The sequence below is a fragment of the Pseudomonas sp. TE3911 genome, assembly GCF_054062775.1.
Map to the genome: position 1 here is coordinate 3549923 of NZ_JBSSFP010000001.1, position 112161 is coordinate 3662083.

Consider the following 112161-nt stretch of genomic DNA (forward strand, 5'->3'; position numbering starts at 1 on the left):
TGCGAGCCCTGAGGAAGCTCCCTGGCGCGCAGCCAGTGCGCAGCGCGACGAGCCTGTTGGCCAACCTCGCCCCAGGTGAGGGTCTGCACCTCGCCCCCGCCAACGGGTTGAACCAGATAAGCCTGGCGCGGGTGTCGCGCTTCACGTTCGAAGAAGAGCTGCAACGGCAAACGAACAGCGACGGGCATGGGACGCGCTCCTTTGTGGTCCGATCATAGCCAACCAAGCACTTGCTTGGTTGACTGTATAGCACACACAAAGCAGCGGTATTGCCTACGGGTTCTTCACACTTACCAGGCTCATCAGCCCGGCCAGTGGGAAGTCACCCTCCAATTCCGCCAGGCTGGCGGTGTACATCGGCTCTGGCTGGCGCTGATGGCCGTGCTGCAAAAAGCTGATCAAGCTGCCGACCAAGGGCTGATGACTAACCAGCAGCACATTGTCATCCGTGTCGAGCTTTTCCAGCACATGCAGTGGGTTGCCCTCCGGTGTCAGCCAAGGCACGGTGCGGACTTCTGGCTCGAACCCCAACACGTCGCGTACCAATTGAGCGGTTTGCTGCGCCCGCACATAGGGGCTGGCGATAATGGCGCTGAGCGGTTGGCCAATCAGATGCGCGGCACTGCGCAACACTTCGCCACGGCCATGCTCAGTAAGGTTACGTTCGGCGTCGGTGCGGGCCTGCCCTTCTGCCTCGCCGTGGCGCAAAATCCATAGTTTCACAGTTTCGGCTCTTCATCGCGCACAGGGTGCGGCGCCGGCGGTACGCTGTGGGCGGCTTCGCCCTCGGGCGCGCGCGGGGTTGGCCAGTCGGCGAACGGCCAAGGCTTCTGCTCGCTATGAAAGCTGCCGAAACGGCCGATCTGCGCCAGGAACTGGCTTAGGCTGTCGCCAAAATTCATCAGGCCCAGGTTCGGCGCGCCGTAGATCAGTCGATAGATCAGTTGCACCACGACCAACGCGCCGAGAATGAATTGCGCCACTTGCCACACCAGGGCAAACACCAGCATCCACAGGATGCGTAGGACAATGGATTCGTACTTGGGGGCTGCTTTCGGATCGTTCATGACGCGTTCCTCAGTTGAAACCACTGGTGGAAATAAAGTCGACATCGGTTTTCGGCTCGGCGCGCATCAGCAACTCGATAACCTGGTTCAAAGTGCGCCCTTCAAACAGGATCGCGTGCAACCCCGCGACCAGCGGCATGTACACGCCCACTTCCTGGGCCTTGGCTTTCAGTACCTTGAGGGTGTTGACGCCTTCGGCCACTTCCCCCAGACGCGTCACCGCGTCTTCGAGGCTCAGCCCTTGGCCTAGGGCGAAACCCACCTGGTAGTTGCGACTTTTCGGCGACGAACACGTAACGATCAGGTCGCCGACGCCTGCAAGGCCGAGGAATGTCATCGGGTTGGCGCCTTGGTTCACCGCAAAGCGCGTCATTTCCGCCAGTGCACGGGTGATCAGCATGCTCTTGGTGTTTTCGCCCATGCCCAGCGCCACTGCCATACCGGCGATGATGGCGTAGACGTTCTTGAGCGCACCGCCCAACTCAACGCCGAAACGATCACTACTGGCATACACGCGGAAAGTACGGCCATGCAGCACCGCCTGGACACGTTCGCACAGGGCTTCGTCTTCGCTGGCGACCACAGTGGCGGTCAGCGCGTGCTCGGCGACTTCCCGCGCGAGATTCGGCCCGGACAACACGCCAATACGTGCCTGGGGCGCGATTTCTTCAAGGATTTCGCTCATCAACTTGAAGGTTTGCGCCTCGATGCCCTTGGTCAGGCTGACCAGCATCTTGCCTGCCAGACGTTCGGCATGGGGCGCCAATACCGAGCGCAAGGCGCTGGAGGGCAGCGCGACAAAGCACAGATCGCAGTCCGTCAGGGTAGCCAACAGATCGGTGACCGGCTCGACCGCCGGATGAATCTTGATGCCTTTGAGGTAACGAGGGTTTTCCCGATGCACGCGGATGGCCTCGGCCTGCTCGGGATCGCGCATCCACTGACGCACCGCGTGACCGTTCTCGGCCAGCAGGTTAGCCACGGCGGTACCAAAACTCCCGCCTCCCAGGACCGCAATAGGGCGCTGCTCAGTCATATGCAATCCGTTAATCCATACCAGTGGCGATGGCGGCATTATACGGAGCGACCCGCTTGCGGCCAGCCCCCGTTTCAATTCGTGCGCCTGTGGGAAAATGCCCTACTCGTGTGACGTAATTGCAAAGGCACTGACTGGCAAATACCCCAGCCTCAGTTAACATGGGCGGCTATCCGTCATTATCAAGGCCGTGTCGTGTATTTGGGCCCTTCTTCCCATTCGTCTCTACTGCTATTGCTGTTGTGCAGTACATCAGTGCTGGCTGACGATCTGTTCCTCGACAGCCAGCCGCTGCCGCAGGTATTGACCGCCACACGCCTCAAGCAATCGGCCGCCGCCGTACCCGGCAGCATGACCGTGATCGATAGCGAGCTGATCAAAGCCAGCGGCGCACGGGACATCAGCGAACTGCTACGCCTGGTGCCGGGAATGATGGTCGGCTACACCACCGGCAACCAGGCTGCAGTGAACTACCACGGCACCAGTGCCAACGATGCGCGGCGCATGCAGGTGTTGATCGACGGGCGTTCGGTATACCGCGCCGGCCTCGCCACGGTGGACTGGAGCGATATTCCTGTGGCCATGGAGGATATCGAGCGTATCGAAGTCTTCCGCGGCCCCAACACCGTCAGCTACGGCGCCAATGCGTTGATGGCGGTGGTCAATATCCTTACGCGGTCACCGGCTAACAGCCACGGCTCACGGGTAAAGGTGATTCGGGGCGAACGTGGGATCAACGACTTCTATGCCAGCCAGGGCGTGGGCTGGGAAACCGGTGATTTGCGCCTGTCCCTGTCCGGGCAGCAGGACGATGGCTTCGACAGCGATGCCGCCGGTGCTGATCGCCGCGACAGTCGCCGCCTCAACCGCTTCAGCCTGGCAATGAGCCAGACGTTGAACGCGCAGCAGAGCATCGACTGGCAACTGGATGCCAAGGAAGGCACCAATCAGCGTCCGTATACCTACACCCCAGTATTTGCCGGGATTACCGAAGGCGGTAACAACTCCGACGTCGCGGCCAAGGACTACGCAGGCTCCCTGCGCTGGAACATCGACTTAAATCCCGAGCACAGCCTGTATATCCAAGGCTCGGCCCAGCAGTGGAATCGCCGGCAAATTTGGAAGGCCTGCGACGCCAAGGTCTCGTTCAGCCCCGAGCTGACCCAATTGTGGCAATTGAACCCGAATTACGCCGAACTGCTGGCCCGGCACATGGACACCTACAGCCAAGGCACCGCACCGCCGGGCAGTGCCGCCGAGCAAGCCCTGGCCAATCAGGTGCTGGACCAATGGCGGAACGGCGCGAACCAGAGCGTGTGCGGTGACATCGACCAGAGCACGCGCGAAAGCCGCTACGACCTGGAGATTCAAGACACCCTCAGCCTGTCCGACAGCCTGCGCCTGGTCAGCGGCATGAACTACCGCTACGACCGCGCCGACTCCGACACCTACTTCAACGGCACCCTGGACGACACCACCTGGCGCCTGTTCGGCCAGTTGGAATGGCGCGCCAGCGAGCATTGGCTGCTCCAAGGCGGCGCCATGTTCGAAGACACACAACTGAGTGGCCACTCACTCACGCCAAGAGTGGCGGTCAACTATTTGATCAACCCGCGCCACGGCCTGCGCGCGGTGTATTCCGAAGCCATCCGTTCACCGGACATGTTCGAGAACAACGTCAACTGGAGCTATCGCGTCACCAACCTCAGCTCCCCGGCCTACGGGCAGAGCTCCGGGCAGTACTTCGTGAAGACCCGGGGCCCGGGCAATTTGGACAAGGAACTGATGCGCTCGCGGGAACTGGGATACAACGGGTTCTTTGCCGATCTCGGGCTGACCATGGACGTGAAACTGTTCTATGACGAAATCACCGACATGATCAGCTCGCCCCTGCGCAACAACCAGTACATCGCCAGCAACGCCAACAGTTCGCGGTTTACCGGGGCCGAGTCGCAATTCGATTGGCGGGTGAGCAGCGCCGATCGCCTGCGGCTGACCTATGCTTACGTCGACGCCGCCACCAGCAACCCTCTGGACAAAGCCCAGACGGCGCGCAACAGTGGCTCCGCCGGCTGGTTGCGCGAATGGGGCCGCGGCTGGTCCAGCGCGCTGTTCTACTATGGCGATGACGCACTCAACCAATATCGCTTCGAACGGGTCGACCTGCGGGTGGCCAAGCGCATTGCCCTGGGCAACGCCAACGTGGAGCTGGCCGGCATGCTGCAAGAACGCCTCGATAACCAGCCCACCACTTGGGCCGACAACACTTACGACCATCGCCACGTCCTCTACTTCAGCGCGGAGCTAGAGTTCTGACATGGGCGACTCGTCACGGATGACCCGCTTCTTTATCTATAAGTGCTGCCGACGCGCCGTGCTGCTGGCCTGCCTGTTGCTGGCCGCACCGGCGTGGAGCGCCGAAATCCTGCTGACCGCAGACGAAGACGGTGCAGGCGTGCAAGCCTTTGCCCGGGCCCTGGCCCAGCAACGCCCCGAAGACCACGTTACTTTCACTCCTCTCAAGGACTTGCCCGCGCCCAGCCGCTTGCCCTCCAGTACGCGCTTGATCCTGCTGGACCTGCCTGGCCTGGACTGGCGTCTGCAGGACCTACAAGGCCCGCCGACCCTGGTGATGCGCATCAGTCGGCTACAAGCCCACCAACGTCCGGAGGCCTCGCGGCACGCGCGGATCAGCCTGTTGTGGAGCGACCCACCGCTGGAACGCCAACTGCGCCTGATCACCAGCATCCTGCCCCAGGCGCAGCGCATCGGTGTGCTCTACAGCACCGAGAGCGAATTCCTGCTGCCCGAGCTACGCCGCTATGCAGAGGCGCTGGAGCTGGCCATCGAACCTCAGCGCTGGGACAACACAAACGACAGCCGCCCACTGCAAAACCTGTTCAGGAGCAGCCACGTACTGCTGGGCCTCGACGACCCGCAACTGTACAACCCAAAGACCGTGAAAAACCTGCTGCTGAGCAGCTACGCCCAGCAATTACCGCTGGTGGGCCCGAATGCCGGGTTTGTGCGCGCCGGCAGCCTGGCCAGCACCTACAGCGACCAGACCGACTGGCTGGCGGTACTCGACCGCTTGCTGGACCAGCCGCCGGCCAGTTGGCCACGATCACTGTATCCAGAACATTTCAAAGTCTTGGGCAACCCGCAGGTCGCGCGCTCACTGGGCATTGAACAGGTGGACGAAGCCAGAGTCGCCGCCCGATTGGCAGAAGGAGAAAAACGCCCATGACCTTGCGTCGTCGTTGGGACATCAACACACGCACCCAGCTCATCACCCTGGGTCCGGCACTGTTGCTGACGTTGCTGCTGATCAGCTTTTTCACTTTCGTGCGTATCCAGGACCTGCGCCAGGAACTGGACCACACGGGCCAACTGATAGCCAACCAGCTCGCGCCCGCCACCGAATACGGCGTGATCTCAGGCAACAACGATGTGCTTGATAGCCTGCTGCGCGCGACATTGGCCACGCCCCATGTGCGCTTCCTGGAGATTCAGGACAGCAGCGAAAACATTCTGGTGTACGTCGAGCAGCCGTCGGAGAAACACGACCGCTCGCTGTCGGTGAAAATCTTCCAGGCGCCGATCCGCCTGCAACATATCCAGCTGGGCAACGACTTTTTCGAGGACAACCTCAACGAATCCAAGGCGCCGCGCGCGGATTACCTGGGACGGGTGATTGTCGGCATGTCCAATGACGCCTTCAGCCAGCGCCAACAGGAGATTCTGTTCAAGGCGGGCATCCTGGCGTTGTTCGCCCTGCTGTTTACCTTCCTGCTCGCCCGGCGCCTGGCCGCCAGCCTGTCGCAACCGATCAGCGCCATGGGCAATGCCGTCAAGGCGATCCAGCAAGGCGACTACAAGACGCCACTGCCGATTGTGGATGATTCAGAGCTGGGCGACCTTTCGAGGCACATCAACAATTTGGCCGAAGGCCTCAACCAGGCCAGTCGTGAACAGCAGCAGGCCATGGCGCAACTGATCCAGACCCGTGAAGAAGCCGAGCGTGCCAACAATGCGAAGTCAGACTTCCTGGCGATGATGAGCCACGAACTGCGCACGCCGATGAACGGCGTACTGGGCATGCTGCAACTGCTGGAAACCACCGAGATGACCGAGGAGCAGACTGAATACGCGGCGCTGGCCTCCGAGTCCACCGAGCATCTGCTCAAAGTGATCAACGATATCCTCGACTTCTCGCGCATCGAACGCGAGGCCCTGGAGCTGGAACATATTTCGTTCAACCTGGCCGACCTGATCAACAGTTGCGCCCAGGCCTTCCAGCACAGCGCGCAGCAGCGTGGGCTGGTGCTCAAGCTGCCGATCCCGCCGGGTATGGATGCACTCCGAGTGCGGGGGGATCCGACGCGGATCCGCCAGATTCTGGTGAACCTGATCGGCAATGCCTTGAAGTTCACCGAGCACGGCACCGTCAGCGTCGAACCCCATTGGCAAACCCTCGACCATGAGCTTGTGTGGTTCACCTGCACCGTGCGTGACAGTGGTATCGGAATTTCCACGGAACGCCTGGAATTGATGTTCGATGCGTTCCAGCAGGCCGACAGTTCCATTTCAAGACGTTACGGCGGCACCGGGCTGGGACTTCCCATCGCCCGCACCCTGGCCGAGCGCATGGGCGGCACCCTCCGCGCTCAGAGCGAAGAAGGCCGTGGCTCGGTGTTTACCCTGGAAATTCCACTGGCGCTGGATCAACAAAGCCTGCCCGCGGTGGCCCAGAATGCTGAGGGCAAGCACAGCGCTGGTGATGGCCGCCATGTGTTGCTGGTGGAGGACAATCCGGTCAACCGCACCGTGGTGGAAGCGATGCTGCGCAGCCTGGGGTTCGAAGTGAGCCTGGCCACTGACGGTGCCGAAGCGATCCGCAGTGCCGAGAGCCTAATTTTCACGGCGATCCTGATGGATTGCCGACTGCCGCTGATTGATGGCTACGAAGCCACCCGGCAGATTCGCCAATTGCCAGGGTGTGCCGACCTGCCAATCATCGCTCTCACCGCCAACGCCTTGCAGGGCGACCGCGAAGCCTGCCTGGCGGCGGGCATGAACGATTACCTGGCCAAGCCGTTCAAACGTACGGATTTACAGCAAATCCTGCAGCGTTGGGTGCAATAGCGGTGCGCCATCAACCAAGTCCGACTGGCGTGAAAGACGAAAGTGCGGCAGTCTTAGGCACCCGAACGGGCCCCTCAAACGGGCCCGGTTTAAAATTTCAGTGAACAAGTGTACATTCAGTGCCTAACGCTGTGACTTTCACTACAACGCAATAGTCTATGTGTAGGCTGCCGACATGAGGCATGAACGCTTCATTCGGTTCGGGAAGATTTGCCCTACCCTGCCGCATGGGATTATTGAGGAGCTCGCATGACCAAACAAAACGCCTTTACTCGGGAAGACCTGCTGCGCTGCAGTCGCGGTGAGCTGTTCGGCCCAGGTAACGCGCAACTGCCCGCCCCGAACATGCTGATGGTGGATCGCATCACCCATATCAGTGAAGAGGGTGGCAAGTACGGCAAAGGTGAATTGGTCGCCGAGCTGGATATCACCCCGGACCTGTGGTTCTTCGCCTGCCATTTCGAAGGCGACCCTGTGATGCCAGGTTGCCTGGGCCTCGACGCCATGTGGCAACTGGTCGGCTTCTTCCTCGGCTGGCAGGGTTTGCCAGGCCGCGGCCGCGCCCTGGGTTCGGGCGAAGTGAAGTTCTTTGGCCAGGTCCTGCCGACCGCCAAGAAAGTCACCTACAACATTCAGATCAAGCGCGTCCTCAAGGGCAAGCTGAACCTGGCCATCGCCGATGGTTCGGTGAGCGTCGACGGTCGCGAGATCTATACTGCCGAAGGCCTTCGGGTCGGCGTATTCACTTCCACTGACAACTTTTAAGGGTTATCCGCATGCGCCGCGTCGTTATCACTGGTCTGGGCATCGTTTCTTGCCTGGGCAATGACAAAGAGACCGTCACCGCTAACCTGCGTGCAAGTCGCCCTGGCATCCGCTTCAACCCGGAATATGCCGAAATGGGTCTGCGTAGCCAGGTTTCCGGCTCCATCGACCTGCCCCTCGAAGAACTGATCGATCGCAAGATCTATCGCTTCGTTGGCCACGCTGCCGCCTACGCCTATCTGGCCATGAAAGATGCCATCGCCGACTCCGGCCTGAGCGAAGACCAGGTATCGAACGTACGCACCGGCCTGATCGCCGGTTCGGGCGGCGCATCCACCCTGAACCAGATGGAAGCGCTGGACATCCTGCGCGAGAAAGGCGTGAAGCGCGTTGGCCCGTACCGTGTAACGCGGACCATGGGCAGCACCGTTTCGGCCTGCCTGGCCACACCGTTCGCCATCAAGGGCGTGAACTACTCGATCTCCTCCGCCTGCGCCACCAGTGCTCACTGCATCGGTACTGCGGTAGAGCAGATCCAGCTGGGCAAGCAGGACATCGTGTTCGCCGGCGGCGGTGAAGAAGAACATTGGAGCCAGTCGTTCCTGTTCGACGCCATGGGCGCGCTGTCCACCCAGTACAACGAAACCCCGGAAAAGGCCTCCCGCGCCTACGACGCCAAGCGTGACGGCTTCGTCATCGCCGGCGGTGGCGGCATGGTGGTGGTCGAGGAGCTGGAACACGCTCTGGCCCGTGGTGCCAAGATCTACGCGGAAATCGTTGGCTACGGCGCGACGTCCGACGGCTACGACATGGTTGCCCCGAGCGGTGAAGGCGCTATCCGCTGCATGCAGATGGCCATGTCCACTGTAGATACCCCAATCGACTACCTGAACACCCACGGCACCTCGACTCCGGTCGGCGACGCCAAGGAAATGGAAGGTGTACGTGCGGTATTCGGCGACAAGGCTCCGGCCATCAGCTCCACCAAGAGCCTGTCGGGTCACTCCTTGGGCGCCGCTGGCGTTCACGAAGCGATCTACTGCCTGCTGATGATGGAAGGCAACTTCATGGCCGGTTCGGCCAACATCGACGAGATCGACCCGGTCGTCGCCGATATGCCGATCCTGACCAAGACCGTTGAAAACGCCAAGATCGACACAGTGATGAGCAACAGCTTCGGCTTCGGTGGCACTAACGCCACCTTGGTACTGAAGCGCTGGCAGGGTAAGTAAGACCTGTAGTTTGATCCACTGAAAAAGCCCCGACTGGTTCGGGGCTTTTTTATGGAAGACTGGAGTTGACCGGGTATACATCCGTTACCTGAACAACGGACATACACCCAACCTGCGCACTACACCGAAAACCGCGCCACCATCGAATTCAAATCCACCGCCAACCGCGACAACTCCTGACTCGCCGCACTGGTCTGATTAGCTCCGGCGGACGTCTGATGCGCCAGGTCGCGGATATTCATCAAGTTGCGATCCACCTCCCTCGCCACCGCCGCCTGCTGTTCAGACGCACTGGCAATCACCAGGTTGCGCTCATTGATCAGCGTGAACGCCGATGCAATTGCCTCCAGCGCAGTCCCCGCCGACTTGGCGATGTCCAGGGTGGAACGCGCCCGGGTGTTGCTCTGCTGCATTGAACTGACGGCTTGCTCCGTGCCTTGCTGAATCCCACCGATCATCTGCTCGATTTCCTGCGTCGACTGCTGAGTGCGATGGGCCAACGCGCGCACCTCGTCGGCGACCACCGCAAAGCCGCGCCCCGCATCACCTGCCCGCGCAGCCTCAATGGCAGCATTCAGCGCCAACAGATTGGTCTGCTCGGCAATCGAACGAATCACATCCAGCACCTTACTAATGCCATAGACCTTCTGAGCCAAGTCCTCGACCTGGGTCGCATTGGCGGTCACATCCGAGGCCAGCGCCTCAATCGACACTACCGTTTGATGCACCTGCTCACGCCCTTGCTGGGCGATACGGTCAGACTCGCGAGATGCCTGTGACGTGACCACCGCATTGCTTGCCACCTCCTCCACCGCGGCCGTCATCTGGTTGACCGCCGTTGCGGCCTGTTCGATTTCCTGGCTTTGCTGGTGCAAACCACGGGTGGCATCCTCGGTAACGCAGCTGAGTTCCTCGGACGCCGACGCAAGTTGGCTCGAAGACTCCGAGATACGCCGGATGGTGTCACGCAAGGTGTCCTGCATCCCCTTGAGCGCCCGCTGCAAGCGCGCGGGTTCATCCTTGCCACTCAGTATGATTTCCCCAGTCAGATCGCCGCTGGCAACGTTCTGGGCAACTTTGAGCGACTGAGCCAGTGGCAACACGATACTGCGGGTCAGCCAGACCGCCAGGCCGATGGTGACCAGTGCGGCCAGGGCAACCATGGCGATCACCCAAGTTCGCGACTGGCTGAATACATGCTGTGCCTGCTTTGCCGCTTCGTTGGCACTGACCTTGTTTAGATTAACCAGGGATCGCAAGGTCAGTGCCATTTCGTCAGCCAACTGATTCATCTCACCGTTGACCACCTGAATCGCTTCCTCCAGCCGGTTAGCCTTGGACAGCGCCACCACCTGCTCCTGGCGCTGCAGGTAGCGCTGCTCCTCGACCTTGAGTCGATCAAACAACACACGCTCCTCGGGCAATACGATCAACGCTTCGTACAGCCCTTCGGCGTTATGCAGCGCGGCTTTGATCTCGGTGATTTTCTGCTCGTTCTGCGCCACGGCCTGGGGATCGCGGGTGACCAGCAAGCGCAAGGTCAGCGCACGAATGCGCAACACGTCCTGGCTCATCTCCCCCACTGCCATCACGCTGGGCAGCCAGTTGTTTTCCACCTGATCCGACTGCTGGCGCATGTTGGCCATCTGCAGCAGCGCAAAGCCGCCCAGAGCAAACACCATCACCGCCAGCACGCCAAAGCCCAAACCGGCGCGCGGGGCAATATTCAAACTACGGATATTCATTGCCTGGATCCTTCCAAAAGCGCTGCATTCACCTGCAGCCGGTCTCCTGGAAGTTATCGGCGCTCTACTGTATTTGCGTAAGACGAAAACGCGATATCAACGTGCGCCACCATCGCGAGGTGGTTTAGGCAGAATGGCCAGGAAGTTATCCCGTGCAACCTTGTGGGCGATGTCTTCGGGCAATGCATCGAGGAAGGGATCAAAGCGGCGCATTTCCTTACCCAGCTTATTGAAACGCCCTACGACGTCCGAGCCCAGCATAAAACGCTCCGGGAAGCGCTCCACCAGCTTTACCCACTCCGGCCGAGGCTGACCCGCATCGTCCAGCAAATACGGCGTGAGCATGCTCCAGGACAGGTCAATATACAGATTGGGATAGGCCTCCAGCATCCGGCTTAACGTGGGCAGCAGGAAGTCCATCTGGACCTGATGACGGTGAATTTCCTTGCTGGTACCGGCATGGGCCCAGATAAAACGGGTGTGCGGGTGGTTGCGCAACGGCTCTTCGATCTCAGCCAAATACAGCGGGTTACGCTCGCGCTTGGAGGTGATGTTCGAGTGCAGCATTACCGGCAGGTCGTTTTCGGCGGCCAGGTGGTATATCCGCGTCATTGCCTCGTTATTGGCACGCGGGGTATCGCCTGAGGTAAGCGCGGTCAGGTCATCGTGACGGGTGAACACCTCTCCAATGCCCTGCCAGAGCCCTGGATTAAGGTCGAACATGCGTTGGATATGGGCGGCAGAGTTCTTGTCGTTGGGATTGAAGCCGCTTAGAAACGGATGAAAATGCTGGCGCTGTTCTGGGGTGAGCTTGTTCACGGCCGCAGCGACGATGACGTCAGTGGCGCTGTACCAATAGGCATCGGCGTCATCACCGGCGTAGTAGCGCGGGCGTTTGGGCTCGTCTTCGTGCCATTTCTTCGCAACGGGAATGCCGGAAATCATCACATGCTCGATGCGATTCTCGGCCATGGCCTTGAGCAATTTATCCATGCCGGCAGTTTCCTGGAAAAAATCCACGTAATGCAGGTGGGCGTCGCTGTAGGCATACTCACGCGCCTGCACAGCGAGACTACCGGCGGCGAGCAACAGGGCAAGACTCAGGCGGATCCAGGGCACGGTACAACCTCAATGGGGGCCAATACGGGTAGACCTTGTGCCCTGTGCCGAGGTTCATCGTGGAAAAACGCGGAACACTGAAGTGCCAGCATGCTCTATAACTGCATGACCTTCATCCTGCCACCCTGTGAGGTTTGCCATGCCTGTTACCGTGAACACATTGAACGCTGAAAACTTCCGCCACAGCGTCAACATCAACAACCACGAGCTGTTTACCGACCTGCCCAAGAGCCTGGGTGGCGACGACTCGGCGCCCTCCCCCCACGATTACTTCGATGCCGCACTGGCGTCGTGCAAGGCCTTGACCGTCAGGCTCTATGCCCAGAAGAAAGATATCCCGCTGACCGGCGTGACCGTGGAAGTCACCCACGACGCCGCCGAAGAGCCAAAAGGCAAATACACACTCAACGTCAAATTGACCCTCAAGGGCGTACTCACAGACGCGCAGCGCGATGAACTGCATCGCGTGGCGGACAAGTGCCCGGTGCACAAGCTGATGACCACTGCCGAAATCAGCATCGAGACCCAGCTGTCCGAAGGCGCATTCAGCCAATAGCGGCAACCTCTCGTCGAGCGGGTTATGCTCAATCACACCTAACCCGCTCAGACTGGGACGTACCATGACCACCCTCACCGTGATCCGCCCTCGCCCCGAAGACGTTGAAGGCCAGCCGATCCTGCGCCCCTTGCCCTCAAGGGAATGCCGTAGTGTCGGGCCCTTTGTGTTCTTTGATCACATGTTGCCCACCCAGTACCCAGCGGGCAGCGGCATGAACATCCGTCAGCATCCGCATATCGGCCTATCCACTCTCACCTATCTGTTCGACGGTGCGCTGCAGCATAAGGACAGCTTGGGTTCTGACCAGGAGGTGCAAGCGGGTGATGTCAGCTGGATGACTGCCGGCAGCGCAATTGCCCATGTGGAGCGCACACCCCAAGCACTCAAGGCCAGTGGCTTCAGCCTGCATGGGTTGCAAGTGTGGCTTGCGTCACCCAAGGATCATGAAACCGGGCCAGGCCACTACAGCCACCACCCGGCGGCGAGCCTGCCGATCAGCGACAACTTGGGCGTGCAGATTCGCATGATCGCCGGCAATGGGTTTTGCCTGAAATCGCCAGTGCCAGTGCTGTCGCCCACGCTGTATGCCGAGGTGCGGATGCAGACGGCCACTACCCTGCTGATCCCTGACGAGCATGAGCAAAGGGCGGTGTACGTGCTGGAGGGTGAAGCACAGTTGGAGGGCGAGGCGCTTGAGGTGCAGAGTCTGGTGGTCTTGCCGGCCGGACAGGAGATGACGCTGTGCGCCGGGAGCGATTGCCACCTGGTGGTGTTTGGCGGTGCACCGCTGGATGGGCCACGGCGGATCAATTGGAATTTTGTCGCGAGCGATCCGTTGAAGATCGAGCAGGCCAGGCAGCGCTGGGCCGCTGGGGATTGGCCGACGGTGCCGGGCGAAACTGAAAGAATTGAGTTGCCCCTGAGATAGCAAACGGGGGCAAGTCGAATCTTCGCACCGCCCCTCCCACACTTGATCGGATTCACACGGTCAACATGTGGGAGGGACTTGCCCTCGATGAGGCCGGAACAAGCGCTTAAGCGTTAGCCCTTGAACACTTCATCCAACAAGTTATGCATCGACTGGAAGGCCCGTGCTGCGGTCTTCGCGTCGTACATCATCTTGCCCGGCACATTGGCCTCCGGGTCAGTGAAGGAATGCACCGCACCGCCGTAGCTCAGCAATTGCCAGTCCACGCCGGCCGCGTTCATTTCATCTTCGAACGCCGGCAGTTGCTCTTTTGGCACCAACGGGTCGGAAGCACCGTGCAGCACCAGCACCGAGCCCTTGATGCTCTTCGCGTCCGCCGGATTCGGCGTGTCGAGGGTGCCGTGGAAGGACACCGCAGCCTTCAACGGCGCGCCGGTACGTGCCAGCTCCAGGGAGCAGCAACCGCCAAAGCAGAAACCAAAGGTCGCCAGCTTCAAGGTATCCACTGCGGCTTCAGTCTGACCTTGCAACTGCTCAAAGGCCGCCTGCATGCGCTTGTTCAGCAACGGGCGATCATTCTTCAACGGCATCATCGCGGCACCGGCTTCGTCGCCATTCGACGGGCGCACACTTTGCCCGTACAAGTCGGCAATCAGCACCACATAACCTTTGCCGGCAACGGCCTTGGCGATTTCTTCGGCACCCGCACTCACGCCCATCCAGTTCGGCGCCATCAACAAGCCCGGCAACGGACCCTGGTGGCTGGCATCGAATGCCAGGCGGCTCTCATAAGGCTGGCCATCAATCTGATAGACCACGGAACGCACAGTGACTTGGCTCATCATTTACTCCAGTTGAGGTGCAGTAGAACGAAAAAACCCGCCGAAGCGGGTTTTTCTACAACGGGGTCAAACCGACAGTTCAACCAACAGCTTGTTCAGGCGGCGCACATACGCGGCCGGATCCTTGAGGCTGTCGCCAGCGGCCAGGGCCGCCTGATCGAAGAGGATGTGCGACAGGTCGCCAAACCGCTCTTCGCTCTGCTCGCCGTCGAGTTTCTCGATCAGCGGGTGAGCCGGGTTGAATTCGAAGATCGGCTTGGAATCCGGAACCTTCTGGCCGCTGGCTTCGAGAATCTGGCGCATCTGCATGCCCAGGTCCTGCTCGCCGATAGCCAGGATCGCCGGGGAGTCGGTCAGGCGGTGGGAAACCCGCACTTCGCTGACCGCATCGCCGAGGGCCGTCTTGATCCGCTCAACCAGGCCTTCTTTGGCCTTGGCGACTTCTTCGGCTTCCTTCTTCTCTTCTTCGGAGTCCAGGTTACCCAGGTCCAGGTCACCACGGGCAACGTCGACAAAGGTCTTGCCGTCGAATTCGCTGAGGTAGCTCATCAGCCACTCATCGATACGGTCGGTCAGCAGCAGCACTTCGATGCCTTTCTTACGGAAGACTTCCAGGTGCGGGCTGTTCTTGACCTGAGCGTAGGTTTCGCCGGTCAGGTAGTAGATCTTGTCCTGACCTTCCTTGGCGCGTGCCAGGTACTCGGCCAGGGACACCACCTGCTCGCCATCTTCGCCCTGAGTCGAGGCAAAACGCAGCAGGCCGGCGATTTTTTCCTTGTTGGCGAAATCTTCCGCCGGGCCTTCTTTCATGACCTGACCGAAGTTTTTCCAGAAGCCTTTGTATTGCTCAGGCTCGTTCTTCGCCAGTTTTTCCAGCATGTCGAGGACGCGCTTGGTCAACGCCGACTTCATGGAGTCGATGATCGGGTCTTTCTGCAGGATTTCCCGCGACACGTTCAGCGACAGGTCATTGGAGTCGACCACGCCTTTGATGAAGCGCAGGTAAAGCGGCAGGAACGATTCCGCCTGGTCCATCACGAACACGCGCTGCACGTAGAGCTTCAGGCCTTTCGGCGCTTCACGCTGGTACAGGTCGAACGGAGCACGGGCCGGTACGTAGAGCAGCGAGCTGTATTCCAGCTTGCCTTCGACCTTATTGTGGCTCCAGCTCAGTGGGTTTTCGTAGTCGTGGGCGATGTGCTTGTAGAACTCATGGTATTCCTCGTCCTTCACTTCAGTGCGAGGACGGGTCCACAGGGCGCTGGCACGGTTGACCACTTCCCATTCCTGGGCAGGCGCTTCTTCGCCTTCGGCGGCAGCCTGCTCTTTCGGCAACTCGATTGGCAGAGCGATGTGGTCGGAGTATTTCTTGATGATATTGCGCAGGCGGTAGCCGTCAGCGAACTCATCTTCAGCGGATTTCAGGTGCAGCACGATGCGGGTGCCACGGTCGGCTTTATCGATGGTGGCGATTTCAAACTCGCCCTCACCTTTGGAGGACCAATGCACGCCTTGGCTGGCGTCAAGGCCGGCGCGGCGGCTGAACACTTCAACCTTGTCGGCAACGATGAAGGCCGAGTAGAAGCCCACACCGAATTGGCCGATCAGGTGCGAATCTTTCTTCTGGTCACCGGACAGGTTCTTCATGAAATCAGCGGTGCCGGATTTGGCGATGGTACCCAGGTGGGTGATCGCATCGTCACGGCTCATGCCGATACCGTTGTCTTCGAGGGTGACGGTCTTGGCGTCTTTATCGAAGCTCACACGGATTTTCAGTTCGGCGCCACCTTCCAGCAACTCAGGCTTGGACAGGGCTTCGAAACGTAATTTGTCGACAGCGTCAGAGGCGTTCGAGATCAATTCGCGAAGGAAAATTTCCTTGTTGGAATACAGCGAATGGATCATGAGGTGCAGCAGTTGCTTCACCTCGGTCTGGAAGCCCAGGGTTTCCTTTTGAGTTTCCACACTCATGGTCATCAAACTCCAATTGGATGGCAGTGGCCGTACCCTTGAGGGTTGGCGGCGGGTTGTCATCAAAGTTGGGGGCTAAGGCCAGGATTTCAAGGGCGAGTCGTTTCCTCAATTTTGAAATGCGCACGGGCGGTGGCAATAGGTTCTGCCGGGGTGCTCTGCCAGGCGGTAATTGCCACGTTCGCGACCCGTCGGCCCTGGCGCCAGACCTGGCATTTGGCATAAGTGTCGCGGAACTGGCCTGCACGCAGGTAATCCAGGGAGAAATCGATGATTTTCGGCAAGCCCGGCGCACCGGTAAATACCAGCAGGTGCAACGCCGCCGACAGCTCCATAAAGCCGGCAATCACCCCGCCGTGCAGCGCCGGCAATATGGGGTTACCAATGTTGTCTTTGTTGGCGGGCAGGCGAAACAGCAATTCATCGCCCAGGCGTGTGCATTCGATGCCGATCAGCTTGGCGTAAGGAATCAACTCCAGCAGCGCCTCATAGTTTCCGAGTTCGTGGGCCTGTTCCAGGCGCGTCTTGAATCGATGCGTCATGCCTGTTCTCCCTTGATTGTGCTGCTCAGTCCTTGGGCTCCCTTGAGCCGCTTGCCCATGCGCATGAACGTGCCCACCACATGGGCAATGGGCTGCTGCGGGTCATCCTGATAGGCAACGCCACGGGTAAAGATCACGTCAGTCGTCACCCGGTAACATTGGGCGAAGCCATAAACCGGCTTGTGGGGTTCGGCGGTGTGCATGTAGTCGACGCGCAGGTCGAGGGTCGGGCACACCTCGAACTCTGGTAATACACACAAGGTGGCCATGCCACAGGCGGTGTCCATCAGCGAAGTCAGCGCACCGCCATGGATCACCCCGGTGCGAGGGTCGCCGACGATGGAGGGGCCGTAGGGCAGGACCAAGGTCATACCTTCCAGGTTGGCGGCATGCACGGTAATCCCCAGCACCTGGCAATGGCGCAGGGCCGAAACAAAGCGCGTCGCACGCTCTAACAGTGGGTTTTCGGTCATTCGGTCTAGACTCTTATTAGCGTTAATCCGCGGAGTAGGCAGTGCGGTTGAAAGTTCCTTGGGGTGCGCTGTTTATATATCTGCGCAATAAAAGGAACTAATGCTGAACCCTCAGGCTCGAAAGGCCAGTAGATATCTTCAATAAGGAGAAACACCCAATGCGCAAGACTTTAGCTATTTCCATGATGCTCGCCGCTGCCCTCGGTCTCGCTGCCTGCGACAAAAAATCCGAAGACAAAGCCCAAGACGCTGCCGCGCACTCTGAGCAAGCTCAGAAAGATATGGCGAAGGCTCAGGATAAAGTGAACGACGCTGCGAAAGAAAACGCCGATGCTGCCAAAGCTCAGGCTGAATCGAACGAAGCCGCCGCAAAAGAAGCAGCACCTGCTACTCCAGCCACCGGTTCTTGAGACCGCGGTTTGAAATAGCTTCGCTGCGATAAAGAAAGCCCGCTCAAATAGCGGGCTTTTCTTTGCCTGTGGTTTTTAATTTGAAGCGTTAACTCGCTGAAGTGGACTAAGCCGACTCTTTGATCGCCTCAGGCACTGGCGTATCAGTCTGCGTATACACCATCACTTGCAGCACGTCGGAATGAAACTCTCGACGGTAAAGCACGACTACCACTCCCGCGCTCATCAACATGAATAACCATGGGCTGACAAACCACGCCAACATGGTCATGCCGAAGTAATAAGCGCGCAGACCAAAGTTAAACTGGTTGGCGGCCATGGAGATTACCCTTGCCGCCCGCAAGGCAAACGCCTTGCGCTCTTGCTCGGACACATGCCGCTCACCGATCATCGGCGCAGACCCCACCAACACCGCCGCAAAGTTGTACTGGCGCATACACCAGCTGAACGTGAAGAAGGCGTAGACGAACACCAATGCCAGGCACAACAACTTGATCTCCGACATGCCTTGGGACGCCTGCTGCACCATAGGAATGTCCGCTAACAACGACACGGCCCGCTCCGACGCGCCGAGCACGGTAAGGATACCAGCGAGGATAATCAGGGTGCTGGAGGCAAAGAACGAAGCATTGCGCTCCAGGTTGCCGATCACGCTGGCGTCGGCAATGCGGTTGTCGCGCAGCAGCATGCGACGCATCCAGTCCTCACGATACAAATGCAGCACACTGGCCAGGCACGCAGTGTCCCGAGCTTTCCAGGTCGCATAACGGGTGTAGCCGCCCCAACACAGAACGAACCAGAGGGCGGCAAGCAGGTGGATTTGATTGGTTTCGACGAACGACATGCGGGTCCTATATCAAAAAATGGTTTTGCAAACGTGGCCAACATTGGGGGAGAGGCTTTGATCCCGAATGCTTGCTGGCAGTCACTGCATCTGTTGAATGGCACAGTGCCGTCTGAGGCAAGCCCCCTCCTACATCGACCGCGCTCCAACTTTAGAAGGTCGTAGTCTACCAAGCATAAAAAATGCCCCGTATTGATTAATACGGGGCATTTCTGTGCAGCCTTGAAGCGGTGTTACGCGATCGCTTCGCTACGCTTGCCAAGCATACGATCAACCACCACAGCCACGACCAAGGTCATTACCGACGGCACCAACCACGCAAGGCCCTGCTCGCTCAGCGGCAGATGCGCCAGTTGCGACGGCAGCCAGTCGGCAAAGCCCGCGCCCTTCAGCGCATCAATGCAGCCAAAGATGAACGACACCAGCATCACCGGGCCAACGATCCGGCCCTGTTCCTGCCAGAAGTCTTTGCAGAAGCTCAGGGCCACCAGCACGATGCACGGCGGGTAGATCGCGGTAAGCACCGGTATCGAAAAGGCAATCAGCTTAGTCAGGCCCAGGTTGGACACGAACAACGAGAACAGCGCCAGGATCACTACCAGGGTCTTGTAGGACAGCGGCAGGATTTTGCTGAAGTACTCGGCGCAAGCGCAGGTCAGGCCAACCGCGGTAACCAGGCATGCCAAGGAAATCAACACCGCCAGGAAACCACTGCCCAAGGAGCCGAAGGTGTGTTGCACGTACGCGTGCAGTACGGCTGCGCCATTAGCCGCACCAGCGGCCACTTCATGACTTCCCGCACCAAGGCGGAACAGGCTGACGTACACCAGCGCAAGACCAACGCCAGCAATCAGGCCAGCGATGATCGCGTAGCGGGTGATCAGCTTGGGCGAATCAACACCACGGGAGCGGATAGCGTTGACGATCACAATGCCGAATACCAGAGCACCAAGGGTGTCCATGGTCAGATAACCATTGATAAAACCTTGGGAGAACGGTGCAGCGACGTATTCCGGGGTGGCGACACCCACCTCACCGGCCGGCAAGGCAAACGCAGCGATGCCGAGGATGGCTAACGCGATGATCTTCAACGGCGCAAGGAAACGACCGACAGTGTCCAGCAGGCGCCCTGGGTACAGGGACACAAAGAACACCACCAGGAAGTAAACGGAGCTATAGAGGAACAGCGCCAACGGGCTTTCACCGGTGAGCGGCGCCAAGCCGACTTCAAAAGACACCGTCGCGGTACGCGGGGTAGCGAACAGCGGCCCTACCGCCAGATACGCAGCCGCCGCAAGCAGGCCACCAGCGATCTTGCCGATCGGGCTGCTCAACGCATCCATACCACCGCCGACCTTGGCGAGGGCAATCACGGTGACCACTGGCAAACCCACTGCGGTGATCAGGAAGCCCAACGCCGCCATCCAGACGTGAGGTCCGGACTGCAAGCCAACGATAGGCGGGAAGATGATGTTACCGGCGCCCACGAACAGGGCAAAGGTCATGAAGCCCAGCGCCAGGATATCCTGGCTTTTCAACACTTTCATTTCGGGAAATACCACACTACTGAATCGGAATTTAGAGAGGGATTCCCTGTGGATGAGGGAAATACTGCCGGCCCTGATGGGGCCGACCGGTCTAGCGCGCGGCTTCCTTTTGGGAGGCCAGCGCATAAAGAGGCGGGTAGGTTACAGAATCAGGCTGACAAACGCACTGTTGCGGGGCGAACTGTCCGATAAGCGACATCTTGATGTCGCGTTTTCATACTTATGTTGGCAATACAAACAAATGTGTGAGGGCTAGTTGAATCGTCGCACGGCCCCTTACATAGGATCGAGTACATCCAAACGCACAAAGGCCACCCGAAGGTGGCCTTTGCTGGTAAAGCGTCAGCTAAGCGCGAAGCTTACTTGACAGCCCAACCGGTCAGCTCGGACAAAGCCTTGCCGATGTCTGCCAGCGAACGCACGGTTTTAACGCCTGCGTCTTCCAGGGCAGCAAACTTCTCGTCTGCAGTGCCTTTGCCGCCAGAGATGATTGCGCCAGCATGGCCCATGCGCTTGCCCGCAGGGGCAGTCACACCAGCGATGTAGGAAACAACCGGCTTGGTCACGTGTGCCTTGATGTAGGCAGCGGCTTCTTCTTCAGCCGAACCGCCGATCTCACCGATCATCACGATCGCTTCGGTCTTTGGATCTTCCTGGAACAGCTTCAGGATGTCGATGAAGTTCGAACCTGGGATCGGGTCACCGCCGATGCCGACGCAAGTCGACTGACCGAAACCGGCGTCAGTAGTTTGCTTGACAGCTTCGTAGGTCAGGGTGCCGGAACGGGAAACGATACCGACTTTACCTGGCAAGTGAATGTGACCTGGCATGATGCCGATCTTGCATTCGCCTGGGGTGATCACGCCTGGGCAGTTAGGGCCGATCAGGACAACGCCCAGTTCGTCGCACTTAACTTTAGCGTCCAGCATGTCCAGGGTAGGAATGCCTTCTGTGATGCAGACGATCAGCTTGATGCCGCCGAATGCTGCTTCCAGGATGGAGTCCTTGCAGAAAGGAGCTGGAACGTAGATCACGCTGGCGGTGGCGCCAGTGGCAGCTACAGCATCTTTCACGGTGTTGAACACTGGCAGACCCAGGTGCTCGGTGCCGCCTTTACCAGGAGTTACGCCGCCAACCATCTTGGTGCCGTATTCGATGGCTTGCTGGGTGTGGAAACTACCTTGCGAACCGGTAATACCCTGGCAGATAACTTTGGTGTCTTTATTGATCAGGACGCTCATTATTTGCCCTCCGCAGCTTTAACAACTTGTTGAGCAGCGTCGGTCAGGCTGGTAGCCGCGATGATGTTCAAACCGCTTTCTGCCAGTACTTTAGCGCCCAGTTCAGCGTTGTTACCTTCAAGGCGAACAACAACCGGGATTTTAACGCCAACTTCTTTCACTGCACCGATGATGCCTTCGGCAATCATGTCGCAACGAACGATGCCGCCGAAGATGTTGACCAGCACTGCTGCGACGTTGGAGTCGGACAGGATGATCTTGAAGGCTTCGGTAACGCGTTCTTTGGTAGCACCGCCGCCTACGTCGAGGAAGTTGGCTGGTTTGCCGCCATGCAGGTTGACGATGTCCATGGTACCCATGGCCAGGCCAGCACCGTTGACCATGCAACCGATGTTACCTTCCAGGGCTACGTAGTTCAGTTCGAACTTGGCAGCGTGCGCTTCGCGCGGATCGTCTTGCGACGGATCGTGGAAAGTCTTCAGCTTAGGCTGACGGTACATGGCGTTGGCGTCGATGTTGATCTTGGCATCGAGGCAGTGCAGATCGCCATCAGCCTTGATCACCAGCGGGTTCACTTCCAGCAGAGCCAGATCGTGATCCTGGAACAGTTTGGCCAGACCTACGAAGATCTTGGCGAACTGGGCAACTTGCTTGCCTTCCAGACCCAACTGGAAAGCCAGCTCACGACCCTGGAACGGCTGAGCGCCAACCAGTGGATCGATAGTGGCTTTCAGAATTTTTTCTGGGGTTTCTTCGGCGATCTTCTCAATGTCCACGCCACCTTCGGTGGAAGCCATGAACACGATGCGACGGCTCGAACGGTCAACGACAGCGCCCAGGTACAGCTCTTTAGCGATATCAGTGCACGATTCAACCAGGATCTTGGTGACTGGCTGGCCATTGGCATCAGTCTGGTAAGTCACCAGACGCTTGCCCAGCCATTGCTGTGCGAAGGCCTTGGCGTCTTCTTTGCTGCGAACCAGCTTAACGCCGCCCGCTTTACCGCGACCACCAGCGTGGACCTGGGCTTTGACAACCCACTCGGTGCCGCCGATTTTGTCGCAGGCTTCTGCTGCTGCTTCCGGGGTGTCTACTGCGTAGCCCTTGGATACTGGCAGGCCGTATTCAGCGAACAGCTGCTTACCCTGATACTCGTGAAGATTCATGCTTTTTACCGTCTTCGTTAGGTACTGCGCATTCGGCGCTGCGCTCATTATGAGTGCCGCGCCACCTGTGACTGCTGCTTGCGCAACTTGCTGGGCTTTAAGGCCCGTAAAGCTGCGCAAGACTGCGTCCAGCGGATATTCCGCGGTGAGTCTTGCGCGCAAGGCTCACGACGGGCAACTCCGCCGTGGTTTCTTATTATCTCGCTTAGCGCTTCTTGCGGTTGGCGATGTGGATGGCGCCGCCATTCACAGCCAACGCTGCTTCGTGCAACGCTTCGGACAGGGTTGGATGGGAGAAAACCATCATGCCCAGGTCCTCGGCACTGGTGCCGAATTCCATACCGATTGCACCTTGCTGAACCAGTTCTGCAGCGCTCGGGCCAATCACGTGGACGCCCAATACGCGGTCAGTCTTGGCATCAGCGATGACTTTGACAAAACCACCGGTGTCGTTGGCTGCCATGGCACGGCCAGAAGCAGCAAACGGGAAGGTGCCGACGTTAACTTCAACGCCTTCAGCTTTCAACTGCTGTTCGTTTTTGCCGACCCATGCAATTTCCGGGTGGGTGTAGATAACCGATGGGATCAGGTCGTAGTTCATCTGGGTTTTGTGGCCCTTGATGCGCTCGACAACCATGATGCCTTCTTCGGAAGCTTTGTGCGCGAGCATCATGCCGCGAACCACGTCGCCAATGGCGTAGACGCCAGGAACGGTGGTAGCGCAGTGATCGTCAACGTGGATGAAGCCACGCTCATCGATGTTCACGCCACTGTCGGAAGCCAGCAGGTCGGTGGTCACTGGACGGCGACCTACGGCTACGATCAGCTTGTCGAAAGTGATGGTCTGCTCGCCGTCTTTGTCGGTGTAGGTCACAACGACTTCTTCGCCGTTGACCTTCGAACCGGTAACACGTGCGCCCAGCTTGATATCCAGACCTTGTTTGGTCAGGGTTTTCAGCGCTTCTTTGGACACAGCGGTGTCGGCAGCCAGCAGGAACGTGTCCAGGGCTTCCAGTACAGTCACTTCAGAACCCAGGCGGGACCATACCGAACCCAGTTCCAGGCCGATCACGCCAGCGCCGATCACGCCCAGACGCTTTGGAACTGCTTGGAATTCCAGGGCACCGGTCGAATCAACGATTACGTTCTGGTCAACTGGAGCTGGTGGAATGTCGATAGGACGCGAACCCGGAGCCAGAATCACGTTCTCGGCTTCGATGACTTCAACCGAGCCGTCTGGCTTGGTGATTTCAACTTTCTTGCCGGCCAACAGTTTGCCGTGGCCTTGCAGGGAAGTGACGCCGTTAGCCTTGAACAGGGTTGCAACGCCGGAAGTCAGGCCCTTAACAATATTGGCTTTACGGCCGACCATTGCTGGCACGTCCATGGTCACGCCAGCATGGTTGATGCCGTGGATCGCGAAGCCGTCTTGGGCTTCGTGGAATTTCCAGGAGCTGTCCAGCAGCGCCTTGGAAGGAATGCAACCAACGTTCAGGCAAGTACCGCCCAGTGCCAGTTTGCCTTCCTTGTCGGTGTATTTTTCGATGCAAGCAGTCGAGAGGCCCAGTTGTGCGGCCTTGATGGCGGCAACATAGCCTCCAGGACCTGCACCAATCACTACAACGTCAAATTTCTGCGACATGAAAATAGTTCCTCTATTTAGCAGCAAGCTTTCAAGCCACACGCTCCAGGTCAAGCCGCCCTATTTGGCGGCTTGCCCGGAGCCTGCAGCTGCTTCTATCAGATATCCAGCAGCAGACGAGCCGGGTCTTCCAGCAGGTTCTTGATGGTCACCAGGAAAGTCACGGCTTCTTTACCATCGATCAGGCGGTGATCGTAAGACAGTGCCAGGTACATCATTGGGCGGATCACGACTTGGCCGTTGATCGCCATCGGACGCTGGATGATGTTGTGCATGCCCAGGATCGCGGCTTGTGGCGGGTTGACGATCGGGGTCGACATCATCGAACCGAAGGTACCACCGTTGGTGATGGTGAAGGTACCACCGGTCATCTCGTCGATGGTCAGCTTGCCGTCACGGGCTTTCTTGCCGAAGCCGGCGATGCCGCCTTCGATTTCGGCCAGGCTCATCAGCTCGGCGTTACGCAGGACCGGAACCACCAGGCCACGGTCGCTGGACACGGCAACGCCGACGTCTGCATAGCCGTGGTAAACGATATCGCCGCCGTCGATGGAAGCGTTGACTGCCGGGAAGCGTTTCAGCGCTTCGGTGGCCGCTTTCACGAAGAACGACATGAAGCCCAGGCGCACGCCGTTGTGGGACTTCTCGAACAGATCCTTGTACTTCGAACGCAGGGCCATGACTTCGGTCATGTCGACTTCGTTGAAAGTAGTCAGCATCGCCATGTTCGACTGTGCTTCAACCAGGCGCTTGGCCACGGTGGCACGAACGCGGGTCATCGGCACACGCTTCTCGGTGCGATCGCCAGCAGCGAACACAGGAGCAGCGGCAGCCGGGGCAGCAGCCTTGGCAGGCGCAGCAGCAGGAGCGTTTTTCTTGGCTTCAACAGCAGCAACCACATCTTCCTTGGTCACACGGCCGTCTTTACCGGTGCCTTTGATGGAAGCCAGGTTGATACCGTTTTCTTCAGCCAGCTGACGCGCAGCCGGTGCAGCGATTGGATCTTCACCACCCGCAGCCGGAGCGGCAGCAGGTGCCGAGGCAGCGGCCGGTGCAGCAGCGGCAGCAGGAGCAGCGGCAGCGCTGCCTTCTTCGATCGAGCCCAGTACCTGGTTCGACAGAACGGTAGCGCCCTCTTCGGCAACGATTGCGCCCAGTACGCCGTCAGCTTCGGCCAACACTTCCAGAACGACTTTGTCGGTCTCGATGTCGACGATCAGGTCGTCACGCTTTACAGCGTCGCCTGGTTTCTTGTGCCAAGTGGCAACGGTGCCATCGGCAACCGATTCCGGGAATGACGGGGCTTTGATTTCGATAGCCATTATCTGTGGGTCCTTAAAATTCGGTTTCAGTCAGCGCGAAGGCGTTAAACAGTGAAAGCATCTTGCAGCAGTTTTTCCTGCTGCTCGGCGTGCATCGACGCATAACCACAAGCAGGTGCAGCAGAAGCATCACGACCGGCGTACTCCAGGCCCAAGGCCTTGTTGTGGTTGCCGATACTGCGACGCAGGTGATGCTGGCTGCTGTACCAAGCGCCCTGGTTCATCGGTTCTTCCTGACACCACACAACATTAGTGAGGTTGGTGTAAGGCGCGATGATCTCCATGAGGTCATCTTCCGGGAACGGGTAAAGCTGTTCGATACGTACGATGGCGATGTCTTCGCGGCCCTCGGCACGACGTTTTTCCAGCAGGTCGTAGTAGACCTTGCCGCTGCACAGGATCAGGCGAGTGACCTTGGCCGCGTCCAGCGTATCGATCTCTGGAATCACGGTCTGGAACGAACCATCCGCCAGATCTTCCAGGGTAGAGATGGCCAATTTGTGACGCAGCAGCGATTTCGGGGTCAGCACTACCAGCGGCTTGCGCAGCGGGCGGATCACCTGACGACGCAGCAAGTGGTAGATCTGCGCCGGAGTAGTCGGCACGCACACCTGGATGTTGTGCTCGGCGCACAGCTGCAGGTAACGCTCCAGACGGGCCGAGGAGTGCTCCGGACCCTGACCTTCATAACCGTGTGGCAGCAGCATGGTCAGACCGCACAGACGGCCCCACTTGTGCTCGCCGCTAGTGATGAATTGGTCGATAACCACCTGGGCACCGTTGGCGAAGTCGCCGAACTGGGCTTCCCAGATCACCAGCGCCTGCGGCGTGGTGGTCGAGTAACCGTATTCGAACGCCAGTACTGCTTCTTCGGACAGGAACGAATCGTACAGGTCGAAACGCGGCTGGCCTTCGTACAGGTTCTGCAACGGGATGTAGGTGCCCGCGTCTTTCTGGTTGTGCAATACCGCATGACGGTGCGAGAACGTACCACGGCCGATGTCCTGGCCGGTCATGCGGATCGGGTGACCTTCAAACGCCAGGGTCGCGTACGCCATGGTTTCGGCATAGCCCCAGTTGATCGGCAGGCCGCCGGCTTGCATCTTCTGACGGTCTTCGTAGATCTTCGCAACCTGGCGCTGCACCACGAAGCCATCCGGGATTTCCAGCAGCTTGGCGGACAGTTCCTGCAGGGTCTTCAGATCGAACGAGGTGTCGTGACGCGCCGTCCAGGTGTGACCCAGGTACGGGCGCCAGTCAACGAACAGCTCTTTGTTCGGCTCTTTGACCAGGCTTTTTACTACGTGCAGACCATTGTCCAGCGCGTTGCGGTACTCATCGATCTTGGCCTGAACACGCGCATCATCAACAATACCGGCCTTCGTCAGGCTTTCGGCATACAGCTCACGTGTGGTGCGCTGCTTGGTGATCTGCTGGTACATCAACGGCTGGGTGCCGCTTGGTTCGTCAGCTTCGTTGTGACCGCGACGGCGGTAGCAAACCAGGTCGATCACCACGTCACGCTTGAACTGCATGCGATAGTCGACGGCCAGTTGGGTCACGAACAGCACAGCTTCCGGATCATCACCATTCACATGGAGGATCGGCGCCTGAATCATCTTGGCAACGTCGGTGGCGTACTCGGTGGAGCGCGCATCCAGTGGGTTGCTGATGGTGAAGCCAACCTGGTTGTTGATGACGATGTGAACGGTACCGCCGGTCTTGAAGCCGCGAGTCTGCGACATCTGGAACGTTTCCAGTACCACGCCTTGACCGGCGAATGCCGCGTCACCGTGGATGGAAATCGGCAGAACCTTTTCACCGGTGGTGTCGTTACGACGATCCTGACGAGCACGGACCGAACCCTCGACCACTGGAGAAACGATTTCCAGGTGGGATGGGTTGAAGGCCATGGCCAGGTGAACTTCGCCGCCTGTGGTCATGACGTTGGACGAGAAGCCCTGGTGATATTTAACGTCGCCGGAACCCAGCTCGACCTTCTTCTTGCCTTCGAACTCGTCGAACAGTTCACGCGGGTTCTTGCCGAAGGTGTTGACCAACACGTTCAGGCGACCACGGTGAGCCATGCCGATCACGATTTCCTTGGTACCGTAGGAGCCGGAACGCTGGATCAGCTCGTCGAGCATCGGGATCAGGCTTTCGCCGCCTTCCAGGCCAAAACGCTTGGTGCCTGGGTATTTGGTGCCCAGGTATTTTTCCAAACCTTCAGCTGCGGTCACGCGCTCAAGCAGGTGGCTGCGAACGTCGGCGGACAGCACCGGACGGCCACGCACACCTTCCAGGCGATGCTGGAACCAGTGGCGTTGCTCGGAATCGGTGATGTGCGTGAACTCAGCGCCAATGGTGCGGCAATATGTCTGCTGCAACGCTTCGTGAATTTCGCGTAGGCTCGCTTCCTCTTTGCCGATGAACAGGTCGCCGGCACGGAAGGTCGTATCAAGATCGGCATTGGTCAAGCCGTAATGATTGATCGACAGGTCAGCAGGTGCAGGACGCTGCCAGAGCCCCAGCGGGTCAAGCTGGGCCGCCTGGTGGCCACGCATCCGGTAGGCCTGGATCAGTCGCAGTACTTCAACTTGCTTCTTCTCATGCTCACTGCTCACGCTACCGGCGGAAACCGGTTGGGCGCGGCGCTGGTTCTTTGCCAGCAGCACAAACTGATCGCGAATCGTTGCGTGCGATACATCGGTGGCAGCGTTGCCGTCTGAAGACAACGTCTGAAATTTGGTGCGCCATTCTTCTGGCACAGCGTTAGGGTCGTGCAGGTAGAGCTCATAAAGCTCTTCCACATAGGCAGCGTTACCACCTGAAAGATAGCCGCTGTTCCACATGCGCTGCATCACGCTTTCTTGCATGCTTGGTCACCCTCGATTTGGGGACACCACCGGCGGAAACACCGAGTTTGCTTGCAAAAGGCCAAGTGCAGCGACCAAAACAAGCCACTTAGGATCACGCTGATAGTTCGGGTACCAACCCGAATGCCCCTGCTTGTCTCATTTCTTCAAAATAAGAGCCGCGGCTTTGTAAGTCGCTGCTCAAGTTAAAACTACGGCGCCGGTTGAAGCCTGCGCCGCAGCATTTACGGGCACAACGGTCCTGCTTTGTTACAACGTCAGTTACACGCCGCTTTGGAGCAGCATGTTACGGATGTGACCAATGGCCTTAGTCGGGTTCAGGCCTTTGGGACATACGTTGACGCAGTTCATGATCCCGCGGCAGCGGAATACGCTGAACGGGTCATCCAGCGAAGCCAGACGCTCGGATGTCTTGGTGTCACGGCTGTCTGCCAGGAAGCGATACGCTTGCAGCAGGGCAGCTGGACCCAGGAACTTGTCCGGGTTCCACCAGAAGGACGGGCACGAGGTCGAGCAGCAGGCGCACAGGATGCACTCGTACAGACCGTCGAGCTTTTCACGCTCTTCAGGGGACTGCAGACGCTCGATGGCCGGAGCCGGCGTGTCGTTCTGCAGGAACGGCTTAACTTTCTCGTATTGCTTGTAGAAGATGCTCATATCGACGACCAGGTCACGGATAACCGGCAAACCTGGTAGAGGACGAACGATCAGCTTGTTGCCTTTAACAACGGCGGACAGCGGCGTGATGCACGCCAGGCCGTTTTTGCCGTTGATGTTCATGCCGTCGGAACCGCAAACACCTTCACGGCAAGAGCGACGATAGGAGAAACCCTCGTCCTGCTCTTTGATCAGTGCCAATACATCCAGCACCATCAGGTCTTTACCACCGGTATCGACCTGGAACTCCTGCATGAACGGCGCAGCGTCCTGATCAGGGTTGTAGCGATAAACACTGACTTTCAACATGGCAGCCACCCTTAGTAAGTCCGAATCTTCGGTTCAAACGTCGGAACCGTCTTCGGCGAGAAGTTCACGGCACGCTTGGTTACGCGCTTGTCACCCGGGAAGTACAGGGTGTGGCACAACCAGTTTTCGTCATCGCGGTCTTCAAAGTCTTCACGAGCGTGAGCACCACGGGATTCTTTACGAACCTCGGCGGCGATCGCAGTCGCTTCAGCCACTTCCAGCAGGTTTTGCAGTTCAAGGGCTTCGATACGAGCGGTGTTGAACGCCTGGCTCTTATCGTTGATCTTGACGTTGGCGATGCGCTTGCGCAGATCGGCCAGCTGGGCAATACCCTTCTGCATGTATTCGCCGGTACGGAATACGCCGAAGTAGTTCTGCATGCAGCTTTGCAGCTCACGACGCAGAGTTGCCACGTCTTCGCCATCAGTGCGCTCGTTCAGAGCGTTCAGGCGGGCCAAGGCAGCCTCGATGTTAGCGTCGGTAGCGTCATCGTATTCGATGCCGTCGGTCAGCGCTTTTTCCAGGTGCAGGCCGGCCGCGCGACCGAATACCACCAGGTCGAGCAGCGAGTTGCCGCCCAGACGGTTGGCACCGTGTACCGATACGCAAGCCACTTCGCCTACTGCGAACAGACCGTGGATGATCTCGTCAACGCCGTCGGCGTTCTGGGTGATCGCCTGGCCATGAATGTTGGTCGGAACACCGCCCATCATGTAGTGGCAGGTTGGAACAACCGGAACCGGAGCAACCACTGGGTCAACGTGGGCAAAGGTCTTGGACAGTTCACAGATACCCGGCAGGCGGCTGTGCAGTACTTCTTCACCCAGGTGATCGAGCTTCAGCAGAACGTGATCGCCATTCGGGCCACAGCCGTTACCGGCGATGATCTCTTTAACCATGGAGCGGGCTACAACGTCACGACCCGCGAGGTCTTTCGCGTTCGGAGCATAACGCTCCATGAAACGCTCGCCGTGCTTGTTGATCAGGTAACCACCTTCACCACGGCAACCTTCAGTCACCAGTACACCGGCGCCGGCGATGCCGGTCGGGTGGAACTGCCACATTTCGATGTCTTGCACCGGCACGCCAGCACGCAGTGCCATGCCAACGCCGTCACCGGTGTTGATCAGGGCATTAGTGGTCGACGCGTAGATACGGCCTGCACCGCCAGTTGCCAGAACAGTAGCCTTGGCACGGATGTAGGTGGTTTCACCGGTCTCGATGCAGATGGCGATAACACCAACAAATGCACCGTCGGCGTTCTTCACCAGATCAACCGCGTAGTACTCGTTCAGGAACGTGGTGCCAGCTTTCAGGTTGCCCTGATAAAGGGTGTGCAGCAGCGCATGACCGGTACGGTCGGACGCAGCGCAAGTACGGGCAGCTTGGCCACCTTTACCGTAATCCTTCGACTGACCGCCGAATGGACGCTGGTAGATACGACCTTGCTCGGTACGGGAGAACGGCAGGCCCATGTGGTCCAGCTCGAACACCGCAGCCGGACCTTCCTGGCACATGTATTCGATAGCGTCCTGGTCACCGATGTAGTCGGAACCCTTGACGGTATCGTACATGTGCCAGCGCCAGTCATCGTTTGGATCGGCGGAGGCGATGGCGCAGGTGATGCCACCCTGAGCCGATACGGTGTGGGAGCGGGTCGGGAACACCTTGGTGATCACGGCAGTCTTGTGACCACCCTGGGCCAGCTGCAGCGCTGCGCGCATGCCAGCACCGCCGCCACCAATAATGATGGCGTCGAAGGAAATAGTTGGAATGTTAGCCATGAATCAGATACCCCAAAGAATCTGCACACCCCAGACGAAGTAAGCGAACATCGCAATGCCGCATACTGCCTGGAAGAGGAAACGGACTGCGGTTGCGGACTTGCCCAGCGCCATAGGCGTCAAGTAGTCAGTCGCAATGGTCCACATGCCAACCCAGGCGTGAGCGCCCAGGGCTACAAGGGCCAGCAGGCTGAAGATTCGCATCGCATTGTGGGAAAACAGGCCGTGCCATTGCTCATAGCCGATGCCCGGATTTGCGACGAGGTATCCGATCAGGAAAATGAAATAAGCCGCGAGAACGACCGCAGACACACGTTGTGCCATCCAGTCATAGAGGCCTGAACGCGAAAGGTTCGTAACGCTGGTTACCATATCCAAACTCCTGCCAGAACGATCAGCACCACGGAAATGGCGATGATGATTTTCGAGCCCAGGCGGCCGCCTTCCAGCGTCTCACCGATACCCGCATCCATGATCAAGTGGCGCACACCGGCTACCAGGTGATAAAGCAGAGCGGACAGGAGGCCCCATGCTACGAACTTGGCCAGCGGGCTGGTCAAGCATGCCTTCACCTCGGCGTAACCTTCCTCGGAACCCAGGGATTTGCTCAATGCATAAAGCATGATGCCCAAGCCCAGGAACAGGATGATGCCGGAAACACGGTGCAGGAACGACGTAACGCCGGTGATGGGGAGTTTGATGGTCCTTAGGTCTAGGTTTACAGGTCGTTGGCTATTCACGGCTTTTTTTCACACTGAAGAGCCCCTAACAATCAGGGCAAAGTTGTTGGGGAGTGCACTGGTCAGGTAAGCACCACCCAGGGAGTGCGACCCCCAATGAAAGCAAGCCCAAAAGCCCTTGGCGGTCGGTGGCCGAGTATAGACAGTTAGGTTACTAATGACAACGCGCGCTCCTCACCCTAATAGCGGATTGCGCTGGCGAGATAAAAGGCGTAAATGGCAGTCAATTTCGAGGAAAAAGTACGGTTAAAGCCTTCTGGAGCAAGACTTTAGGCAAATTGACATCTGAATTTATCTCACTATAGTGGTGCGGGCCCTGCGTGGGGGGTCTGTCTGATGATTTGAAGCATAAATAGGAGGCCACATGGCTGACAAAAAAGCGCAGTTGATCATCGAGGGCGCAGCCCCCGTCGAGCTGCCCATTTTAACCGGCACCGTTGGTCCCGATGTTATCGACGTACGGGGCCTGACGGCCACGGGCCGTTTCACTTTCGACCCAGGCTTCATGTCGACCGCCTCTTGCGAGTCGAAGATCACCTATATCGACGGCGACAATGGCATTCTGCTGCATCGGGGCTACCCGATCGAGCAACTGGCTGAAAAGTCGGACTACCTGGAAACCTGCTACCTGCTGCTAAATGGCGAACTGCCAACAGCCGAGCAAAAAGCCCAGTTCGTCAGCACTGTAAAGAACCACACCATGGTTCACGAGCAGTTGAAGACCTTCTTCAACGGCTTCCGTCGCGACGCCCATCCGATGGCCGTCATGTGCGGTGTGGTTGGCGCCCTGTCAGCCTTCTATCACGACTCCCTCGACATCAATAACCCGCAGCATCGCGAAATCTCCGCGATCCGCCTGGTTGCCAAGATGCCGACTCTGGCCGCAATGGTTTACAAGTACTCCATGGGTCAACCCATGATGTACCCGCGCAACGACCTGACGTACGCGGAAAACTTCCTGCACATGATGTTCAACACCCCGTGCGAGATCAAACCGATCAGCCCGGTACTCGCCAAGGCCATGGACCGGATCTTCATCCTCCACGCCGACCACGAGCAAAACGCCTCGACGTCCACCGTACGCCTGGCAGGCTCTTCGGGTGCCAACCCGTTCGCCTGTATCGCCGCCGGTATCGCCGCACTGTGGGGCCCTGCCCACGGCGGTGCGAACGAAGCCGTATTGACCATGCTCGATGAAATCGGCGATGTGTCCAACATCGACAAGTTCATCGCCAAGGCCAAAGACAAGAACGATCCGTTCAAGTTGATGGGCTTCGGTCACCGGGTCTACAAGAACCGCGACCCGCGCGCGACCGTGATGAAGCAGACCTGCGATGAAGTATTGAAGGAACTGGGCATCAAGAACGATCCGCAACTCGAACTGGCCATGCGCCTGGAAGAGATCGCCCTGACCGACCCATACTTCATCGAACGCTCGCTGTACCCGAACGTCGACTTCTACTCGGGGATCATCCTCAAGGCGATCGGCATTCCAACCAGCATGTTCACCGTGATTTTCGCCCTGGCCCGCACCGTGGGCTGGATCTCCCACTGGAAAGAAATGCTCTCCAGCCCGTACAAGATTGGCCGTCCGCGCCAGCTGTATACCGGCTACGAGTCGCGTGACATCTCCAAGCTGGAAGATCGCAAGTAAGCACCTTTTAGCAGCACCGAAAACGGCTTCCCTCAGTGGAGGCCGTTTTTATTTGTGTCGACTGATCTACCACCATCAGGGGCAAGCCACCTCCCACATTGAAGTGCATTCCAAATGATGCACTCGGTTAACTGCAGGAGGAGGCTTGCCCCGATGGCATTGGCACAAGCACCTCATAACCTCCAGACAAAAAAATGCCCCGGCCTTTCGACCGGGGCATTTCCTTATCCAGCTTCAACCTTAGTGGTTAACCGCCCCACTCGCCCCCAGGCCAGTCTGCGAACGCACAAACTGCGGGAAGTACAGCGCACGCTCTTTCTCTGCCGCCGCCGACTTGTCGGTGATGGAGAAGAACCAGATACCCACAAACGCGATGATCATCGAGAACAGCGCTGGGTATTCGTACGGGAAGATGGCTTTTTCATGATGCAGGATCGAGACCCAGATGGTCGGACCCAGCACCATCAGGCCAACGGCGCTGATCAAGCCCAACCAGCCACCGATCATGGCGCCACGGGTGGTGAGGTTTTTCCAGTACATGGAAAGCAGCAACACCGGGAAGTTACAGCTGGCCGCAATCGAGAACGCCAGGCCGACCATGAACGCAATGTTCTGGCTTTCGAACAGGATGCCCAGGCCGATCGCCAACACTGCGAGGGCGATGGTGGTGATCTTCGACACGCGAATCTCGTCCTTTTCGTTGGCCTTGCCTTTCTTGATCACGCTGGCGTACAGGTCATGGGACACCGCCGAAGCACCGGCCAGGGTCAAGCCGGCCACTACCGCGAGGATGGTGGCGAAGGCCACGGCCGAGATAAAGCCCAGGAAGATACTGCCGCCCACCGCGTTAGCCAGGTGCACCGCCGCCATGTTGTTACCGCCCAACAGAGCGCCTGCAGCATCCTTGAACGCCGGGTTAGTGCTGACCAGCAGGATCGCGCCGAAGCCGATGATAAAGGTCAGGATATAGAAGTAGCCGATGAAGCCAGTGGCATACAGCACGCTCTTACGCGCTTCCTTGGCGTCGCTTACGGTGAAGAAGCGCATCAGGATGTGCGGCAGGCCGGCGGTACCGAACATCAGTGCCAAGCCCAGGGAGAACGCGGAGATCGGGTCTTTCACCAGGCCGCCGGGGCTCATGATCGCTTCACCTTTAGGGTGAACCTTGATTGCCTCGGAGAACAGCATGTTGAAGTCGAAGTTGACGTGCTTCATCACCATCAGCGCCATGAACGACGCACCGGACAGCAACAGCACTGCCTTGATGATCTGTACCCAAGTCGTCGCCAACATGCCGCCGAACAGTACGTACATGCACATCAGGATGCCGACCAGGATCACCGCGACGTGGTAGTCCAGACCGAACAGCAGTTGGATCAGCTTGCCCGCACCCACCATCTGAGCGATCAGGTAAAACGCCACCACCACCAGGGAGCCACAGGCCGACAGGCTGCGGATCTGGGTTTGGCCGAGGCGGTAGGACGCTACGTCAGCAAAGGTGTACTTGCCCAGGTTACGCAGGCGCTCGGCGATCAGGAACAGAATGATCGGCCAGCCCACCAGGAAGCCGATCGAGTAGATCAGGCCATCGTAGCCAGAGGTGAACACCAGCGCGGAAATACCCAGGAAGGACGCGGCCGACATATAGTCGCCGGCAATCGCCAGGCCATTCTGGAAACCGGTGATCTTGCCGCCGGCCGCGTAATAGTCGGCCGCCGAGTTGTTGCGCTTGGACGCCCAGTAGGTGATGCACAACGTCGCGCCGACAAAGGCCACGAACATCAGGATCGCTGCGATATTCAGCGGTTGTTTGTGCACTTCACCGGTCAATGCATCCGCCGCCCACACAGCGGGCGCGAAGACCGAAGCGCCGAATACAGCCAATAGACGACGGATCATTGCGCAGCCTCCTTGAGAATCGCATTGTTCAGGTCGTCGAATTCGCCGTTGGCGCGTCGTACGTAGATGCCGGTGAGGACAAAGGCCGAGACAATCAGCCCGACCCCAATAGGGATACCCCACGTAATAGATGAACCAGGGCTCAGTTTGGCCCCTAGCACTTGTGGCCCGTAGGCGATCAACAGGATGAATCCGGAGTAAAGCCCTAGCATGATCGCCGAGAGAATCCAGGCGAACCTTTCCCTTTTTCTCACCAGCTCCTTGAAACGAGGGCTGTTTTGAATCGAGAGGTAAATGCTGTCGTTCATTGTTTTTATCCTCGCAGCACAGCTTTTTTATTATTGGAACATAGCCACTGTATGCGGCTGCGGAACAGGTTCCAGACGACCTTAGTATTAGAGGAAGTGTAGCGAGGGATTGGGAGGGCAAAGAAACATTTGCGGATGACGAAAATAATGTGGGAGAGGGCTCGCTCCCGATCGCGGTGAGCCAGTCAGATCATTGACGACTGACACACCGCAATCGGGAGCAAGCCCCCTCCCACAGGGGTTGTATCAAGGCATTGGGGGGGGTTATTTACCGGTCCACTCGGCTACACGCTCAGGGTGCTTGGCGACCCAGTCCTTGGCCGCTGCATCAGGCTTGGCACCTTCTTGGATAGCCAACATGACTTCGCCGATTTCGTCCTTGGAGGCCCACTGGAATTTCTTCAGGAAGGCCGCGACTTCCGGCGCTTTCTTCTCCAGGCCCTTGCTGCCGATGCTGTTGACGGTTTCAGCAGCACCATAAATCCCTTTTGGATCTTCCAGGAAACGCAGTTTCCACTTGGCGAACATCCAGTGTGGCACCCAACCGGTGACCGCAATGGATTCCTGTTTGTCTTCGGCACGGGTCAGTTCGGCGATCATTGCTGCGCCCGAGCTGGCCTGCAGTTTGTAGTCCAGACCGTAGGCCTTGATCGCTTCGTCGGTCTTGAGCATCACGCCTGAACCGGCGTCGATACCAACGATTTTGTTCTTGAAGGTGGTGTCGGTCTTGAGGTCTTCGATGGACTTGGCCTTGACGTACTCCGGCACGATCAGGCCGATTTTCGCATCCTTGAAGTTGGGGCCGTAATCGACCACCTTGTCCTTGTTCTTGGTCCAGTATTCACCGTGAGTCACGGGCAGCCAGGCGGAAAGCATGGCATCGAGTTTGCCGGTCGCCACGCCCTGCCACATGATGCCGGTGGCAACCGCCTGCAGTTTCACGTCATAACCGAGCTTTTGTTTGATCACTTCTGCCGCCACGTGGGTGGTGGCAACGCTGTCCGACCAACCATCAACGTAGCCGATGCTCAGGGTTTTGCTGTCGGCGCTGGCCAGTGTGGAGCTCATCGCAACTACCAGAGTGGCAGCTGCGCCCAAGAGTCGTCGCATCTTCATCGTACTTCCCCGAAAGTGCTGCGCCCGACGGATGCCGAGCGACGTCAACCTGTTGTTATGTAGTGCACCGCGCCCCGTTCACGCGCATCGATCCGGTGGCTGCGACATCAGTTGAGTACTGACACCCTGATCATCAACCCGCAGAAGCCGTCGACCTGCTCTGTCAGCGACCTTATGCAAGCAAGAAACGACATCACATCGCCAGCAGGACGTTTCCTGGAACATGGCGTCAATATTCCGCCCGAACTTTGCATGTCAAAATTATGCAGCCCCACTGGGAGAGGGCAAATCCGGGTAAGATGCGCGCCTTTGCTCCTCCAGATAAGCCGACCATGCCCGCGACCGCCCGCTTCCCTGCCCTGCCCTATTTCTTCGCCCTGATCCTCGGCCTGCTGGCCCTGGTCGGCTATTGGTATGGCCTCGGCCGTCCGGTGGTGTTGCCGGATGTCGCCAGTGCCAGCCATAAACTGCAATGCGCGTCCTACACGCCGTTCGACAAAGACCAATCCCCGTTCGACCAGCCGTTCAAACTACGCCCCGAGCGGATGGACGCCGACCTGGCCCTACTGGCCACCCGATTCGAATGCATCCGCACTTACTCCATGACCGGCCTGGAAGCGCTGCCAGGCATGGCGCGCAAACATGGCCTCAAGGTGATGGCCGGCGCTTGGGTCAGCAGTGATCCGGTGGCCACCGAAAAAGAAATCGACGAGTTGATCGCAGCGGCAAACGCCAACCCGGACGTGGTGACCTCGGTGATCGTCGGCAACGAAGCGCTGTTGCGCAAGGAAGTCACCGCCGCGCAGTTGGTGAAACTGATCCAGACAGTCAAAAGCCAGATCAAACAACCGGTCACTTACGCCGATGTCTGGGAGTTCTGGCTGCAACACCCGGAAATCGCCCCTGCGGTGGATTTCCTGACCATTCACCTACTGCCCTATTGGGAAGATGATCCTTCGAGCATCGACCAGGCCCTCAAGCACGTGGGCGATGTGCGCCAGACCTTCGGCAACAAGTTCGCGCCCAAGGACGTGCTGATCGGCGAAACCGGCTGGCCCAGCGAGGGTCGCCAGCGTGAAACAGCCGTGCCGAGCCGAGTCAATGAAGCCAAGTTCATGCGTGGTTTTGTGGCGATGGCCGAAGCCAATGGCTGGCGCTACAACCTGATCGAAGCGTTTGACCAGCCGTGGAAACGTGCCAGCGAAGGTGCGGTAGGCGGCTACTGGGGCTTGTTCGATGCTGATCGCCAGGAAAAGGGCATCCTCGCCGGGCCGGTGACTAACGTGCCGTACTGGCCGCTGTGGTTGGGGGTGGGTGGTGTCATCCTGCTCGGGACGTTGGTGCTCGGTGGTCGCGTTCGCAGCAGTCGCGCCGCCATGGCCCTGCCGCTGCTCGGCGCAGTGGCGGCCTGCTCTATCGGAACCTGGGCCGAACTGACCCGCGTGACTGCGCGATTTAATGATGAGTGGGTGTGGGCGGCGTCGTTGATGACGCTCAACTTGCTGGTATTGGCTCATGCAGCACTGGCATTGAGCACTCGGGAAGGTTGGCGCGAGCGGGCCTTCAATTGGCTGGAACAGCGTGCGGGCTGGCTGGTGGCAATCGCCGGCTTTGCCGGTGCGGTGATGATGCTGGCACTGGTGTTTGACCCACGCTACCGCAGTTTCCCGAGTGCGGCGCTGCTACTGCCGGCGTTGGTGTATCTGGTTCGTCCGGTGACCGGGCCACGCCGGGAGATTGCACTCTTGACCTTTATCATCGGCGCCGGCATTGCGCCGCAACTATACCGTGAAGGCTTGCTGAACCAGCAGGCGTGGGGTTGGGCGGTGGTCAGTGGGTTGATGGTTGTGGCTTTGTGGCGGTGCTTGCGGATGCGTAAGGCTTAAGACCGCTATCGGGGGCAAGCCCCCTCCCACATGAGAACGCATTCCAAAGGTGGGAGGGGGTTTGCCCTCGATTGGCCTTATCAGGCGCCCCGCGGCTGCCTGACCAACCGCAACCCCGCAATCACCAGTGCAAACACCGCAAACGTGGTGTTGTACAACGCCAGGGCCGGGAACCCGAACACCAGCCCCAGCACTGCCAATCCCCAGCCCACGCGACCCGGCACGAAAAACGCCAGCACCGAGGTCACCAGTGCGGCCCAGCCCAGCACCTTAAAGTGAATCATCAAGCCCAGGTTCGAACGCACCTGGCATTCCCAGCGGCTGGCCTCGTCGGCACAGATGCCGACCCACTGGCCATCTTCCATAAAGCCGTAACGTGCGCCATAACTGGCAGCCAGCCATAACGGCAGGGCAATAAGCAGCAGAATCAAGGGCAAGCGGCGGGACATGGAGCACTCCGATAGGCAAAAACGGCGCTCAGCTTAATGCGCCAGCGGTCGTTAGCAAGGTGCATACACACAATTAGTGTTCACTAATGCATGGCAAAGTGTATCGTCTCGCTACTATTACCCCGATTCCGACGTTATTTTCCGACTTTTCGTGCCGAGAGCTGGCACTTCGGTGGCAACGCGGTGGTCATAGCCTGCGAACTTCATTAAGCACGTTTCCTCTTAGGGATTAAGTCATGCTCCGTTCCTTGCGCTGTGCTGCCTTACTGGGCAGCCTTTTTTTGAGTGCGTCAGCACTGGCGGTCGATATCGACCAAGCCAGCTATGGCTACCCTTTGACCAACCCGTTCGAAGCGACCATCGCCACCACTCCGCCTGACCTTCGGCCCACATTGCCGAGTGATAGCGAAATCAACCAGTCCGACTACACCCTGAACATGCGCCCAGAGCGCGAGTTCAGCCTGCCGGACAACTTCTGGGCGGTGAAGAAGCTCACCTACCGCATCGCCAAGCAAGACCGCGCCGCGCCGCTGATCTTCCTGATCGCGGGCACCGGTGCGCGGTTCGATAGCAGCATCAACGAATACCTGAAAAAACTGTATTACCAAGCCGGCTATCACGTAGTGCAACTGTCGTCGCCCACCAGCTTTGACTTCATCAGTGCCGCCTCGCGCTTCGCCACCCCTGGGATCACCCAGGAAGACGCCGAAGACATGTACCGCGTGATGCAAGCCGTGCGTGCGCAAAACGCCTCGCTGCCAGTGACCGACTTCTACCTCACCGGCTACAGCCTCGGCGCACTGGATGCGGCGTTTGTCAGCAAACTGGACGAGACCCGCCGCAGCTTTAACTTCAAGAAAGTGCTGTTGCTCAACCCGCCGGTCAACCTCTATACCTCGATCACTAACCTCGACAAGCTGGTACAGACCGAGGTCAAGGGCATCAACAACACCACCACCTTCTATGAACTGGTGCTGAACAAGCTGACTCGCTACTTCCAGCAAAAGGGCTATATCGACCTCAACGACGCCCTGCTCTACGACTTCCAGCAATCCAAGCAGCACTTGACCAACGAACAGATGGCCATGCTGATTGGCACGTCGTTCCGCTTTTCGGCGGCCGACATTGCCTTTACCTCGGACCTGATCAACCGCCGCGGCCTGATCATCCCACCGAAGTACCCGATTACCGAAGGCACCAGCCTCACGCCGTTCCTCAAGCGTGCACTGCAATGCGATTTCGACTGCTACCTCACCGAACAGGTAATCCCGATGTGGCGCGCCCGTTCCGATGGCGGCAGCCTGTTGCAACTGGTTGACCAGGTCAGCCTGTACGCCCTCAAGGACTACCTGCACGCCAGCCCGAAAATCGCCGTCATGCACAACGCCGACGACGTAATCCTCGGCCCGGGCGACCTTGGTTTCCTGCGTAAAACCTTCGGCGATCGCTTGACCGTCTACCCACTGGGCGGCCACTGCGGCAACCTCAATTACCGCGTCAACGCCGACGCCATGCTGGAGTTCTTCCGTGGCTAAATATCTTCTGCTGCTCGCCGCCCTGATGTGCGCGGGCGTAGCCAATGCCGACAACAGCAAGGCTCACGCGCCGGTCGTGGTGGATTCCGACGGTTTCAAAGAGCCGTTAAGCAAACTTAAATTCAACCCGGGTCTGGACCAGCGCGAGTTTGAACGCTCGTCCGTCAACGCCCTCAACGTGTATGACCCGCTCGAATCGTGGAACCGTCGCGTGTACCACTTCAACTACCGCTTCGACCAATGGGTGTTCCTGCCCGTGGTCGACGGCTACAAATACGTGACCCCTAGCTTCCTGCGCACCGGCGTGAGCAACTTCTTCAACAACCTGGGCGACGTGCCCAACCTGTTGAACAGCTTGCTCCAACTCAAGGGGCACCGCTCCCTGGAGACCACTGGCCGCCTGCTGCTCAACACCACCGTCGGCATCGCCGGCCTGTGGGACCCGGCCACCGCCATGGGCCTACCGCGCCAGAGCGAAGACTTCGGCCAGACCCTGGGCTTCTACGGCGTCCCCGGCGGGGCGTATTTGGTACTGCCGATCTTCGGCCCATCGAACTTGCGCGACACCGGCGGCTTGCTGGTGGACTACACCGCGGAATCGCAGATCAACTTCCTGAACGTCTCGGAAGTCAGCTCCAACCACCCGGAAATCTGGGCCCTGCGCGCGGTGGACAAGCGTTATCAGACCAGCTTCCGTTATGGCCAGATGAACTCGCCATTCGAGTATGAGAAGGTGCGGTATATCTACACGGAATCGCGCAAGTTGCAGATTGCCGAGTAATCACCTCTAGCTTAATTAAAAGGCCATCCAGGCAATCTGGATGGCCTTTTTTTTCGCACAACAGACTCAAGCAACCTCCCACAGAGCACGCACACTTTGCCCGGGAACTATCCCTGGGGAAAAACTCAATACTAAGAGTGTGCCTCTCAGGTTCAGTTAACGCCTGAAGCAGCAGACGCCCCCAACCAAAGAACATCCCATCAGACGCTTTATTTTAAAGGCCGACACAGATGCTGTTATCCAGCGCTTCAGTAACACACTCAAACGTGGACAAGGTTCTGACGACTACCTCCACACATCAGAACGAAGTAAAGCACGCGCCGCCGACCCAAAATACCGGCCGGGACGAGGGTGACTATCGTAGCCATCACGACTTCTACGAAGATCCGCTTTTTGCTTCGGTTTTCGGCACTAGCACCAAGCCTTCTGTGCTCACTAAAACTCAACTCCAAGCATTTTTCCTCAAAGTCGGCGGCGTTCCCCAGCATGAGTTGCATAAACTCACGCCCTACGACCGCGCGAACATCGCAGCCAATGCTCTTCGGGTACTTAAATACATTGATAGCACTCCACATGCCTTTTCGACGCCCAACAACGACCGCATAGACACTGGCTTTAAGAGTCCATCAGCGCACAACGCTTCAACTCCGAACAACGGCAAGATGCACCTTTGGAACTCCGAAGCGAGCATGCTTGTACGCTTCACGGAAGAAGGCTATCCAGGGCTGCAACCCGGTCCGAGATAAGCGGCACCACGATCAGACCGAACGCCCTTATAGCGCCCTGAACACAGATGCGTGACTGCGAACTTCACGCCTGACGTTTAGTGCGCTGCCATACCTTGCGAACCAGCGACACCATCATCAATACCAGCGCACCGGCGATAATCCCCGCCACCGCATTCAGCAAGGTCGGCATCAACCAAGCGATTGCGCCGGCGCTCTGACTCACCGATTCAATCCAGTGATGCACCACCGGTACGCCGTGGGTGAGGATGCCGCCACCGACCATAAACATCGCAGCCGTGCCGATCACCGACAGGCTTTTCATCATGTATGGCGCCGCACTCAGGATCCCACCACCGATGCTGCGCGCTACCTGACCGGGCTTCTGGGTGAGCCACAGACCCAAGTCGTCCAGCTTGACGATACCGGCCACCAGCCCATAGACGCCGATGGTCATGACAATGGCGATGCCCGACAGCACGATCACCTGCTGGGTCAACTGCGCGTCGGCCACAATACCGAGGGTAATGGCGATGATTTCGGCGGAGAGAATGAAGTCGGTGCGGATCGCGCCTTTGATCTTGTCTTTTTCGAACGCCACCAGGTCGGTCGCCGGGTCTGCTACGGCGTCGGCCAACTGCGCATGCTCGGCCTGGTCTTCAGCTTTGCTGTGAAGGAATTTGTGCGCGACTTTCTCGAAGCCTTCAAAACACAGGTAGGCGCCGCCGAGCATCAACAGCGGCGTCACCGCCCACGGCGCAAAGGCGCTGATCAACAGTGCGGTCGGCACCAGGATCAGTTTATTGACGAACGAGCCCTTGGCCACCGCCCACACCACGGGAATTTCACGCTCGGCGCGCACACCGGAAACCTGCTGGGCGTTGAGCGCCAGGTCGTCACCCAGCACGCCGGAGGTCTTCTTCGCGGCCATTTTTGTCATCAAGGCAACGTCATCGAGTACCGCGGCGATGTCATCGATCAATACCAACAAGCTGCTTCCTGCCATGAATCGCACTTCCGTAAGGGGGGATGGCGCGAGCATAACGCGGCGCAAGGCGTTGCGGGCACATTGTTGAGGCCCGCGGATAGCCGGTGCTACCATGCGCAACCGCCGGTATTGGCAAGGAAACTCCTGGTTTATGAGCACCATTCGCGAGCGCAACAAAGAAAAAATCCTGCGGGCGGCAAGCGAGGAGTTTGCCGACAAGGGCTTCGCCGCGACCAAAACCAGCGACATTGCCGCCAAGGCCGGCCTGCCCAAGCCCAACGTCTATTACTACTTCAAGTCCAAGGACAACCTCTACCGCGAGGTACTCGAAAGCATTATCGAGCCGATCCTGGCCGCTTCCACGCCGTTCAATCCGGACGGCGACCCCAAAGAAGTGTTGAGCAACTACATCCGCTCGAAAATCCGCATCTCCCGCGACTTGCCGTTTGCCTCCAAGGTGTTCGCCAGCGAAATCATGCACGGCGCCCCGCACCTGAGCAGCGATCAGGTCGAACAGCTCAACGCCCAGGCCAAGCACAATATCCAATGCATCCAGAGCTGGGTGGATCGTGGGTTGATTGCGGCGATCGACCCGAATCACCTGATGTTCAGCATCTGGGCGGCGACGCAGACCTATGCGGATTTCGACTGGCAGATTTCGGCGGTGACCGGCAAGGCCAAGCTCGATGAAGCGGATTACGAAGCGGCGGCGCAGACCATTATTCGGTTGGTGCTCAAGGGCTGTGAACCCGACTGATACACCGAGGTGCCTGTGGCAATCGGGAGCAAGCCCCCTCCCACATGTTGAACTGCGAACGCGGTCAAAATTGTGGAAGGGAGCTTGCTTCGGTGGACACCTGACAGTCACCGACGATTAGGCTGACACCCCAGCATCCGCCCACAACCCCACCCCCTCGATCGCCGTGATCGCACACTGCTCATCAATATCCGACGTATCCCCACTGATACCGATTGCTCCCAGTACCGCCCCATCCTGATCCCGAATCAACACGCCTCCCGGTGCCGGCACGACGCTGCCCTGCCCCAGGCTATTCAACGCCGCAATAAACGCCGGTCGTTGCTGCGCATCCAGTGCCAGCAAGCGCGAGCCCTTGCCCAACGCAATCGCCCCCCAGGCCTTGCCGATGGCGATTTGCGGGCGCAGCAGGCTGGCGCCGTCTTCGCGCTGAAGGGTGATCAAATGGCCGCCGCTGTCGAGGACCGCGATGGTCAGCGGTGCCGCTGAAATCGTGCGGCCTGCGGTGAGGGCCTGGCTGGCCAGTTGGGTGGCAATCTTCAAGGTTAAAGCGCTCATGGTGCCGTCCTTCTTTTGTTATTGGGAAAGCGGTGGAGGTCTGTTTGATCAGATGCTCGATCAAACAAATAGAACACAATGACATTTGTTTTTGTATACAATATTTTCGCACAAAGGCTCCATACGTCGAAAAAAGCCGTTCCGACGAACGCAAAGACCAATCAATAAAATGGATTGACCTGCGCATCCCGCCGTGAATACACTTTGAACAGACACCACTTGTATACAATTACAAAACGCAAGAGGCACCAAAACATGAGCAAAATGAGAGCAATCGAAGCCGCCGTCCTCGTCATGCGCCGTGAAGGCGTGGACACCGCCTTCGGCATCCCAGGCGCCGCGATCAACCCGCTGTACTCAGCCTTGCAGAAGGTGGGTGGCATCGATCACGTCCTTGCTCGCCACGTTGAAGGCGCCTCGCACATGGCCGAGGGTTACACCCGCACCAAGGCCGGGAATATCGGCGTGTGCATCGGCACCTCGGGCCCAGCGGGCACCGACATGGTCACCGGCCTCTACAGCGCCTCGGCCGACTCGATCCCGATCCTGTGCATCACCGGCCAAGCCCCTCGTGCACGGATGCACAAGGAAGACTTCCAGGCCGTGGACATCACCAGCATCGTCAAGCCGGTGACCAAGTGGGCGACCACCGTCCTGGAACCCGGCCAGGTGCCCTACGCGTTCCAGAAAGCCTTTTATGAAATGCGCTCCGGCCGACCAGGCCCAGTGCTGATCGACCTGCCGTTCGACGTGCAGATGGCCGAAATCGAATTCGACATCGATGCCTATCAGCCACTGCCCCTGGCCAAACCACTGGCAACACGCATCCAGGTCGAAAAAGCCCTGGCCCTGCTCGACGCGGCCGAACGTCCGTTGCTGGTCAGCGGGGGGGGCGTGATCAACGCCGATGCCAGCGAGCTGCTGGTGGAATTCGCTGAACTCACCGGTATCCCGGTGATTCCGACCCTGATGGGCTGGGGCACCATCGCCGATGATCACCCGCTGATGGTGGGTATGGTCGGCCTGCAAACCTCCCACCGTTATGGCAACGCGACCATGCTCAAGTCGGACGTGGTGCTGGGCATCGGCAACCGCTGGGCCAACCGCCACACCGGTTCAGTAGAGGTCTACACCGAGGGCCGCAAGTTCATCCACGTCGACATTGAGCCGACCCAGATTGGTCGTGTTTTCACCCCGGACCTGGGTATCGTTTCCGACGCCGGCGCGGCGCTGACAATGTTTATCGAAGTGGCCCGCGAGTGGAAAGCCGCCGGTAAGCTCAAGGACCGCAGTGCCTGGCTGCATGACTGCCAGCAGCGCAAAGCCACCCTGCACCGCAAGACTCACTTCGACAACGTGCCGGTCAAGCCGCAGCGCGTGTACGAAGAGATGAACCAGGTGTTTGGCAAAGACACCTGCTACGTCAGCACCATCGGCCTTTCGCAGATTGCCGGCGCGCAGTTCCTGCACGTCTACAAGCCACGCCACTGGATCAACTGCGGCCAGGCCGGGCCGCTGGGCTGGACCATTCCCGCCGCACTCGGCGTGGTCAAGGCCGACCCGAGCCGCAAGGTGGTGGCGTTGTCCGGCGACTATGACTTCCAGTTCATGATCGAAGAACTGGCCGTGGGCGCGCAGTTCAAGCTGCCGTACATCCATGTAGTGGTGAACAATTCCTACCTGGGTTTGATCCGTCAGGCACAACGTGGCTTTGAAATGGACTACTGCGTGCAACTGTCTTTCGACAACCTCAACGCCCCGGAACTCAATGGATATGGCGTGGACCACGTCGCCGTCGCCGAAGGCCTGGGTTGCAAGGCCCTGCGTGTATTCGAGCCAGGCCAGATCCAGCCGGCGCTGCGCAAGGCCCAGGAGATGATCGAAGAATTCAAGGTGCCAGTGATCGTCGAAATCATTCTGGAGCGCGTGACCAATATTTCCATGGGCACCGAGATCAACGCCGTCAACGAATTCGAAGACTTGGCCCTGGTCGGCAACGATGCACCGACTGCCATTTCCCTGCTCGATTAAGGAGAACCTTATGCCGCGTTTCGCCGCCAACCTGTCCATGCTGTTTACCGAACAGGATTTCCTTGCCCGTTTCAAAGCGGCCGCCGATGCCGGTTTCGAAGGTGTCGAGTACCTGTTCCCGTATGAATTCAGCTCGGCTGACATCAAGGCACACCTCGACGCCAACGGCCTGACCCAGGTGCTGTTCAACCTGCCAGCCGGTGACTGGGCCAAAGGCGAACGCGGCCTGGCGTGCCACCCGGACCGGGTCGAGGAATTCCGCGCCGGGGTCAAGCTGGCCATCGCTTACGCCCAAGTGCTGGGCAATACCCAGATCAACTGCCTGGCGGGCATTCGGCCACAAGGCGTTGACGACGACACCCTGGAAAAAACCTTCGTCGCCAACCTCAAGTACGCCGCCGACAAGCTGCAAGCAGCGGGCATCAAGCTGGTGATGGAGATGATCAATACCCGCGACATCCCCGGCTTCTACCTGAACACCACAGCGCAAGCCCTGTCGATCCGCGAGCAGGTGGGCAGTGCCAACCTGTTCCTGCAGTACGACATCTACCACATGCAAATCATGGAAGGCGACCTTGCCCGGACCATGGCCACGCACCTGGATGAGATCAACCACATCCAGCTGGCGGACAACCCTGGGCGCAATGAGCCGGGCACGGGCGAGATCAACTATCGCTTCCTGTTCGAGCATCTGGATCGGATTGGCTACTCGGGTTGGGTCGGCTGTGAGTACAAGCCGTTGACCACCACCGAAGCGGGCCTGGGTTGGCTTAAAACCCATAACGCCATCTGACAGACACCACACAAAACCCTGTGGGAGGGGGCTTGCCCCCGATAGCGGCGGGTCAGTCAGCAATGTTTTGCCTGACACACCGCCATCGGGGGCAAGCCCCCTCCCACATAAGAAGAGGATTTCACCATGGCTAAAATCGGATTTATCGGCACCGGCATCATGGGCCAACCCATGGCCGCGAACCTGCAGAAAGCAGGTCACCAACTGTTTCTTTCCGAGCACCACGGCAAGGCGCCGGCCGAGCTGATCAACGCCGGCGCAGTGGCCCTGGCCAATCCGCAGCAAGTCGCCCAGGAAGCCGAATTCATCATCGTCATGGTGCCCGACACCCCGCAGGTCGATGACGTGCTGTTCCGCGCCGACGGCGTCGCCGCTGGCTTGTCGCCGAACAAGGTTGTGATCGACATGAGTTCGATCTCGCCCACTGCCACCAAGGCATTCGCAGCGAAAATCAACGAGACCGGTGCACAGTACCTCGATGCACCGGTGTCCGGCGGTGAGGTCGGCGCCAAGGCCGGCACCCTGAGCATCATGGTCGGCGGCGAGCCCCAGACCTTCGAACGTGCCCTGCCGCTGTTCCAGAGCATGGGCAAGAACATCACGCTGGTCGGCGGCAATGGCGATGGCCAGACGGCCAAAGTGGCCAATCAGATCATCGTTGCGCTGAACATCCAGGCGGTGGCCGAAGCGCTGCTGTTTGCCTCGAAAAACGGCGCCGACCCGGCCAAGGTGCGTGAAGCACTGATGGGTGGATTTGCCTCGTCGAAGATTCTGGAAGTGCACGGCGAACGCATGATCAAGGGCACCTTCGATCCTGGCTTCCGCATCAACCTGCACCAGAAAGACCTGAACCTGGCCCTGGCCGGAGCCAAGGAGTTGGGGATCAACCTGCCGAACACTGCCGGTACCCAGCAGGTGTTCAGTACGTGCACGGCAATTGGTGGCGGCAACTGGGATCACTCGGCGCTGATCAAGGGGCTGGAGCATATGGCGAATTTCTCGATTCGCGATAAGTAACCCGCCAGTGGAAACACCTTGAATGTGGGAGGGGGCTTGCCCCTGAGGACAGTGTTTCAGCCCAATCATCTACGTCTGACACACCGCTATCGGGGGCAAGCCCCCTCCCACACTTGATCGCATTCCAAATCTGAAATTGCTGCACCTCTAATAACAAAAATCCCCGGGAGCCCGCTTATGTCGGTCGATCCGCAACACCTGCTTCGCGAGCTGTTTGCCACAGCCATCGACGCCGCCCACCCCCGGCAAGTCCTTGAACCCTTTCTGCCCGCCGACCGCACCGGCCGCGTGATCGTGATCGGCGCCGGCAAGGCCGCCGCCGCCATGGCACTCGTCGTCGAAAACTGCTGGCACGGCGAGGTCACTGGTCTGGTGGTCACCCGCTACGGCCATGGCGCACCGTGCAAAAAAATCGAAGTGGTTGAAGCCGCCCACCCCGTCCCCGATGCTGCCGGCCTGGCCGTGGCCAAGCGCGTGCTGGAGTTGATCAGCAACCTCGGCGAAGACGACCGCGTGATCTTCCTGCTCTCCGGCGGCGGCTCTGCATTGCTGGCCCTGCCCGCCGAAGGCATCACCCTGGCGGACAAACAAACCATCAATAAGGCGTTGCTTAAATCCGGCGCGACCATTGGCGAGATGAACTGCGTGCGCAAGCACCTCTCGGCAATCAAGGGCGGTCGGTTGGCCAAGGCCGCATGGCCGGCAACGGTGTACACCTACGCCATCTCCGACGTGCCGGGCGACCAAGCCACGGTGATTGCCTCCGGCCCTACCGTCGGCGACCCGAGCACCTCGCAACAAGCCCTGGCGATTCTCAAGCGTTACGGGATCGACGCACCCGCCTCCGTGCGCAGCTGGCTGCAAAACCCGGCCTCGGAAACCGTCAAACCCGGCGATCCGATCCTCGCCCGCAGCCACTTCCAATTGATCGCCCGCCCCCAGCAATCCCTGGAAGCCGTGGCCGTAAAAGTACGCCAGGCCGGTTTCAGCCCGCTGATCCTCGGCGATCTGGAAGGTGAAGCGCGGGACGTGGCCAAAGTGCATGCGGGCATTGCCCGGCAGATCGTGCAGCACGGCCAACCGTTGGCAGCGCCGTGCGTGATCCTGTCCGGCGGTGAAACCACCGTCACAGTGCGCGGCAATGGCCGGGGCGGGCGCAATGCGGAATTTCTGCTGAGCCTGACCGACAGCCTCAAAGGCCTGCCCGGCGTGTACGCACTGGCGGGCGACACCGACGGCATCGACGGTTCGGAAGACAACGCCGGCGCAATCATGACGCCCTGCAGCTACCGCCGCGCCGAAGCCTTGGGCCTGAGCGCCAGCGATGAGTTGGATAACAACAACGGCTACGGCTATTTCGCGGCGCTCGACGACTTGATCGTCACCGAGCCAACCCGCACCAACGTCAACGACTTCCGCGCCATCCTGATCCTTGAGAGCACTGCACATGACGCCTGACAAGAAGGTCAAGATCCTCGCCACCCTGGGCCCGGCCACCGACGGGATCGATGACATCCTCGAACTGGTAGAAGCCGGGGTGAATATCTTCCGCCTCAACTTCAGCCACGGTGACCACGCCGATCACGCCCAGCGCTACCAATGGATTCGCCAGGTGGAGCGCCAGCTCAACTACCCGCTGGGCATCCTGATGGACCTGCAAGGGCCGAAGCTGCGAGTCGGGCGTTTCGCCGAAGGCAAGGTGCAATTGGTGCGCGGCCAGGCCCTGCGCCTGGACCTGGATGAGACCCCGGGCGACCAACGCCGGGTCAACCTGCCCCACCCGGAAATCATTGCAGCGCTGGAGCCGGGCATGGACCTGCTGCTGGACGACGGCAAGCTGCGCCTGCGGGTGATCACCAAGCACACCGATGCCATTGATACCACCGTGCTCAATGGCGGTGAGCTTTCCGACCGCAAGGGCGTGAACGTGCCACAAGCGCTGTTGGAACTGAGCCCTCTGACCGCCAAGGACCGCCGCGACCTGAGCTTCGGCCTGGAGCTGGGCGTGGACTGGGTAGCGTTGTCGTTCGTGCAACGCCCGGAAGACATCCGCGAAGCCCGCGAGCTGATCGGTGACAAAGCTTTCCTGATGGCCAAGATCGAGAAGCCGTCGGCCGTGCAGCGCCTGCGGGAAATCGCCGAACTGAGCGACGCGATCATGGTGGCCAGAGGCGACCTGGGTGTGGAAGTACCGGCCGAGAGCGTGCCGCAGATCCAGAAGGACATCATCAGCACCTGCCGTCAGTTGGGTAAACCGGTGGTGGTCGCCACGCAGATGCTCGAATCCATGCGTTTCTCACCGGCGCCCACCCGTGCCGAAGTCACCGACGTGGCCAACGCCGTGGCCGAGGGCGCAGATGCGGTGATGCTGTCGGCAGAAACCGCATCGGGCGAGTACCCGCTGGAAGCCGTGCAGATGATGAGCAAGATCATCCGCCAAGTGGAAAACGGTCCGGATTACCAGGCGCAACTGGACGTCAGCCGGCCCAAAGCCGATGCCACCGTGTCGGACGCCATCAGCTGCGCGATCCGTCGTATCAGCAGCATCCTGCCGGTGGCGGTGCTGGTGAACTACAGCGAATCCGGCAGCTCCAGCCTGCGCGCTGCACGGGAACGGCCCGTGGCGCCGATTCTTAACCTCACGCCGAACCTGTCCACGGCGCGACGGCTGAGCGTGGCGTGGGGCGTGCACTCGGTGGTCAATGATCGGCTGCGCCAGGTGGATGAGGTGTGTTCCACGGCACTGGAGATTGCCCAGGCTCAGGGCATGGCGCAGCGCGGGGATACGTTGGTGATTACGGCGGGGGTGCCGTTCGGGCAGCCGGGGTCGACCAACTCTTTGCGTATAGAGACGCTGATCTAGCGCCTGTAGAGGCCCCATCGGGGGCAAGCCCCCTCCCACATTGGACTGCATTCACACATCTAACGGTGTGAACCCAATCAAGTGTGGGAGGGGGCTGGCCCTCGATGGGGACAACTCGGTCTCACTGAATCCCCATCATGCACAACCAGACCTGCCCCGACTGGGCCGAAGCGCTGCTCAACGGCTTCAGCCAAATCTTCCTGCAACGCCAGCCGCTGTGCGGCTTGCTGTGCCTACTGGCCATCCTGATCGGCGCTCCGGCCTTGCTCGGCGGTGCACTGCTGGGTGGCGTGGCCGGGTTGCTCACGGCCCAGCGCCGGGGTTATCCCAAAGCTGAACGCCAAGCTGGCTTATATAGCTACAACGGCGTGTTGCTGGGCTTGTTGATCAGCGAGCATTTCGCGTGGTCTGCCTTGTTGCCGCCGCTGATCCTGGCGTGTGGCGGCTTGAGTGCGATTCTCACGCGGCAATGGCTCAAGCACGCGACGCAACCGGATGACTTGCCTGCCTACACCGCGCCGTTTGTCATGCTGGGTTGGCTGCTGCTGGGCACTGCGGCGCCAAACACCTTCGCCCTGGGCGCGCCGGACGCCCTGGTTTGGTTCAGCGCGCCCTTCACTGGACTGGCGCAAATCATGCTGCTGGATCAGCCCGTGGCCGGCGCCTTGATTGCCCTTGGCCTGTGGCTCGCCAACCGACGCGCGGCCATCTGGGCCTTGATCGGCGCCAGCGCCGGCGTGCTGATCGGCGTCATGCTGGAGGACAGCACCGGCGCCCTCCTCGGCCTGCACAGCTACAACCCGGCCCTCGCGGCCCTGGCCCTGAGCCAAGCGCGTCGCCAAGCCTGGCTGCCGCTGCTCGGCATCCTGCTGGCGATCCTTCTGACACCGGGCTTTGCCGCCCTGCACCTGCCCGCGCTCACCGCGCCGTTTATCCTCGCCTGCTGGCTGGTACGCGCCGGTCGCCGAATCGTGCAGAAACCGCGCATGGACAGCCCCTTCGAATCCCCCTAGGCTTGCTCGATCTTCGATTCGGGCGGGACTTATGGACAGCAACAACGACTGGCGCCAGCGGCTCTACGTCATGGTTTTTCAGAGCGACACCGTCGCCGGGCGGCGCTTTGACGGCATCTTGTTGCTGATCATCCTCGCCAGCCTGGTGATCGTGATGCTCGACAGCATCGACCAGATCCACCAGAACTACGCCAATGTGCTGGCGTATATCGAGTGGGGCTTCACCGTCATCTTCCTGATCGAGTACGGGCTGCGCCTGTACTGCTCGCCCAAGCCGTTGCGCTATGCCTTCAGTTTTTACGGGCTGGTGGATTTGCTCGCCATCGTGCCCGGCATCCTTGCGCTGTATTACAGCGATGCGCAGTACCTGCTGATCATCCGCATCATCCGCATGCTGCGGATTTTCCGTGTGCTCAAGCTCAGCCCGTACCTCAAGCAAGCCAACTACCTGATGGCGGCGTTGCGCGGCAGCAAGCAGAAGATCGTGGTATTCCTGGTGAGCGTATGCACCCTGGTGACGGTGTTCGGCACCTTGATGTACGTGATCGAAGGCCCGGAACACGGGTTTACCAGCATTCCCAAAGGCATCTATTGGGCCATCGTCACCCTGACCACCGTGGGCTTTGGCGATATCGTTCCGAAGACGCCGCTGGGCCAAGTGATTTCGTCACTGGTGATGATCACCGGTTACTCGATCATCGCCGTGCCCACGGGCATTTTTACCGCGGAGCTGGCCAGTGCCATGCGCGGTGAACAGCTGCAAACCGACTGCCCCGTGTGCAAGAAAAACAGCCACGAGCCCAATGCGGCGTTCTGCTCGCGCTGCGGCAGTAATCTTTTCAAGAAAGTGGAATAAGCAAAGTTCTTTTTAATCTTTAAGCGACTATGGCGCCCCGGCTATAGTCGCTGGCAAATGGCCTTACCCCTTCTCCCGAACAACAAGGAATGAGCAGTGAAAAAACTCGTTAGCGCCTCTCTCCTGGCCGCCGGTCTTGCCCTGGCGGGCGCCGTGCACGCCGCACCGGTCACACTGCTCAACGTCTCCTATGACGTAATGCGCGATTTCTACAAGGACTACAACGCCGCCTTCCAGAAGCATTGGGAAGCCGAGCACCCGAACGACAAGCTGACCCTGCAAATGTCCTTCGGCGGTTCCAGCAAACAGGCGCGTTCGGTGATCGACGGTCTGCCAGCTGACGTGATCACCATGAACATGGCCACCGACATCAACGCCCTTGCCGACAACGGCAAACTGGTGCCAGACAACTGGGTCACGCGCCTGCCCAACAACAGCGCGCCGTTCACCTCCGCCACCGTGTTCATCGTGCGCAAGGGCAACCCCAAGGCGCTGAAAGACTGGCCGGACCTGCTCAAGGATGGCGTGCAAGTGATCGTGCCTAACCCGAAAACCTCGGGTAACGGCCGCTACACCTACCTGTCGGCCTGGGGTTATGTGCTCAAGAACGGCGGCGATGAAGAAAAGGCGAAGACCTTCGTCGGCAAGCTGTTCAAGCAAGCGCCTGTGCTCGACACCGGTGGCCGTGCAGCGACCACCACGTTCATGACCAACCAGATCGGCGACGTGCTGGTGACCTTTGAGAACGAAGCCGAAATGATCGCCCGTGAATTCGGCCGTGATCAGTTTGAAGTGATCTACCCAAGCGTTTCCGCTGAAGCCGAGCCGCCGGTGTCGGTGGTCGACAAAGTGGTCGAGAAGAAAGGCACCCGCGTGGCCGCCGAAGACTACCTGAAGTACCTGTGGTCGCCGGAAGGCCAGGAAATCGCCGCCAACAACTACCTGCGCCCGCGTGATCCAAAAGTACTGGCCAAGTACACCGACCGCTTCCCGAAAGTCGACTTCCTGTCGGTGGAGAAGACCTTTGGTGACTGGCGCACCGTACAGAAGACCCACTTCAATGACGGTGGCATCTTCGACCAGATCTACTCCGGTCAATAACTAAGAAACGCGGTAAAAAATGTGGGAGGGGGCTCGCTCCCGATAGCAGTGTGTCAGCCACTACACCCAGTGACTGACACTCCGCCATCGGGGGCAAGCCCCCTCCCACATTTGGCTGTCTGTATGGCCGTTGCATCGGTAGTGTCACACCACCTTAGTTGTTTCTGAATGTATCATCAGCCAGCATAAGTGATATCACCACGAGCGCCCTACTCGTGCGTACGCCTTGGCTTTACTCTCGCTCGCCATCTTCCTCCGCTTTTATGAGAACACCATGAACGCTACTCCCCACACTACAAGCACCATGACCCGCGGGATGGTGATGCTGTTTGCGTTCTGCTGCGGCGCCATCGTTGCCAACATTTACTACGCGCAACCGATCATTGAACTGATCGCCCCGGACATCGGCCTTACGCCGGCCATGGCCAGCCTGATCGTGTCCCTGACGCAAATCGGTTATGCCCTGGGACTCTTCTTCCTGGTGCCGTTGGGCGACCTGCTGGAAAACCGCAAGCTGATGATCCTCACCACCGTGGTGGCCATCGCCAGCCTACTGGGCGCAGCGTTCACCGCACAGCCGAACCTGTTCTTGCTGGTGTCGCTGCTGATCGGATTCAGTTCTGTATCGGTGCAGATCCTGATCCCGCTGGCCGCGCACCTGGCGCCTGCCGAGTCCCGTGGCCGTGTGGTCGGTAGCATCATGGGCGGTTTGTTGCTGGGCATCCTGCTGGCACGGCCGGTCTCCAGCGTGGTGGCGGACCACTTCGGCTGGCGTGCGATGTTCATGGCGGCGGCGGGGTTGATGGCGTTTATCAGCGTGGTGCTGATGCTGACCATCCCCAAGCGCCAACCCGACCACAGCGCCACATATGGCCAATTGCTGGGTTCGCTGGGCACCTTGTTGCGTCGCCAGCCAGTGCTGCGCCAGCGCGCGTTTTACCAAGGCTGCATGTTTGCCACCTTCAGCCTGTTCTGGACCGCCGCGCCACTGGAGCTGGCGCGTAATCACGGCCTGAGCCAGAGCGAAATCGCCCTGTTCGCCCTGGTCGGTGCCTTGGGCGCCATCGCCGCGCCCATCGCCGGGCGCCTGGCGGATGCCGGTCACACTCACCGCGCTTCGTTGCTGGCGATGCTGTTCGCCGCGCTGAGCTTCCTGCCGGCGTTCGTGCATCCGCTGTACAGCGTGATCGGCCTGGCGGTAACCGGTGTGGTCCTGGACTTCTGCGTGCAGATGAACATGGTCCTGGGCCAACGCGCCATCTACGCCCTCGACGCCAACAGCCGCAGCCGTTTGAACGCGCTGTACATGACCAGCATCTTCATCGGCGGCGCCTTTGGCTCAGCGATTGCCAGCAGCGTGTATGAACACGGCGGCTGGCTCGGGGTGATGCTGGTCGGCAGCGCATTCCCGCTGGTGGCGTTGTTGCGGTTCCTGAGTGCGTCCCGGCGGGTGGCGGTCGCAACCGCTTAAGAGCGCACCAACTTCTCCAGAGCCGCGTCCGCCAGAAATGACGAGCGGCTTTTGACCTTGTGCTGACGCACATAACGGTCGATTCGCCGGATGACATAACCGGGCAAGGTCGCATTGACCTTCTCGGTCTTGCCCAGATAAGGCGAGATGTCCAACGCCAGCATCCCCCAGCCCATCCCCGCATAGTCCTCATGAGCGCGATGGTTCGGGACTGACGTTGGCATCGGAATCGTCCCGCCCTCTGCAGCGATCTCCTGCAGCAGGATGTGCGCGACTTACACGGCAGCGTTGTAAGCCTCTTCAAAGCTGTCCCCGGCGATGACAGCGCCTGGAATATCGGGGATTTGAATGCCGGTGGCGGTAAAGTCATCGCTCCATTCGATAAAAATATGATGACTGCCCGTGACACGATCCAGTACCCATCCAGCCTCTTGCAGCTCCTTGATCAATCACCTGCTTTGCACCCCAGCCTCCTTGGCTTGGCCTGAACAAAAACAACCCTAGAGTTATCTTTGCTCAAGCACAGAACCTCTCAGCCTGACTGGCGGTGGTTTTACCGAATGTTGAGCGCTGCCGAGTGAAACCTCGGAATCCGCCCGTTAAGCGACGGCCAGTAACCGAATGACCCCGCGCCCGCCAGCAAGGCAGGCTGGCGACGGAGCAGCGCAAGGATGGTTTGGGACGCAATGATCAACGCCAGCCGCTGGCCAGGACATTGATGAGCGCCGAAACCAAAGCTGAAGCTGCGCCGCTGCGGGCGTTCAAGCACAAAACTATCGGGCATCGGGTTTGCCGCAGGGTCACGATTGGCGGACGCCAGCACCACCAGGAGGGTATCCCCGGCCTCCAGCACGCGGTTACCGATGACACACCGGTCGGCAACAAACCGCCGAGTGTTCTGCACTGGGGAATCGAAGCGCGCCACTTCTTCAACCAGCGCCATGACCTGGGCGGGCGCGTGCTGAACCTGCTCCAGCAGATCAGGCTGCCGGGCGAGCATCACCAATGTGTTACCTATCAGGCCGGCCGTGGCTTCGCAGGTCTGTGACAGCAGCCCGATCAGGTTTGCGGTCAACACGTCAGTGTCCATCCAGTCGCCTGTGCGGATGTGCGTCATCAACGCCGAAGCTTCAAGTACGTCGCCGAACATTTGCGTCAACTGCGACGCTCCGATGTCGGCGTGACGCCGTTGGGCCTCGTTGCTCAGCGGCGAGAGGCAGGCGACGAAATCCCGTGTCAGCTCGGCAACCGCTGCTGTCTGCCCTGTTGGAAAACCCAGCAACGCCGCAACCGCCGAGACCGGCAAGGTGAACATCAACGCCTCCAGGTTATCCACGCGGTCGATAAGGCTGCCGACCACCTCCGCGACGGTCCCGACGCCTACGCCAGCCAATGCCGGTTCGACTGCTGCTCGCGGGCATCGATGGGCCGTCCCTTCATTCATCCGCATCAAGCGGGCAAATACCTGGCCTGCCGCGCCTTGCGCAATCGCAGCAGGCACCGGCTCGTGATGCGGGCGTACTCGACAATCCGGGTGAGCCAGAACAGCCGCAACCACCTCGGCTGTACTGGCGACCCACAGCCCAAGTTCAGCGTCGAACAGCAACCCGCCAGTACGTCTCAGGCGTGAGTAATAGTCATAAGGGTCAGCGTGGGTAGCGGCTTCAAGCGGTGTCATTCAGGACGTCCTGTTCACGAAGAACCGCTACTATCAGCCACCTCACCCGGTAACGATTCGCTCAGGAACGAAATATGAATGGCCAGGACGACGACGCCGCACTCTCACAGGTCGCCGGCGCAATTGCAGAACCTGCGCGCACGAAAATGCTCTGCGCGCTGATGGATGGGCATGCGCGTACCAGCACCGAAATGGCCGTGATTGCCGAGGTCAGCACCTCAACCGCCAGCGCGCACTTGGCCCGGCTCAAGGACGACGGCTTGATCACGTTGCAGACGCAGGGTCGTCACCGGTACTACAGCCTCGCCGGTCCGTCGGTGGCCCAGGCGATTGAAGGGTTGATGGTGATCAGCCGCAACAGCGCCAAGGCGTTTGTGCCGAGCACGCCCACGCGTCTGCAGTTTGCGCGCACCTGCTACGACCACATGGCGGGTACGTTGGCGGTCACGTTGCACGACCATTTCATTGAGGCCGGCTGGTTGACCGGGAACGACAGCTACCAACTCAGCGCACACGGCGACAAGGCGATGGTTGAACTTGGGATTGATGTGGCGGCGCTGCGCACGCAACGACGGCGATTCGCCTGCGCCTGCCTGGACTGGAGCATGCGCCGCCCGCACCTGGCGGGTGCTTTGGGCGCGGCGCTTTTGCAAAACGCTGTTCGCCGTGAATGGGTAACACAGGACCTGGATAGCCGCGCACTGAGTGTGACGCCAAAGGGCCGCAAAGCGCTCAAGGCCCGATTTGGAACAACGATCTGCGAGCCATGAAGATCACCAGCCAAACTCGCCGATGCGGAGCAGGATCAGGCGCATACCGAATGCCCAGCATCCAGGCAGTGCAGCAGGCGCTCGACCGTGTGATCCAAGGGGCCGGAGTTATCCAGCACAAACAACCCTGAACCACTGCCGGCGATCAGCTCTTGAGTAAACCGCGCATTGCGCGCCAAGCGCTCCTCGATGTCGGCCGGCAACTCTCGTCCCCGCGCGATCAAGCGCTGGCGTAACACGCCTTGATCCACGGTCAGCAATAGCACCAGCATCTGCGGATAACGCGCGCGGGCCTGCGCCAGGTGTGCACGCGAGCCGTTGACCAGAACGTCATCCCCCGCCGCCAGCCAATCGTCGATTTCCCGTGGAATGCCATAGGACAAGCCGTTGGCCTGCCAACTGAGGGCAAACGCCCCCTCGGTACGCATCACCGCAAACTGCTCCGCGCTCACACCGTGCGCCGCCTCGCCCACGGCCTCCGCCGAACGGGTGATGACGCGCCGCACGATGCGGCAGCCGCGCTCGGCCAACTGCGGACGGGCGGCATCCAGCAGGCTGTCCTTGCCCGAACCCGATGGCCCGATGAGATAGATCAACCTGCCCGCCATCAACACACCCTCTTCGCTTGTCGCCAGACTTATGCACCACAGGAAGCCCTTCGCGGCGCCTGGCTTGCATCAGCTCGGCCCGCTGGCCCGTACAAATGCCGCCTGCAACAGGCTGGGCGGATAGCGATCACTGAAAAGTATATCCAGCAATCCTTCGGCAGCCAGGCCGGCGGCGGCCACATTACCCGAGTGCGACCCGCAGCGCACCAGGTTCGGCGCGACCACAAAGACGAGTGATGCCTCCCCGAACAATCCTACAGCCAGCACTACGGTGCTTATCTACGGTACAGGCTCCTATCCCTTCTCCCCTCAACGGAGACGAAAAAGTGCCCGACTCAATCGCAGCGCAAGTACGTGAAACCGCTCAAACAGAACAGTCAAAAGAAGACATATTCTTTAGCCTTCTTTCCGGACTGGCAGGCCTTCACCCCATCATCACAACCATAGGCGCCGCCAGAAGTTATATGAAGGTCTGCGAAAAAAGCGGGTTGAAACTCAACCCGTACTTTGTCAAAAACGGCAATTGCGGACCCTCGCCCAAAACCCAAAAGATGCTTTCACACCGCAAATACAAAAGCTTGGGTGTTGGCGCAACCGGGGTGGGAGTGGCGGCGATAAGCCCGGCGATCTCGCCTATTCCCGCGCCCTTCTATGCGGCCAGGCATGCGTCTGCCACGACCTCTACGGCGATACATCTGCGTCGGCTGTCAAAAATGCTGGCGGCTTATCAACCCTTCGCCGCTGGTGATAAACAAGTCAGTGATGCGATTAAATGGCTGCAACTGGCCATCGAGGTAAAGTTCAAGAAGCTCGCATTTCGAGGCACAGAAATGGCCATCTCGACCACCTCGACCTTGCTTTCATTTACCGGCATCGGCCTGGTCGGAAAAATCCCGCTCATCATGGTCAGCTTCCAACTTGAACTGGCCAGGCTGATGGTCAGCGACCGTTACGCCGCCCTGTGCAAGGTGGCGGCGATGGAGTTGCAGTGGGCGGCCTTTCTTGAACAGAACCCCAACGTCGGCGATATGCCGCAAGCCAGCCTCGCCGGCTTATCCCGAGCAGATCAGATCAAGCAGCTTGAACAAAGAAAGATGATGCTCGGCGCCGCAATCACCACTCAAGTGCGAGGTCGTGCACTCGATGCCCGAACCGGCAATACCGGCTTGGGCCCTGCCACGATGATCATCAAGGAGATCATGGCTAAGCACACGTTTCAGGGGCAGTTCTTCGCGGGCCATGACTACTTGACCATGATCCATGAACCGGCTGGCTGGAATGCCATTGCGGCGAAACTGATGAACATATGAGAAGCGGCATGGTACCGGCGCCTCCGTGGCCTGAGGGCTGAGGAGGCCCACTGTGGGACGGGGCTTGCTCCCGATGGCGACGCCATATTCAGCTAATCAGTGACTGACCTGGCGCTATCGGGAGCAAGCCCCCTCCCGTATTTGAACTTCAGTGCCTGGAAAGATGGATTTCACAGGCATGAAAAAGGCGACCCGAAGGTCGCCTTTTGTCATTGCGCGTACTGCTTGCTCAACCCCGGCGGCACACCTTGCACGTTGGTGTCTTCCCACGGCCCATTGGGGCTGATGGAGCGGCTCCAGCCGTTGCTCCAGCGGTAGTAGGTGCGCTGGCGGTAGAACGTGTCGGGTTGGTCGTCGAGCACGTACACCTGCATCTTGCCGTCCCAATGGCTGGCGGCGCCCGGTGGGGGGGCGAAGGTCGGCGATTTAGTCGGGGCAGGCTTCGGTGGCGGGGTGACCGGGCCGGAAGGCTTGGTGCTCGGCTGAGTCGAGGGGCCGGACGGCGGGATAGTCGGGCCGGTCGGGCCAGGTGGTGGCCGATGGACCGCACAGGCGCTCAGGCCCAGTACCAGGCTGAGCAAGGTGATGCGTGCGAATGCGGTCATCATAGGCGTTTCCTCAAAATTACTTGTCCGGACTGTCGATGGTCAGCTGTTGCAGCGCAGTGGTGCTGCTGGCCAGGGGTTGGCTGCGGCCGATCCACTCGCCAGTGGTTGGTTGACCGGCCCGGGATATGCGCGCAACCAGTTGGACTTCGGGGAAGTTGGACAGTTTCAATTGCGGCATCATTGCATCGGCGTCACCCAGTTCGACGGTAACAGGCAATTCGGCGACGGTGACGCGTTTGACCGCCAGAGGTGCCGGCGGGCCACTGACGGCGCGGGCGAAGATGAACACGCTGTCGGTTGGCAAGGCCTTGGCCTTCACGTCGGCGGACAGGTCCACACGTACCTTCATCACAGCCTTTTGGGCGACGCTGCCCCCGCTCTCCTTCAGACTTTGCGCAGCCCGGTCGATGCCGCCTTGCAGGGCAGCACGGGAATTATCTTCCGGTGGCAGTTGGGCCAACAGACGGGTCCAGTAGTCGATGGCCTCTTGATAACGCTTGCCTTCAAATGCCGCAATGCCCAGCAAGCCCAGGCTGGTGACTTCCTTCGGGTCCAGCTTCAAGGCTTCATCAGTGAGCGCCTGCACCTTGGGCGACCACTGTTTGTTGTCGGCAAAGTACTGCGCCTGGGCCCACTGCCCCAGCAGCTCCGGCTGGCGCCCGGCCAGGGCCACGGTGCGCTCGAACACTTTCGCGGCGTCTGCGGAGCGGTCTTGGGCCATATAGGCGCGACCGAGGAAGTACAGGCCTTCGGCCGAATCCGGTTGGGCCGCAGCCGCGCGTTCCAGGCGGTGGGTCATGTCTTCCATGGACACCGGTGGCTGTGAGAATTCGCGGGTCAGCTCGACCTTGTCGCTGGCACCAAAGTGCATGTACAGGCCCAAGCCAAGGACGGGGACGAGGACGGCGGCGAGCAATGGCAGCGGTTTGCCCAGGCGCGATTCGCGGGGTTTTTCCACACCCTCGGTATCCGCCAGCAGTTCGCGGGCGGCTTCGGCGCGACCGGTGTCGAGTTGCGCGGCGTTGAGCACGCCTTCGTCCTGCTGCACTTGCAACTCGGCGACGCGTTCTTGATACAGCGCCACGTTCAGCGCGGTGCGATCCTCTTCGCGCTGGGCACGGCGGCCGCGCAATACAGGGATCAACAGGAAACTCAGGGCAATCAGAAGCAGCAAGCCGGCTGCGAGCCAGAAATCAATCATCAGTCTTGGTGTCCAGCAATTGGTCGAGGCGTTTACGCTCTTCGGGGGACAGCGCGTCGGAACCATCGGTCGGCGCTGCGCGGCGACGGCGCACGATCACCGCCATCACCACCACGCCGGCCAATAACAGCCCTGCTGGGCCGAACCAGAGCAGCGCGGTCTTGCCGGTGAGGGCCGGTTTGTAGCGCACGAAATCACCATAGCGATCGACCATGAAGTCGATGATCTGCTGGTTGTCCTTGCCCTCTCCCAGCATGCGGAAGATCTCTTTGCGCAGGTCGGCGGCGATGGGAGCGTTGGAGTCGGCGATGTCCTGGTTCTGACACTTGGGGCAGCGCAGTTCCTTGGTCAGTTCGCGGAAACGCTCGCGGTCACCGTCCTTGGCGAATTCGTACGTGTCGATGGCGGCGTGGGCCACTCCCGCCAAACCCAGTGCCAGCACGGCAGCAACTAACAGACGCTTCATGGCTTGGCCTCATCGACCAGCGCCTGGTACTTGGCAGCCAGTTGCTCGCGCCAGACCACCTCGTCGATCACACCGACGTATTTGTCGCGGATCACACCCTTGGCATCAATGAAGAAGGTTTCCGGGGCGCCGTAAACGCCGAGGTTGAGACCGAGATTGCCGTCTTCATCACGGATGTCCAGTTGGTACGGGTTATGGAACTCGGCCAGCCACTTCAAGGCCGCCGCATTGTCGTCCTTGTAGTTGATGCCGTAGATCACCACGCCCTTCTCAGCCAACTTATTCAGCACGGGGTGTTCGACGCGGCAGGAAATGCACCATGTGCCCCATACGTTGACCAGTGCCGGTTTGCCCAGCAAGTCGGCACGGGTCAGCGTCTTGTCACCTTGCACGTTCGACAGCGAGAACTCGGGGAAAGGCTTGCCGATCATCGCCGAAGGCAACTCTGCCGGATCCAGGTAGAGGCCGCGATACAGGAACACCGCCACCACCAGGAACAACGCCAGCGGCAACACCATCAACCAACGCTTCATACCGCCGCTCCTTGCATACCCAAGGCTTCACGCACTCGGCTCTTGACCTTGACCCGATAACGCCGGTCCAGCGCGGCCAGCAAACCGCCAAACCCAGTGAGCAAACCGCCGAACCAGATCCAACGCACAAACGGTTTCACATGCACGCGCACTGCCCAGGCGCCCTCGCCCAACGGTTCGCCCAGTGCCACATAGAGGTCACGGGTGAAACCCGCGTCGATACCGGCTTCGGTCATCATCGAGCTCTGCACGGTGTACAGGCGTTTTTCGGGGTGCAATACGGCGATTTCCTTACCGTTGCGGACTACCCGCACGGTGCCTTTGTCCGACGTGAAATTCGGCCCTTCAAAGTGCTTGGCGCCCTCGAAGATGAACTGGTACCCAGCAAGGTCCATGGACTCGCCCGGCGCCAGACGCAGATCGCGCTCGGCGCTGTTCTGGCTGGACAGCACCACGCCCAGCGCACACACGGCGATGCCGATGTGGGCGATCTGCATGCCCCAGTAGCTGCGGGTCAGCGTCGGAAGGCCTTTGACCAGGCCTTTGTGGCGGGTCTTGTCGAAGATGTCGCGCACACCGGCCAGCAATACCCAGGCGGCAAGCAGGAAGGTGGCGAGCACCGCCCAGTTGAAGTCGCCATAGGCAATCCCGGCGACCACGGCCAGGGCCACGCTGCCGAGCAGCACCGGCATCAACATGCCGACCAGCCATTTGACCGGGGTGTCCTTCCAGCGCACCAGCATGCCGACCGCCATCACCACCATCAACAGGCCCATCAACGGGATGAACAACGCGTTGAAGTACGGCGGGCCGACGGACAGTTTGGCGCCACTCAGGGCATCCAACACCAGGGGGTACAGAGTGCCGAGCAGGATCATCGACGCGGCCACCACCAGCACCAGGTTATTGCCCAGCAGCAGGGTTTCCCGCGACCACAGATTGAAGCCGACCTGGCTTTTGACCACCGGCGCGCGCAGGGCGAACAGGGTCAGGGAGCCGCCAACCACAAACAGCAGGAAGATCAGGATGAACACGCCGCGCTCCGGGTCGGACGCAAAGGCGTGCACCGAGGTCAACACACCCGAACGCACGAGGAATGTGCCCAGCAGGCTGAGGGAAAATGCCGCGATGGCCAGCAACACGGTCCAGCTCTTGAACACGCCGCGCTTTTCGGTGACGGCCAACGAGTGAATCAGTGCGGTACCCACCAGCCATGGCATGAACGAGGCGTTTTCCACCGGGTCCCAGAACCACCACCCGCCCCAGCCGAGTTCGTAGTAGGCCCACCATGAGCCAAGGGTGATGCCGATACCCAGGAACGCCCAGGCGACGATGGTCCATGGCCGCGACCAGCGCGCCCACGCGGCATCCAGACGCCCGCCAAGCAAGGCGGCGATGGCGAAGGCGAAGGCCACGGAGAAACCGACGTAACCCATGTAGAGCATCGGCGGGTGCACGATCAGGCCAATGTCTTGCAGCAAGGGGTTGAGGTCATGCCCATCCGATGGAATCTGCGGCAGGATGCGGCTGAAAGGGTTGGAGGTCATGATCAGGAACAGCAAAAAACCAATGCTGATCATGCCCATCACCGCCAGCACCCGCGCCAGCATCACTTGCGGCAATTGGCGCGAGAACACCGATACAGCGAAGGTCCAGCCGCCGAGGATCAACGCCCACAGCAGCAACGAACCTTCGTGGGCGCCCCACACGGCGCTGAACTTGTAGTACCAAGGCAGCGCGGTGTTGGAGTTATTGGCGACATAGGCGACGGAAAAGTCGTCGGTCATAAAGGCGTAGGTCAGGCAGCCAAACGCGAACAGCAGAAAGGCAAACTGACCCCAGGCGGCCGGCTGCGCCAGGCTCATCCATAGGCGGTCGCCGCGCCAGGCACCGAGCAACGGCACCACGGCCTGCACGATGGCGAAGCACAAGGCGAGGATCATCGCCAATTGGCCCAACTCAGGAATAAACAGTGCGGACGTCATCACTTAGCCCTCCTTCGCTGGGGTTGGTGCCGATTGGCCGCTTTCTTTCAACGCCTTGGTGACTTCCGGCGGCATGTATTTTTCGTCGTGCTTGGCCAGCACTTCATCGGCCACCACCACGCCGTCAGCGTTGAGTTTGCCCAGGGCGACGATGCCCTGGCCTTCGCGGAACAGGTCCGGGAGGATGCCACGGTAGGTGATGGTCACGGCCTTATTGAAGTCGGTAACCACGAAGGTCACGTCGAGGGAATCGCCGGAACGTTTCAACGAGCCCTTCTCCACCATGCCACCGGCGCGGATGCGGGTATCAACCGGTGCTTCGCCATTGGCGATCTGGGTCGGGGTGTAGAACAGGTTGATGTTCTGTTGCAGCGCGCTCAAGGCCAGGGCCACGGCAATGCCGACGCCGGCCATGATGGCGAGGATGATCATCAGACGTTTTCTACGCAGCGGATTCACTTTTCGGTCTCCCGGCGCAGACGACGCGCCTCTTGTTGCAGGTAACGCTTGCGGGCCAGGATCGGCGCGGCGACGTTGAGGGCCAGCACCGCCAGGCAGATGCCATAGGCCGTCCAGACATAGAGGCCGTGGTGGCCCATGGCGAGAAAATCACTGAAAGAAGCAAAACTCATCCGCGCGCTCCCAGGCTGCTTTGCACTTCGGCCTTGACCCAACTGGCGCGGGCTTCACGCTTGAGCACTTCGAGGCGCATGCGCATCAGCAGCACGGCACCGAAGAAACAGTAGAAGCCCAGCACCATCAACAGCAGCGGTGCCCACATTTCCACGGGCATCGCCGGTTTTTCGGTGAGGGTGAAGGTGGCGCCCTGGTGCAGGGTGTTCCACCACTCCACCGAGTATTTGATGATCGGGATGTTGATCACGCCGACAATCGCCAGCACCGCGCAGGCCTTGGCGGCGCTGTCACGATTGCTGATCGCGTTGCCCAACGCAATCAGACCGAAGTACAGGAACAGCAGGATCAACATGGACGTTAGTCGCGCATCCCACACCCACCACGAGCCCCAGGTGGGTTTGCCCCAGATCGCGCCGGTGACCAGCGCCACGGCGGTCATCCACGCGCCGATGGGCGCGGCGCATTGCAGGGCAACGTCGGCCAACTTCATCTTCCACACCAGGCCGACAACGCCGCACACCGCGAGCATCACGTAACAGGACTGGGCCAGCATCGCGGCGGGTACGTGGATATAGATGATGCGAAAGCTGTTGCCTTGCTGGTAGTCCGGCGGCGCGAAGGCCAGGCCCCAGACCAGGCCGATGCCGATCAGCAACACGGCGGCGCTGCTGAACCAAGGCAGCAGTTTGCCACTGATGCCGTAGAACCATTTGGGCGAGCCGAGCTTGTGAAACCAGGTCCAGTTCATTGCTGTTTCTCACGGTTGCTTCTCGTCATTGCGAGAGGCGTAGGGTCTTTCTTATGTTGAAGAGCTGACAATGTCGCTGGGTCAGACCTCATTATTCGCCGACGCTGATCTTCAGGCCGGCGGCTATAGCAAAGGGTGTCAGGGTTACCGCCAGGGCGGTCAGGCTACCAAGCCACAGGAGGTAACCGGTCGCCGGCATGCCCATGAGCGCAGCCTGCAAAGCGCCGCTGCCAAGGATCAGTACCGGGATGTACAACGGCAGAATCAACAGGGCCAGTAGCAGGCCACCACGCTTCAAACCGACGGTCAACGCTGCGCCCACGGCCCCTAACAGGCTGAGCACTGGCGTGCCGAGTAACAAGGACAAAAGCAATACCGGCAGGCACTCGACGGGCAAGCCCAGCATCATCGCCAACAGCGGCGAGAGCAAGACTAGCGCGAGGCCGGAAAAAGCCCAGTGTGCCAGCACCTTGGCCAGTACCAGAAGTGGCAGAGGGTGCGACGAAAGGACCCACTGTTCCAGGGAACCGTCTTCGAAATCACTGCGAAACAGCCCGTCCAGCGAGAGCAGAACCGATAAAAGCGCCGCCACCCACACCAGCCCCGGCGACAAGGTTTGCAACAGTTTAGTCTCGGGACCGACCGCCAGCGGGAACAGCGCAATCACGATGGCAAAGAACACCAGCGGGTTGGCCAATTCAGCCGGGCGACGGCACAACAGCCGTGCTTCGCGGGCGACCAGCAGGGCGAAGACACTCATGCCGACCACCGGCCCAGATCAAGGTCGCGGTAACCGGCGGGCATGCGCGCCAGGGTGTGGTGGGTGGTGAGCAAGACGGTTCCGCCCTGCTCGCAATGCCGCGCCAGGTGTTCTTCCAACTGGGCGACGCCTTGCTTGTCGAGGGCGGTGAAGGGTTCGTCGAGAATCCACAGCGGCGGACCAGGCAGGTAGAGCCGCGCCAGGGCCACGCGGCGCTGCTGGCCGGCGGACAGGGTGTGACAGGGAACGTCTTCGAAACCCTTGAGGCCCACAGCGGCCAGGGCCTGCCAGATGGCATCGCGGGAAGCAGGATGGTGCAGGGCGCTGAGCCAGCTGAGGTTTTCTTCGGCAGTGAGCACGTCCTTGATGCCGGCGGCGTGGCCGATCCAGATCAAGTTGCGTGCAAGCTCGGTGCGCTGTTCGTTGAGGGGCTTGCCGTTAAGCCGCACTTCACCGGCCGTGGGTTGCATCAACCCGGCCAGCAGGCGCAGCAAACTGGTTTTGCCGCTGCCGTTGGGACCGCTGATCTGCACCATATCGCCACCCGCCACACGCAGGTCGAGGTGCTCGAACAGCAGGCGCAAGTCGCGTTCACAGGAGAGCGCTACGGCTTCAAGAAGAGGGCTGGTCAAGAGATCGCGGGCCTTTACGGTTCAAGTCGGCGGTGCAGCGGCCGTTATAGAAAGAAGCACAATAACGGCTTTGGCGACCGATTTTAGAGAGCTGGATCAAATAGTTGTGAGGTTTTTAGCGCTCTCTTTGCAGACGGGCGGCATTATACATGCGATGCCCTACGCTAAAGAGGGCAATTTCCCCAGAGACGATGCGCACGATGACCGGCGAGATCAACCTTCCTACGCTTCCTCCCACCCCGGCAGCCGGGCAAAGCTCCGCGCCTGCGCCTGGAGCACTGCTGAAACTGCTGGAGCCGCAGATTGGGCTGATCGACCCTGGGAAAACCGCGAATGCCGAAGTCATCGCCCTTAAACAAGGCGGTGAAGCCTTTCAGTTGCTGCTCAAGCTGACCTTGGACGGCGGCCGCCAGACGCTGGTGCAGGCCAGCAGCGCGCAGCCCTTGCCCTTAGGCAGCAATGTGGCGGTGAGCCAGACGCCAGCGGGCAATCTGACCCTCAGCCTGCAACAGGCTTTGAGTGCCAACGTCGCCGCCCTCACCCGCATCGATACCGCCAAAGTCCCGGAAGGTACGCTGTTGCAAGCCAAGGTATTGACCACTCAGATGCTGCCCCAGGGCACGGCGCAACCGGCGATCTATCGTTCGCTGGTGACAGTGCTGAATAACGTCTTGGCCGGCGCGACACTGACGGTGGAAAGCCCACAGCCGTTGCGCGTAGGCAGCCTGCTCAGCGCCGTGGTGCAGAACGCGCAGACCTTGAATTTTGTGCCGCTGAGCGGGCTCAAGGATCAATTGGCGGTCACCCAGCAACTGTCGACCCAGCAAAGTCGCCAGGGCTCCCTGGATGCGGTGTTCACTGCCCTGCAAAACCTGCCCCGTGGCGATAGCACCTCCGCCGACCTGCGCGCCGCCGCCGACCGTTTGCTCGCGGCGCTGCCCGATCTGGCACAGGTCAGTAACCCCAAAGTCCTGGCTCAAGTGATTCAGAACAGCGGCGCCTTTCTGGAGGCCAAATTACTCGCAGGACAGAATCCACAAATACCACCACTGGACATGAAGGGCGCACTGCTGCGCCTTGTCGCGGACTTATTGCCCGCCCTGCCCGCCAGTACCAACCTCAACGCCATTCTTGCGGCCAACACGCTGGCCCAGGTATTGCCCAATTTTGTGCGCAGCCCACTGAACACGCTGGGCCAAGTCAGCGCGCGGCAGGCACCGGTCAGCTTTCCACTGCCCGAGCGGCTGATGGCGAAGCTTGAAGGCGAAGGCGACCTGGAAAACCTGCTGCGTTTGGCAGCCGGGGCCATTTCCAGGTTACAGAGCCACCAACTGTCGAGTCTGGAACAGACCGGCACCACCGCCGATGGCCCGCCTGCAAACCACCTGGCAGTTGGAAATCCCTATGCGCACGCTGCAGGACATCGTGCCGTTGCAGGTCAAGTTCCAGCGCGAAGAACCGGCGCCAGACAAAGACCAGCCCGAACGCAAAGACCGCAAAGACCCCAAGCAAATGCTATGGCGCGTCGAGCTGGCATTCGATATGGAGCCGCTGGGGCCGTTGCAGGTCCAGGCACAACTGACCCAGGGCAAACTGTCGAGCCAACTGTGGGCAACACGCCCGTTCACCGCCAGCCTGATCGAAAGCCATTTGGGCAACTTGCGCGAGCGGCTGGTGACTTCGGGCATCAACGTCGGCGACCTCGATTGCCACCTGGGTACGCCACCACGCGGGCCGAAAACCGGACTGGAGCAACGCTGGGTGGATGAAACCGCATGAAGAACTCCAACCCACCGCGCCAGGCGATTGCCCTCAAGTACGACGGCCAGCAAGCGCCGACCCTGACCGCCAAGGGCGACGATGCCCTGGCCGAAGCCATCCTCAAGTTGGCGCGGGAAAATGAAGTGCCGATCTATGAAAACGCCGAGCTGGTAAAGCTGCTGGCGCGCATGGAACTGGGCGACAGCATTCCGGAGGAGTTGTACCGCACCATCGCGGAGATCATTGCGTTTGCCTGGACCTTGAAGGGCAAGTTCCCGGTGGGCTATGACCCGGATGCGCGGCCTGTGGAGCGGGACGTCACGGAGCGTGGCGACGACTACTGAATAGCCACAGGCACACAAAGGTCCAAATGTGAGAGGGGGCTTGCCCCCGATGGCAGAGTGTCAGTCACCTGATGTGTGGCTGAAGCACCGCTATCGGGGGCAAGCCCCCTCTCCCATTTGGACTTGTGTTCAGTTCAGGACTTCGCTCAGCGGGATGAAATTAACCCGATCACCGAGTGCCAGCGTCGTCCCTTCCAACACCTCCACAAACCCCTCCGCCCACGCCGCGCTGCGCAGCACGCCAGAGCTTTGGTTACGGTAGATGATCGCCTTGCCCTGCTCGATGCGCCCGCGCAGATACTCGCGACGATTGCCCGGTTTCGGCCAGACGAATCCCACCGGGACTTCGAACCGCAACGGCTCCACGTCGGCCACACCTTGGCGACGCAGGATGTAGGGGCGCGCCAACAGTGCGAAAGTCACCAGGGTCGAGGCCGGGTTACCCGGCAGGCCGATCACCGGCACGCCACGGAAATGCCCGACCGTCAGTGGCTTGCCAGGTTTGATCGCGAGCTTCCACAGGGCCAGTTCGCCCTCTTCACGCAGGGCGATGCCAAGGAAGTCCGCTTCACCTACCGACACGCCACCGGTGGACAGGATCAGGTCGACACTGCCCAGGCCCGCCAATCGCGTGCGGGTCTGTTCCAAGTCATCCGGCAGGATCCCGGCGTCGATCACTTCACAGCCCATGCGTGAAAGCCAACTGCACAGTACGCGACGATTGCTGTTGTAGATCTGGCCGGGCCCCAGCGGCAAGCCGGGTTCGATCAACTCGTCGCCGGTGGACAGCACGGCCACGCGCGGGCAGCGCACTACATTCAGACGATCACAGCCGAGGGACGCAGCCAGGCCCAGCTCAATCGGGCCCAAGCGCGTCCCGGCTGACAAAACGAGTTCACCGACCGTGGTTTCCTGGCCCTGAGGGCGGATGTTCTGGTCGGCGTGCAGGGGCTCGGTAAAGCTCACGCGCTCATCGGCGTGAACCACCGCATTTTCCTGCATCTCCACGCAATCGGCGCCTTGCGGCACCGGTGCGCCGGTGAAGATGCGCGCGCAAGTGCCCGCGGCCAGAGGTTCAGGCGCCTGACCGGCAAAGATGCGCTGGCTCACCACCAGCGGCTCACCGGTCCAGTCCGCCAGGCGCAGCGCGTAACCGTCCATGGCACTGTTCGGCCACGGCGGCAGGTCGAGGGTGGAGACCAGATCCTGCGCCAATACCCGGCCATCACACTCGGCCAAGGGCAAGGCGTGCGGCTCACGGATCGGCGCAGCTTCGGCCAGCGCCAACAGGTGCTGCAGCGCCTCTTCCACGGGCATCAGCGCGCCGGTCTTGCCAGGCTTACCCACGGGATTCACAAGGCGCGGCCTGTTTCAGGTGCGGGACGAAGTTGCAGGGGCGATGGCGGTTGTCCAACTGCTCGGCAAGAATGCCGTCCCAACCCGTGCGCACCGCATTGGTGGAGCCCGGCAGGCAGCACACCAGGGTGCCATTGGCCAAGCCGGCCAGGGCACGGGATTGCACGGTGGAGGTGCCGATGTCGGCCACGGATATCTGGCGGAACAGTTCGCCAAAGCCGTCGACCTGCTTGTCGAGCAGGCAGCTCACGGCTTCGGGGGTGCTGTCACGGCCGGTGAAACCGGTGCCGCCGGTGATCAGCACCACTTGCACCACGTCTTCGGCAATCCAATGGGCAACCTGGGCGCGGATCTTGTAGAGGTCGTCCTTGAGCAGTACGCGCTCGGCCAGGTTGTGCCCGGCGGCGGTGAGGCGGTCGACGAAAACCTGGCCCGAGGTGTCGGTGTCCAGGGTGCGGGTGTCGCTGACGGTCAATACAGCGATATTCAGGGGTACGAAGGGCGCATCAGCCTTGGCTTTCATGGCACGGTCCGGTTGTCGGAGGAACAGCCCGGTGTTATATCACAGGCCCCTATTTACCTGCCGCAGCGGAACCTTTATGTCGTTAGATTCTTCGCCCCTTCCCTGCTCGATTTTGCTGTTATCCGGCGGGCGCGGCCAGCGCATGGGCGGCCAGGACAAAGGTCTGTTGGCATGGCGCGGCCAGCCATTGATCGCCCATCTACAGCGCTTGGTGCGAGCGTTGACGGATGACCTGATCATCTCGTGCAATCGCAACCAGGACCTCTACGCGCCCTATGCCGACACGCTGGTGAGCGACGACAGCCCGGACTTTCCGGGCCCGCTCGCCGGTATCCGCGCCGGGCTGGCCGCAGCGCGCCATGAGCACCTGCTGATATTGCCGTGCGATGTGCCGGCTATCGACGCGATCCTACTGACCGACCTGCTTAAGACCGCGCGGCAAAACCCATTGGTGCCCGTGATGGTGCGCCACGGCGAATTCTGGGAACCCTTGATCTGCATCATCCCTACACACCTCAAAACCGAGGTAGAACAGGCCTGGCAAGCCGGCGAGCGAAGCCCGCGCAAGATATTCCTGCAATTGGGCGGCGTGGGGCTGGAGTGCCCGGCGGATGACCCACGGCTGGCCAACCTTAATACGCCGGAGCTGTTACAGCCGAGCTCTGACGTGTCAGAATGAACTTTCGCACAAGGAACTTTGGCGACGCCTTACGCGTCTCAAGGTCAGCAATTAAAAAGTATTCTCTCGGAGACAAACCCATGACTCAACGGACCATCGCCGCTCTCATGCTTGCACTGGGCATCGCCACCCTCGCCGGTTGCGCCTCGCCGACAGTGATCACCCTGAATGACGGTCGCGAAATCCAGGCCGTCGACACCCCTAAATTCGATAAGGATTCGGGCTTCTACGAGTTCGAACAACTGGACGGCAAGCAGACCCGTATCAATAAAGATCAGGTCCGCACCGTTAAAGACCTGTAAGTCTTAGCGTTTGCCTACAAGGCCCGCCTCGCGCGGGCCTTGTCGTTTCCGGGGGTTACCAATCGAGGGTGATCTGGCTGCGAAAACGACGCTCTTCGCCGGTGACCGGGTCGATAAACCGTACGCCCTGGGCCAGCAGCTTGAGCGGGTTGGCGTAATCGTCGACGGCATCCTTGAGCACGTCCGGGTAGAACGGGTCATTGCAGATGCTCGCCCCCAGCGCGGTCATGTGAACGCGCAGTTGGTGCTTCTTACCGGTCACGGGAAACAGGCCGTAGCGCCATAGATCACCATTTTTTTCCCGCACCTCCACCGCCGTTTCGGTGTTGCTGGCGCCCTCGCCTTCCTGCATGCGGAAGAAGGGTTCGCCGTCCACAAGGCGACTTTTGTGCACCAACGGGAACGTCAAACCAGGTAAGGCCGGGGCAATGGCTTCGTAGAATTTATCGATCTGGCGCTTGGGGAACAATTGCTGATAGGCCGAGCGGCTGGCGGGGTTGGCCGAGAACAGCACCAGCCCGGCGGTGTGCCGGTCGATACGGTGCAGGGGTACCAGCGACGGATTATCCAGGCGGCGAATCAGGCGGCGCAGCAGGGTTTGCTCGACGTACTCTCCGGCCGGGGTCACGGGCAGGAAATGCGGTTTATCCGCCACCACCAAGTGCTCGTCGGCGTACAGGATGGTTTCCTGCACCGGGATCACCTTTTCGTTCGGCACTTCACGGAAGTAGTAAATGCACAGACCTTCCTTGTAGGCGAGGTCCAGCTTGATGGGGCTGCCGTTGATATCCAATACCCGTCCGCGGGCGATGCGGTCCAGCCAGTGCTCACGGCTGATCGCCGGGAAGTGCTCGCACAGGCAATCGAGCACGGTCGCCCAAGGGCCTGGCGGCAAGTAGAGAGTGCTGGCTTGGTGTTGGGACGCGGAAAAACCGGAAGTGGACATGCCGATGCTCGAAGCCTTGAAAAAACCGATGGGCATTATCCCGCACGACGCGGGATTGAGCCTAGGGCGGATCTCAGGCTTTGGCTAATTGCGTGCGCAGGATCGGCGACGCACTGGCCGCTTCGGTGAATTCCTTGAGCCAACGCAGCACATCCACCGCTTCCCAGCGACCGGGATCGTACAAGGCGTAGAGCAAGCCCTGATAACCCACCACATCCAGTTGCTTGTGGTAACCGGCGCGCTGGAACAACGCTTCGATCTCCGCAAAGCAGGTATTGAAATGCACTTTGTTAAAGGGCGTCTTGCCTTCCGTGACCAAGCCATCGAGGCGCAGCTCGTTCACCGCGTCGCGCACGACGTCGGCGGACATGCGATTGACGCTGCTTTTCAGTTGTTCAACATTCACCACGGGCGTTCCCTCTATTCAATCGCTGTACAAACATACAGTAACGTAATAATTGGAAACCCGCCATCGCATAAACGTCAGCGCAGGAAGGCAACGACCTGTTCAGCGTCAAAGGGCCAGTCCAATTCGGCGCCGGTATCCACCCGTCGAAGCACCGGAATCCGCAGCCCATAGAGGTCGGTGAGATCTTGGGGATCGGTGATGTCAACCAGCTCCACCAACAGCCCGTGTTCGACGAGCGGCATGATTTCGGCTTCGGCAATCTCACAAAGATGGCAACCCAGGGTGCCGAACAACTGGCATTCAGGAAGCATGGCGAAAGGACCTGATCAGAAAACAGATCAACATTCTAGGCTTGCGTAAGACCCGTGGCGAGCCGATAAACCCTGACACAGATCAGCATGACGTATAACTGATTCAGCGATTCTCGCGGCTTTTTGCCCGCTCACCCTGCAACGGAGATGCTCGTGTTCGCCAACCTGCTGATCATTTTGGCCTCATCCCTTGTGGTGATTGCGCTGTTTCGCCGACTGCAACTGCCGCCCGTTCTGGGCTACCTGTGTGTGGGCCTCGCCGTGGGACCTACGGCGCTGGACTGGGTGAATGACAGCGAAGAGCTGCCCGACCTCGCCGAGCTTGGCGTGGTGTTCCTGTTGTTTTCCCTGGGCCTGGAGTTCTCCCTGACAAAGATGCTCGCCCTGCGCCGCGTGGTGTTTGGCCTGGGCAGTTTGCAGGTGCTGGGGTGCAGTGCGCTGCTTGGAGGCTTGTTGATGGCCTTTGGTGTGGCGCCCGGCATCGCGTTGCTGCTGGGTGCGGGCTTGGCATTGTCATCCACGGCCATCGTCAGCAAAGAGCTGACCAGCCTCGGAGAAATCTTCAGCAGCCATGGCCAGAACGCGATTGGCGTGCTGCTGTTCCAGGACGTGGTAGCCGTGTTGCTACTGACCTTGGTGCCCGTGTTTGCCGGCAGCAGCGATCAAGCCTGGTACTGGGCGCTGCCGCTGACGCTGGGTAAAACCGTGTTGCTGTTTGTTGGCCTGCTGCTGGCCAGTCGCTGGTTGTTGCCGCGCCTGTTCCATGAAGTCGCCGCGTCCCACTCGGCGGAGCTGTTTGTGTTGCTTGCACTGGTGATCGTGTTGCTGACCGCCTGGCTCACCCATTTGCTGGGTCTGTCGCCGGCCCTCGGCGCCTTCCTGGCCGGCATGCTGCTGGGCGAAAGCCATTACCGCCATCAGATCGAAGCGGATATCCGACCGTTTCGCGACATCCTGCTGGGGCTGTTTTTCGTCAGTATCGGCATGTTGATCGACCTGCAATTGTTCATCAGCCACAGTCTGCTGATCCTCGGCCTGACCCTCGCGCTGATGCTGATCAAGGGGTGCGTGGTAGCGGTGCTGGTCAAGCTGCGGGGCAGCGACAGCGAAACCGCCTGGCGCAGCGGCTTGGCCCTCGCCCAGGGCGGTGAGTTCTGTTTTGCGTTGATGGCGCAAATGCAGCAAAGCCGGCTGATCCCGGATGAATTCAATGGCTTGCTGCTCGCCGCCACGTTCTGCTCGATGCTGCTGACGCCACTGCTGTTGCGCGCCGCCCCGGCGATTGCCCTGCGCCTGCACCGCAAACCCAACCAGCAAGTGCAACTGGAGGAAATCACCGCGCTCAATGCCGAGTTACGCGGCCATGCAGTGATCTGTGGCTACGGCCGTGTCGGGCAGTCCATCGGGCGCTTTCTGCGGCGGGAACAACAAGCCTTTATCGCCCTGGATGACGACCCGGAACGGGTACAGGAAGCCGCCACCGAGGACAGCAGCGTGCATTACGGCGACTGCCGTCGCGGCGCCCTGCTCAGTGCGGTGGGCCTGGAACGCGCGCGGTTGGTGGTAATTGCCGTGGACAACAGCGATGTCGCCCTGGTGGTGTTGAAAGAGGCGCGCCGTATCAACCCCGAGGTGCCGATTCTGGTGCGCACTCGCGATGACAGCCAGTGGGCCGAACTGAAAGCTGCGGGCGCCAGCGAAGTGGTGCCCGAACTATTGGAGTCGAGCCTGATGCTCGCCTCCCACGCCTTGATCCTGCTGGGCCTTCCGGACCACCAGGTACAGGCGCGGGTCGATGAAGTGCGACACAACCGCTATCGCCTGCTGCACGGCTCTTTCACGCCGCCGAACAGCGACGATCAATCCTGACTGACCGCGCCGATCTTGTGGATCGACAGGTCCGCACCGTAATACTCCTGCTCCTGACTCAGGCGCAGGCCACCGACGCGTTTGATCACCCCATACACCAACAGGCCGCCGCCGAACGCGACTGCCACGCCGAGGCCGGTGCCGATCAACTGGCTAACCAGGCTCACGCCACCCAGGCCGCCCAGCGCGGTCTGGCCAAAGATGCCGCAGGCAACCCCACCCCACACACCGCACAGGCCATGCAATGGCCACACGCCCAGCACGTCATCGATCTTCCAGCGATCCTGGGCGGCGATAAAGCACCAGACAAACAGCCCACCGGCGACCACACCGGTGACCAGCGCGCCTACCGGATGCATCAGGTCGGAACCGGCGCAGATCGCCACCAGCCCGGCGAGCGGGCCGTTATGCAGGAAGCCTGGGTCGTTACGGCCGATCACCAGCGCAGCAACGGTGCCGCCGACCATCGCCATCAACGAGTTGACCGCCACCAGGCCACTGACGCCGTTGAGGGTTTGCGCGCTCATCACGTTAAAGCCGAACCAGCCGACGATGAGAATCCACGAACCCAGCGCCAGAAACGGAATGCTCGATGGCGCAAAGGCGACCAAGCGTCCTTCCCGATAACGTCCGTTACGCGGGCCCAACAGCAACACCGCCGCCAGCGCCAGCCAGCCGCCCATGGCGTGCACCACGACAGAACCGGCGAAGTCATGAAAGCTGGCGCCAAAGGTGGCGAGCAACCAGGCTTGCAGGCCGAAATTGCCATTCCAGACCATGCCTTCGAAAAACGGGTAGATAAACGCCACGATCAACGCAGTAGCGCACAACTGCGGAGCAAACTTCGCGCGCTCGGCAATGCCGCCGGAGATGATCGCGGGGATCGCTGCCGCAAACGTCAGCAGGAAGAAGAATTTCACCAAGCCATAGCCATGGTCCGCGCTGATCACTGCCGCCGGTTGCATGAAGCTCACGCCGTAGGAGATCCAATAGCCTATAAAGAAATAGGCCAATGTAGAGATGGCGAAGTCGCTGAGGATCTTCGACAGCGCGTTGACCTGATTTTTTTGGCGAACGGTGCCGACTTCCAGGAATGCGAAGCCGGCGTGCATCGCCAGTACCATGACCGCGCCGATCAGGATAAACAGGGTGTTTGAACTGTGGACCAGAGTGTCCACCGCACTTTGCAAATTTTCCATGAAGGTTGGCAGGCCTGCATTAAAGGCAAAAAGCACCAAAGCGGTTCAAGCCACGGTTGCGCGCACTAAATTGGCACCGCCGGTACCGCCCCTCTTCACAGGGCGTGAACCGCTTTAGCGCAGCGATCAACACAACAGGCTGTTGCCGACAGGGTTTTTCCGCGAGTTTCAGTTATTTAAGGTAAGGTTTTTGATGGTTTGAGGCCTTACCGCCCAGATTCAGCGCAGGCACCCGTGCATGCGCACCAAGGCAAAGCAAAAGCTGTACCACGCAATTGCAGTGAACCTTCACCGACGCCGGTGACTCGAAACCACACGTACCGATCAGCCAATCACGGAGATAACCATGGCCAGAAAAACAGCACAGACAGCCCAAGAGATACTGATGGCGGATTTTCAAACCCTGGTCAGTGATACCGAAAAGCTACTGGATGACACCGCGATCCTGGCGGGTGACCAGGCGGACGAACTGCGCAGCAAGATTCATGAAAGCTTGCTCAAGGCCCGTGAAACCCTGCAACTGACCGAAGACTCCCTGCGCGAGCGCGGCCAAGCTGCGGTCACCGCTACTGAAGACTACGTACAGGCCAACCCCTGGCAGTCGGTGGGTATTGCCGCTGGTGTGGGCTTTCTGATCGGCCTATTGGCTACAAGGCGCTAACATTATGTCTATCGGCGAAAGCGGCTCGGCCACGGGCGCAAGTTCTACCTCAAGACGCCTGGGCGCGGCCGTTCTAGGCTTGCTGCACAGCCACGTCGAACTGTTCGGCATCGAATTGCAGGAGCAGAAAGCACGCACCGTCAGCCTGCTGCTGTTTGCCGGCTTGGCCTTGGTGTTTGCCCTGTTGTTGCTGGTCGGGTTGTCGACGCTGGTGATGATCCTGGTCTGGGACACCGGCTACCGTCTCACCGGGATCATCTGCCTCTGCTTGTTCTACAGCCTGGCCGCCGCGTTCTGCGGGGTGCGCTTGAAAGCAGCAGTTTTCGATGAGTCCACGCCCTTCCACGCCACGCTTGAAGAGCTGGCCAATGATCGGGAGCGCCTGCTGCCATGAGCATGACTGAGATCCCGCACAACACATCCCGTCGAGAAATGCGCAAGGCACTGATTCGCCTGCGCATGGAAATGCACCGCCAGGAAATCCGTCATGAGTCCCAACAATTGATGGCTCCGCTGCACAAAGTGCGCGACATGCGCCACAACTGGCAGGACAGCCTGGGCATCAAGCACGCGCCGCTGTGGGGCGTGGCGGCAGTGACGCTGATGGGCTTTTTTACCGGGAAGGGTGCCAAGGGCGGCAGTATCAGCAGCGTGACCCGGCTGGTGCGGCTGGGCGCAGGTTTGATCCCGCTGATCAAATTAGCGATGGCAGGTACTTCCCGAAAAGGATGAGCCCTGCTGGCTGCATTCTTGCAAACAGAATCGGCCCGGCCTTCGTCATTGAAGGCCGGGCCTCTTTTTTTCGCTACCTCTCATAAGGAGGTCCTGTGATTGACGGGCAACCGCTCGCCTGCTTCCAGCCGTTTATTGACACTGCCACCGGACGCATTGCCGGCGTCGAGGCCTTGGGTCGCCTGCGCCAGGCTGACGGCAGCTTGCAGTCTGTGGGCCCGTTGTTCGCGGACCCGCGCACGCCAGGCACGACGTTGCGACGCCTCGACCGTCAGATCCGCGACAATGCCTTGAGCCGCCTGCATGAAGCCCCCGACGATTGGTTTCTGAGCCTGAACATCTCGCCCCGCTGGATCAACCGGTTGCGTCCGGGCCAGGCCCTGCCGAGCTTGAAACAAATCCACACCCACGGCGTTGACCCGCAGCGCATTGTGTTCGAGATCACCGAACTGGGTGGCGATATCCAGCGCTTGGCCGATGTGGTCGCGCGTTATCGCGAGGCCGGTGCGCGTATTGCCATTGATGACTTCGGTGCCGGCTATTCCCAGCTTGACCGGGTGCTGGCGTTGCAGCCGGATATCCTCAAGTTGGACATGCGCCTTTTCCAGGAAGCCGCCAAGGGCGGGCCAAGCAGTGACGTCGTGCGGGCGCTGGCGCAGATGGCGGAAAAAACCGGCTGTTGGATCATTGCCGAAGGCGTGGAAACTGAAGCGCAACTGAGCTTTGCCCTGGAATGCGGCTCGCGCTATGTACAGGGCTATCTGTTCGCGCAGGCACAGCTGGATTGGTTTGCCACCGACGCCTTCGTGCCACGCTTTGCCCAACTGCGCGCAGCGTACGTCCAGCAGAAGCTGGCAGAGCGTGGACGCATCATGGACCTGCGCCAGCAGTTGGCCGAGCTGATGAAAATCCTCCAAAGCTGGGCCCTGGGCCAGGCACCGCTTAGCCAGTTACCACAATTGCAGGATTTCCCATGGCTGCTGCGCTTTTATCAGTGCGACCGACATGGCACGCAACTCACGCCGAACTTCGAATGGCGCCAGGACGCCTGGCAGGCCGACACCCGTTACCTGGGCCACAACTGGTCATGGCGCCCGTATTTCTATCATCTGCTGGCCGAAGGTTGGGACGAGCGGCGCCTGACCTTGTCGTCGACGTATCGCGACGCCACCACCAACCAGTATTGCCTCACTGCCGGACAATTCTTCGATAACGGTCAGCGCTTGCTGTTAATTGATATCGACGCCGCCGGGTTGTAGATTTTCGCTTGCCCCGCCAAGGTGGAACCGGGAAGCTGGGAGGGTCATTCACCGCACGGAGAGTACCCGCCTTGGATTGGCCTACCCTGCTTACCCGCGAACGGCTTGGAAAGCCCCTGCACAGCCCGGAAGAACTTGGCCGCAGCCCTTTTCACAAAGACCATGACCGCATTATTTTCTCCGGCGCATTTCGCCGCCTGGGCCGCAAGACCCAGGTGCACCCGGTGTCCAGCAACGACCATATCCACACCCGCCTGACCCACTCCCTGGAAGTCAGTTGCGTGGGCCGCTCACTCGGCATGCGCGTCGGCGAAACCCTGCGCAGTGCTCTGCCCGACTGGTGCGAACCGAGTGATCTGGGCATGGTGGTGCAATCAGCCTGCCTGGCCCATGACATCGGCAACCCGCCGTTCGGGCATTCGGGCGAAGACGCCATCCGGCACTGGTTCCAACAGGCCGCCGGGCGTGGCTGGCTGGACGACATGAGCAGCGCCGAGCGCAATGACTTCCTCAATTTCGAAGGCAATGCCCAAGGCTTTCGGGTACTGACCCAGCTCGAATACCATCAGTTCGACGGCGGTACACGACTGACCTACGCGACCCTGGGCACCTACCTGAAATACCCCTGGACCGCTCGCCACGCCGACGCCCTTGGCTACAAGAAACACAAGTTCGGCTGCTACCAGAGCGAACTGCCGATCCTCGAACAGATCGCCCACAAGCTCGGTCTGCCGCAACTGGAAGAACAACGCTGGGCCCGTCACCCATTGGTCTATCTGATGGAGGCCGCAGATGACATCTGCTATGCCCTGATCGACCTGGAAGACGGCCTGGAAATGGACTTGCTGGAATACGCCGAAGTCGAGTCGCTGCTGCTCGACCTGGTAGGCGACGACCTGCCGCAGACCTATCGGCAATTGGGATCTCAGGACTCGCGCAGACGCAAGCTGGCGATCCTGCGCGGCAAAGCCATCGAGCATTTGACCAACGCGGCGGCGCGAGCCTTCGTCGAACAGCAGGATGCCTTGCTGGCCGGCACCCTGCCCGGCGACTTGGTGGAGCATATGCACGGGCCGGCCAAACGCTGCGTGCTGGATGCCAAAGACATGGCGCGCAAGAAAATCTTCCAGGACAAACGCAAGACCTTGCATGAAATTGGCGCCTATACCACGTTGGAAATACTGCTGAACGCTTTTTGCGGCGCGGCATTGGAGCAGCATGGCGGACGAACGCCCTCCTTCAAGAACCGGCGTATTCTCGACCTGCTGGGTAACAATGCACCGAACCCGGCTTGGCCGTTGCACGCCTCGTTCCTGCGCATGATCGACTTTATCGCTGGCATGACCGACAGCTATGCCACCGAGATGGCGCGGGAAATGACCGGGCGTTCGAGCCCTCAGTAACGTCATTTATCAAGTTGCCTGTTCCCTGAAGAGAATCGCCCTACGACGGGAACAGAGCGGCCTGATCGAATTCGCACAAACTCCCGAGGAATAATCGCTCACGCTCCGGGCAAATCTGGCGAACAGTTCCTACATGCCCTCCATCGACGCTTCACTCACCGTGTGCCCTCTATGCCCAATTACCCCCTTCGAATCCTGTTGGTGGAGGACCATCCCTTTCAACTGCTCGCCACCCAGTGCCTGCTCAAGAGCTTTGGTTTTGAGCAACTGACCCCGGCGGAAAACGCCGGACAGGCAATCCGTTTGATGACGCAGGCCCAAGCGCCCTTCGACATCCTCCTGTGCGACCAGTGTCTGCCCGACCTGCCCGGGCTCGAGTTGATTGAAATCGCCAGTCGCCAATGCTTTATAAAGGCCGCCATCTTGCTCAGCGGGCTTCCAGAGGCAGAACTGTCGGCGCTGCATAACCAAGCCCTTGAACGTGACCTGCCATTGCTCGGCTATTTGCAAAAGCCGTTGAATAAAGATGAACTTGCAGGCCTGATCCATATATTACTCACGCTATAAGTGTAGGAACTTAAACAAACTAGGCCGTCGAAAAGTTTACGTATAAGTGTCGCAAACTCCTTGCAATCACACGCTAACCCATCCCCTTGGGAAACCCTGGCCGCTCGTCTCGCGACGCCTTCACGCCCGGTAGGGCTTTACCTTTTTTAATGTAGGAACTTTCCTGTTTTATACCTGCACCCCCTCAAGTTCATGCTTACCCCTCACCTTCTGAGCTAATGTGCCCGCTTTATTTGCACTTGCATGGAATATGATCATGAACACAGTTTTTATTATTGATGACCACCCCGTTATAAGACTGGCCATACGCATGTTGTTGGAGCACGAGGAAAACTTCAAAGTAGTCGGCGAAACGGATAATGGATGCGACGCGATACAAATGGTCCGCGAATGCATGCCGGACCTGATCATCCTGGACATCAGCATTCCCAAACTCGATGGACTCGAAGTGCTTTGCCGATTCAACGCCATGAGCGCTACGATGAAAACCCTGGTTTTAACGGCTCAATCCCCCACTCTCTTTGCCACACGCTGCATGCGTTCGGGGGCCGATGGTTATGTATGCAAGGAGGGCGATCTGAGTGAACTGATGAGCGCCATCCGTGCCGTACTGTCCGGCTACAACTATTTCCCCAGCCAGGCCTTGAACGCCAACGATGAGAGCTGCAAGGAACTTGAACTGTTCAAGGCCGTTAATGATAGAGAGTTGATGGTATTGCAACTTTTTGCACAAGGCCGAACCAACAAGGAAATCGCAAAAGGCATGTTCCTGAGTAACAAAACCGTAAGCACATATAAAAAGAGGCTGATGCAAAAACTTCAAGCCAAGTCCTTGGTAGAACTTATCGAGTTGGCAAAACGAAACGCGCTAGTGTGAGAAACCGGATGCCCAGGCGTATAAAGGACTATTTGATTATATTGAGTGCCGGCTTGTGCTTCAGCACCGCTGTGCCTGCGACACCTCCAGCGAGCACGGAACATTTCAACCTATTGAGTCGAGCAAGCTCCGTACAGCTGGAAACCCACTTGGACAAGGGCCAGCGCCAATGGCTCCAGAACAAACGCGAACTGGTGCTGGGCACTGCGTTCCCTGACTACCCACCTTTTGACCTCACCTCCAGCGGGCGCGACTATGAGGGACTCACCGCTGATTACGCTGGCTTGCTGGCCATGGCACTGGCCTTGCCGGTGAAAGTGATGCGCTACCCCTCCCGAGAAGCCGCCATTCGTGCTCTCGAAGCAGGGGATATCGACTTACTGGGCTCTTCCAACAGCTTTGAAGCGGCAAAACCTAACCTGATCCTGTCGGAGCCCTATGCCGTGGATCGACCCGTCCTGGTGACCCGCGAAGGTGAAACCCGCAGTCTGAGCGAGGGGTTGGCCGGGATGCGCCTGGCACTGGTCTACCACTATCTACCACTGGCCGAGGTGGAAAAGCTGTACCCCAAAGCCGTCATCCGCGCCTACCCCTCTTACCAAAACGCTTTGAATGCAGTGGCTTTCGACCAGGCTGACGTCTTTCTCGGCGATACCATTTCCACCCACTACATGATCAACAAGGGCTACCTGAAAAACATCCGCATGGCCAACTTCGGCAAACATGAAGCCTATGGGTTCAGCTTCGCAATGCTCCAGGACCAGCAAACACTGTTGAGCATCGTCGACGCGGCACTGAGGGCCGTGCCGACCACCGAACGGGAGGCGATCGCCAAGCGCTGGAGTGCCGGCAGTGACATTCTGCTGACCGACCAAAAGTTGCAATTGACCCTGCGCGAAGAACGTTGGCTAAAGGATAACCCGGTGGTCAAGGTGATCGTGAACCCCACCTTTGCGCCGCTGACGTTCTTCGACAACGATGGCAACTTTCGCGGAATCACCGCTGACCTCCTGGAACTGATTCGCCTGCGCACCGGGTTGCGCTTCGACATCCAGCGCGCGCGTGATGTGGACACGATGATCGAACAGGTCGAGGCCGGCAAAGCAGACATCATTGGCGCTATCGCCCCCAGCGTCGAGCGGGAAGCCCAACTGAACTTCAGTCGCCCCTACCTGGAAAACTCCTACGTAATGTTGACGCGTAAGGACGGCCAGGCACCTACAAGCCTGGAGGAAATGTCGGGCAAACGACTGGCGATCACTCAAGGCAGCCCACTGAAGAAACTCCTGATTGAGCAGTTCCCAAAGATTCAGTTAGTAGAAACGGGTGACACCTTTAAATCAGCCGAACTCCTCGTACAAGGCAATGTTGAGGGGGCCGTGAATACTCTGGTAGTCGCCAACTACTTCCTGACCTCGCAGATGTTCCAAGACAAGATTCAAATCAGCTTCAGCATTGGCACAATGCCCGCCACCTTTGGATTGGCAACATCACGCAGCGCCACCGAACTCAGTTCGATCCTCGACAAGGCCTTGCTCAGCGTCGCCCCTGACGAGTTGGGTGTGATCAATAGCCGTTGGCGCGGCTATTCCGCAGCCTCCGACAGCTACTGGCGTGACTATCACCAACTGATTGCGCGCATCATCATCGGCACCGGGTTGTTGTTGCTGATTTCACTGAGTTGGAACGCTTACATGCGCCGCCAAATCAGGCACCGGAAAATGGCCGAGCGCGCCCTCAATGACCAGTTCGAGTTCATGCGTGCACTGGTCAATGAAACCCCGCATCCGATCTACGTGCGTGATAACAAGGGACTGTTGCAGACCTGCAACGATAGTTACCTGCAGGTGTTCGACGTCAAGCGCGAAGACGTGATCGGTAAAAGCGCAGTTCAGATCAGTACAGCTCTCGCGGCAGAAGCGGCGCAATATCATGCCGACTATCAACGTGTGGTGGCCGAAGGCAGGCCAATGATCGTGGACCGCACCCTGCATATTCGTGGACAGAAACTGACGATCTACCACTGGATCCTTCCCTACCGCGATTCCGTCGGTGAAGTTCAGGGCATCATCGGTGGCTGGATCGACATCAGCGAGCGACGTCAGCTGTTCGACGAACTTCGCACCGCCAAGGAGCGAGCTGACGAAGCCAATCGCGCCAAAAGCACGTTCCTCGCCACCATGAGCCATGAAATCCGTACGCCTATGAACGCGGTGATTGGCATGCTGGAGCTGACCCTCAAGCGGGCAGACCAGGGCCACCTTGATCGGCCGGCCATCGAAGTGGCCTACAACTCGGCCAAGGATCTGCTGGAGCTAATCGGCGACATCCTGGACATCGCACGTATTGAGTCCGGTCGCCTCAGCCTGGCACCCGAACGCGTCAACCTGAGGGAGGTGATCGAATCGGTAGTGCGTGTATTCGACGGCCTGGCACGCCAGAAGAGCCTTAGCCTGTTGCTGGAATTCACGCCAGACCTAGAAGACACCGAAGTCCTGATTGACCCCCTGCGCTTCAAGCAGGTGCTGTCCAACTTGATCAGCAATGCGATCAAATTCACTGAACGTGGCCAAGTAAAAATCAAGGTGCATGTATCCAACACTGAATTGGCGCAGCAGATCGAGATGAAGCTGGTGGTGGAAGATACCGGCATCGGCATCAGCCGGGACGATCAAACGCGTCTGTTCGAACCCTTTGCCCAGGCGGACAATTCGGGACATCTGGCCAGGAGCGGTGCGGGCCTGGGGCTGGTGATCTGTCGCAGCCTGTGCGCGATGATGGGTGGGCAACTAAGCCTGAGCAGCGTGCCTATGGTCGGCACGCAGGTGCATGTGAGCCTGAAGATGAATCGCCTGCAGGCACTGCCGGTAGTCGACGAACTCAAGCCAACAACACCCGCCAGCGTGTCTGTGCTCAATGTACTGGTGGTTGATGATCACCCGGCGAATCGCCTGTTGATGTGCCAGCAACTCGGCTACCTGGGCCACCAGTTCACCGCTGCCCAGAACGGCGCGGCGGGCTTCCAGGCCTGGCGCCAGGAGCACTTCGACCTGGTAATCGCCGACTGCAATATGCCGATCATGAATGGTTACGAGCTGAGCTGCTCAATCCGTGAATACGAGCAACGCGAGAATCTAACCCCTTGTGTGGTACTGGGCTTTACCGCCAATGCCCAGCCAGAAGAGAAAAAACGCTGCGCACAGGCGGGCATGAATGACTGCCTGTTCAAACCTATCAATCTCACGGCGCTGGAGCAGCAACTGGCGAAAATCAGTCCTCAACCCACCGGCCTGATCCAGGACATTGGCAACTTCGAGGCCCTTACCGGTGGCGATCCGCAGATGAGTCGTCTGCTGCTGGAGGAGTTGCTGAGCAGCAGTCGTCAGGATCGCCAGGAACTGGTCGCACTGATGGTTGCGCAGGCATCGCCCCAGGACATCATCGAACAGGCTCACAAGATCAAGGGCGCGGCTAGAATTGTCCAGGCCAGTACGCTGGCCTCGCGGTGCGAAGCCCTCGAACAGGCCTGTGCCCGTGGTGATGACAGGCCCTTGATCGAAATAGGCGTGAAGTCATTGGAAAAGCTGATGTTGGAACTCGAAAGGATGCTGCAAGAGCGGCTTCAAAGACTGGATGGCCAATAAGGGGCGGGTTGCGCCCCTCACTTGATCAGCAGTCGGTCAAGCGGAGGAAAATTGCCGCCAACTGTTCGATTCCGGCCTGATCCTGAGGGGTAAAGCGGGCCAACGACGGGCTATCGAGGTCGAGGACGCCGATCAACTTACCGTCCTTGAGCAGTGGCACGACCAGCTCACTGTTAGACGCGCTGTCACAGGCGATATGTCCTGGGAATGCATGCACATCCTCTACTCGCTGGGTCTGCTGCGACGCTGCAGCAGCGCCGCAGACCCCTCGGCCAAACGGAATACGCACACAGGCGATCTGCCCCTGGAAGGGGCCAAGCACCAGTTCTTCATTGCGATTGAGGTAAAAGCCGGCCCAATTCAAGTCATCCAGTTGGCTAAAGAGGAAAGCGGAAAACTGCGCGCTGTTGGCGATGAAATCGCGCTCATCAGCCAGCAGCGACTCCAATTGGGCACACAGTAGGGCGTAGCCACCGAGACCAGTGCCGGCTTGTTGTAAATCGATCATGGTTGACGCTCCAGTAATTTGAGACCCACCCAGTAACGGGCAAATTGATACGCGCAGCGGCCGTTGCGGTTACCGCGCCCGGTCGCCCAGCGCACCGCGAGAATGTCGAGGGCTTCGTCGCGCTGCCATTGCAAACCGGCCTTGCTCGCTAGCTCACCGATCCAGTGCTCGACCACATCCAGGAAATGCTCTTGGGTGAACGGGTAGAAGGACAGCCACAAGCCAAAACGGTCTGACAAGGCAATCTTGTCTTCCACGGCCTCGCTGGGGTGCAGTTCCCCATCCACCCTCTTCCAGTTGTCGTTGTCACTCTGATTTTCCGGCACAAGGTGACGGCGGTTGGACGTCGCGTACAGCAGCACGTTTTCAGGCGCCTGTTCCAGGGAACCATCCAGCACGCTCTTGAGCACACGGTAGTCGCCCTCGCCGGCTTCGAACGAAAGGTCATCACAAAACAGGATGAAACGCTGCGGCAGCTTGAGCAGTTGCTCAACCACACGGGGCAAATCCGCCAGGTGGTCACGCTCGATTTCGATCAGGCGCAAACCGGCCTTAGCGTGATGAGCGAGCAACGCGCGCACCATGGACGATTTACCGGTGCCGCGCGAGCCCCACAGCAACGCGTGGTTGGCGGGCAGTCCATCAAGAAACTGCTGGGTGTTACGCGCCAATGTTTCGCGCTGCTTGTCTACACCGATCAGGTCGGAAAGACGCATGTCCAGGCTTACGTCCAGTGGCAACAGAAAACCGCTGCGGCCTTCGCGCTGCCAGCGGGCGGCCAGACAGTGGCTCCAGTCGATGGCTTGGCGTGGCGCGGGCAACAAGGGCTCCAGGCGAGCGAGCACTGCATCGGCTCGCTCCAGAAAGGCATTCAATCGAGAATCCACGATTATTCCTCTGGCAAGTTCTTGTAAAAGATGGCGTATTGGCAACCCTGCGACAGACCGCTTGGGGCTGCGTAAAAAACGGTTCATGCCGGGCAAGCCTAAGCCTGTGGATGTTCAGCTATGCTTGCCGGGCGAAGGGAAACGTGAAGTGGTTCAACACTCGATGGATATCAAGTTCGCCCACCGCTTGTCTTATAAACAAGCCAGATTGACTGTGCTGGTCGGTTTCGTCTTGGGAACCTTGCTCAGCCTGATCCAAATCGGCATTGATTATGCCAGCGAAGACGCATCCATCAACCGTGAAATACGCTCACTGATCGAAATCAGTCATAACCCAGCATCACGTATTGCTTACAACATCGATGCTGAATTGGCCCAGGAACTGACCCTCGGACTGTTGCACTCCCCTGCCATCATTCGTGCGCAGTTGATCGACAACAATGGCGTGGTGCTCGCCGATGTCGACCGGCCTCGTAGAGAAAGCACCTACCGGCCTATCAGTGACTTCATGTTTGGCGCCAACCGCCAGTTCGAAGACCAACTGTTCCTGAGCCATATGCCCAACGACCCACTGGGTGTACTGCGTCTGGATGTAGACACCTACGCCTTCGGCAGCCGGTTCCTACACCGCGCCGAGATCACCCTGCTCAACGGATTCGTACGCAGCCTATTACTGACCGGGATTTTGCTGGGTCTTTTCTACGTGATGCTGACCCAGCCGCTGGTGCGCATCATTCGTGAGTTGAGCACTCGCAAGCAGGCCCACCTGGACTGTCCGCCCGGGCATGAAAATGACGAAATCGGCGTACTGGTGAACGTCGCCAACCAGCAATTTGAAAATATGGAAACCGAAATCCAGCAGCGCCGCCACGCCGAAGACCGACTGACGGAATATCTGGGGCAACTGGAAGATATCGTCTCCGCACGCACACTTGAACTCAAGGCTAGCAACCAGCGACTGACCCAGTCCAACGATGAGCTCGAAACGGCGAAGATGAATGCAATAGGCATGGCTCAGGCTCGGGCAGCCTTCCTGGCGAACATGAGCCACGAAATCCGCACCCCGCTCAACGGCCTGCTGGGCATGATCGCGCTGTCGCTGGACAGCGCGTTGAATGCTGAGCAGCGCCAGCAACTGTCTATCGCCCATGACTCCGGCAAAGTGCTGGTGGAGTTGCTCAACGACATTCTCGACCTGTCCAAATTCGACGCTGGTCAGTTGGAGCTGGAGCGCATCCCGTTCGACCTTGGTGCACTTATTGAAGATACCGCCAACCTCTTGTCGCAGAATGCCGCACCGAGCGTGGAACTGACGTGTTTGATCGACCCGCAGTTCCCGGCCCAAGTGCTAGGTGACCCGACCCGTGTACGTCAGATCGTCAGCAACTTACTGTCCAACGCTCTGAAGTTCACGCGATTCGGTCGAGTTGATGTGCGCCTGCGCACTTACGACGGCGGCGTGAGCATTGAGGTCTGCGATACCGGCATCGGCATTGCGCAGGAAGCGCAAGTGAAAATATTCCAGCCGTTCACCCAGGCCGGCGCCGGGATCACTCGTCAGTTTGGCGGGACAGGGCTGGGTCTGGCGTTGACTCACAATCTGTGTGAAGCCATGAAGGGACGGTTGAGTATCAGTTCAGAGGTAGGCTTTGGCAGCCAGTTCTGTGCGCAACTGCCATTACCTACCCACTTGCCCGCCGTGCAGCCACCGCCTCTCACAGGCAAGGTCGTTGCCATCACCAACATCGGCGGTGGCCTGACCGAGTTGCTCACGACCCTGCTGCCCAGTTGGGGCCTTACCCCCCAATGTTTCACCATGGATGACGACTTGAGCGGGCAAACGCCTGACTTGCTGATTACCGACTGCCCTGAATGTCTGTTCCGTATACGACCGGGCATTACCGCGCCCATCCTGCTGGTGACGGCCTATGGCAATTTCATGCCCAGCGAAGAGGTCGCGGCGTTGGCGCCTTTGCACCAGCAAGCACGCCCCTTGAGCCGCAACGCGCTGTACCAGATTCTTCAGCGCAATTTACGCACCGACATGCACCTGGTTCTTGACCCCATCCAACTGGATGCCGCCCCACTCGCGCATCGCGGCTGCATACTCCTGGTGGAGGACAATCCGGTAAACCAACTGGTGGCCAAGGGCATGCTCAGCAAGCTGGGCTGCGAAGTGATAGTGGCCGCCCACGGTGGTGAAGCACTGAAGTTTCTTGAAGAACAACGCTTCGATATGGTGCTGATGGACTGCAACATGCCGGTGATGGATGGCTACGAGGCCAGCCGGCAGATTCGCCGCAGCGGGCGCTGGCCAGACCTGCCGATTGTCGCGCTGACTGCCAACGCCATGCCCGAAGAACGAGAGCGCTGCCGTGCGGCGGGGATGAATGACTATCTGGCTAAACCGTTCCGCCGCGAAGAACTCAATGCGCTGCTGGACCTGTGGGTGCCTCGGACGACAGCGCTCTGATCTGCGCCAATAACTGATCCAGGCCAACGCGCAAGGTGTCTGCCTGATTCAGATCAACCCCGCTGTCGCACAACAACCGAGTCTTCAGAACGAGAGCCTGATCACGCAGTTCCACGCCGGTGTCACTCAAGCTCAGATGCACCTCCCGTTCATCCTGGGCACTGCGCCGGCGCCGCACCAGTGAAATCTGCTCCAGCCGTTTGAGCAAGGGTGTCAGCGTGCCCGAGTCGAGCATCAGGCGTTCGCCCAGAGCTTTGACTGTCGGCTGCTCAGGGGCTGCGTCGTGCCATTCCCATAACACCAGCATCGCTAGGTATTGCGGATAAGTCAGGCCCAACTGGTCGAGCATCGGCTTATAAGCGCGGGTCACGGCCCGTGAGGCGGCGTAGAGTTTGAAACACAGCTGGTTATCCAGTGCCAGGGACACCGCGGGCAAGTCGGTCATTTGAGCAGGGCTTCGATCTCTTGGGTAAGGTCTTTTGGCTTGGTGGTAGGGCCGAAGCGCTTGACCACCTGGCCGTCACGGCCGATGAGGAACTTGGTGAAGTTCCACTTGATGCCCTTAGACCCCAACAGGCCCGGCGCCTGTTTTTTCAATTGCACGAACAGTGGATGGGCATCGCTGCCATTGACGTCGATCTTCTTGAACAACGGAAAGCTGACACCGAAATTCAGCTCACAGAACGTTGAGATAGCGCCTTCGTCACCGGGCTCCTGCTTGCCGAACTGATTGCAGGGAAAGCCCAGCACCACCAGGCCCTGGTCTTTGTACTGCTGCCAGAGCTGTTCCAGCCCCTTGTACTGAGGGGTGAAGCCGCACTTGCTGGCAGTGTTGACCACCAGCACGGCCTTGCCGGCGAAATCGGCCAAGGTCTTTTGCTCACCCTTGATGGTGGTGCAAGGGATGCTCAGCAGGTCGTTGCTCATGGCAGTGCCTCGATAAAAGCGGAAAGAAGTAGAAACATAGCAGGCAATTCAATTGTGTACAATTGAATTGATCAAACTGATGATCCGTTATGGGCGCACGTGGTGAGGGAGGATGCTCCCTCACCACGCAGGCTTAACGCGGGACCAGGTCCAGGCACACCGAATTGATGCAATAACGCAGGCCGGTCGGCGGCGGCCCATCCGGGAACACATGGCCCAGGTGCGCGTCACACTTTGCGCAGGTTACCTCGGTACGGATCATGCCGTGGCTGACATCACGAATCTCGATCATCGCGCTGTCGGCAATCGGCGCGTAAAAGCTGGGCCAGCCGCAGCCGGAGTCGAATTTGGTGGTGGAATCGAACAGCGGCTCATTGCAGCAGATGCAGTGGTAAACGCCGTCGGTCTTGGTGCCGTTGTACTTGCCGCTGAAAGGCCGTTCGGTGCCTTTGAGCCGGCACACGTTGTACTGCTCCGGATCGAGCATGGCCTTCCACTCTTCAACGGTTTTCTGCAACTTTTCCATCGGTACACCTCGGCAACTGAAAAAGCCTGATCTGTGTCTTTTCCATGGATCAGGCGGCACGTATGATTGCGCCTCTTCAAAACGCCAGTCTGGCACCCGCGCTATCGGCATTCAAACGTATTTATGGGTGCGGGCCTCGCAGGATTCGCAGTACGGTAGTGCACACACCGTCTGGATCGTTCATTTTCAGGATCACATCGCCATGCAGGTCAGCAAATCGAACAAGCTCGCCAACGTCTGCTACGACATTCGCGGCCCAGTGCTCAAGCACGCCAAACGCCTGGAAGAGGAAGGCCATCGCATCCTCAAGCTGAACATTGGCAATCCGGCGCCTTTTGGTTTCGAAGCACCGGACGAAATCCTCCAGGACGTTATCCGCAACCTGCCTACCGCTCAGGGCTACAGCGACTCCAAAGGCCTGTTCAGCGCGCGTAAAGCGGTGATGCAGTACTACCAGCAGAAGCAGGTGGAAGGCGTCGGCATTGAAGACATCTACCTGGGCAATGGCGTGTCCGAACTGATCGTGATGTCCATGCAGGCCCTGCTGAACAATGGCGACGAAGTGCTGGTACCTGCACCGGACTATCCACTGTGGACCGCAGCCGTGACACTGGCCGGCGGCCACCCGGTCCACTACCTGTGCGACGAAGGCGCCGACTGGTTCCCGGACCTGGCTGACATCAAGGCCAAGATCACTCCGAACACAAAGGCACTGGTGATCATCAACCCGAACAACCCCACCGGCGCGGTGTATTCCAAGGAAGTGCTGCTGGGCATGCTGGAACTGGCACGCCAGCACAACCTGGTGGTGTTCTCCGACGAGATCTACGACAAGATCCTCTACGACGACGCCGTGCACGTATGCACCGCCTCCCTGGCACCGGACCTGTTGTGCCTGACCTTCAACGGCCTGTCCAAGTCCTACCGCGTGGCGGGTTTCCGCTCCGGCTGGATCGCCATCTCCGGTCCCAAGCACAACGCCCAGAGCTACATCGAAGGCATCGACATGCTGGCCAACATGCGCCTGTGTGCCAACGTACCGAGCCAGCATGCGATCCAGACCGCTCTGGGCGGCTACCAGAGCATCAATGACCTGGTACTGCCCCAGGGCCGCCTGCTGGAACAACGCAACCGCACGTGGGAGCTGCTCAATGCGATCCCCGGTGTGAGCTGCGTGAAACCCATGGGTGCGCTGTACGCTTTTCCACGGATAGACCCGAAGGTATGCCCGATCCTCAACGACGAAAAGTTCGTGCTCGACTTGTTGCTGTCGGAAAAGCTGTTGGTGGTTCAGGGCACCGCGTTCAACTGGCCGTGGCCGGATCACTTCCGCGTGGTGACCTTGCCGCGCGTAGATGACTTGGACATGGCGATTGGCCGTATTGGCAACTTCCTCAAGACCTATCGCCAGTAGTGGCATGGCGCTGTACGATCGACATTCGGTCGTGCAGCGATTATCTGGCAACACTTCTCTGATCTCGCCCTTTTTCTGTATGGCACTTGCCTCTCTCAAGCTACGTGCCCCCTATAATTGCAGGGTTGTGAGGCAAAAAGTGGGGCATCTCTGGTGACATTCCTAGTCGGAAAATCCCTTCAAAGCTCTACATTCAGGCTGTAGGACACAGTTTGAAATAGTCGCTCGGTTGAATCACCCCATGCCGCACCTTATATACCCCGCAGTACGCGACATATTAAGCATGAGGAGAACTCTACAACCATGATGCGCATCCTGCTGTTCTTGGCCACTAACCTGGCGGTCGTGCTGATTGCCAGCATCACCCTGAGCCTTTTCGGCTTCAACGGGTTCATGGCGGCCAACGGGGTTGATCTGAACCTCAATCAGCTGCTGATTTTCTGTGCGGTCTTTGGTTTTGCCGGCTCGCTGTTCTCGCTGTTCATCTCCAAGTGGATGGCGAAGATGAGCACCAGCACCCAAGTCATCACCCAACCACGCACTCGCCATGAACAATGGCTGATGCAAACCGTGGAGCAGTTGTCTCAAGAAGCAGGTATCAAAATGCCCGAAGTCGGGATTTTCCCTGCTTATGAGGCCAATGCCTTTGCGACGGGCTGGAATAAGAACGACGCGCTCGTGGCCGTCAGTCAGGGCTTGCTCGAACGCTTCTCACCCGATGAAGTAAAGGCAGTACTCGCGCACGAAATTGGTCACGTAGCCAACGGCGACATGATTACCCTTGCGCTGGTACAGGGTGTGGTCAACACCTTCGTGATGTTCTTTGCGCGGATTATCGGTAACTTTGTGGACAAAGTAATCTTCAAGAACGAAGGCGGTCGCGGTATCGCCTACTTCGTGGCGACCATCTTTGCCGAAGTGGTGCTGGGCTTCCTGGCCAGTGCGATCGTGATGTGGTTCTCACGCAAACGAGAGTTCCGCGCAGACGAAGCCGGGGCGCGCCTGGCAGGCACCAATGCAATGATCAGCGCGCTGCAACGCTTGCGTTCCGAACAGGGCCTGCCAGTGCATATGCCTGACAGCCTGACCGCCTTTGGCATCAACGGCGGCATCAAACAGGGTTTGGCTCGTATGTTCATGAGCCACCCACCACTGGAAGAGCGTATTGACGCGCTTCGTCGTCGGGGCTGATACCTGGTAATGCAAAAAAAGGGGCGATCAGATCGCCCCTTTTTTTGTGGACACAGTTTTATGCCCGCGCGACTCTGTAGACCCGCTCGTCCAAGCGCGTGACTCCGTCCTGCACGAACTTCCAGCTCTCACCCAGAATGTCTTGCTTCTCGATCACCTGCAGGCTCCAGTGTGCTCCCAACAGCACCTTTACCTCTTCATCCGTCACCGCAAACGGTGGGCCTGCCTTTTGCGTCTGGTCGTAGTCAAGGGTGATCAGCAAACCCTGGCAGCCTGGACGTAGCATGTTGTTCAACTGCTCGGTGTATTGCGAGCGCATCAACGGCGGCAAGGCGATCAGAGCGGCACGGTCATAGACCGCAGTGCAATCAGCCAGAACCTCAGCGTCGAGAGCGAAGAAATCGCCGCACCACACTTCGATCAAATCAGCCTGATACACCGTGAACACACCGCGCTGAGTGATTCGCGGCGTCAGGCTCTGCTCGCTGAAGAAGGCTTCAACCGCCTGCTCTGATAGCTCAACGCCGAGTACCCGATGACCCTGGGTGGCCAGCCACATCAGGTCCAGGCTTTTGCCACACAGCGGCACCAGTACCTTGGCGCCCTCCGCGAGCGCCAACGAAGGCCAATGCCGTTCTAAATAAGGATTAACCTCAGGCAAATGAAAGCCGAGCTGGTTTCTCGCCCAGCGCTCCTGCCAAAACTTGGGCTCCATGGAATCACCTCCGATAATTCGATCAAAACGCGCTAAAACTTATATTAGATTTAGATCAATGATTTGACTGAAGATGGCTACATGTTAACGCTCAGGACTCTTCTTATGTTCCCCAGCCTGTTTATCTCCCACGGTTCGCCCATGCTTGCCCTTCAACCCGGCGCCAGCGGACCGGCTTTGCAACGCCTGGCTGCCGAAATGCCCCGCCCTAAGGCGATAGTGGTGGTATCGGCACACTGGGAAAGCCACGATTTACTGGTCAGCGGCAGCGCCGCACCCGAAACCTGGCACGACTTCGGCGGCTTCCCCCGCGAGCTGTTTGCCGTGCAATACCCCGCACCGGGCAACCCACAGTTGGCGGGAGAGATCGTCGGGCTGCTGCGCGCCGACGGCCTGAATGCACGCATCGACGACCAGCGCCCCTTCGACCATGGCACCTGGGTGCCTCTGTCGCTGATGTACCCCGCGGCGGATATCCCAGTCGTGCAGGTATCCTTGCCCAGCCGCATGGGCCCTGCCCTGCAGACGCGAGTCGGGCATGCCTTGACCAGTTTGCGCGAGGAAGGCGTACTGCTGATCGGTTCCGGCAGCATCACGCATAATCTGGGCGAACTGGACTGGCACGCAGGGCCTGAAAGCATCGAACCTTGGGCGCGGGGCTTCCGGGATTGGGTGGTGGATAAGCTCGCTGCCAACGATGAAGCCGCGTTGCACGACTATCGGCGCCAAGCACCCCACGCCGTGCGCAGCCATCCAAGCGATGAACATCTGTTGCCGCTGTACTTTGCGCGTGGCGCTGGTGGGGACTTCAGCATCGCGCACCAAGGCTTCACCATGGGCGCCTTGGGCATGGACATTTACCGCTTCGGCTAACTCTTTATTGTTAAAACAGCGGCGCAAAAAAAATCCCCGAACCAGTCGGGGATTTTTTATGTGTGATCAATCAGCCCAAGGGCGGATCAATCTTCGCGGTAGCGACGCAGCTTCAACTGCTTACCGGCAACGCGAGTGTCTTTCAGCTTGGTCAGCAGCTTCTCCAGACCGTCTTCCGGCAGCTCCACCAGGGAGAAACTGTCACGGACCTGGATACGGCCGATTGCTTCACGTGCCAGGCCACCCTCATTCAGGATAGCGCCCAGCAGGTTCTTGGCAGCGATACCATCACGCGCGCCCAGCGCGGTACGGCAACGAGCACGACCTTCAGCCAATGGAACCGGAGCACGACGCTCACGATCACCACGGTCTGGACGGTCGCCGGTACGCTCTGGACGATCACCGCGTGGCGCGTTGTTCGGTACCAGTGGGCGCTCTTTCTCGATAGCTGCCAGGGTCAGGGCCTGACCGTTTGTAGCCTTGCGCAGCAGGGCAGCAGCCAGGGCACGTGGAGTGCAACCGATATCGGCGGTCAGGCGGTCCAGCAGGTCGCCGTGAGTCGATTCAGCGTCAGCCACCAGAGGCGACAGGCTGTTGGTCAGTTTCTTGATGCGGGCATCGAGAACGGCCTGGGCATCCGGCAGGCGGACTTCGGCAACTTTCTGACCGGTTACGCGCTCGATCACTTGCAGCATGCGGCGCTCACGTGGAGTCACCAGCAGCAGTGCACGACCTTCGCGACCGGCACGGCCTGTACGGCCGATACGGTGAACGTAGGATTCTGGATCGTAAGGCATGTCAACGTTGAACACGTGGGTGATACGCGGAACGTCGAGACCACGAGCCGCTACGTCGGTCGCAACAACGATGTCCAGACGGCCATCCTTGAGGGAGTCGATCACGCGCTCACGTTGGTTCTGGGCAATGTCACCGTTCAGCGCAGCGGCTTTATAGCCTTTGGCTTCCAGGGCACTGGCCAAGTCCAGGGTCGCTTGCTTGGTGCGCACGAACATGATCAAGGCGTCGAAGTCTTCGACTTCCAGCAGGCTCAATACAGCCGAGGTCTTCTGGTCAGCGTGAACCAACAGGTGAGCCTGTTCGATCGCGGTAACGGTCTGAGTCTTGGTCTGGATCTTCACGTGTTGCGGATCGCGCAGATGGCGCTCGGCAATGGCACGGATCGACTGTGGCAGGGTGGCCGAGAACAGTACGGTCTGACGGGTCGGTGGCAGTGCCTTGAAGATGACTTCCAGGTCATCCATGAAGCCCAGCTTCAACATTTCGTCAGCTTCGTCGAGAACCAGGTGGTTCACGGTCGACAGTACTTTTTCGTCGCGACGCAGGTGGTCGCACAGACGGCCTGGGGTAGCAACGACGATCTGAGCGCCATTACGGATGGCTTTCAGTTGCGGGCCCATCGGCGCGCCGCCGTAAACGGCAACAACGGTAACGCCCGGCATTTGCTTGGCGTAGGTTTCAAAAGCGGTTGCTACTTGCAGCGCCAACTCACGGGTTGGCGCCAGGATCAGGGCTTGCGGCTCGCGCTTGGCAGGATCGATGCAGTGCAGGATAGGCAGGGCGAACGCGGCGGTTTTACCGGTACCGGTTTGCGCCTGGCCAATCATGTCTTGGCCGGCCATGATGATCGGGATCGATTGCTGCTGAATCGCCGAAGGTTCTTCGTAGCCGGTCGCAATGACGGCAGCAAGAATGTTCGGGTTAAGATTAAAAGCGGCGAAGCCGCCGGTTTCCTGGGTCATGGGTCTGCCTCTAAGTGCATCCGCAAAGACCCATGCTCCAAAGCTGCGCATGCCGTGTTGAGACTCAAGAGTCGCCCTGGCTGCTTTGTCGGCGGGGATTTGCGAAAACGAATGAATGAAAAAGATTCGTTAAGGAAGAGTCCGCTGTGCGGACATGCAGCCGAAGCTGACTTCGGGGAATTGCGCTACCTAAACGCGGCCCGGTTAAAGGCCGGCGCGCACTATACCGGAAATACTTGAAAAAGGGAGCTTTTTTTATCGCAAAGCACCGATAAACCGTGCTGCGTCACAGTCTTTGCAGATAACTCTGCCAGGGTCTATTTTTCAAAGGCCCGGCCCTGTTGGTCATAAGGCTTAAACGATTCACCCTTAGACCAAGACCTTTGGTCTGAAACCCTTCTCTCCACCCGAGGGCACACCCAATGAATCAAGCCAGCAGCAGCCGCGTCAGCCGTGAACTCCAGGGCCATGTCCTGCTGTTGGGCCTGGACCGGGTGGCCAAGCGCAACGCCTTCGACCTGGATTTGCTCAATGAGCTGAGCTTGGCTTATGGCGAATTTGATCGAAACGATGACGCACGAGTGGCCGTAGTATTTGCCCATGGCGACCACTTCACCGCCGGCCTGGACCTGGCCAATGTCAGCGGGGTAATGGCGGGCGGCTGGCAACCGCCGCTGGGAGGCTGTGATCCCTGGGGCGTTTTCGCAGGCCCCAGGGTCAGTAAACCGGTGATCGTCGCCGCCCAGGGCTACTGCCTCACCATTGGTATCGAGTTGATGCTCGCGGCGGATATCAATCTGTGTGCGAGCAATACCCGCTTTGCGCAGATGGAAGTACAGCGCGGGATCTTTCCGTTTGGCGGTGCGACATTGCGCTTTCATCAGATCGCCGGCTGGGGCAACGCCATGCGCTGGCTGCTGACCGGCGACGAGTTCGACGCCCATGAAGCCCTGCGCCTGGGTTTGGTGCAGGAAGTAATGGCCAGTGAAGACCTGCTGCCCCGCGCCATCGAACTGGCCAGTCGCATCGCGCGCCAGGCGCCGCTTGGCGTCCAGGCCACCTTGATGTCGGCCCGCCTGGCGCGTGTGGAAGGCGAAACCGTTGCGGCCGCCGCGCTGCCGCCGATGGTGGATAAATTGCTGAACAGCGAGGATGCCAAGGAAGGCCTGCGCGCGATGGTCGAGAAGCGGCCGGGGGTATTCAAGGGCATTTGAGTCGCCTATACCGACGCCATCGGGGCAAGCTCCCTCCCACATTTGAAATGAGTTCCAAGTGTGGGACGTGCGGTGCGACGATTCGACTCGCCCCCGATGGCGTGGGTACAGGCGACTACGTAGCCGGCCGAATCGCCTTGATCAAGGGCTGCAACGAATACCCCAGACGCGGCGCCAACAACTCAGCCCGAGTAGAAAGGGCATCAAGATCCAGCTCCTGATCCAGCTCCGAAGGTACCAGCAAAATCACATTGCCCTCCTTCACCGGCAGTTCCCAGTAGTGCCGGTGATACAACCCACGCAACAACGCCGCGCCCAGCGGTTTGCCGTCGTCAGTCGCCCACTGATTGATCACCAGCCAGCCGCCGGGGTTGAGTTTCTTCTGGCAGTTTTCCAGGAAGGTCCACGCCAGGTGCCCAACGCCGGGGCCGACATCGGTATAGAGGTCGACGAAAATCAAGTCCGCCGATTCAGCGGTCTCCAGCAACTCCAGGGCGTCGCCGATGCGGATGTACAGGCGCGGATCATCGTCCAGCCCCAGGTACTCAATGGCCAGGCGCGGCACATCGGGGCGCAGCTCGATGGCTTCGACGTCTTCCAGCGGGAGGAACTTGAGGCACGCCTGGGTCAACGTACCGGCGCCCAGACCGAGGAACAAGGCGCTCTCCGGCTGTTCATGGCACAACGCGCCGATCAGCATCGCGCGGGTGTAGTCGTACTCCAGCCAGCTCGGATCTGCAGTGAACACGCAGCTTTGCTCAATGGCGTCGCCGAATTCGAGAAACCGGTAATCGGCCACTTCGAGCACACGGATCATGCCGAAGTCATCATGAACTTCGGCGAGCAGGCGCTCGACACGCTCCTCTGTCATCACTACTCCTAACGGGTTTGCTGTACGGCAAAGGCGCGATTGTCGGCCAACCGGCAGCAGCAGGTCACGCACTAATTGCTGATAACATTGGCGCCCGACCGTCAATCAGCCAATCGAGTTCATGATGAGCCAACCCTGGAGCCCCGACAGCTGGCGCGCCCTGCCGATCCAGCAACAACCCCAGTACCCGGACGCTGCACACCTGTTGCGGGTGGAGCAGAGTCTGGCCAGCTACCCGCCGCTGGTGTTTGCCGGGGAAGCCCGCGAGTTGCGCCGCCAATTTGCCGAAGTGACCCAGGGTCGCGCCTTCCTGTTACAAGGCGGCGACTGCGCCGAGAGTTTCGTCGAGTTTTCCGCCGCGAAAATCCGCGACACCTTCAAGGTGTTGTTGCAGATGGCGATTGTGATGACCTTCGCCGCCGGCTGCCCAGTGGTGAAAGTCGGGCGCATGGCCGGCCAGTTCGCCAAGCCGCGCTCGGCCAACGATGAGACCATCGACGGCATCACCCTGCCCGCCTACCGTGGCGATATCGTCAACGGCATCGGCTTCGACGAAAAAAGCCGTGTACCCGATCCGGACCGCCTGCTGCAGTCGTATCACCAATCCACCGCTACCCTCAACCTGCTGCGCGCCTTCGCCCAGGGCGGTTTCGCCGACCTGCATCAGGTGCACCAGTGGAACCTGGACTTTATCGCCAACTCCGCCTTGGCAGAGAAGTACAGCCAACTGGCAAACCGCATCGACGAGACCCTGGCCTTTATGCGCGCCTGCGGCATGGACAGCTCGCCGCAGTTGCGCGAAACGAGCTTTTTCACCGCCCATGAAGCGCTGCTGCTCAACTACGAACAAGCCTTCGTGCGTCGCGACAGTCTGACCAACGACTATTACGACTGCTCGGCCCACATGCTGTGGATCGGCGACCGCACACGTCAGTTGGATGGCGCTCACGTCGAATTCCTGCGCGGGGTGAACAACCCGATCGGCGTCAAGGTCGGCCCGAGCATGAACCCGGAGGATCTTATCCGCCTGATCGACATCCTCAATCCGAACAACGATCCGGGCCGCCTGAACCTGATCGCGCGCATGGGCGCAGGCAAGGTCGGCGACCATCTACCCAACCTGATCCGCGCCGTGCAGCGCGAGGGCAAGCAGGTACTGTGGAGCTCGGACCCGATGCACGGGAACACCATCAAGGCCAGCAGCGGCTACAAGACCCGCGACTTTGCGCAGATCCTCGGCGAAGTGAAGGAGTTCTTCCAGGTGCACCAGGCCGAGGGCAGCTATGCCGGCGGGATTCATATCGAGATGACAGGGCAGAACGTCACAGAGTGCATCGGCGGCGCGCGCCCGATCACCGAAGATGGCTTGTCGGACCGCTACCACACCCATTGCGACCCTAGGATGAATGCCGATCAGTCGCTGGAGTTGGCGTTCCTGATTGCCGAAACGCTGAAGCAAGTCAAACGCTGAAATTTTAGTTGCCAGAATTGACGCCATCGGGAGCAAGCCCCCTCCCACAGGGAAACGCATTCCAAGTGTGGGAGGGCGCTTGCTCCCGATGGCGCCCTAGAAACCAGCGCCGCCATTGAGCATCGCAAGCCGCAACCGAGCGGCGCTCGGGCGCTGGCAATTGAGCTGTACCTGTTCCAGCCCCAACCAATCGGCCATCTGCCGCAGGTTCAGCGCAAGCGCAAGCATCCCTTCATCATCCAACCCCGGCTCTTCCTCGTGCACCGCATGCACCGCCAAACGCCCGTTGGCGCGCTCCGCTCGCAGGTCCACCCGCGCGGCAATACGTTCGTTGTGCATAAACGGCAGCACGTAATAGCCATACACCCGTTTATCTTGCGGGGTGTAGATCTCAAGCCGGTAACGGAAATCGAACAGGCGCTCTGTGCGGCTGCGCTCCCAAATCAGCGAATCGAACGGCGACAGCAGCGCACTCACCGATACTTTGCGCGGCACTTTCGGTTCTGGCAGGCAGTAAGCCGGTTGCTTCCAGCCTTGCACCTGGCACACCAGCAATAGCCCCTCTTCGACCAATTCGGCCAGACGCTTGCGACTGTCGGCGGGATCGAGGCGGAAGTAATCACGCAGGTCTTTTTCGGTGCCCACCCCCAAGGCGGTGGCGCTGTGCAATAACAAGCCGCGCTGGGCCTCGGCTTCAGTCAACGGGGCTTGCTTAAGGATATCGCCAGGGATAACGCGCTCGGGCAAGTCGTAAAGGCGCTCGAAACCACGACGACCGGCAACGGTCACCAGGCCGGCGGCGAACAACCATTCAAGCGCGTGCTTTTCATTACTCCAGTCCCACCAGGGACCTGCGCGCTCTTCGCGGGTGGACAGGCTACCGGCACCGAGGGCGCCTTGCTGTTCGACGGTCTTCAGCACACGCTGAATGATGGACTGCTGCTCCCTTCCGAAACGCGCCATCTGCGAATAAATGCCTTGCCCCTGCTGCGCCCGCGCCATGCGCCAACCCATCAAGGGGTACATCGCCATGGGCAACAGCGAGGCTTCATGCCCCCAATATTCGAAGAGCGAACGCCGCCGGCCCTGGCTCCAAGCGGCCTGCTCAAGCAGTAAAGGAGAATAGCGACCCAGACGGGAAAACAGCGGAAGGTAATGGGAACGCACCACAGCGTTGACCGAATCAATCTGCAATACACCGAGGCGTTCGATCAGTCGATTGAGGTGCGCGGACTTGATCTCTGCAGGCGGCTGGCGCCCGGAAAAACCTTGGGCCGCCAGCGCCATGCGTCGAGCTTGCTTGAGGGAAAAAGACTGGTCGGCGGGCATGGGAATCTCCTTGAAGGCGCGCGACCTACCCTACTGCATCCGGAGTCATTTTCGCAGCGGGTCTTCCCAGAAGTGCAGATGGCTCTCCTGCTCCACATCGGCGCGGCTGAGGCCGATGTCCTTGAGCGCTTCATCGCTCATGCTCGCCAGCATTCGGCGCTCTTCGTGCAATGCTTGCCAACGGGCTACGGTTTGAAACAACCCGGCAAACGGCCACTTCGCCATCAACGCAAAACCATTCTGACCTTTCATCTTCTCGCCCTCCCTTGGGGATGACGTCAGTGTGTGCGTGGCACTATGATCAATCCAACGAATGTTTCTTATGCAATACATCTCTGGGATTGATCAATGTCCAGCTACCCAAGCATCGACACTGAAGTGCTGCGCACCTTCGTCGCCATCGCCGATCAAGGCGGTTTTACCCGCGCTGGCGAACTGGTCAACCGCACTCAATCGGCGGTGAGCATGCAGATGAAGCGCCTCGAAGAAGACGTGTTGCAGCGCAAACTATTCGAGCGCGACGGCAGGCAGGTGCGTCTAACGCCCGAGGGCCAAGTACTGTTGGGATATGCGCGGCGAATTCTGAAACTGCATAGCGAGGTGTTCAACACCCTGCGCGAGCCGCATATGGTGGGGCTGGTACGGATCGGCACGCCGGACGACTACGTAATGCGCTTCCTTCCGGGAATCCTCAAGCAATTTTCCAAAGCGTACCCGCTGATCCAAATCGAACTGCATTGCGAGTCGTCAACGGTGCTGATGCAGCGACGCGACCTGGCACTGACGGTAATCAGCCGCGAACCTGGCAAAGAAATCGGCGAACTGTTACGCACTGAACGGATGGTCTGGGCAGCAGCGCCCTGCTTTTGCGTGGAAGACCACGATGCCGTGCCCCTGGCAGTCTCCGGCGCCGACTGCTTGTATACACAGTGGACCCGCGCCGCTCTGGATGCTTCCGGCCGAGACTATCGCCTGGCGTACCACAGCACCAACGTGGCAGCTATCCAGGCGGTGGTGAGTGCCGGCCTGGCCGCGATGATCTGCATGGAAAGCCTGGTGACTGAAGACTTGCGCGTACTCGGCAGCGACGAGGGTTTCCCACCGCTGCCCTCGATGAATCTGCACTTGCTGCGCAATCCGCAAATCACCTCGCCAATCACCGAGTGCCTGGCCGAGTACATCCTGGAAGGCTTCAGACTTTAAAGGTCAGCATCACGGCACACACCACCAGGAAACCGCAGAACAGGCCACGCAACAGGCGCTCGGGTAATGCGTGGGCAACTTTCACGCCCCAACTGATACTCAGCAGGCCACCGACCGCCAGGGGTATGCCGATCATCCAGTCCACTTCGTGGTGCCAGGCGTAGGTGACGAGGGTCACGCCCGTGCTGGGCAAGGCCAAGGCCAGGGACAAGCCTTGAGCGACTACTTGGGTGGTGCCGAACACACTGGTCAGCACCGGAGTGGCGACCACCGCGCCGCCGACACCAAACAGGCCGCCCATGGAGCCGGATACGGCGCCCAGCACCCCGAGCCAGGGCCAGGAATAACGCATTTGCGCGGTCGGCGGCGCGTTGCGGGTGAACATGCGGAGCAGGTTGTAGGCCGACAACGCCACCAGAAAGGCAATAAAGCCAATCCGCATCGCGCCGGCATCAAGGCCTACCGCCCAGATCGAGCCCAGCCAGGCAAAGCTGAAACCCATAATCCCAAGCGGCAGCGCGTGACGCAGTTCAATTCGGTTGCGCTGGTGGTAACGCCACAGGGCGAGCATCACATTTGGCACTACCATCACCAGCGCGGTGCCCTGAGCAATTTGTTGATCCAGGCCAAACAATACGCCGAGCACCGGGATCGCAATCAGCCCACCGCCAATGCCAAACAACCCGCCCACCGTGCCCAAGGCAGCGCCCAGCACCAGGTACATCGCTAAATCCCACACCGCTCATTACTCCACAATCCCAGGCTCTGCATGCTACGCAGTCGGCCCTGGCGCGGAAACGCACAGCAACGCACAATGGCTGTGCCAATTTTGCACAAGCACTCAGCCATGAACCCCAATACCCTCACTGATCAGTTGAGCCTGTTTCTAGATGTGCTCGAAACCGGCAGCTTTTCCGCAGCTGCACGCCGCCACCCACTGACGCCCTCCGCGGTGGCGCGGCGCATCGACAGCCTGGAAAGCTCAGTGGGTAGCCGCTTGTTCCAACGCAGCACTCATGCGGTAGTGCCGACGCCCGCTGGCCTGGCGTTTGCCGAGCGGGCGCGGCGGATTGTCAGCGAATTGCAACTGGCGCGCGCCGAAGCGGTGTCCCTGAGCCATGCGCCGGAAGGCTTGATCCGCGTGGATGCGCCCGCGGCGTTTGGTCGACGGCATCTGGCACCGGTGATTGCGGACTTTCTGAAGGTCTACCCCGGCCTGGACGTGCACCTGCATCTGATCGACAGTTTTGTGGATATGCAGGGTGCGCACTTGGGCAAGGTCGATCTGGTACTGCGGGCCGGGCATATCGTCGACACCCGGTTGATCGCCACGCCCTTGGCCAGCATCGTGCGCATCGCCTGCGCCAGTCCCGCCTACCTCAAAAGCCGCGGCACTCCGACCCATCCCCGAGAGTTGAGTGACCATGACGGCTTGGACTGGGATGGCCTGGCGCCGATGTTCGCGTGGCGCTTCGAGTTGGACGGGCGCCGCGCAACCTATCGCCCGCGGCGCATCCGCATGAGCGCCAACAATGCCGAAGCGCTGCTCTCAGGCGCGTTGGCCGGGTTGGGCATCGCCCACCTGCCCACTTGGCTGGCCAGCGAATACCTGGTGCGTGGCGAATTGCTGCCGCTGTTTTGCGAAGATGGCCTACCCAGCCCGGAAACCACCGGAATCTATGCGCTGCGACTGGAACAGCAGGCCAACGCGCGCAGCCGCTTGCTGCTGGAGTACCTCAAATCCCGTTTCAGTCCAGTGCCGCCATGGGATCTGGCGCTACAGAGCGGCCTGGTCTGAGCGCCTGGACCGAATTATCTGGCGCATTAAAGATTTGCCCGCTAGATTTCAGCCCATACACGTTTTTAAGGCACCGCCATGAGCAAAAACCCTGATCCGTGCGAATCCCTGATGCTGAATAACCAGCTGTGTTTCGCCTTGCACTCCACTTCATTGCTTATGACCAAGGTCTACAAGCCTCTGCTGCAAGCTCTCGGCCTGACGTACCCGCAGTACTTAGCCATGATGGTGCTGTGGGAAGAGGACGGTTTGACTGTCGGCGAAATCAGCAGCCGCCTGCTGACGGACCCTGGCTCACTGACGCCACTGCTCAAGCGCCTGGAGGCCGAAGGCCTTCTCAGCCGCACCCGCAGCCGCGAAGATGAACGGGTGGTGGTGGTGGAATTGACTGCCGCGGGACGTGCCTTGCAGGACAAGGCAATGGGTATTCCGCAGTGCATCCTCAGGGCCAGCGGTTTGGAACTGGAGCAGTTGCGCAAGCTGCAAGCTGATCTGATTACGTTGCGCAGTAACCTGCAAAGCACCGTTTAGCCACCTTCACGCATTGACTTGCAGCACTCCCCGGAAAACATTTCAAAAATTATCTTGCGCACTAAATATTAGCGCTATACATTTGCCTCACAAACTAATTAGCGCGCAAATATTTTGCGAAACACTAGACCGAGGACGACACCATGCAAACTCTCTACACCGCAGTAGCCACCGCCACCGGCGGACGTGATGGTCGCGCTGTTTCCAGCGATAACATTCTCGACGTTAAGCTCTCCACGCCTAAAGAGCTGGGCGGCGCCGGTGGCCAAGCCACTAACCCGGAACAACTGTTCGCTGCTGGCTACTCGGCCTGCTTTATCGGCGCGCTGAAATTCGTTGCCAGCCAGACCAAACGCAAAATCCCGGACGACGCCTCGATCACTGCCCACGTAGGCATCGGCCAGATCCCCGGCGGTTTCGGCTTGGACATCGACCTGCACATCAGCCTGCCAGGCCTGGCCCAGGATGACGCGCACAGCCTGGTCGATGCGGCTCACCAAGTCTGCCCGTACTCCAACGCCACCCGTGGCAACGTCGATGTGCGCCTGCATGTAACCGTATGAAAAACACCCGCCCATAAAAAAACCCGACGTGAAGTCGGGTTTTTTTATGGGCGGAGCCAGAATTACTTCTTGGCGCGGCCTTTGTACGAACCGCCTTCGCGGGTGTCGATCTCGATCAGGTCGTCGATTTCGATGAAATCAGCTACTTGCAGCTCGGTACCGTTAGCCAGCTTGGCAGGCTTCATCACCTTGCCCGAAGTGTCGCCGCGAGCGGAGCCTTCGGTGTAGGCAACTTTACGCACGATAGTGGTTGGCAGTTCAACGGAAACCAAACGCTCTTCGAAGAAGATCGCTTCGCAGATATCTTCCATACCTTCTTCCACGAACGGCAGAACGGCTTCGATGTCTTCAGCGTTCAGCTCGTACATGGTGTAGTCAGTGGTGTCCATGAACGTGTAGGTGTCGCCGCTGATGAAGGACAGGGTCGCTTCTTTGCGGTCGAGGATTACGTCGTCCAGTTTGTCATCGGCGCTGTAGACGATCTCGGTCTTGTAACCGGTCAGCAGGTTCTTCAGCTTGGTCTTCATGATTGCGCTGTTACGACCAGACTTGGTGAACTCAGCTTTCTGAACCAGCCAAGGGTCGTTTTCGAGACGGATCACTGTACCGGGTTTCAGTTCTTTACCAGTTTTCATTGCATATATCCGAAATTTGGATGGGATTTACAAAAATCAAGGTGGCGTATCATATCCAACTTTCATAAAACTGTACCAGCGCCGTCGCAAGATCAGCCTGCAAGCCCTGTTCCAGACACCACGTTTCGGCGCGTTGAGTGACTTCCGGCCAGTGCTCCAACAATTTTTTCCACGGCTGTGCCATGTCACCCTCGGTGTTCCAAGCCTGCCAAAGCGCGACCAATGCCGCCTTCGCGGCCGGTGATAAGGCGGCGGTGTACAAATCCAGGAAGGCATCTAGCTTGTCGAGGTGTATGTCTTCGTCCTGGCGGTAGATGTGCCACAGCAACGGGCGCCCCGCCCATTGGGCGCGGACGAACGAGTCTTCACCGCGCACTGCGTTAAAGTCACAGCACCACAGCAGGTGGTCATATTGCTCCTGACGCACGAACGGCAGCACCTGCACGGTCAGAGACTTACGTTGATGAATATCGCCCGCGACGAGCCCTCCTACACCGAGCCAGCGCTGTACGTCACCGAGGATGCGGCCCTCCGGCACCAGTAGATGAGTGGCACGCCCGTCCGTCGATAAGACGTCCAGCCATCCGGCGAGACCAGCGTTTTCGTAGGCAAACAGTGAGAACAGCCGCGCACCATCATGCGGAATCACACCTAAGGTTTGCAGGAATTGTCGCTGCGCAGCGACATCCAGTTGAAAAGCGTGACGCTTTTCCAGCAACCCCGCCTCACGGAGCAAACCGCCAGTACCAGGTCGGAAGCCGGGGAAAAAGAAGTACTTCTGTACTCCCTTGAACTTCACCGACGGCAGGCGATGGCAGCCCACCACCCAGTCCTCGGCACTGAGGTAATCCAGGTTCATCCACAACGGCGTGCGCTCACGCTCGGCCATGGCTTCCATATACTCAGGCGGTAACTGGCAGGCGAAAGCGGCAATCACCACATCTCCGGCAGGAGTTGGCGACCATTGGGCTGGCCAGTGGTGTACATCAACGCCCTCCTGCCACTGTTGCTCCCGCTGCACATCCACCTCGGGGCACATGCGTTCGAAGGCCCGCAGGTCATCAACCCACAAGCGCACCTCGCAGCCATGCTCCACCACCAATTGCCGGGCCAGCCGCCAAGTCACGCCGATGTCGCCGAAGTTATCGACAACGCTGCAAAAAATATCCCAGCGGGCTTTCATTCCGGGCTCCAACGCTCAAAGGCTCGATTGTCCGCATAAATGCGCCGATGCAGAAGGCTTGATCGCGATTATTCTGCACAGTGGCTGTGCGACAATCGCCGCTACGCCGCAAATGCCCGCCAGGAGGCCATCATGTCGGATCAATCGTTGTCGCTGCTCAAGCTGTGCATCGCTATCGCCGTGGGTGTATGGCTGGGGTTTATCGCCATTGCGCTGACCACCTGGCTGGCGTCGAGCTACCTGTTCCCGCAAAGCCTTGCGCCGGTGGCGCAGGCAGTCCAGCAATTAGGCAAGCCGACCGTTGTCGCGCCTGAACCCCCCAACCGTATGTTCGAGCAGTACCAGCAGAACCTGCACAAGCAGGAACAGCAACAAGCCCTGGACCAGGCACGTAACAACGCACGTAACCTGTCCAACCCTAAATGCCAGTTCTGGCTGCAACAGGACCAGAATGCGCCCAATGAAAAGAGCCGGGCCAATGTCCTGCAATTCTGCGAATGATCAAGCACAACCATGAATAAGCACGCCGTCCTCCAGTTGATCCTGGAAAAACTCACTGTCGATCTCGATATCGCCCAGCGCGCCGCGCAGACCGCCTACGAAACCGCGACTCACGAAGAGAACATCGCGGAAAACAAATACGACACCCTGGGGTTGGAGGCTTCGTATCTCGCGGCCGGGCAGGCCAAACGGGTCGAGGAAATCAAGCAAGCGCTCGCGCTGTGCCAGAGCCTGCAGTTGCGTGCCTACGATGATCAACGAGGCATAGAAGTCGGCGCGCTATTGGGCCTGGAGGACGAGAACGGTCGCCAGCAATGGCTATTCCTGGCGCCTGATGCTGCAGGCTTGAAGGTGGATGTGGTCGGGCAACCGGTGACTGTCATCACCCCGCGCTCGCCCATGGGCAAAAGCCTGCTGGGCAAGTTCGAAGGCGATGAGGTAGAGATTCTGGTGGCAGGCGCCCGGCAACTGTTTACGGTTACCGAGGCCCGATAAACCACTCAGTGGACGGGCAATTCAACGCCGTCGAACAGCTCTTCCAGTTCCTGTTTGTTATGGCACTGGATCGCCTTGGCCATCACTTCGCGGGTCAGGTGCGGCGCAAACTTCTCGATGAAGTCGCACATGAACCCACGCAGGAACGTGCCACGCCGGAAGCCGATCTTGGTCACGCTGGATTCGAACAACTCGCTGGCGTCGAGAACCACCAGGTCTTTGTCGAGGTTGGTGTCGACGGCCATCTTGGCGACGATACCCACGCCCAGGCCCAGACGCACGTAAGTCTTGATCACGTCGGCGTCGGCGGCGGTGAACACCACTTTCGGTGTGAGGCCGCGATGGCTGAAAGCTTCGTCGAGCTTGGAGCGGCCAGTGAAACCGAACACGTAGGTCACGATCGGGTATTCAGCCAGGGCTTCGAGGGTCAGCTTCGGCAGTTTGGCCAACGGGTGCCCCTGAGGCACCACAACGCAACGGTTCCAGCGGTAGCACGGCATCATCACCAGGTCACCGAACAGTTCCAGGGCTTCGGTGGCGATGGCAAAATCGACGGTGCCATCAGCAGCCATCTCGGCGATTTGCATCGGCGAGCCCTGGTGCATGTGCAAGGCCACGTCCGGGTATTGCTTGATGAAATCGCGGATCACCGGAGGCAATGCATAACGCGCCTGGGTGTGGGTGGTGGCGATCGATAGAGTGCCTTTTTTCTCGTTGGAAAATTCCTGAGCGATCTGCTTGATGCTTTCGACTTTACGCAGGATCTCGCCGGCAGTAGTGATGATGCGCTCACCAGCCGGGGTGACACGGGTTAGATGCTTGCCGCTGCGCGCGAACACTTCGACGCCCAGCTCGTCTTCGAGCAGGCGTATCTGCTTGCTGATACCGGGTTGCGAGGTGTACAGGCTTTGAGCGGTAGCGGAAACGTTGAGGTCGTGGTGCGCCACTTCCCAGATGTAGCGCAGTTGTTGAAGCTTCATATGTGTCCCTCAAAGCAGATAGACGCCACGGGTATCAGCGACGGTATATAACTATATTAAAGGTTAGACTGATAAATCTAGAACTTTTTATCGTTTTCTACCGGTCATACGTCATCAATGCGTCGACCTTGTAAGGACGGCACCAAGTAAACCGGCACCGTAGACAGCTGCAGCACCCGTGCCGCGGTACGCCCAAGCGGCGCTGTCGTGCCGGTTGCATGGCTGTGGCTACCGACGATCAACAGGTCGACGGACAGCTTGCACAGTTGGTCAAGAATCACCTCGCACGGGTCGCCCTGAATCACACGTACCGAGCGGATCAACTTCAAGTCCTGCTCACCCTCCCCCAACTCCTCGCGGAAACTGTCGAGCACCCGCTGCTCGATGGTCGCCATCACCGTGCTAAGCCCTTGGGTCTGCCATTCACTCAACGCCGCTTCATCAAGGTAGCTCTGCAGCACCGATTCGGCGAACAGCCCAATAGGCTCGACCGCGTGAATCACATACAGGTCAGCCTTGAACGTTCGCGCCAGCGCCAGTGCATGCTGCATCACATAGGGCGCGTACAGACCGAGGTCCGTGGCGTACAGCATCGAACGAATCATAAAACCTCCTGGACTGCCAGGGTGGAGGAGATTGAATGAGCTTAGCAGCGGCCCTAACTCTCGGCCTGAATCCTCACCTCATTACTGATGCCATGGGGCACGTGCCCCGTGGCCACCACCTCCCTGGCTTTCTCGCAATGACCGGCTTGGTCATCGAAAAATACATCAGCGGCAAACGCTTCCAGGAACGCGGACTTCTCCAGACCGCCAAGAAACAAGGATTCGTCCAAGCGAATATCCCACTCACGCAACGTGCGAATCACCCGCTCGTGAGACGGCGCCGAACGGGCGGTTACCAAAGCTGTGCGGATCGGACAGGCCTCTTCAGGAAACTCACGCTGCAATACGTTCAGCGCGGCCAGAAACCCCTTGAACGGACCGCCGTGCAAGGGCTGGCGCGCCGATTCGCGCTCGCTGGCCTGGAACGCGGCTAACCCGCCGGCCTGATACACGCGCTCCGACTCATCGGAAAACAACACCGCGTCGCCGTCAAAGGCGATGTGCAGTTCCTCGCTGGAAGCCCGTCTCGGGCCGCCCGACAAAATCGTCGCCGCTGCAAAGCCGGCATCAAGGGCACTGCGCACATCCTCAGCATGGGTCGAAAGAAACAGATGGCAACCAAAGGCGGCCAAATAAGGATAAGGGCTACGCCCTCCTACGAAAGCGGCGCGGGAGATATCCAGGCCGTAGTGCTGAATAGAGTTAAATACACGCAGGCCAGTGTCGGCACTGTTGCGCGATACGAGCACCACTTCAACCCGGGCACGACCCAGGCTGGCGTTGAGGCTCAACAGCTTTTTGACCAGAGGGAAGGCGTCGCCGGGCTCAAGGATTTCTTCCTCGTGTTCGATCTGGTATTTGCGGTAGGCCTCCACCCCTTGAGCGAGATAGACCTTGTGGCTGTCGCTCAGGTCGAACAAGGCCCGCGACGAAATCGCCAGCACCAGTTTGTCGCCTAATCCCTTCGC

General features: G+C 59.5%; 110 protein-coding genes and 5 pseudogenes (2 of these 115 only partly in view). 50 read left to right on the plus strand and 65 right to left on the minus strand.

The window, feature by feature from the left end; translation table 11 throughout:
• The 4 genes from ACVWXD_RS15985 to ACVWXD_RS16000 form a co-directional block, all read right to left on the minus strand.
• A protein-coding gene (locus ACVWXD_RS15985; RefSeq protein WP_457371180.1) for an AMP-binding protein crosses the window boundary here: on the minus strand, window positions 1-188 show its 5' portion. It extends 1462 nt beyond the left edge of the window; 188 of the gene's 1650 nt are visible here — the first part of the coding sequence; it begins with the start codon at window positions 186-188; its stop codon lies off the left edge, out of view.
• 85 nt (window positions 189-273) lie between these two features.
• Window positions 274-723, minus strand: a complete 450-nt coding sequence (sixA, locus tag ACVWXD_RS15990; protein ID WP_181643584.1) for a phosphohistidine phosphatase SixA — start codon at window positions 721-723, stop codon at window positions 274-276.
• Entirely contained in the window at window positions 720-1067 is a 348-nt protein-coding gene (locus ACVWXD_RS15995; RefSeq protein WP_029292722.1) for a DUF4389 domain-containing protein, read from the minus strand. The genes sixA and ACVWXD_RS15995 overlap by 4 nt, the downstream gene beginning before the upstream one ends.
• A 10-nt stretch (window positions 1068-1077) precedes the next feature.
• Window positions 1078-2103, minus strand: a complete 1026-nt coding sequence (locus tag ACVWXD_RS16000) for an NAD(P)H-dependent glycerol-3-phosphate dehydrogenase (protein WP_032889192.1) — start codon at window positions 2101-2103, stop codon at window positions 1078-1080.
• 195 nt (window positions 2104-2298) lie between these two features.
• Here ACVWXD_RS16000 and ACVWXD_RS16005 point away from each other — a divergent pair, with 195 nt between their 5' ends.
• From ACVWXD_RS16005 to fabB, 5 genes are all read left to right on the plus strand, one after another.
• Entirely contained in the window at window positions 2299-4419 is a 2121-nt protein-coding gene (locus ACVWXD_RS16005; protein WP_181643583.1) for a TonB-dependent receptor plug domain-containing protein, read from the plus strand.
• 1 nt (window position 4420) lies between these two features.
• A complete protein-coding gene (locus tag ACVWXD_RS16010; RefSeq protein WP_122680090.1) occupies window positions 4421-5350 on the plus strand; it encodes an ABC transporter substrate-binding protein in 930 nt (309 codons plus the stop codon).
• Window positions 5347-7248, plus strand: coding sequence for an ATP-binding protein (locus ACVWXD_RS16015; protein ID WP_181643582.1), 1902 nt, complete (start codon window positions 5347-5349; stop codon window positions 7246-7248). The genes ACVWXD_RS16010 and ACVWXD_RS16015 overlap by 4 nt, the downstream gene beginning before the upstream one ends.
• A gap of 249 nt (window positions 7249-7497) precedes the next feature.
• Window positions 7498-8013: a 3-hydroxyacyl-[acyl-carrier-protein] dehydratase FabA gene (gene fabA, locus ACVWXD_RS16020; RefSeq protein WP_010211704.1), complete on the plus strand. Its 516-nt coding sequence runs from the start codon at window positions 7498-7500 to the stop codon at window positions 8011-8013.
• 11 nt (window positions 8014-8024) lie between these two features.
• Window positions 8025-9245: a beta-ketoacyl-ACP synthase I gene (gene fabB / locus ACVWXD_RS16025; RefSeq protein ID WP_012723103.1), complete on the plus strand. Its 1221-nt coding sequence runs from the start codon at window positions 8025-8027 to the stop codon at window positions 9243-9245.
• Window positions 9246-9364: 119 nt separating this feature from the next.
• Here the strand turns inward: fabB and ACVWXD_RS16030 are convergent, their stop codons facing one another.
• From ACVWXD_RS16030 to ACVWXD_RS16040, 3 genes and pseudogenes are all read right to left on the minus strand, one after another.
• Window positions 9365-10417 carry a methyl-accepting chemotaxis protein gene (locus tag ACVWXD_RS16030; protein WP_457371597.1) on the minus strand — a complete coding sequence of 351 codons (1053 nt, stop codon included), beginning with the start codon at window positions 10415-10417 and terminating at the stop codon, window positions 9365-9367.
• Window positions 10418-10498: 81 nt separating this feature from the next.
• Window positions 10499-10990 (minus strand): annotated as a pseudogene (locus ACVWXD_RS16035) (MCP four helix bundle domain-containing protein); the annotation flags it as partial.
• 96 nt (window positions 10991-11086) lie between these two features.
• Window positions 11087-12109, minus strand: coding sequence for an amidohydrolase family protein (locus tag ACVWXD_RS16040; protein WP_457371181.1), 1023 nt, complete (start codon window positions 12107-12109; stop codon window positions 11087-11089).
• A gap of 139 nt (window positions 12110-12248) precedes the next feature.
• Between ACVWXD_RS16040 and ACVWXD_RS16045 the strand changes: the two genes are divergently transcribed.
• Both ACVWXD_RS16045 and ACVWXD_RS16050 read left to right on the plus strand, forming a co-directional pair.
• A complete protein-coding gene (locus ACVWXD_RS16045) occupies window positions 12249-12665 on the plus strand; it encodes an OsmC family protein (RefSeq protein ID WP_122680092.1) in 417 nt (138 codons plus the stop codon).
• Window positions 12666-12729: 64 nt separating this feature from the next.
• Entirely contained in the window at window positions 12730-13596 is an 867-nt protein-coding gene (locus ACVWXD_RS16050) for a pirin family protein (protein ID WP_401384561.1), read from the plus strand.
• A 113-nt stretch (window positions 13597-13709) separates the two neighbouring features.
• On the opposite strand, the gene ACVWXD_RS16055 is transcribed toward ACVWXD_RS16050, so the two are convergent.
• The 4 genes from ACVWXD_RS16055 to ACVWXD_RS16070 all read right to left on the minus strand — a co-directional run bounded on the left by ACVWXD_RS16055 (window position 13710) and on the right by ACVWXD_RS16070 (window position 17424).
• Window positions 13710-14438 (minus strand): dienelactone hydrolase family protein, encoded by a 729-nt coding sequence (locus ACVWXD_RS16055; protein ID WP_401384564.1) that lies wholly within the window; start codon window positions 14436-14438, stop codon window positions 13710-13712.
• Window positions 14439-14504: 66 nt separating this feature from the next.
• Entirely contained in the window at window positions 14505-16409 is a 1905-nt protein-coding gene (htpG, locus tag ACVWXD_RS16060) for a molecular chaperone HtpG (protein ID WP_260366578.1), read from the minus strand.
• 89 nt (window positions 16410-16498) lie between these two features.
• Window positions 16499-16951 carry a PaaI family thioesterase gene (locus ACVWXD_RS16065; RefSeq protein ID WP_032889171.1) on the minus strand — a complete coding sequence of 151 codons (453 nt, stop codon included), beginning with the start codon at window positions 16949-16951 and terminating at the stop codon, window positions 16499-16501.
• A complete protein-coding gene (locus ACVWXD_RS16070) occupies window positions 16948-17424 on the minus strand; it encodes a PaaI family thioesterase (protein WP_099601485.1) in 477 nt (158 codons plus the stop codon). Before ACVWXD_RS16070 ends, ACVWXD_RS16065 begins: the two co-directional genes overlap by 4 nt.
• 158 nt (window positions 17425-17582) lie before the next feature.
• On the opposite strand from ACVWXD_RS16070, the gene ACVWXD_RS16075 reads away from it, so the two are divergent.
• Window positions 17583-17834: a hypothetical protein gene (locus ACVWXD_RS16075; RefSeq protein WP_010211724.1), complete on the plus strand. Its 252-nt coding sequence runs from the start codon at window positions 17583-17585 to the stop codon at window positions 17832-17834.
• Between the two features lie 106 nt (window positions 17835-17940).
• Here the strand turns inward: ACVWXD_RS16075 and ACVWXD_RS16080 are convergent, their stop codons facing one another.
• The 11 genes from ACVWXD_RS16080 to sdhC form a co-directional block, all read right to left on the minus strand.
• On the minus strand, window positions 17941-18678 hold the full coding sequence (locus ACVWXD_RS16080) for a DUF599 domain-containing protein (RefSeq protein ID WP_032889167.1): 738 nt from the start codon (window positions 18676-18678) through the stop codon (window positions 17941-17943).
• A 233-nt stretch (window positions 18679-18911) separates the two neighbouring features.
• Window positions 18912-20225, minus strand: a complete 1314-nt coding sequence (brnQ, locus tag ACVWXD_RS16085; RefSeq protein ID WP_032889165.1) for a branched-chain amino acid transport system II carrier protein — start codon at window positions 20223-20225, stop codon at window positions 18912-18914.
• 359 nt (window positions 20226-20584) lie between these two features.
• Window positions 20585-21466 carry a succinate--CoA ligase subunit alpha gene (sucD, locus tag ACVWXD_RS16090; RefSeq protein WP_003210566.1) on the minus strand — a complete coding sequence of 294 codons (882 nt, stop codon included), beginning with the start codon at window positions 21464-21466 and terminating at the stop codon, window positions 20585-20587.
• Window positions 21466-22632: an ADP-forming succinate--CoA ligase subunit beta gene (gene sucC, locus ACVWXD_RS16095; protein WP_003210567.1), complete on the minus strand. Its 1167-nt coding sequence runs from the start codon at window positions 22630-22632 to the stop codon at window positions 21466-21468. The genes sucD and sucC overlap by 1 nt, the downstream gene beginning before the upstream one ends.
• Window positions 22633-22837: 205 nt before the next feature.
• Entirely contained in the window at window positions 22838-24274 is a 1437-nt protein-coding gene (gene lpdA, locus ACVWXD_RS16100; protein ID WP_032889163.1) for a dihydrolipoyl dehydrogenase, read from the minus strand.
• Window positions 24275-24372: 98 nt separating this feature from the next.
• The gene (gene odhB, locus ACVWXD_RS16105) at window positions 24373-25596 is read right to left on the minus strand and encodes a 2-oxoglutarate dehydrogenase complex dihydrolipoyllysine-residue succinyltransferase (RefSeq protein WP_032889161.1); all 1224 of its coding nucleotides are present in this window, start codon (window positions 25594-25596) and stop codon (window positions 24373-24375) included.
• A 44-nt stretch (window positions 25597-25640) separates the two neighbouring features.
• The gene (locus ACVWXD_RS16110) at window positions 25641-28472 is read right to left on the minus strand and encodes a 2-oxoglutarate dehydrogenase E1 component (RefSeq protein WP_032889159.1); all 2832 of its coding nucleotides are present in this window, start codon (window positions 28470-28472) and stop codon (window positions 25641-25643) included.
• Window positions 28473-28733: 261 nt separating this feature from the next.
• Window positions 28734-29438 carry a succinate dehydrogenase iron-sulfur subunit gene (locus tag ACVWXD_RS16115; protein ID WP_003172807.1) on the minus strand — a complete coding sequence of 235 codons (705 nt, stop codon included), beginning with the start codon at window positions 29436-29438 and terminating at the stop codon, window positions 28734-28736.
• A gap of 11 nt (window positions 29439-29449) precedes the next feature.
• On the minus strand, window positions 29450-31222 hold the full coding sequence (gene sdhA / locus ACVWXD_RS16120; RefSeq protein WP_032889157.1) for a succinate dehydrogenase flavoprotein subunit: 1773 nt from the start codon (window positions 31220-31222) through the stop codon (window positions 29450-29452).
• 3 nt (window positions 31223-31225) lie between these two features.
• Window positions 31226-31594, minus strand: coding sequence for a succinate dehydrogenase, hydrophobic membrane anchor protein (gene sdhD / locus ACVWXD_RS16125; protein ID WP_032889156.1), 369 nt, complete (start codon window positions 31592-31594; stop codon window positions 31226-31228).
• Complete coding sequence (sdhC, locus tag ACVWXD_RS16130; protein ID WP_016979564.1) at window positions 31588-31962, minus strand: succinate dehydrogenase, cytochrome b556 subunit; 375 nt, start codon at window positions 31960-31962, stop codon at window positions 31588-31590. The genes sdhD and sdhC overlap by 7 nt, the downstream gene beginning before the upstream one ends.
• A gap of 364 nt (window positions 31963-32326) precedes the next feature.
• Here sdhC and gltA point away from each other — a divergent pair, with 364 nt between their 5' ends.
• Window positions 32327-33616 (plus strand): citrate synthase, encoded by a 1290-nt coding sequence (gene gltA / locus ACVWXD_RS16135; protein WP_032889154.1) that lies wholly within the window; start codon window positions 32327-32329, stop codon window positions 33614-33616.
• A 240-nt stretch (window positions 33617-33856) separates the two neighbouring features.
• Here the strand turns inward: gltA and ACVWXD_RS16140 are convergent, their stop codons facing one another.
• The 3 genes from ACVWXD_RS16140 to ACVWXD_RS16150 form a co-directional block, all read right to left on the minus strand.
• Window positions 33857-35515 (minus strand): cation acetate symporter, encoded by a 1659-nt coding sequence (locus ACVWXD_RS16140; RefSeq protein ID WP_095184254.1) that lies wholly within the window; start codon window positions 35513-35515, stop codon window positions 33857-33859.
• The gene (locus ACVWXD_RS16145) at window positions 35512-35823 is read right to left on the minus strand and encodes a DUF485 domain-containing protein (protein ID WP_027607054.1); all 312 of its coding nucleotides are present in this window, start codon (window positions 35821-35823) and stop codon (window positions 35512-35514) included. Before ACVWXD_RS16145 ends, ACVWXD_RS16140 begins: the two co-directional genes overlap by 4 nt.
• A gap of 264 nt (window positions 35824-36087) precedes the next feature.
• Window positions 36088-36939, minus strand: coding sequence for a glycine betaine ABC transporter substrate-binding protein (locus tag ACVWXD_RS16150; protein WP_032889150.1), 852 nt, complete (start codon window positions 36937-36939; stop codon window positions 36088-36090).
• A 332-nt stretch (window positions 36940-37271) separates the two neighbouring features.
• Here ACVWXD_RS16150 and ACVWXD_RS16155 point away from each other — a divergent pair, with 332 nt between their 5' ends.
• Complete coding sequence (locus tag ACVWXD_RS16155; protein ID WP_457371182.1) at window positions 37272-38825, plus strand: glycoside hydrolase family 17 protein; 1554 nt, start codon at window positions 37272-37274, stop codon at window positions 38823-38825.
• A gap of 80 nt (window positions 38826-38905) precedes the next feature.
• Here ACVWXD_RS16155 and ACVWXD_RS16160 read toward each other — a convergent pair whose 3' ends face one another.
• The gene (locus tag ACVWXD_RS16160) at window positions 38906-39274 is read right to left on the minus strand and encodes a hypothetical protein (RefSeq protein WP_032889146.1); all 369 of its coding nucleotides are present in this window, start codon (window positions 39272-39274) and stop codon (window positions 38906-38908) included.
• 236 nt (window positions 39275-39510) lie between these two features.
• Here ACVWXD_RS16160 and ACVWXD_RS16165 point away from each other — a divergent pair, with 236 nt between their 5' ends.
• The 3 genes from ACVWXD_RS16165 (at window position 39511) to ACVWXD_RS16175 (ending at window position 42336) form a co-directional block, all read left to right on the plus strand.
• Window positions 39511-40809, plus strand: coding sequence for a serine/threonine protein kinase (locus tag ACVWXD_RS16165; protein ID WP_032889143.1), 1299 nt, complete (start codon window positions 39511-39513; stop codon window positions 40807-40809).
• Complete coding sequence (locus ACVWXD_RS16170) at window positions 40802-41590, plus strand: MlaA family lipoprotein (RefSeq protein WP_032889141.1); 789 nt, start codon at window positions 40802-40804, stop codon at window positions 41588-41590. The genes ACVWXD_RS16165 and ACVWXD_RS16170 overlap by 8 nt, the downstream gene beginning before the upstream one ends.
• Window positions 41591-41820: 230 nt before the next feature.
• Complete coding sequence (locus ACVWXD_RS16175) at window positions 41821-42336, plus strand: hypothetical protein (RefSeq protein ID WP_050442854.1); 516 nt, start codon at window positions 41821-41823, stop codon at window positions 42334-42336.
• Window positions 42337-42400: 64 nt separating this feature from the next.
• On the opposite strand, the gene ACVWXD_RS16180 is transcribed toward ACVWXD_RS16175, so the two are convergent.
• A complete protein-coding gene (locus ACVWXD_RS16180; protein WP_032889139.1) occupies window positions 42401-43321 on the minus strand; it encodes a DUF808 domain-containing protein in 921 nt (306 codons plus the stop codon).
• Between the two features lie 133 nt (window positions 43322-43454).
• On the opposite strand from ACVWXD_RS16180, the gene ACVWXD_RS16185 reads away from it, so the two are divergent.
• Window positions 43455-44060 (plus strand): TetR/AcrR family transcriptional regulator, encoded by a 606-nt coding sequence (locus ACVWXD_RS16185; protein WP_032889137.1) that lies wholly within the window; start codon window positions 43455-43457, stop codon window positions 44058-44060.
• A gap of 117 nt (window positions 44061-44177) precedes the next feature.
• Here the strand turns inward: ACVWXD_RS16185 and ACVWXD_RS16190 are convergent, their stop codons facing one another.
• Window positions 44178-44618: a GlcG/HbpS family heme-binding protein gene (locus ACVWXD_RS16190; protein WP_095184250.1), complete on the minus strand. Its 441-nt coding sequence runs from the start codon at window positions 44616-44618 to the stop codon at window positions 44178-44180.
• Between the two features lie 255 nt (window positions 44619-44873).
• Here ACVWXD_RS16190 and gcl point away from each other — a divergent pair, with 255 nt between their 5' ends.
• The 9 genes from gcl (at window position 44874) to ACVWXD_RS16235 (ending at window position 55763) form a co-directional block, all read left to right on the plus strand.
• A complete protein-coding gene (gene gcl / locus ACVWXD_RS16195) occupies window positions 44874-46649 on the plus strand; it encodes a glyoxylate carboligase (RefSeq protein WP_032889133.1) in 1776 nt (591 codons plus the stop codon).
• Between the two features lie 10 nt (window positions 46650-46659).
• Window positions 46660-47442 (plus strand): hydroxypyruvate isomerase, encoded by a 783-nt coding sequence (gene hyi, locus ACVWXD_RS16200; protein ID WP_032889131.1) that lies wholly within the window; start codon window positions 46660-46662, stop codon window positions 47440-47442.
• Window positions 47443-47568: 126 nt separating this feature from the next.
• Complete coding sequence (locus ACVWXD_RS16205) at window positions 47569-48459, plus strand: 2-hydroxy-3-oxopropionate reductase (protein WP_032889129.1); 891 nt, start codon at window positions 47569-47571, stop codon at window positions 48457-48459.
• 177 nt (window positions 48460-48636) lie between these two features.
• Window positions 48637-49917, plus strand: a complete 1281-nt coding sequence (locus ACVWXD_RS16210; RefSeq protein WP_032889128.1) for a glycerate kinase type-2 family protein — start codon at window positions 48637-48639, stop codon at window positions 49915-49917.
• On the plus strand, window positions 49907-51322 hold the full coding sequence (pyk, locus tag ACVWXD_RS16215) for a pyruvate kinase (protein ID WP_095184248.1): 1416 nt from the start codon (window positions 49907-49909) through the stop codon (window positions 51320-51322). Before ACVWXD_RS16210 ends, pyk begins: the two co-directional genes overlap by 11 nt.
• Before the next feature lie 137 nt (window positions 51323-51459).
• The gene (locus ACVWXD_RS16220) at window positions 51460-52335 is read left to right on the plus strand and encodes an urea transporter (protein WP_286819469.1); all 876 of its coding nucleotides are present in this window, start codon (window positions 51460-51462) and stop codon (window positions 52333-52335) included.
• A 31-nt stretch (window positions 52336-52366) separates the two neighbouring features.
• The gene (locus tag ACVWXD_RS16225) at window positions 52367-53191 is read left to right on the plus strand and encodes an ion transporter (protein ID WP_032889122.1); all 825 of its coding nucleotides are present in this window, start codon (window positions 52367-52369) and stop codon (window positions 53189-53191) included.
• 96 nt (window positions 53192-53287) lie between these two features.
• Window positions 53288-54292 carry a sulfate ABC transporter substrate-binding protein gene (locus ACVWXD_RS16230; protein ID WP_032889121.1) on the plus strand — a complete coding sequence of 335 codons (1005 nt, stop codon included), beginning with the start codon at window positions 53288-53290 and terminating at the stop codon, window positions 54290-54292.
• Window positions 54293-54566: 274 nt separating this feature from the next.
• Window positions 54567-55763 carry an MFS transporter gene (locus ACVWXD_RS16235; protein ID WP_081797774.1) on the plus strand — a complete coding sequence of 399 codons (1197 nt, stop codon included), beginning with the start codon at window positions 54567-54569 and terminating at the stop codon, window positions 55761-55763.
• Here the strand turns inward: ACVWXD_RS16235 and ACVWXD_RS16240 are convergent.
• The 3 genes and pseudogenes from ACVWXD_RS16240 to ACVWXD_RS16250 form a co-directional block, all read right to left on the minus strand.
• A pseudogene (locus ACVWXD_RS16240) lies at window positions 55760-56146 on the minus strand (type II toxin-antitoxin system HicB family antitoxin). The gene ACVWXD_RS16235 and the pseudogene ACVWXD_RS16240 sit on opposite strands and share 4 nt — an antisense overlap.
• Window positions 56123-56212 (minus strand): annotated as a pseudogene (locus ACVWXD_RS16245) (type II toxin-antitoxin system HicA family toxin); the annotation flags it as partial. The pseudogenes ACVWXD_RS16245 and ACVWXD_RS16240, both read right to left, overlap by 24 nt.
• A 104-nt stretch (window positions 56213-56316) precedes the next feature.
• Window positions 56317-57441 carry a cytochrome P450 gene (locus ACVWXD_RS16250; RefSeq protein ID WP_457371183.1) on the minus strand — a complete coding sequence of 375 codons (1125 nt, stop codon included), beginning with the start codon at window positions 57439-57441 and terminating at the stop codon, window positions 56317-56319.
• A 74-nt stretch (window positions 57442-57515) separates the two neighbouring features.
• Between ACVWXD_RS16250 and ACVWXD_RS16255 the strand changes: the two genes are divergently transcribed.
• A complete protein-coding gene (locus tag ACVWXD_RS16255) occupies window positions 57516-58211 on the plus strand; it encodes an ArsR/SmtB family transcription factor (RefSeq protein WP_457371184.1) in 696 nt (231 codons plus the stop codon).
• A 35-nt stretch (window positions 58212-58246) separates the two neighbouring features.
• Here the strand turns inward: ACVWXD_RS16255 and phnN are convergent, their stop codons facing one another.
• Both phnN and ACVWXD_RS16265 read right to left on the minus strand, forming a co-directional pair.
• Entirely contained in the window at window positions 58247-58819 is a 573-nt protein-coding gene (gene phnN, locus ACVWXD_RS16260) for a phosphonate metabolism protein/1,5-bisphosphokinase (PRPP-forming) PhnN (RefSeq protein WP_447095701.1), read from the minus strand.
• A pseudogene (locus ACVWXD_RS16265) lies at window positions 58819-59050 on the minus strand (alpha-D-ribose 1-methylphosphonate 5-triphosphate diphosphatase); the annotation flags it as partial. The gene phnN and the pseudogene ACVWXD_RS16265, both read right to left, overlap by 1 nt.
• Before the next feature lie 95 nt (window positions 59051-59145).
• Here ACVWXD_RS16265 and ACVWXD_RS16270 point away from each other — a divergent pair.
• Window positions 59146-60129 carry a hypothetical protein gene (locus ACVWXD_RS16270; RefSeq protein WP_177434249.1) on the plus strand — a complete coding sequence of 328 codons (984 nt, stop codon included), beginning with the start codon at window positions 59146-59148 and terminating at the stop codon, window positions 60127-60129.
• 209 nt (window positions 60130-60338) lie between these two features.
• Here ACVWXD_RS16270 and ACVWXD_RS16275 read toward each other — a convergent pair whose 3' ends face one another.
• From ACVWXD_RS16275 to ccmA, 10 genes are all read right to left on the minus strand, one after another.
• On the minus strand, window positions 60339-60734 hold the full coding sequence (locus ACVWXD_RS16275) for a hypothetical protein (protein ID WP_181643596.1): 396 nt from the start codon (window positions 60732-60734) through the stop codon (window positions 60339-60341).
• A 19-nt stretch (window positions 60735-60753) separates the two neighbouring features.
• The gene (gene ccmI, locus ACVWXD_RS16280; protein WP_032889107.1) at window positions 60754-61938 is read right to left on the minus strand and encodes a c-type cytochrome biogenesis protein CcmI; all 1185 of its coding nucleotides are present in this window, start codon (window positions 61936-61938) and stop codon (window positions 60754-60756) included.
• A complete protein-coding gene (locus ACVWXD_RS16285) occupies window positions 61931-62404 on the minus strand; it encodes a cytochrome c-type biogenesis protein (RefSeq protein WP_032889105.1) in 474 nt (157 codons plus the stop codon). Before ACVWXD_RS16285 ends, ccmI begins: the two co-directional genes overlap by 8 nt.
• Window positions 62401-62937, minus strand: a complete 537-nt coding sequence (locus ACVWXD_RS16290) for a DsbE family thiol:disulfide interchange protein (RefSeq protein WP_032889103.1) — start codon at window positions 62935-62937, stop codon at window positions 62401-62403. The genes ACVWXD_RS16285 and ACVWXD_RS16290 overlap by 4 nt, the downstream gene beginning before the upstream one ends.
• Window positions 62934-64922 (minus strand): heme lyase CcmF/NrfE family subunit, encoded by a 1989-nt coding sequence (locus ACVWXD_RS16295; protein WP_095184240.1) that lies wholly within the window; start codon window positions 64920-64922, stop codon window positions 62934-62936. Before ACVWXD_RS16295 ends, ACVWXD_RS16290 begins: the two co-directional genes overlap by 4 nt.
• A gap of 3 nt (window positions 64923-64925) precedes the next feature.
• On the minus strand, window positions 64926-65381 hold the full coding sequence (ccmE, locus tag ACVWXD_RS16300; RefSeq protein WP_032889100.1) for a cytochrome c maturation protein CcmE: 456 nt from the start codon (window positions 65379-65381) through the stop codon (window positions 64926-64928).
• Window positions 65378-65554, minus strand: coding sequence for a heme exporter protein CcmD (gene ccmD / locus ACVWXD_RS16305; RefSeq protein ID WP_003172771.1), 177 nt, complete (start codon window positions 65552-65554; stop codon window positions 65378-65380). Before ccmD ends, ccmE begins: the two co-directional genes overlap by 4 nt.
• On the minus strand, window positions 65551-66306 hold the full coding sequence (locus tag ACVWXD_RS16310) for a heme ABC transporter permease (protein ID WP_181643574.1): 756 nt from the start codon (window positions 66304-66306) through the stop codon (window positions 65551-65553). Before ACVWXD_RS16310 ends, ccmD begins: the two co-directional genes overlap by 4 nt.
• Window positions 66307-66397: 91 nt before the next feature.
• Window positions 66398-67066, minus strand: coding sequence for a heme exporter protein CcmB (ccmB, locus tag ACVWXD_RS16315; protein ID WP_003189951.1), 669 nt, complete (start codon window positions 67064-67066; stop codon window positions 66398-66400).
• Complete coding sequence (gene ccmA, locus ACVWXD_RS16320) at window positions 67063-67698, minus strand: cytochrome c biogenesis heme-transporting ATPase CcmA (protein ID WP_032889096.1); 636 nt, start codon at window positions 67696-67698, stop codon at window positions 67063-67065. The genes ccmB and ccmA overlap by 4 nt, the downstream gene beginning before the upstream one ends.
• A 200-nt stretch (window positions 67699-67898) precedes the next feature.
• On the opposite strand from ccmA, the pseudogene fliK reads away from it, so the two are divergent.
• Window positions 67899-69477 (plus strand): annotated as a pseudogene (gene fliK / locus ACVWXD_RS16325) (flagellar hook-length control protein FliK).
• Window positions 69474-69803: an EscU/YscU/HrcU family type III secretion system export apparatus switch protein gene (locus ACVWXD_RS16330; protein ID WP_032889094.1), complete on the plus strand. Its 330-nt coding sequence runs from the start codon at window positions 69474-69476 to the stop codon at window positions 69801-69803. The pseudogene fliK and the gene ACVWXD_RS16330 overlap by 4 nt, the downstream one beginning before the upstream one ends.
• A 129-nt stretch (window positions 69804-69932) precedes the next feature.
• On the opposite strand, the gene ACVWXD_RS16335 is transcribed toward ACVWXD_RS16330, so the two are convergent.
• Window positions 69933-71159: a molybdopterin molybdotransferase MoeA gene (locus tag ACVWXD_RS16335; protein ID WP_095184238.1), complete on the minus strand. Its 1227-nt coding sequence runs from the start codon at window positions 71157-71159 to the stop codon at window positions 69933-69935.
• Window positions 71143-71682: a molybdenum cofactor biosynthesis protein B gene (gene moaB, locus ACVWXD_RS16340; RefSeq protein ID WP_032889090.1), complete on the minus strand. Its 540-nt coding sequence runs from the start codon at window positions 71680-71682 to the stop codon at window positions 71143-71145. Before moaB ends, ACVWXD_RS16335 begins: the two co-directional genes overlap by 17 nt.
• A 76-nt stretch (window positions 71683-71758) precedes the next feature.
• Here moaB and mobA point away from each other — a divergent pair, with 76 nt between their 5' ends.
• Window positions 71759-72361 (plus strand): molybdenum cofactor guanylyltransferase MobA, encoded by a 603-nt coding sequence (gene mobA, locus ACVWXD_RS16345; protein ID WP_122680113.1) that lies wholly within the window; start codon window positions 71759-71761, stop codon window positions 72359-72361.
• A gap of 80 nt (window positions 72362-72441) precedes the next feature.
• Window positions 72442-72663 carry a YgdI/YgdR family lipoprotein gene (locus tag ACVWXD_RS16350; RefSeq protein WP_032889086.1) on the plus strand — a complete coding sequence of 74 codons (222 nt, stop codon included), beginning with the start codon at window positions 72442-72444 and terminating at the stop codon, window positions 72661-72663.
• Window positions 72664-72718: 55 nt separating this feature from the next.
• Here the strand turns inward: ACVWXD_RS16350 and ACVWXD_RS16355 are convergent, their stop codons facing one another.
• The 3 genes from ACVWXD_RS16355 to ACVWXD_RS16365 form a co-directional block, all read right to left on the minus strand.
• Complete coding sequence (locus ACVWXD_RS16355) at window positions 72719-73609, minus strand: pseudouridine synthase (protein ID WP_442116798.1); 891 nt, start codon at window positions 73607-73609, stop codon at window positions 72719-72721.
• Between the two features lie 73 nt (window positions 73610-73682).
• The gene (locus ACVWXD_RS16360; RefSeq protein WP_032889084.1) at window positions 73683-74018 is read right to left on the minus strand and encodes a hypothetical protein; all 336 of its coding nucleotides are present in this window, start codon (window positions 74016-74018) and stop codon (window positions 73683-73685) included.
• Window positions 74019-74092: 74 nt separating this feature from the next.
• Window positions 74093-74329: a glutaredoxin family protein gene (locus ACVWXD_RS16365; RefSeq protein ID WP_095184236.1), complete on the minus strand. Its 237-nt coding sequence runs from the start codon at window positions 74327-74329 to the stop codon at window positions 74093-74095.
• A 147-nt stretch (window positions 74330-74476) separates the two neighbouring features.
• Between ACVWXD_RS16365 and ACVWXD_RS16370 the strand changes: the two genes are divergently transcribed.
• Window positions 74477-76198 (plus strand): cation:proton antiporter, encoded by a 1722-nt coding sequence (locus ACVWXD_RS16370; RefSeq protein ID WP_032889081.1) that lies wholly within the window; start codon window positions 74477-74479, stop codon window positions 76196-76198.
• Here the strand turns inward: ACVWXD_RS16370 and ACVWXD_RS16375 are convergent.
• A complete protein-coding gene (locus tag ACVWXD_RS16375; protein WP_032889301.1) occupies window positions 76189-77397 on the minus strand; it encodes an ammonium transporter in 1209 nt (402 codons plus the stop codon). The two genes, ACVWXD_RS16370 and ACVWXD_RS16375, sit on opposite strands and share 10 nt — an antisense overlap.
• 346 nt (window positions 77398-77743) lie before the next feature.
• On the opposite strand from ACVWXD_RS16375, the gene ACVWXD_RS16380 reads away from it, so the two are divergent.
• From ACVWXD_RS16380 to ACVWXD_RS16415, 8 genes are all read left to right on the plus strand, one after another.
• The gene (locus tag ACVWXD_RS16380; RefSeq protein ID WP_032889079.1) at window positions 77744-78058 is read left to right on the plus strand and encodes a DUF883 family protein; all 315 of its coding nucleotides are present in this window, start codon (window positions 77744-77746) and stop codon (window positions 78056-78058) included.
• 4 nt (window positions 78059-78062) lie between these two features.
• Window positions 78063-78452, plus strand: a complete 390-nt coding sequence (locus ACVWXD_RS16385) for a phage holin family protein (RefSeq protein WP_032889077.1) — start codon at window positions 78063-78065, stop codon at window positions 78450-78452.
• Window positions 78449-78790 (plus strand): hypothetical protein, encoded by a 342-nt coding sequence (locus ACVWXD_RS16390; RefSeq protein ID WP_032889075.1) that lies wholly within the window; start codon window positions 78449-78451, stop codon window positions 78788-78790. Before ACVWXD_RS16385 ends, ACVWXD_RS16390 begins: the two co-directional genes overlap by 4 nt.
• Window positions 78791-78885: 95 nt before the next feature.
• Window positions 78886-80049, plus strand: coding sequence for an EAL domain-containing protein (locus ACVWXD_RS16395; protein WP_260366583.1), 1164 nt, complete (start codon window positions 78886-78888; stop codon window positions 80047-80049).
• A 71-nt stretch (window positions 80050-80120) separates the two neighbouring features.
• A complete protein-coding gene (locus ACVWXD_RS16400) occupies window positions 80121-81452 on the plus strand; it encodes a deoxyguanosinetriphosphate triphosphohydrolase (protein WP_095184233.1) in 1332 nt (443 codons plus the stop codon).
• A 171-nt stretch (window positions 81453-81623) separates the two neighbouring features.
• Entirely contained in the window at window positions 81624-82019 is a 396-nt protein-coding gene (locus ACVWXD_RS16405; RefSeq protein WP_081797772.1) for a response regulator, read from the plus strand.
• A 256-nt stretch (window positions 82020-82275) separates the two neighbouring features.
• Window positions 82276-82896, plus strand: a complete 621-nt coding sequence (locus ACVWXD_RS16410) for a response regulator (protein ID WP_457371185.1) — start codon at window positions 82276-82278, stop codon at window positions 82894-82896.
• An 8-nt stretch (window positions 82897-82904) separates the two neighbouring features.
• Entirely contained in the window at window positions 82905-86540 is a 3636-nt protein-coding gene (locus tag ACVWXD_RS16415; RefSeq protein ID WP_081797770.1) for a transporter substrate-binding domain-containing protein, read from the plus strand.
• 25 nt (window positions 86541-86565) lie between these two features.
• Here the strand turns inward: ACVWXD_RS16415 and ACVWXD_RS16420 are convergent, their stop codons facing one another.
• Together ACVWXD_RS16420 and ACVWXD_RS16425 are read right to left on the minus strand one after the other, a co-directional pair.
• Window positions 86566-87048 (minus strand): GAF domain-containing protein, encoded by a 483-nt coding sequence (locus tag ACVWXD_RS16420; RefSeq protein WP_032889067.1) that lies wholly within the window; start codon window positions 87046-87048, stop codon window positions 86566-86568.
• Window positions 87045-87935, minus strand: coding sequence for an ATP-binding protein (locus tag ACVWXD_RS16425; protein ID WP_032889064.1), 891 nt, complete (start codon window positions 87933-87935; stop codon window positions 87045-87047). Before ACVWXD_RS16425 ends, ACVWXD_RS16420 begins: the two co-directional genes overlap by 4 nt.
• A gap of 163 nt (window positions 87936-88098) precedes the next feature.
• Between ACVWXD_RS16425 and ACVWXD_RS16430 the strand changes: the two genes are divergently transcribed.
• The gene (locus ACVWXD_RS16430) at window positions 88099-90408 is read left to right on the plus strand and encodes a hybrid sensor histidine kinase/response regulator (protein ID WP_032889297.1); all 2310 of its coding nucleotides are present in this window, start codon (window positions 88099-88101) and stop codon (window positions 90406-90408) included.
• Here the strand turns inward: ACVWXD_RS16430 and ACVWXD_RS16435 are convergent.
• The 3 genes from ACVWXD_RS16435 to msrB all read right to left on the minus strand — a co-directional run bounded on the left by ACVWXD_RS16435 (window position 90362) and on the right by msrB (window position 91861).
• Window positions 90362-90853: a MarR family winged helix-turn-helix transcriptional regulator gene (locus ACVWXD_RS16435; RefSeq protein ID WP_095184231.1), complete on the minus strand. Its 492-nt coding sequence runs from the start codon at window positions 90851-90853 to the stop codon at window positions 90362-90364. The genes ACVWXD_RS16430 and ACVWXD_RS16435 overlap by 47 nt on opposite strands.
• The gene (locus ACVWXD_RS16440) at window positions 90850-91335 is read right to left on the minus strand and encodes a glutathione peroxidase (protein ID WP_032889060.1); all 486 of its coding nucleotides are present in this window, start codon (window positions 91333-91335) and stop codon (window positions 90850-90852) included. The genes ACVWXD_RS16435 and ACVWXD_RS16440 overlap by 4 nt, the downstream gene beginning before the upstream one ends.
• Window positions 91336-91468: 133 nt before the next feature.
• A complete protein-coding gene (gene msrB, locus ACVWXD_RS16445; protein WP_032889057.1) occupies window positions 91469-91861 on the minus strand; it encodes a peptide-methionine (R)-S-oxide reductase MsrB in 393 nt (130 codons plus the stop codon).
• A 202-nt stretch (window positions 91862-92063) separates the two neighbouring features.
• Here msrB and ACVWXD_RS16450 point away from each other — a divergent pair, with 202 nt between their 5' ends.
• Together ACVWXD_RS16450 and htpX are read left to right on the plus strand one after the other, a co-directional pair.
• Complete coding sequence (locus tag ACVWXD_RS16450; protein ID WP_032889055.1) at window positions 92064-93275, plus strand: pyridoxal phosphate-dependent aminotransferase; 1212 nt, start codon at window positions 92064-92066, stop codon at window positions 93273-93275.
• A 303-nt stretch (window positions 93276-93578) separates the two neighbouring features.
• Window positions 93579-94466, plus strand: a complete 888-nt coding sequence (htpX, locus tag ACVWXD_RS16455; RefSeq protein ID WP_032889053.1) for a protease HtpX — start codon at window positions 93579-93581, stop codon at window positions 94464-94466.
• 58 nt (window positions 94467-94524) lie between these two features.
• On the opposite strand, the gene ACVWXD_RS16460 is transcribed toward htpX, so the two are convergent.
• Entirely contained in the window at window positions 94525-95181 is a 657-nt protein-coding gene (locus ACVWXD_RS16460; RefSeq protein WP_457371186.1) for a thiopurine S-methyltransferase, read from the minus strand.
• Window positions 95182-95286: 105 nt separating this feature from the next.
• Here ACVWXD_RS16460 and ACVWXD_RS16465 point away from each other — a divergent pair, with 105 nt between their 5' ends.
• Entirely contained in the window at window positions 95287-96054 is a 768-nt protein-coding gene (locus ACVWXD_RS16465) for a DODA-type extradiol aromatic ring-opening family dioxygenase (RefSeq protein ID WP_032889047.1), read from the plus strand.
• Between the two features lie 86 nt (window positions 96055-96140).
• On the opposite strand, the gene ACVWXD_RS16470 is transcribed toward ACVWXD_RS16465, so the two are convergent.
• Window positions 96141-97814, minus strand: coding sequence for a DEAD/DEAH box helicase (locus ACVWXD_RS16470; protein ID WP_027606997.1), 1674 nt, complete (start codon window positions 97812-97814; stop codon window positions 96141-96143).
• Between the two features lie 422 nt (window positions 97815-98236).
• On the opposite strand from ACVWXD_RS16470, the gene ACVWXD_RS16475 reads away from it, so the two are divergent.
• Window positions 98237-99028, plus strand: coding sequence for a crotonase/enoyl-CoA hydratase family protein (locus tag ACVWXD_RS16475; protein ID WP_095184227.1), 792 nt, complete (start codon window positions 98237-98239; stop codon window positions 99026-99028).
• Between the two features lie 115 nt (window positions 99029-99143).
• Here ACVWXD_RS16475 and ACVWXD_RS16480 read toward each other — a convergent pair whose 3' ends face one another.
• Entirely contained in the window at window positions 99144-99899 is a 756-nt protein-coding gene (locus ACVWXD_RS16480) for a spermidine synthase (protein WP_032889040.1), read from the minus strand.
• 124 nt (window positions 99900-100023) lie between these two features.
• On the opposite strand from ACVWXD_RS16480, the gene ACVWXD_RS16485 reads away from it, so the two are divergent.
• Complete coding sequence (locus ACVWXD_RS16485; protein WP_032889037.1) at window positions 100024-101370, plus strand: class II 3-deoxy-7-phosphoheptulonate synthase; 1347 nt, start codon at window positions 100024-100026, stop codon at window positions 101368-101370.
• 96 nt (window positions 101371-101466) lie between these two features.
• Here the strand turns inward: ACVWXD_RS16485 and ACVWXD_RS16490 are convergent, their stop codons facing one another.
• Window positions 101467-102699: a winged helix-turn-helix domain-containing protein gene (locus tag ACVWXD_RS16490; protein ID WP_457371187.1), complete on the minus strand. Its 1233-nt coding sequence runs from the start codon at window positions 102697-102699 to the stop codon at window positions 101467-101469.
• Window positions 102700-102744: 45 nt separating this feature from the next.
• Window positions 102745-102951, minus strand: a complete 207-nt coding sequence (locus ACVWXD_RS16495; protein ID WP_233896991.1) for a DUF1127 domain-containing protein — start codon at window positions 102949-102951, stop codon at window positions 102745-102747.
• A 96-nt stretch (window positions 102952-103047) separates the two neighbouring features.
• Between ACVWXD_RS16495 and ACVWXD_RS16500 the strand changes: the two genes are divergently transcribed.
• Entirely contained in the window at window positions 103048-103902 is an 855-nt protein-coding gene (locus ACVWXD_RS16500) for a LysR family transcriptional regulator (protein ID WP_032889029.1), read from the plus strand.
• Here the strand turns inward: ACVWXD_RS16500 and ACVWXD_RS16505 are convergent.
• Window positions 103892-104641: a sulfite exporter TauE/SafE family protein gene (locus ACVWXD_RS16505; protein ID WP_095184224.1), complete on the minus strand. Its 750-nt coding sequence runs from the start codon at window positions 104639-104641 to the stop codon at window positions 103892-103894. The two genes, ACVWXD_RS16500 and ACVWXD_RS16505, sit on opposite strands and share 11 nt — an antisense overlap.
• Window positions 104642-104749: 108 nt before the next feature.
• Here ACVWXD_RS16505 and ACVWXD_RS16510 point away from each other — a divergent pair, with 108 nt between their 5' ends.
• From ACVWXD_RS16510 to ACVWXD_RS16520, 3 genes are all read left to right on the plus strand, one after another.
• Window positions 104750-105700, plus strand: a complete 951-nt coding sequence (locus tag ACVWXD_RS16510) for a LysR family transcriptional regulator (RefSeq protein WP_032889023.1) — start codon at window positions 104750-104752, stop codon at window positions 105698-105700.
• 78 nt (window positions 105701-105778) lie between these two features.
• Window positions 105779-106231 carry a MarR family winged helix-turn-helix transcriptional regulator gene (locus ACVWXD_RS16515; protein ID WP_122755792.1) on the plus strand — a complete coding sequence of 151 codons (453 nt, stop codon included), beginning with the start codon at window positions 105779-105781 and terminating at the stop codon, window positions 106229-106231.
• A gap of 143 nt (window positions 106232-106374) precedes the next feature.
• Window positions 106375-106794 carry an organic hydroperoxide resistance protein gene (locus ACVWXD_RS16520; RefSeq protein WP_122680125.1) on the plus strand — a complete coding sequence of 140 codons (420 nt, stop codon included), beginning with the start codon at window positions 106375-106377 and terminating at the stop codon, window positions 106792-106794.
• 62 nt (window positions 106795-106856) lie between these two features.
• Here the strand turns inward: ACVWXD_RS16520 and ACVWXD_RS16525 are convergent, their stop codons facing one another.
• On the minus strand, window positions 106857-107429 hold the full coding sequence (locus tag ACVWXD_RS16525; protein ID WP_032889016.1) for an elongation factor P: 573 nt from the start codon (window positions 107427-107429) through the stop codon (window positions 106857-106859).
• A gap of 49 nt (window positions 107430-107478) precedes the next feature.
• A complete protein-coding gene (gene earP / locus ACVWXD_RS16530) occupies window positions 107479-108612 on the minus strand; it encodes an elongation factor P maturation arginine rhamnosyltransferase EarP (RefSeq protein WP_181643566.1) in 1134 nt (377 codons plus the stop codon).
• A 132-nt stretch (window positions 108613-108744) separates the two neighbouring features.
• Here earP and ACVWXD_RS16535 point away from each other — a divergent pair, with 132 nt between their 5' ends.
• The gene (locus tag ACVWXD_RS16535) at window positions 108745-109113 is read left to right on the plus strand and encodes a hypothetical protein (protein WP_099601460.1); all 369 of its coding nucleotides are present in this window, start codon (window positions 108745-108747) and stop codon (window positions 109111-109113) included.
• Between the two features lie 12 nt (window positions 109114-109125).
• On the plus strand, window positions 109126-109608 hold the full coding sequence (locus tag ACVWXD_RS16540; protein WP_260366590.1) for a GreA/GreB family elongation factor: 483 nt from the start codon (window positions 109126-109128) through the stop codon (window positions 109606-109608).
• Window positions 109609-109613: 5 nt separating this feature from the next.
• On the opposite strand, the gene cysB is transcribed toward ACVWXD_RS16540, so the two are convergent.
• The 3 genes from cysB to ACVWXD_RS16555 form a co-directional block, all read right to left on the minus strand.
• Window positions 109614-110588: an HTH-type transcriptional regulator CysB gene (gene cysB, locus ACVWXD_RS16545; RefSeq protein ID WP_003189876.1), complete on the minus strand. Its 975-nt coding sequence runs from the start codon at window positions 110586-110588 to the stop codon at window positions 109614-109616.
• A gap of 104 nt (window positions 110589-110692) precedes the next feature.
• Window positions 110693-111193 carry a universal stress protein gene (locus tag ACVWXD_RS16550; protein WP_181643565.1) on the minus strand — a complete coding sequence of 167 codons (501 nt, stop codon included), beginning with the start codon at window positions 111191-111193 and terminating at the stop codon, window positions 110693-110695.
• 53 nt (window positions 111194-111246) lie between these two features.
• A protein-coding gene (locus tag ACVWXD_RS16555) for a 5'-nucleotidase (protein ID WP_032889004.1) crosses the window boundary here: on the minus strand, window positions 111247-112161 show its 3' portion. It continues 3 nt past the right edge of the window; only the last 915 of its 918 coding nucleotides appear in the window; its start codon lies off the right edge, out of view; it ends in the stop codon at window positions 111247-111249.

Excerpts from the sequence above, each read along its gene's own strand:
- ACVWXD_RS15995 (WP_029292722.1), bottom strand. The coding sequence starts at position 1,067 with ATGAACGATCCGAAAGCAGCCCCCAAGTACGAATCCATTGTCCTACGC.
- ACVWXD_RS16000 (WP_032889192.1), bottom strand. The coding sequence starts at position 2,103 with ATGACTGAGCAGCGCCCTATTGCGGTCCTGGGAGGCGGGAGTTTTGGT.
- ACVWXD_RS16010 (WP_122680090.1), top strand. The coding sequence starts at position 4,421 with ATGGGCGACTCGTCACGGATGACCCGCTTCTTTATCTATAAGTGCTGC.
- ACVWXD_RS16015 (WP_181643582.1), top strand. The coding sequence starts at position 5,347 with ATGACCTTGCGTCGTCGTTGGGACATCAACACACGCACCCAGCTCATC.
- fabA (WP_010211704.1), top strand. The coding sequence starts at position 7,498 with ATGACCAAACAAAACGCCTTTACTCGGGAAGACCTGCTGCGCTGCAGT.
- fabB (WP_012723103.1), top strand. The coding sequence starts at position 8,025 with ATGCGCCGCGTCGTTATCACTGGTCTGGGCATCGTTTCTTGCCTGGGC.
- ACVWXD_RS16045 (WP_122680092.1), top strand. The coding sequence starts at position 12,249 with ATGCCTGTTACCGTGAACACATTGAACGCTGAAAACTTCCGCCACAGC.
- ACVWXD_RS16050 (WP_401384561.1), top strand. The coding sequence starts at position 12,730 with ATGACCACCCTCACCGTGATCCGCCCTCGCCCCGAAGACGTTGAAGGC.
- ACVWXD_RS16055 (WP_401384564.1), bottom strand. The coding sequence starts at position 14,438 with ATGAGCCAAGTCACTGTGCGTTCCGTGGTCTATCAGATTGATGGCCAG.
- htpG (WP_260366578.1), bottom strand. The coding sequence starts at position 16,409 with ATGAGTGTGGAAACTCAAAAGGAAACCCTGGGCTTCCAGACCGAGGTG.
- ACVWXD_RS16065 (WP_032889171.1), bottom strand. The coding sequence starts at position 16,951 with ATGACGCATCGATTCAAGACGCGCCTGGAACAGGCCCACGAACTCGGA.
- ACVWXD_RS16070 (WP_099601485.1), bottom strand. The coding sequence starts at position 17,424 with ATGACCGAAAACCCACTGTTAGAGCGTGCGACGCGCTTTGTTTCGGCC.
- ACVWXD_RS16075 (WP_010211724.1), top strand. The coding sequence starts at position 17,583 with ATGCGCAAGACTTTAGCTATTTCCATGATGCTCGCCGCTGCCCTCGGT.
- ACVWXD_RS16080 (WP_032889167.1), bottom strand. The coding sequence starts at position 18,678 with ATGTCGTTCGTCGAAACCAATCAAATCCACCTGCTTGCCGCCCTCTGG.
- brnQ (WP_032889165.1), bottom strand. The coding sequence starts at position 20,225 with ATGAAAGTGTTGAAAAGCCAGGATATCCTGGCGCTGGGCTTCATGACC.
- sucD (WP_003210566.1), bottom strand. The coding sequence starts at position 21,466 with ATGAGCGTCCTGATCAATAAAGACACCAAAGTTATCTGCCAGGGTATT.
- sucC (WP_003210567.1), bottom strand. The coding sequence starts at position 22,632 with ATGAATCTTCACGAGTATCAGGGTAAGCAGCTGTTCGCTGAATACGGC.
- lpdA (WP_032889163.1), bottom strand. The coding sequence starts at position 24,274 with ATGTCGCAGAAATTTGACGTTGTAGTGATTGGTGCAGGTCCTGGAGGC.
- odhB (WP_032889161.1), bottom strand. The coding sequence starts at position 25,596 with ATGGCTATCGAAATCAAAGCCCCGTCATTCCCGGAATCGGTTGCCGAT.
- ACVWXD_RS16110 (WP_032889159.1), bottom strand. The coding sequence starts at position 28,472 with ATGCAAGAAAGCGTGATGCAGCGCATGTGGAACAGCGGCTATCTTTCA.
- ACVWXD_RS16115 (WP_003172807.1), bottom strand. The coding sequence starts at position 29,438 with ATGTTGAAAGTCAGTGTTTATCGCTACAACCCTGATCAGGACGCTGCG.
- sdhA (WP_032889157.1), bottom strand. The coding sequence starts at position 31,222 with ATGGCTAACATTCCAACTATTTCCTTCGACGCCATCATTATTGGTGGC.
- sdhD (WP_032889156.1), bottom strand. The coding sequence starts at position 31,594 with ATGGTAACCAGCGTTACGAACCTTTCGCGTTCAGGCCTCTATGACTGG.
- gltA (WP_032889154.1), top strand. The coding sequence starts at position 32,327 with ATGGCTGACAAAAAAGCGCAGTTGATCATCGAGGGCGCAGCCCCCGTC.
- ACVWXD_RS16140 (WP_095184254.1), bottom strand. The coding sequence starts at position 35,515 with ATGATCCGTCGTCTATTGGCTGTATTCGGCGCTTCGGTCTTCGCGCCC.
- ACVWXD_RS16145 (WP_027607054.1), bottom strand. The coding sequence starts at position 35,823 with ATGAACGACAGCATTTACCTCTCGATTCAAAACAGCCCTCGTTTCAAG.
- ACVWXD_RS16150 (WP_032889150.1), bottom strand. The coding sequence starts at position 36,939 with ATGAAGATGCGACGACTCTTGGGCGCAGCTGCCACTCTGGTAGTTGCG.
- ACVWXD_RS16155 (WP_457371182.1), top strand. The coding sequence starts at position 37,272 with ATGCCCGCGACCGCCCGCTTCCCTGCCCTGCCCTATTTCTTCGCCCTG.
- ACVWXD_RS16160 (WP_032889146.1), bottom strand. The coding sequence starts at position 39,274 with ATGTCCCGCCGCTTGCCCTTGATTCTGCTGCTTATTGCCCTGCCGTTA.
- ACVWXD_RS16165 (WP_032889143.1), top strand. The coding sequence starts at position 39,511 with ATGCTCCGTTCCTTGCGCTGTGCTGCCTTACTGGGCAGCCTTTTTTTG.
- ACVWXD_RS16175 (WP_050442854.1), top strand. The coding sequence starts at position 41,821 with ATGCTGTTATCCAGCGCTTCAGTAACACACTCAAACGTGGACAAGGTT.
- ACVWXD_RS16180 (WP_032889139.1), bottom strand. The coding sequence starts at position 43,321 with ATGGCAGGAAGCAGCTTGTTGGTATTGATCGATGACATCGCCGCGGTA.
- ACVWXD_RS16185 (WP_032889137.1), top strand. The coding sequence starts at position 43,455 with ATGAGCACCATTCGCGAGCGCAACAAAGAAAAAATCCTGCGGGCGGCA.
- ACVWXD_RS16190 (WP_095184250.1), bottom strand. The coding sequence starts at position 44,618 with ATGAGCGCTTTAACCTTGAAGATTGCCACCCAACTGGCCAGCCAGGCC.
- gcl (WP_032889133.1), top strand. The coding sequence starts at position 44,874 with ATGAGCAAAATGAGAGCAATCGAAGCCGCCGTCCTCGTCATGCGCCGT.
- hyi (WP_032889131.1), top strand. The coding sequence starts at position 46,660 with ATGCCGCGTTTCGCCGCCAACCTGTCCATGCTGTTTACCGAACAGGAT.
- ACVWXD_RS16205 (WP_032889129.1), top strand. The coding sequence starts at position 47,569 with ATGGCTAAAATCGGATTTATCGGCACCGGCATCATGGGCCAACCCATG.
- ACVWXD_RS16210 (WP_032889128.1), top strand. The coding sequence starts at position 48,637 with ATGTCGGTCGATCCGCAACACCTGCTTCGCGAGCTGTTTGCCACAGCC.
- pyk (WP_095184248.1), top strand. The coding sequence starts at position 49,907 with ATGACGCCTGACAAGAAGGTCAAGATCCTCGCCACCCTGGGCCCGGCC.
- ACVWXD_RS16220 (WP_286819469.1), top strand. The coding sequence starts at position 51,460 with ATGCACAACCAGACCTGCCCCGACTGGGCCGAAGCGCTGCTCAACGGC.
- ACVWXD_RS16225 (WP_032889122.1), top strand. The coding sequence starts at position 52,367 with ATGGACAGCAACAACGACTGGCGCCAGCGGCTCTACGTCATGGTTTTT.
- ACVWXD_RS16235 (WP_081797774.1), top strand. The coding sequence starts at position 54,567 with ATGAACGCTACTCCCCACACTACAAGCACCATGACCCGCGGGATGGTG.
- ACVWXD_RS16250 (WP_457371183.1), bottom strand. The coding sequence starts at position 57,441 with ATGACACCGCTTGAAGCCGCTACCCACGCTGACCCTTATGACTATTAC.
- ACVWXD_RS16255 (WP_457371184.1), top strand. The coding sequence starts at position 57,516 with ATGAATGGCCAGGACGACGACGCCGCACTCTCACAGGTCGCCGGCGCA.
- phnN (WP_447095701.1), bottom strand. The coding sequence starts at position 58,819 with ATGGCGGGCAGGTTGATCTATCTCATCGGGCCATCGGGTTCGGGCAAG.
- ACVWXD_RS16275 (WP_181643596.1), bottom strand. The coding sequence starts at position 60,734 with ATGACCGCATTCGCACGCATCACCTTGCTCAGCCTGGTACTGGGCCTG.
- ccmI (WP_032889107.1), bottom strand. The coding sequence starts at position 61,938 with ATGATTGATTTCTGGCTCGCAGCCGGCTTGCTGCTTCTGATTGCCCTG.
- ACVWXD_RS16285 (WP_032889105.1), bottom strand. The coding sequence starts at position 62,404 with ATGAAGCGTCTGTTAGTTGCTGCCGTGCTGGCACTGGGTTTGGCGGGA.
- ACVWXD_RS16290 (WP_032889103.1), bottom strand. The coding sequence starts at position 62,937 with ATGAAGCGTTGGTTGATGGTGTTGCCGCTGGCGTTGTTCCTGGTGGTG.
- ACVWXD_RS16295 (WP_095184240.1), bottom strand. The coding sequence starts at position 64,922 with ATGACGTCCGCACTGTTTATTCCTGAGTTGGGCCAATTGGCGATGATC.
- ccmD (WP_003172771.1), bottom strand. The coding sequence starts at position 65,554 with ATGAGTTTTGCTTCTTTCAGTGATTTTCTCGCCATGGGCCACCACGGC.
- ACVWXD_RS16310 (WP_181643574.1), bottom strand. The coding sequence starts at position 66,306 with ATGAACTGGACCTGGTTTCACAAGCTCGGCTCGCCCAAATGGTTCTAC.
- ccmB (WP_003189951.1), bottom strand. The coding sequence starts at position 67,066 with ATGAGTGTCTTCGCCCTGCTGGTCGCCCGCGAAGCACGGCTGTTGTGC.
- ACVWXD_RS16330 (WP_032889094.1), top strand. The coding sequence starts at position 69,474 with ATGAAGAACTCCAACCCACCGCGCCAGGCGATTGCCCTCAAGTACGAC.
- moaB (WP_032889090.1), bottom strand. The coding sequence starts at position 71,682 with ATGAAAGCCAAGGCTGATGCGCCCTTCGTACCCCTGAATATCGCTGTA.
- mobA (WP_122680113.1), top strand. The coding sequence starts at position 71,759 with ATGTCGTTAGATTCTTCGCCCCTTCCCTGCTCGATTTTGCTGTTATCC.
- ACVWXD_RS16350 (WP_032889086.1), top strand. The coding sequence starts at position 72,442 with ATGACTCAACGGACCATCGCCGCTCTCATGCTTGCACTGGGCATCGCC.
- ACVWXD_RS16355 (WP_442116798.1), bottom strand. The coding sequence starts at position 73,609 with ATGTCCACTTCCGGTTTTTCCGCGTCCCAACACCAAGCCAGCACTCTC.
- ACVWXD_RS16365 (WP_095184236.1), bottom strand. The coding sequence starts at position 74,329 with ATGCTTCCTGAATGCCAGTTGTTCGGCACCCTGGGTTGCCATCTTTGT.
- ACVWXD_RS16370 (WP_032889081.1), top strand. The coding sequence starts at position 74,477 with ATGCTCGTGTTCGCCAACCTGCTGATCATTTTGGCCTCATCCCTTGTG.
- ACVWXD_RS16375 (WP_032889301.1), bottom strand. The coding sequence starts at position 77,397 with ATGGAAAATTTGCAAAGTGCGGTGGACACTCTGGTCCACAGTTCAAAC.
- ACVWXD_RS16380 (WP_032889079.1), top strand. The coding sequence starts at position 77,744 with ATGGCCAGAAAAACAGCACAGACAGCCCAAGAGATACTGATGGCGGAT.
- ACVWXD_RS16385 (WP_032889077.1), top strand. The coding sequence starts at position 78,063 with ATGTCTATCGGCGAAAGCGGCTCGGCCACGGGCGCAAGTTCTACCTCA.
- ACVWXD_RS16390 (WP_032889075.1), top strand. The coding sequence starts at position 78,449 with ATGAGCATGACTGAGATCCCGCACAACACATCCCGTCGAGAAATGCGC.
- ACVWXD_RS16405 (WP_081797772.1), top strand. The coding sequence starts at position 81,624 with ATGCCCAATTACCCCCTTCGAATCCTGTTGGTGGAGGACCATCCCTTT.
- ACVWXD_RS16410 (WP_457371185.1), top strand. The coding sequence starts at position 82,276 with ATGAACACAGTTTTTATTATTGATGACCACCCCGTTATAAGACTGGCC.
- ACVWXD_RS16415 (WP_081797770.1), top strand. The coding sequence starts at position 82,905 with ATGCCCAGGCGTATAAAGGACTATTTGATTATATTGAGTGCCGGCTTG.
- ACVWXD_RS16420 (WP_032889067.1), bottom strand. The coding sequence starts at position 87,048 with ATGATCGATTTACAACAAGCCGGCACTGGTCTCGGTGGCTACGCCCTA.
- ACVWXD_RS16430 (WP_032889297.1), top strand. The coding sequence starts at position 88,099 with ATGGATATCAAGTTCGCCCACCGCTTGTCTTATAAACAAGCCAGATTG.
- ACVWXD_RS16435 (WP_095184231.1), bottom strand. The coding sequence starts at position 90,853 with ATGACCGACTTGCCCGCGGTGTCCCTGGCACTGGATAACCAGCTGTGT.
- ACVWXD_RS16440 (WP_032889060.1), bottom strand. The coding sequence starts at position 91,335 with ATGAGCAACGACCTGCTGAGCATCCCTTGCACCACCATCAAGGGTGAG.
- msrB (WP_032889057.1), bottom strand. The coding sequence starts at position 91,861 with ATGGAAAAGTTGCAGAAAACCGTTGAAGAGTGGAAGGCCATGCTCGAT.
- ACVWXD_RS16450 (WP_032889055.1), top strand. The coding sequence starts at position 92,064 with ATGCAGGTCAGCAAATCGAACAAGCTCGCCAACGTCTGCTACGACATT.
- htpX (WP_032889053.1), top strand. The coding sequence starts at position 93,579 with ATGATGCGCATCCTGCTGTTCTTGGCCACTAACCTGGCGGTCGTGCTG.
- ACVWXD_RS16460 (WP_457371186.1), bottom strand. The coding sequence starts at position 95,181 with ATGGAGCCCAAGTTTTGGCAGGAGCGCTGGGCGAGAAACCAGCTCGGC.
- ACVWXD_RS16465 (WP_032889047.1), top strand. The coding sequence starts at position 95,287 with ATGTTCCCCAGCCTGTTTATCTCCCACGGTTCGCCCATGCTTGCCCTT.
- ACVWXD_RS16470 (WP_027606997.1), bottom strand. The coding sequence starts at position 97,814 with ATGACCCAGGAAACCGGCGGCTTCGCCGCTTTTAATCTTAACCCGAAC.
- ACVWXD_RS16475 (WP_095184227.1), top strand. The coding sequence starts at position 98,237 with ATGAATCAAGCCAGCAGCAGCCGCGTCAGCCGTGAACTCCAGGGCCAT.
- ACVWXD_RS16480 (WP_032889040.1), bottom strand. The coding sequence starts at position 99,899 with ATGACAGAGGAGCGTGTCGAGCGCCTGCTCGCCGAAGTTCATGATGAC.
- ACVWXD_RS16485 (WP_032889037.1), top strand. The coding sequence starts at position 100,024 with ATGAGCCAACCCTGGAGCCCCGACAGCTGGCGCGCCCTGCCGATCCAG.
- ACVWXD_RS16490 (WP_457371187.1), bottom strand. The coding sequence starts at position 102,699 with ATGCCCGCCGACCAGTCTTTTTCCCTCAAGCAAGCTCGACGCATGGCG.
- ACVWXD_RS16495 (WP_233896991.1), bottom strand. The coding sequence starts at position 102,951 with ATGAAAGGTCAGAATGGTTTTGCGTTGATGGCGAAGTGGCCGTTTGCC.
- ACVWXD_RS16500 (WP_032889029.1), top strand. The coding sequence starts at position 103,048 with ATGTCCAGCTACCCAAGCATCGACACTGAAGTGCTGCGCACCTTCGTC.
- ACVWXD_RS16510 (WP_032889023.1), top strand. The coding sequence starts at position 104,750 with ATGAACCCCAATACCCTCACTGATCAGTTGAGCCTGTTTCTAGATGTG.
- ACVWXD_RS16515 (WP_122755792.1), top strand. The coding sequence starts at position 105,779 with ATGAGCAAAAACCCTGATCCGTGCGAATCCCTGATGCTGAATAACCAG.
- ACVWXD_RS16520 (WP_122680125.1), top strand. The coding sequence starts at position 106,375 with ATGCAAACTCTCTACACCGCAGTAGCCACCGCCACCGGCGGACGTGAT.
- ACVWXD_RS16525 (WP_032889016.1), bottom strand. The coding sequence starts at position 107,429 with ATGAAAACTGGTAAAGAACTGAAACCCGGTACAGTGATCCGTCTCGAA.
- earP (WP_181643566.1), bottom strand. The coding sequence starts at position 108,612 with ATGAAAGCCCGCTGGGATATTTTTTGCAGCGTTGTCGATAACTTCGGC.
- ACVWXD_RS16535 (WP_099601460.1), top strand. The coding sequence starts at position 108,745 with ATGTCGGATCAATCGTTGTCGCTGCTCAAGCTGTGCATCGCTATCGCC.
- ACVWXD_RS16540 (WP_260366590.1), top strand. The coding sequence starts at position 109,126 with ATGAATAAGCACGCCGTCCTCCAGTTGATCCTGGAAAAACTCACTGTC.
- cysB (WP_003189876.1), bottom strand. The coding sequence starts at position 110,588 with ATGAAGCTTCAACAACTGCGCTACATCTGGGAAGTGGCGCACCACGAC.
- ACVWXD_RS16550 (WP_181643565.1), bottom strand. The coding sequence starts at position 111,193 with ATGATTCGTTCGATGCTGTACGCCACGGACCTCGGTCTGTACGCGCCC.